Origin of the sequence: Mesorhizobium sp. 2RAF45, assembly GCF_052115225.1 — a bacterium.
In the GTDB taxonomy this organism is placed as follows: domain Bacteria; phylum Pseudomonadota; class Alphaproteobacteria; order Rhizobiales; family Rhizobiaceae; genus Mesorhizobium; species Mesorhizobium jarvisii.
Window position 1 is genome coordinate 112,693 of record NZ_JBFRGG010000010.1, and the last position, 110,434, is coordinate 223,126.

General features: G+C 64.1%; 94 protein-coding genes and 1 riboswitch (1 of these 95 cut by a window edge). Of the genes, 63 read left to right on the forward strand and 31 right to left on the reverse strand.

Annotated elements, in window-relative coordinates; genetic code table 11:
• The 4 genes in view from pcaH to pobA are tightly spaced (at most 8 nt apart) and all read left to right on the forward strand, a layout consistent with a single transcriptional unit that may run on beyond the window.
• A protein-coding gene (gene pcaH / locus AB4Z43_RS23465) for a protocatechuate 3,4-dioxygenase subunit beta (RefSeq protein ID WP_019856761.1) crosses the window boundary here: on the forward strand, positions 1 to 475 show its 3' portion. Its footprint begins 281 nt before the window's first position; only the last 475 of its 756 coding nucleotides appear in the window; the start codon falls outside the window, past its left edge; it ends in the stop codon at positions 473 to 475.
• The gene (gene pcaG, locus AB4Z43_RS23470) at positions 475 to 1,089 is read left to right on the forward strand and encodes a protocatechuate 3,4-dioxygenase subunit alpha (RefSeq protein WP_019856762.1); all 615 of its coding nucleotides are present in this window, start codon (positions 475 to 477) and stop codon (positions 1,087 to 1,089) included. The genes pcaH and pcaG overlap by 1 nt, the downstream gene beginning before the upstream one ends.
• Positions 1,090 to 1,097: 8 nt before the next feature.
• Complete coding sequence (locus AB4Z43_RS23475; protein ID WP_441939057.1) at positions 1,098 to 2,150, forward strand: 3-carboxy-cis,cis-muconate cycloisomerase; 1,053 nt, start codon at positions 1,098 to 1,100, stop codon at positions 2,148 to 2,150.
• Positions 2,150 to 3,325 (forward strand): 4-hydroxybenzoate 3-monooxygenase, encoded by a 1,176-nt coding sequence (gene pobA / locus AB4Z43_RS23480; protein WP_064983301.1) that lies wholly within the window; start codon positions 2,150 to 2,152, stop codon positions 3,323 to 3,325. The genes AB4Z43_RS23475 and pobA overlap by 1 nt, the downstream gene beginning before the upstream one ends.
• 5 nt (positions 3,326 to 3,330) lie before the next feature.
• Here pobA and AB4Z43_RS23485 read toward each other — a convergent pair whose 3' ends face one another.
• Genes AB4Z43_RS23485 through AB4Z43_RS23495 form a run of 3 tightly spaced genes read right to left on the reverse strand, consistent with a single transcriptional unit; the run spans position 3,331 to position 6,373 of the window.
• Complete coding sequence (locus AB4Z43_RS23485; RefSeq protein WP_019856765.1) at positions 3,331 to 4,194, reverse strand: carbohydrate ABC transporter permease; 864 nt, start codon at positions 4,192 to 4,194, stop codon at positions 3,331 to 3,333.
• Positions 4,191 to 5,081: a carbohydrate ABC transporter permease gene (locus AB4Z43_RS23490; protein ID WP_019856766.1), complete on the reverse strand. Its 891-nt coding sequence runs from the start codon at positions 5,079 to 5,081 to the stop codon at positions 4,191 to 4,193. Before AB4Z43_RS23490 ends, AB4Z43_RS23485 begins: the two co-directional genes overlap by 4 nt.
• Positions 5,081 to 6,373 carry an ABC transporter substrate-binding protein gene (locus AB4Z43_RS23495; protein ID WP_202360489.1) on the reverse strand — a complete coding sequence of 431 codons (1,293 nt, stop codon included), beginning with the start codon at positions 6,371 to 6,373 and terminating at the stop codon, positions 5,081 to 5,083. Before AB4Z43_RS23495 ends, AB4Z43_RS23490 begins: the two co-directional genes overlap by 1 nt.
• A 314-nt stretch (positions 6,374 to 6,687) precedes the next feature.
• On the opposite strand from AB4Z43_RS23495, the gene AB4Z43_RS23500 reads away from it, so the two are divergent.
• Genes AB4Z43_RS23500 through AB4Z43_RS23530 form a run of 7 tightly spaced genes read left to right on the forward strand, consistent with a single transcriptional unit; the run spans position 6,688 to position 13,002 of the window.
• Positions 6,688 to 7,959, forward strand: a complete 1,272-nt coding sequence (locus tag AB4Z43_RS23500) for an extracellular solute-binding protein (protein WP_441939058.1) — start codon at positions 6,688 to 6,690, stop codon at positions 7,957 to 7,959.
• Positions 7,960 to 8,011: 52 nt separating this feature from the next.
• On the forward strand, positions 8,012 to 8,944 hold the full coding sequence (locus AB4Z43_RS23505; protein WP_441939059.1) for a carbohydrate ABC transporter permease: 933 nt from the start codon (positions 8,012 to 8,014) through the stop codon (positions 8,942 to 8,944).
• Positions 8,941 to 9,798, forward strand: coding sequence for a carbohydrate ABC transporter permease (locus AB4Z43_RS23510; RefSeq protein ID WP_441939060.1), 858 nt, complete (start codon positions 8,941 to 8,943; stop codon positions 9,796 to 9,798). Before AB4Z43_RS23505 ends, AB4Z43_RS23510 begins: the two co-directional genes overlap by 4 nt.
• A complete protein-coding gene (locus AB4Z43_RS23515; protein WP_441939061.1) occupies positions 9,795 to 10,535 on the forward strand; it encodes a PIG-L deacetylase family protein in 741 nt (246 codons plus the stop codon). Before AB4Z43_RS23510 ends, AB4Z43_RS23515 begins: the two co-directional genes overlap by 4 nt.
• Positions 10,532 to 11,407 carry an ROK family protein gene (locus tag AB4Z43_RS23520; RefSeq protein WP_441939062.1) on the forward strand — a complete coding sequence of 292 codons (876 nt, stop codon included), beginning with the start codon at positions 10,532 to 10,534 and terminating at the stop codon, positions 11,405 to 11,407. Before AB4Z43_RS23515 ends, AB4Z43_RS23520 begins: the two co-directional genes overlap by 4 nt.
• Entirely contained in the window at positions 11,404 to 12,174 is a 771-nt protein-coding gene (locus AB4Z43_RS23525; protein WP_032920989.1) for a GntR family transcriptional regulator, read from the forward strand. Before AB4Z43_RS23520 ends, AB4Z43_RS23525 begins: the two co-directional genes overlap by 4 nt.
• Positions 12,175 to 12,210: 36 nt before the next feature.
• Positions 12,211 to 13,002 carry a sugar isomerase domain-containing protein gene (locus AB4Z43_RS23530; protein WP_441939063.1) on the forward strand — a complete coding sequence of 264 codons (792 nt, stop codon included), beginning with the start codon at positions 12,211 to 12,213 and terminating at the stop codon, positions 13,000 to 13,002.
• A gap of 106 nt (positions 13,003 to 13,108) precedes the next feature.
• Here the strand turns inward: AB4Z43_RS23530 and AB4Z43_RS23535 are convergent, their stop codons facing one another.
• Both AB4Z43_RS23535 and AB4Z43_RS23540 read right to left on the reverse strand, forming a co-directional pair.
• The gene (locus AB4Z43_RS23535; RefSeq protein WP_441939064.1) at positions 13,109 to 14,392 is read right to left on the reverse strand and encodes a D-tagatose-bisphosphate aldolase, class II, non-catalytic subunit; all 1,284 of its coding nucleotides are present in this window, start codon (positions 14,390 to 14,392) and stop codon (positions 13,109 to 13,111) included.
• Positions 14,389 to 15,342 (reverse strand): tagatose kinase, encoded by a 954-nt coding sequence (locus tag AB4Z43_RS23540; RefSeq protein ID WP_064983286.1) that lies wholly within the window; start codon positions 15,340 to 15,342, stop codon positions 14,389 to 14,391. The genes AB4Z43_RS23535 and AB4Z43_RS23540 overlap by 4 nt, the downstream gene beginning before the upstream one ends.
• Positions 15,343 to 15,603: 261 nt before the next feature.
• On the opposite strand from AB4Z43_RS23540, the gene AB4Z43_RS23545 reads away from it, so the two are divergent.
• On the forward strand, positions 15,604 to 16,638 hold the full coding sequence (locus AB4Z43_RS23545; RefSeq protein ID WP_019856777.1) for a LacI family DNA-binding transcriptional regulator: 1,035 nt from the start codon (positions 15,604 to 15,606) through the stop codon (positions 16,636 to 16,638).
• Here AB4Z43_RS23545 and AB4Z43_RS23550 read toward each other — a convergent pair.
• The 3 genes from AB4Z43_RS23550 to AB4Z43_RS23560 all read right to left on the reverse strand — a co-directional run bounded on the left by AB4Z43_RS23550 (position 16,626) and on the right by AB4Z43_RS23560 (position 19,893).
• Positions 16,626 to 17,576 carry an alpha/beta hydrolase gene (locus AB4Z43_RS23550; protein ID WP_081296062.1) on the reverse strand — a complete coding sequence of 317 codons (951 nt, stop codon included), beginning with the start codon at positions 17,574 to 17,576 and terminating at the stop codon, positions 16,626 to 16,628. The two genes, AB4Z43_RS23545 and AB4Z43_RS23550, sit on opposite strands and share 13 nt — an antisense overlap.
• Before the next feature lie 138 nt (positions 17,577 to 17,714).
• Positions 17,715 to 18,863, reverse strand: coding sequence for a Gfo/Idh/MocA family protein (locus tag AB4Z43_RS23555; protein ID WP_441939065.1), 1,149 nt, complete (start codon positions 18,861 to 18,863; stop codon positions 17,715 to 17,717).
• A 268-nt stretch (positions 18,864 to 19,131) separates the two neighbouring features.
• Positions 19,132 to 19,893, reverse strand: coding sequence for a DeoR/GlpR family DNA-binding transcription regulator (locus AB4Z43_RS23560; RefSeq protein WP_010914678.1), 762 nt, complete (start codon positions 19,891 to 19,893; stop codon positions 19,132 to 19,134).
• Between the two features lie 162 nt (positions 19,894 to 20,055).
• Between AB4Z43_RS23560 and AB4Z43_RS23565 the strand changes: the two genes are divergently transcribed.
• The 12 genes from AB4Z43_RS23565 (at position 20,056) to AB4Z43_RS23620 (ending at position 31,641) form a co-directional block, all read left to right on the forward strand.
• The gene (locus AB4Z43_RS23565) at positions 20,056 to 20,856 is read left to right on the forward strand and encodes a class I fructose-bisphosphate aldolase (RefSeq protein WP_019856781.1); all 801 of its coding nucleotides are present in this window, start codon (positions 20,056 to 20,058) and stop codon (positions 20,854 to 20,856) included.
• 3 nt (positions 20,857 to 20,859) lie between these two features.
• On the forward strand, positions 20,860 to 21,810 hold the full coding sequence (locus AB4Z43_RS23570; RefSeq protein WP_441939066.1) for a PfkB family carbohydrate kinase: 951 nt from the start codon (positions 20,860 to 20,862) through the stop codon (positions 21,808 to 21,810).
• Positions 21,811 to 21,898: 88 nt separating this feature from the next.
• Entirely contained in the window at positions 21,899 to 23,044 is a 1,146-nt protein-coding gene (locus tag AB4Z43_RS23575; RefSeq protein WP_441939067.1) for an ABC transporter ATP-binding protein, read from the forward strand.
• 122 nt (positions 23,045 to 23,166) lie between these two features.
• A complete protein-coding gene (locus tag AB4Z43_RS23580) occupies positions 23,167 to 24,414 on the forward strand; it encodes an ABC transporter substrate-binding protein (protein ID WP_010914682.1) in 1,248 nt (415 codons plus the stop codon).
• A 134-nt stretch (positions 24,415 to 24,548) separates the two neighbouring features.
• Positions 24,549 to 25,445, forward strand: coding sequence for a carbohydrate ABC transporter permease (locus tag AB4Z43_RS23585; RefSeq protein ID WP_441939068.1), 897 nt, complete (start codon positions 24,549 to 24,551; stop codon positions 25,443 to 25,445).
• Between the two features lie 5 nt (positions 25,446 to 25,450).
• Positions 25,451 to 26,293: a carbohydrate ABC transporter permease gene (locus tag AB4Z43_RS23590; protein ID WP_019856785.1), complete on the forward strand. Its 843-nt coding sequence runs from the start codon at positions 25,451 to 25,453 to the stop codon at positions 26,291 to 26,293.
• 52 nt (positions 26,294 to 26,345) lie between these two features.
• Entirely contained in the window at positions 26,346 to 27,167 is an 822-nt protein-coding gene (locus AB4Z43_RS23595; protein WP_019856786.1) for a sugar phosphate isomerase/epimerase family protein, read from the forward strand.
• A gap of 11 nt (positions 27,168 to 27,178) precedes the next feature.
• On the forward strand, positions 27,179 to 28,255 hold the full coding sequence (locus tag AB4Z43_RS23600; RefSeq protein ID WP_019856787.1) for a Gfo/Idh/MocA family protein: 1,077 nt from the start codon (positions 27,179 to 27,181) through the stop codon (positions 28,253 to 28,255).
• The gene (locus tag AB4Z43_RS23605; RefSeq protein WP_019856788.1) at positions 28,255 to 29,073 is read left to right on the forward strand and encodes a sugar phosphate isomerase/epimerase family protein; all 819 of its coding nucleotides are present in this window, start codon (positions 28,255 to 28,257) and stop codon (positions 29,071 to 29,073) included. Before AB4Z43_RS23600 ends, AB4Z43_RS23605 begins: the two co-directional genes overlap by 1 nt.
• A complete protein-coding gene (locus tag AB4Z43_RS23610; protein ID WP_019856789.1) occupies positions 29,073 to 29,906 on the forward strand; it encodes an alpha/beta fold hydrolase in 834 nt (277 codons plus the stop codon). Before AB4Z43_RS23605 ends, AB4Z43_RS23610 begins: the two co-directional genes overlap by 1 nt.
• Complete coding sequence (locus AB4Z43_RS23615; protein ID WP_019856790.1) at positions 29,903 to 30,625, forward strand: ribulose-phosphate 3-epimerase; 723 nt, start codon at positions 29,903 to 29,905, stop codon at positions 30,623 to 30,625. Before AB4Z43_RS23610 ends, AB4Z43_RS23615 begins: the two co-directional genes overlap by 4 nt.
• On the forward strand, positions 30,622 to 31,641 hold the full coding sequence (locus AB4Z43_RS23620; RefSeq protein ID WP_019856791.1) for an ROK family protein: 1,020 nt from the start codon (positions 30,622 to 30,624) through the stop codon (positions 31,639 to 31,641). The genes AB4Z43_RS23615 and AB4Z43_RS23620 overlap by 4 nt, the downstream gene beginning before the upstream one ends.
• A 70-nt stretch (positions 31,642 to 31,711) precedes the next feature.
• On the opposite strand, the gene AB4Z43_RS23625 is transcribed toward AB4Z43_RS23620, so the two are convergent.
• On the reverse strand, positions 31,712 to 33,040 hold the full coding sequence (locus AB4Z43_RS23625; RefSeq protein WP_019856792.1) for a dicarboxylate/amino acid:cation symporter: 1,329 nt from the start codon (positions 33,038 to 33,040) through the stop codon (positions 31,712 to 31,714).
• 294 nt (positions 33,041 to 33,334) lie between these two features.
• Between AB4Z43_RS23625 and AB4Z43_RS23630 the strand changes: the two genes are divergently transcribed.
• The 3 genes from AB4Z43_RS23630 to AB4Z43_RS23640 all read left to right on the forward strand — a co-directional run bounded on the left by AB4Z43_RS23630 (position 33,335) and on the right by AB4Z43_RS23640 (position 37,027).
• Positions 33,335 to 35,155, forward strand: a complete 1,821-nt coding sequence (locus tag AB4Z43_RS23630; protein ID WP_441939069.1) for a sensor histidine kinase — start codon at positions 33,335 to 33,337, stop codon at positions 35,153 to 35,155.
• The gene (locus AB4Z43_RS23635; RefSeq protein WP_038645200.1) at positions 35,152 to 36,537 is read left to right on the forward strand and encodes a sigma-54-dependent transcriptional regulator; all 1,386 of its coding nucleotides are present in this window, start codon (positions 35,152 to 35,154) and stop codon (positions 36,535 to 36,537) included. The genes AB4Z43_RS23630 and AB4Z43_RS23635 overlap by 4 nt, the downstream gene beginning before the upstream one ends.
• A gap of 67 nt (positions 36,538 to 36,604) precedes the next feature.
• Positions 36,605 to 37,027, forward strand: a complete 423-nt coding sequence (locus AB4Z43_RS23640; protein WP_441939070.1) for a GNAT family N-acetyltransferase — start codon at positions 36,605 to 36,607, stop codon at positions 37,025 to 37,027.
• On the opposite strand, the gene AB4Z43_RS23645 is transcribed toward AB4Z43_RS23640, so the two are convergent.
• The 9 genes from AB4Z43_RS23645 to murA form a co-directional block, all read right to left on the reverse strand.
• Positions 37,024 to 38,139, reverse strand: coding sequence for an anhydro-N-acetylmuramic acid kinase (locus tag AB4Z43_RS23645; RefSeq protein WP_038645204.1), 1,116 nt, complete (start codon positions 38,137 to 38,139; stop codon positions 37,024 to 37,026). The genes AB4Z43_RS23640 and AB4Z43_RS23645 overlap by 4 nt on opposite strands.
• A gap of 10 nt (positions 38,140 to 38,149) precedes the next feature.
• Complete coding sequence (locus AB4Z43_RS23650; protein WP_441939071.1) at positions 38,150 to 39,169, reverse strand: serine hydrolase domain-containing protein; 1,020 nt, start codon at positions 39,167 to 39,169, stop codon at positions 38,150 to 38,152.
• Complete coding sequence (locus AB4Z43_RS23655; RefSeq protein ID WP_441939072.1) at positions 39,166 to 40,914, reverse strand: ABC transporter ATP-binding protein; 1,749 nt, start codon at positions 40,912 to 40,914, stop codon at positions 39,166 to 39,168. The genes AB4Z43_RS23650 and AB4Z43_RS23655 overlap by 4 nt, the downstream gene beginning before the upstream one ends.
• A complete protein-coding gene (locus tag AB4Z43_RS23660) occupies positions 40,911 to 41,750 on the reverse strand; it encodes an ABC transporter permease (protein ID WP_441939073.1) in 840 nt (279 codons plus the stop codon). The genes AB4Z43_RS23655 and AB4Z43_RS23660 overlap by 4 nt, the downstream gene beginning before the upstream one ends.
• Positions 41,750 to 42,709, reverse strand: a complete 960-nt coding sequence (locus AB4Z43_RS23665) for an ABC transporter permease (RefSeq protein WP_019856800.1) — start codon at positions 42,707 to 42,709, stop codon at positions 41,750 to 41,752. The genes AB4Z43_RS23660 and AB4Z43_RS23665 overlap by 1 nt, the downstream gene beginning before the upstream one ends.
• A 34-nt stretch (positions 42,710 to 42,743) precedes the next feature.
• On the reverse strand, positions 42,744 to 44,261 hold the full coding sequence (locus AB4Z43_RS23670; protein ID WP_441939074.1) for an ABC transporter substrate-binding protein: 1,518 nt from the start codon (positions 44,259 to 44,261) through the stop codon (positions 42,744 to 42,746).
• 148 nt (positions 44,262 to 44,409) lie between these two features.
• Positions 44,410 to 45,333, reverse strand: coding sequence for an N-acetylmuramic acid 6-phosphate etherase (gene murQ / locus AB4Z43_RS23675; protein WP_038645216.1), 924 nt, complete (start codon positions 45,331 to 45,333; stop codon positions 44,410 to 44,412).
• A 170-nt stretch (positions 45,334 to 45,503) separates the two neighbouring features.
• Entirely contained in the window at positions 45,504 to 46,382 is an 879-nt protein-coding gene (locus AB4Z43_RS23680) for an N-acetylglucosamine kinase (RefSeq protein ID WP_202360473.1), read from the reverse strand.
• On the reverse strand, positions 46,379 to 47,635 hold the full coding sequence (gene murA, locus AB4Z43_RS23685; protein ID WP_441939075.1) for a UDP-N-acetylglucosamine 1-carboxyvinyltransferase: 1,257 nt from the start codon (positions 47,633 to 47,635) through the stop codon (positions 46,379 to 46,381). The genes AB4Z43_RS23680 and murA overlap by 4 nt, the downstream gene beginning before the upstream one ends.
• Positions 47,636 to 47,799: 164 nt before the next feature.
• On the opposite strand from murA, the gene AB4Z43_RS23690 reads away from it, so the two are divergent.
• Positions 47,800 to 48,660, forward strand: coding sequence for a MurR/RpiR family transcriptional regulator (locus AB4Z43_RS23690; protein WP_038645222.1), 861 nt, complete (start codon positions 47,800 to 47,802; stop codon positions 48,658 to 48,660).
• Between the two features lie 4 nt (positions 48,661 to 48,664).
• On the opposite strand, the gene AB4Z43_RS23695 is transcribed toward AB4Z43_RS23690, so the two are convergent.
• Positions 48,665 to 50,020, reverse strand: coding sequence for a glutamine synthetase family protein (locus AB4Z43_RS23695; protein ID WP_064983262.1), 1,356 nt, complete (start codon positions 50,018 to 50,020; stop codon positions 48,665 to 48,667).
• A gap of 287 nt (positions 50,021 to 50,307) precedes the next feature.
• Positions 50,308 to 51,006 carry a GntR family transcriptional regulator gene (locus AB4Z43_RS23700; protein WP_064983261.1) on the reverse strand — a complete coding sequence of 233 codons (699 nt, stop codon included), beginning with the start codon at positions 51,004 to 51,006 and terminating at the stop codon, positions 50,308 to 50,310.
• Between the two features lie 391 nt (positions 51,007 to 51,397).
• On the opposite strand from AB4Z43_RS23700, the gene ftsZ reads away from it, so the two are divergent.
• The 23 genes from ftsZ to AB4Z43_RS23815 all read left to right on the forward strand — a co-directional run bounded on the left by ftsZ (position 51,398) and on the right by AB4Z43_RS23815 (position 79,804).
• On the forward strand, positions 51,398 to 52,435 hold the full coding sequence (ftsZ, locus tag AB4Z43_RS23705; RefSeq protein WP_019856808.1) for a cell division protein FtsZ: 1,038 nt from the start codon (positions 51,398 to 51,400) through the stop codon (positions 52,433 to 52,435).
• A 180-nt stretch (positions 52,436 to 52,615) separates the two neighbouring features.
• A complete protein-coding gene (locus AB4Z43_RS23710; RefSeq protein ID WP_441939076.1) occupies positions 52,616 to 53,659 on the forward strand; it encodes a substrate-binding domain-containing protein in 1,044 nt (347 codons plus the stop codon).
• A gap of 35 nt (positions 53,660 to 53,694) precedes the next feature.
• Complete coding sequence (locus AB4Z43_RS23715; protein WP_441939077.1) at positions 53,695 to 54,966, forward strand: ABC transporter substrate-binding protein; 1,272 nt, start codon at positions 53,695 to 53,697, stop codon at positions 54,964 to 54,966.
• A gap of 147 nt (positions 54,967 to 55,113) precedes the next feature.
• Positions 55,114 to 55,959: a carbohydrate ABC transporter permease gene (locus AB4Z43_RS23720; RefSeq protein ID WP_019856811.1), complete on the forward strand. Its 846-nt coding sequence runs from the start codon at positions 55,114 to 55,116 to the stop codon at positions 55,957 to 55,959.
• Positions 55,960 to 55,964: 5 nt separating this feature from the next.
• The gene (locus AB4Z43_RS23725) at positions 55,965 to 56,801 is read left to right on the forward strand and encodes a carbohydrate ABC transporter permease (protein ID WP_441939092.1); all 837 of its coding nucleotides are present in this window, start codon (positions 55,965 to 55,967) and stop codon (positions 56,799 to 56,801) included.
• Between the two features lie 21 nt (positions 56,802 to 56,822).
• On the forward strand, positions 56,823 to 57,863 hold the full coding sequence (locus AB4Z43_RS23730) for an ABC transporter ATP-binding protein (protein WP_069091610.1): 1,041 nt from the start codon (positions 56,823 to 56,825) through the stop codon (positions 57,861 to 57,863).
• 22 nt (positions 57,864 to 57,885) lie between these two features.
• Positions 57,886 to 59,166 (forward strand): MGH1-like glycoside hydrolase domain-containing protein, encoded by a 1,281-nt coding sequence (locus AB4Z43_RS23735; RefSeq protein ID WP_441939078.1) that lies wholly within the window; start codon positions 57,886 to 57,888, stop codon positions 59,164 to 59,166.
• A 123-nt stretch (positions 59,167 to 59,289) separates the two neighbouring features.
• Entirely contained in the window at positions 59,290 to 60,675 is a 1,386-nt protein-coding gene (locus AB4Z43_RS23740; RefSeq protein ID WP_240565003.1) for an SWIM zinc finger family protein, read from the forward strand.
• The gene (locus AB4Z43_RS23745; protein ID WP_038645230.1) at positions 60,672 to 62,111 is read left to right on the forward strand and encodes a DUF5691 domain-containing protein; all 1,440 of its coding nucleotides are present in this window, start codon (positions 60,672 to 60,674) and stop codon (positions 62,109 to 62,111) included. The genes AB4Z43_RS23740 and AB4Z43_RS23745 overlap by 4 nt, the downstream gene beginning before the upstream one ends.
• A gap of 19 nt (positions 62,112 to 62,130) precedes the next feature.
• A complete protein-coding gene (locus AB4Z43_RS23750; protein WP_322418316.1) occupies positions 62,131 to 63,210 on the forward strand; it encodes an ATP-binding protein in 1,080 nt (359 codons plus the stop codon).
• A gap of 4 nt (positions 63,211 to 63,214) precedes the next feature.
• A complete protein-coding gene (locus AB4Z43_RS23755) occupies positions 63,215 to 65,458 on the forward strand; it encodes a DUF5682 family protein (RefSeq protein WP_441939079.1) in 2,244 nt (747 codons plus the stop codon).
• Positions 65,451 to 66,686: a VWA domain-containing protein gene (locus AB4Z43_RS23760; RefSeq protein ID WP_441939080.1), complete on the forward strand. Its 1,236-nt coding sequence runs from the start codon at positions 65,451 to 65,453 to the stop codon at positions 66,684 to 66,686. The genes AB4Z43_RS23755 and AB4Z43_RS23760 overlap by 8 nt, the downstream gene beginning before the upstream one ends.
• Positions 66,687 to 66,925: 239 nt before the next feature.
• Complete coding sequence (locus tag AB4Z43_RS23765) at positions 66,926 to 67,900, forward strand: sugar-binding transcriptional regulator (RefSeq protein WP_019856820.1); 975 nt, start codon at positions 66,926 to 66,928, stop codon at positions 67,898 to 67,900.
• 45 nt (positions 67,901 to 67,945) lie between these two features.
• Complete coding sequence (locus AB4Z43_RS23770; RefSeq protein ID WP_019856821.1) at positions 67,946 to 69,391, forward strand: ABC transporter substrate-binding protein; 1,446 nt, start codon at positions 67,946 to 67,948, stop codon at positions 69,389 to 69,391.
• A gap of 159 nt (positions 69,392 to 69,550) precedes the next feature.
• Positions 69,551 to 70,474, forward strand: a complete 924-nt coding sequence (locus AB4Z43_RS23775; protein ID WP_027046585.1) for a carbohydrate ABC transporter permease — start codon at positions 69,551 to 69,553, stop codon at positions 70,472 to 70,474.
• 9 nt (positions 70,475 to 70,483) lie between these two features.
• A complete protein-coding gene (locus tag AB4Z43_RS23780; protein ID WP_019856823.1) occupies positions 70,484 to 71,341 on the forward strand; it encodes a carbohydrate ABC transporter permease in 858 nt (285 codons plus the stop codon).
• Between the two features lie 2 nt (positions 71,342 to 71,343).
• Positions 71,344 to 72,462 (forward strand): ABC transporter ATP-binding protein, encoded by a 1,119-nt coding sequence (locus AB4Z43_RS23785; RefSeq protein ID WP_064983245.1) that lies wholly within the window; start codon positions 71,344 to 71,346, stop codon positions 72,460 to 72,462.
• Positions 72,459 to 73,583 (forward strand): ABC transporter ATP-binding protein, encoded by a 1,125-nt coding sequence (locus tag AB4Z43_RS23790; RefSeq protein WP_441939081.1) that lies wholly within the window; start codon positions 72,459 to 72,461, stop codon positions 73,581 to 73,583. The genes AB4Z43_RS23785 and AB4Z43_RS23790 overlap by 4 nt, the downstream gene beginning before the upstream one ends.
• Positions 73,583 to 75,136, forward strand: a complete 1,554-nt coding sequence (locus AB4Z43_RS23795) for an FGGY-family carbohydrate kinase (RefSeq protein WP_019856826.1) — start codon at positions 73,583 to 73,585, stop codon at positions 75,134 to 75,136. The genes AB4Z43_RS23790 and AB4Z43_RS23795 overlap by 1 nt, the downstream gene beginning before the upstream one ends.
• Before the next feature lie 15 nt (positions 75,137 to 75,151).
• Positions 75,152 to 76,192 carry a 2-hydroxyacid dehydrogenase gene (locus AB4Z43_RS23800; protein ID WP_019856827.1) on the forward strand — a complete coding sequence of 347 codons (1,041 nt, stop codon included), beginning with the start codon at positions 75,152 to 75,154 and terminating at the stop codon, positions 76,190 to 76,192.
• A 45-nt stretch (positions 76,193 to 76,237) separates the two neighbouring features.
• Positions 76,238 to 77,755: a glycerol-3-phosphate dehydrogenase gene (locus tag AB4Z43_RS23805; protein ID WP_441939082.1), complete on the forward strand. Its 1,518-nt coding sequence runs from the start codon at positions 76,238 to 76,240 to the stop codon at positions 77,753 to 77,755.
• The gene (locus AB4Z43_RS23810) at positions 77,755 to 78,813 is read left to right on the forward strand and encodes a class II aldolase/adducin family protein (protein WP_032920996.1); all 1,059 of its coding nucleotides are present in this window, start codon (positions 77,755 to 77,757) and stop codon (positions 78,811 to 78,813) included. The genes AB4Z43_RS23805 and AB4Z43_RS23810 overlap by 1 nt, the downstream gene beginning before the upstream one ends.
• Before the next feature lie 49 nt (positions 78,814 to 78,862).
• Positions 78,863 to 79,804, forward strand: coding sequence for a sugar phosphate isomerase/epimerase family protein (locus AB4Z43_RS23815; RefSeq protein WP_019856830.1), 942 nt, complete (start codon positions 78,863 to 78,865; stop codon positions 79,802 to 79,804).
• 62 nt (positions 79,805 to 79,866) lie between these two features.
• Here the strand turns inward: AB4Z43_RS23815 and fba are convergent, their stop codons facing one another.
• Positions 79,867 to 80,931: a class II fructose-bisphosphate aldolase gene (fba, locus tag AB4Z43_RS23820; protein ID WP_064983240.1), complete on the reverse strand. Its 1,065-nt coding sequence runs from the start codon at positions 80,929 to 80,931 to the stop codon at positions 79,867 to 79,869.
• Between the two features lie 274 nt (positions 80,932 to 81,205).
• Here fba and AB4Z43_RS23825 point away from each other — a divergent pair, with 274 nt between their 5' ends.
• From AB4Z43_RS23825 to derI, 3 genes are read left to right on the forward strand one after another with little or no spacing between them, the layout of a single operon-like run.
• Complete coding sequence (locus AB4Z43_RS23825; RefSeq protein ID WP_441939083.1) at positions 81,206 to 81,976, forward strand: DeoR/GlpR family DNA-binding transcription regulator; 771 nt, start codon at positions 81,206 to 81,208, stop codon at positions 81,974 to 81,976.
• Positions 81,977 to 82,024: 48 nt separating this feature from the next.
• Positions 82,025 to 82,783 carry a triose-phosphate isomerase gene (locus AB4Z43_RS23830; protein WP_019856832.1) on the forward strand — a complete coding sequence of 253 codons (759 nt, stop codon included), beginning with the start codon at positions 82,025 to 82,027 and terminating at the stop codon, positions 82,781 to 82,783.
• A 27-nt stretch (positions 82,784 to 82,810) separates the two neighbouring features.
• Positions 82,811 to 83,254 (forward strand): D-erythrulose-4-phosphate isomerase, encoded by a 444-nt coding sequence (gene derI, locus AB4Z43_RS23835; RefSeq protein WP_019856833.1) that lies wholly within the window; start codon positions 82,811 to 82,813, stop codon positions 83,252 to 83,254.
• Here the strand turns inward: derI and dhaL are convergent.
• The 4 genes from dhaL to AB4Z43_RS23855 form a co-directional block, all read right to left on the reverse strand.
• Positions 83,251 to 83,886, reverse strand: a complete 636-nt coding sequence (dhaL, locus tag AB4Z43_RS23840; RefSeq protein ID WP_064983238.1) for a dihydroxyacetone kinase subunit DhaL — start codon at positions 83,884 to 83,886, stop codon at positions 83,251 to 83,253. The two genes, derI and dhaL, sit on opposite strands and share 4 nt — an antisense overlap.
• A gap of 15 nt (positions 83,887 to 83,901) precedes the next feature.
• A complete protein-coding gene (locus AB4Z43_RS23845) occupies positions 83,902 to 84,915 on the reverse strand; it encodes a dihydroxyacetone kinase subunit DhaK (protein ID WP_171880401.1) in 1,014 nt (337 codons plus the stop codon).
• A gap of 69 nt (positions 84,916 to 84,984) precedes the next feature.
• A complete protein-coding gene (locus AB4Z43_RS23850; protein WP_027046588.1) occupies positions 84,985 to 85,458 on the reverse strand; it encodes a 6,7-dimethyl-8-ribityllumazine synthase in 474 nt (157 codons plus the stop codon).
• Positions 85,459 to 85,535: 77 nt separating this feature from the next.
• Positions 85,536 to 85,684, reverse strand: a riboswitch (FMN riboswitch).
• A 102-nt stretch (positions 85,685 to 85,786) separates the two neighbouring features.
• On the reverse strand, positions 85,787 to 86,962 hold the full coding sequence (locus tag AB4Z43_RS23855; protein WP_441939084.1) for an MFS transporter: 1,176 nt from the start codon (positions 86,960 to 86,962) through the stop codon (positions 85,787 to 85,789).
• Between the two features lie 48 nt (positions 86,963 to 87,010).
• Here AB4Z43_RS23855 and AB4Z43_RS23860 point away from each other — a divergent pair, with 48 nt between their 5' ends.
• Positions 87,011 to 87,550 carry an Lrp/AsnC family transcriptional regulator gene (locus tag AB4Z43_RS23860; RefSeq protein ID WP_027046589.1) on the forward strand — a complete coding sequence of 180 codons (540 nt, stop codon included), beginning with the start codon at positions 87,011 to 87,013 and terminating at the stop codon, positions 87,548 to 87,550.
• Between the two features lie 12 nt (positions 87,551 to 87,562).
• On the opposite strand, the gene mtnA is transcribed toward AB4Z43_RS23860, so the two are convergent.
• Together mtnA and mtnK are read right to left on the reverse strand one after the other, a co-directional pair.
• Positions 87,563 to 88,657, reverse strand: coding sequence for an S-methyl-5-thioribose-1-phosphate isomerase (gene mtnA, locus AB4Z43_RS23865; protein WP_038645256.1), 1,095 nt, complete (start codon positions 88,655 to 88,657; stop codon positions 87,563 to 87,565).
• Positions 88,654 to 89,928, reverse strand: coding sequence for an S-methyl-5-thioribose kinase (gene mtnK / locus AB4Z43_RS23870; protein ID WP_441939085.1), 1,275 nt, complete (start codon positions 89,926 to 89,928; stop codon positions 88,654 to 88,656). The genes mtnA and mtnK overlap by 4 nt, the downstream gene beginning before the upstream one ends.
• Positions 89,929 to 90,065: 137 nt before the next feature.
• Here mtnK and AB4Z43_RS23875 point away from each other — a divergent pair, with 137 nt between their 5' ends.
• From AB4Z43_RS23875 to AB4Z43_RS23885, 3 genes are all read left to right on the forward strand, one after another.
• Entirely contained in the window at positions 90,066 to 91,577 is a 1,512-nt protein-coding gene (locus AB4Z43_RS23875) for a sugar ABC transporter ATP-binding protein (RefSeq protein WP_027046590.1), read from the forward strand.
• A gap of 81 nt (positions 91,578 to 91,658) precedes the next feature.
• Positions 91,659 to 92,654 (forward strand): ABC transporter permease, encoded by a 996-nt coding sequence (locus tag AB4Z43_RS23880; RefSeq protein WP_019856842.1) that lies wholly within the window; start codon positions 91,659 to 91,661, stop codon positions 92,652 to 92,654.
• Positions 92,655 to 92,701: 47 nt separating this feature from the next.
• Positions 92,702 to 93,754 (forward strand): substrate-binding domain-containing protein, encoded by a 1,053-nt coding sequence (locus tag AB4Z43_RS23885; protein ID WP_027046591.1) that lies wholly within the window; start codon positions 92,702 to 92,704, stop codon positions 93,752 to 93,754.
• A 66-nt stretch (positions 93,755 to 93,820) separates the two neighbouring features.
• On the opposite strand, the gene AB4Z43_RS23890 is transcribed toward AB4Z43_RS23885, so the two are convergent.
• Together AB4Z43_RS23890 and AB4Z43_RS23895 are read right to left on the reverse strand one after the other, a co-directional pair.
• Positions 93,821 to 95,875 (reverse strand): bifunctional aldolase/short-chain dehydrogenase, encoded by a 2,055-nt coding sequence (locus AB4Z43_RS23890; RefSeq protein ID WP_064983230.1) that lies wholly within the window; start codon positions 95,873 to 95,875, stop codon positions 93,821 to 93,823.
• Positions 95,876 to 95,962: 87 nt separating this feature from the next.
• The gene (locus AB4Z43_RS23895; RefSeq protein WP_019856845.1) at positions 95,963 to 96,928 is read right to left on the reverse strand and encodes a sugar-binding transcriptional regulator; all 966 of its coding nucleotides are present in this window, start codon (positions 96,926 to 96,928) and stop codon (positions 95,963 to 95,965) included.
• Between the two features lie 203 nt (positions 96,929 to 97,131).
• Here AB4Z43_RS23895 and AB4Z43_RS23900 point away from each other — a divergent pair, with 203 nt between their 5' ends.
• The 5 genes from AB4Z43_RS23900 to AB4Z43_RS23920 all read left to right on the forward strand — a co-directional run bounded on the left by AB4Z43_RS23900 (position 97,132) and on the right by AB4Z43_RS23920 (position 105,691).
• On the forward strand, positions 97,132 to 98,772 hold the full coding sequence (locus tag AB4Z43_RS23900; RefSeq protein WP_441939086.1) for an acyl-CoA synthetase: 1,641 nt from the start codon (positions 97,132 to 97,134) through the stop codon (positions 98,770 to 98,772).
• Positions 98,773 to 98,957: 185 nt separating this feature from the next.
• Entirely contained in the window at positions 98,958 to 99,566 is a 609-nt protein-coding gene (locus AB4Z43_RS23905) for a TetR family transcriptional regulator (protein ID WP_019856847.1), read from the forward strand.
• A 54-nt stretch (positions 99,567 to 99,620) separates the two neighbouring features.
• Positions 99,621 to 100,763 carry an efflux RND transporter periplasmic adaptor subunit gene (locus tag AB4Z43_RS23910; protein ID WP_441939087.1) on the forward strand — a complete coding sequence of 381 codons (1,143 nt, stop codon included), beginning with the start codon at positions 99,621 to 99,623 and terminating at the stop codon, positions 100,761 to 100,763.
• A 242-nt stretch (positions 100,764 to 101,005) separates the two neighbouring features.
• Entirely contained in the window at positions 101,006 to 104,146 is a 3,141-nt protein-coding gene (locus tag AB4Z43_RS23915) for an efflux RND transporter permease subunit (RefSeq protein WP_441939088.1), read from the forward strand.
• A 189-nt stretch (positions 104,147 to 104,335) separates the two neighbouring features.
• The gene (locus tag AB4Z43_RS23920; RefSeq protein WP_202360453.1) at positions 104,336 to 105,691 is read left to right on the forward strand and encodes an LLM class flavin-dependent oxidoreductase; all 1,356 of its coding nucleotides are present in this window, start codon (positions 104,336 to 104,338) and stop codon (positions 105,689 to 105,691) included.
• A gap of 73 nt (positions 105,692 to 105,764) precedes the next feature.
• Here the strand turns inward: AB4Z43_RS23920 and AB4Z43_RS23925 are convergent, their stop codons facing one another.
• Both AB4Z43_RS23925 and AB4Z43_RS23930 read right to left on the reverse strand, forming a co-directional pair.
• Positions 105,765 to 107,474 (reverse strand): APC family permease, encoded by a 1,710-nt coding sequence (locus AB4Z43_RS23925; RefSeq protein WP_038645270.1) that lies wholly within the window; start codon positions 107,472 to 107,474, stop codon positions 105,765 to 105,767.
• Positions 107,475 to 107,728: 254 nt separating this feature from the next.
• Positions 107,729 to 110,098: a DUF1989 domain-containing protein gene (locus tag AB4Z43_RS23930; RefSeq protein WP_441939089.1), complete on the reverse strand. Its 2,370-nt coding sequence runs from the start codon at positions 110,096 to 110,098 to the stop codon at positions 107,729 to 107,731.
• Positions 110,099 to 110,434: the final 336 nt, after the last annotated feature.

A 110,434-nucleotide genomic window follows, 5' to 3' on the forward strand; every position in this document is an offset into this window, starting at 1 on the left:
CGACGAACGCGGTGTTGGCGTTCCCGGCGTGCTCATCGAATTCTGGCAGGCCAATGCCGGCGGCCGCTACCGCCACAAGAAGGACGGCTATCTGGCGCCGCTCGACCCGAATTTCGGTGGCTGCGGCCGCACCATCACAGGTGAGGATGGTGGCTATGCCTTCCGCACTGTCAAGCCCGGGCCTTACCCGTGGCCCAACGGTCCCAATGACTGGCGCCCGGCGCACATCCATTTCTCGGTTTTCGGCCACGGCTTCGCGCAGCGGCTGATCACGCAGATGTATTTCGAGGGCGATCCGCTGATCTGGAAATGCCCGATCGTGCGCGGCATCGCCGACAAGGCGGCCATCGAGGCGCTGACGGCCATCCTCGACAAGCAGGCGACGGTCCCGATGGACGCGCTCGCCTACAAGTTCGACATCGTGCTGCGCGGCCGCCGCTCGTCGCTGTTCGAAAATCGGCTGGAGGGCAATTGATGCGCCAATCGCTCGACCGCCTCAGGGAAAGCCCCTCGCAGACCGCGGGACCCTACGTCCATATCGGGCTGACGCCGAACTTCTGCGGCATCGGTGGCGTCTATGCGACCGATCTCGGCGCGACCATGGTCAACGACAAGACCAGGGGCGAGCGCATCGGTCTCAAAATTAGGGTACTCGACGGCACAGGCACGCCGCTCAAGGACGCACTGATCGAGATCTGGCAGGCGGATGCGGACGGGCTCCACAATTCGCCGGCCGAATTGCGCGGCGCGGCCGATCCGAACTTCTTCGGCTGGGGCCGCTGCCCGACCGACATGGACACAGGCGTCTGTGCATTCGAGACGATCAAGCCGGGCCGCGTGCCGTTCCGGGATGGAAGGCTGATGGCGCCGCACATCACGCTATGGATCGTCGCGCGCGGCATCAATCTCGGCCTGCACACGCGGCTCTATTTTTCCGACGAGGAAAAGGCCAATGGCGAGGATCCGATCCTGGCGCGCATCGAGCATCGCGTCCGCGTGCCGACTTTGATCGCCGAGCGCCAGGGCGGCACCTACGTCTTCGACATCCATCTCCAGGGGGAGAAGGAAACGGTCTTCTTCGACAGCTAGGAGATCTCATGACCGTATCGCCCTTCGACCATCCGTTGCTATCCGCACTCCTCGGCGACGAGGAAGCATCGCGGCATTTTTCCGTCGAGGCGGAAATCGAGGCGGCGCTAGCGTTCGAGTGCGCATTGGCCGAAGCGGAGGCTGAAAACGGGATCATCGCCAGGGATGCCGCGGCAGCGATCGTGACGGCACTGGCATCATTCCGGCCGGATACCGCTTTGCTGAGAGCAGGCGTCGCCAAGGACGGCGTCATGGTGCCGGAACTGGTGCGCCAGATCAGGGCTGCGGTCGGTGAACCGCATGGTGACAAGGTGCATTTCGGAGCGACCAGCCAGGACGTCATCGATACGAGCCTTATGCTTCGGCTGAAAGCGATCGTCGAGCATATCGGCCTGCTGCTGACCGAAACCGTTTTGCGCCTCACCTCGCTTGAGGAGCGCTTCGGCGGCAGGGCGCTGACCGGCATGACCCGCATGCAACCAGCGATCCCTATCCAAGTGACGGATCGCATCACGGCGTGGCGTGGGCCGTTGCAGCGGCATCAGGAAAGATTGTCGGACCAGGCGAGGCGCCTGCTGGTGGTGCAATTCGGCGGCGCTGCCGGCACGCTGGAAAGGCTCGGCGATAAGGGGCCGCCGGTGCGCGCCGCGCTTGCCGCAAAACTCGGCCTTGCCGATGCGCCCCAATGGCAGAGCCAGCGCGACACGCTCGCCGACTTCGCCGGCTGGCTGTCGCTGCTGACCGGCAGCCTCGGGAAGTTCGGCCAGGACATCGCGCTGATGGCGCAGGGCGGAACTGACATCGCGCTTTCCGGCGGCGGCGGCTCGTCGGCCATGCCGCACAAGCAGAACCCGGTGAAGGCCGAGGCGCTGGTGGCGCTCGCCCGCTTCAACGCCACGCAGCTTTCCGGCATGCATCAGGCACTGGTGCATGAACAGGAGCGCTCGGGTGCGGCCTGGACGCTGGAATGGCTGTTGCTGCCGCAGATGGTCGTCGCCACCGCCGCGTCGCTGCGCCTTGCCGCCGAACTGGCCGGACAGATCGAAAGCCTCGGTCACTGATGCGCACGCAGGTCGCCATTGTCGGCTCCGGACCCTCCGGCCTGCTGCTTGGGCAGCTTCTCGCCGGCATCGGCGTCGAGACCATCATTCTTGAACGCTCGAGCCGCGAACATGTGGTTGGCCGCGTGCGGGCAGGGGTGCTCGAACAAGGCACGGTCGAGTTGCTGGAAGAGGCCGGTGTTGCTGCAAGGCTGCATGCCGAAGGCCTGCCGCATTCCGGCATTTCGCTGGCTTTCGACGGGCGCCTGCACCGCATTGATCTCGCGGCGCTCACCGGCGGCAAGCATGTCACCGTCTATGGCCAGACCGAAGTGACGCATGATCTGATGGACAAGCGCGAGGCGGCTGGCCTCGTCACTGTCTATGAGGCCGCTAATGTCGCGCTGCATGATTTCGATGGCGCTGCGCCGTTCGTTACCTACGACGACAAGGATGGCGTCTCTCACCGGATTGATTGCGACTTCATCGCCGGCTGCGATGGCTATCACGGCGTCAGCCGCAAATCGGTGCCGGAGCGCGCGCTGAAGACCTTCGAGCGGCAATATCCGTTCGGCTGGCTCGGCGTGCTGGCCGAAGTGCCGCCAGCCGATCACGAACTGGTCTATGCCAATCACGAGCGGGGCTTTGCATTGTGCTCGATGCGTTCGACGCATCGCAGCCGCTACTATGTGCAGTGCCCGCAGGACGACCGCGTCGAGGCCTGGTCCGACGACCGCTTCTGGGACGAGCTGCGCCGCCGCTTGCCGGAACGGACGGCGGCAAGCGTCACCACCGGGCCATCCTTCGAAAAGTCGATCGCGCCGTTGCGCTCCTTCGTTGCCGAGCCGATGCGTTTCGGCCGGCTGTTCCTGGTCGGCGATGCCGCCCACATCGTGCCGCCGACTGGCGCCAAGGGCCTCAACCTCGCCGCCAGCGATGTACGCTATCTCTTCGCCGGTCTGCGCGAGTTCTACGTTGGAAAGTCCCAAGCTGGCATTGAGGCCTATTCGCAAAAGGCGCTGGCGCGGGTGTGGAAGGCGGTGCGCTTTTCCTGGTGGATGACGACCATGCTGCACCGCTTCCCTGACACAGGCGATTTCGGCCAGCGCATCCAGGAAGCCGAACTCGACTATCTCGTGCACTCGCAGGCCGCGTCGACCGCGCTCGCCGAAAACTATGTCGGGCTGCCGTACTGAAGCAGCTATCCCTTGATCGCCGAGCCGACGATGGAATCGACGAAGAAGCGCTGCAGCAGGACGAACAGGATGAGCGGCGGCAGCACGGCCAGCGTCGCGCCGGCCATCACCAGGCCGGTATTCACCGCGCCACGGTTGTAGCTCAAGAGCCGGCTCAGGCTGATCACGATCGGGTAGGCGTCGGCATTGCCCTGCAGCACGGTCAGCGGCCAGAGATAGCTGTTCCAATGGTAGACGAAGGCGAACAGGGCGAGTGCGGCGATCGCCGGCGCGACGCTGGGCGCCACGATCTTGAAGAGGATCAGCAACTCTGAAGCGCCGTCCATCCGCGCCGCATCGATAAGGTCGTCCGGCACGCCTGATATGAACTGGCGCATCAGGAAGATGCCGAAGGCATTGGCGAGGTTGGGCACGATGATGCCTGCCAGGCTGGCATTGAGCCCGATCGAGCCGACCAGCCGATAGAGCGGGATCAGCGTGACGATCGGCGGCAGGAACATGGTGGCGATCAGCAGCGAAAACAGCAGCGATTTGGCGGGGAAGTGGTATTTGGCGAAGGCATAGCCGGCCATCATGCTGGTGATCAGGATGCCAGCGGTGGTGATCGAGGCGATGACCAGGGAATTCCACATCGAGCGGCCGACATTGACCACGCCGGAAACCTTTTCATAGGCGTCGAGGCTGGGTGTGTGCGGTATCCACACCGGCGGCACCTGCATGCTCTCGGCCGGCGTCTTGAGGCTCGACAGCACCATCCACACCAGCGGGAAGGCCGAGGCCACGGCGACCAGCAGCATCAGCGTCGCCAGCAGCGCCTTGCGCCCGGACGGGCGCTTGCGCGGCAGCCGGCTCGATGATCCCGCGCTCATTCCTGATCCTTCCGGTTGGCGAGAGCAAACAGCGCGCAGACCACGACGATAAGTGAAAGCATCAGCATGACCGCCATCGCTGAACCCAGACCGCCTTGCGCGCGCTCGATGCCGACGCGGCGGATGTGGTAGGTGAGCACATTGGTCGAGCCGACCGGCCCGCCTTGCGTGATCAGCGCCACCGGCTCGAACACCTGCACGGCGTTGATGATGGCGATGACGGCGCTGAACAAAAGCGTGCGCCGCATCAACGGCAGCGTGATGAAGCGGAACTGCTCGAAGCGGTTGGCGCCGTCGAGCTTCGCTGCCTCGTAGAGGCTGCCCGGGATCTGCGTGAGGCCCGCGATCGCCAGCACGGTGAAGTAGCCGACCTGCTGCCAGACATTGAGCAAGACGATCGAGACCAGCGCTGAGCGCGGCGACGACAGAAAGGGCTGCGGGCCGATACCGATGAGGCCGAGCATCTGGTTGAGCGGTCCTTCGCTCGGCGAATAGAGCTTCGACCAGGCCAGCGCCACCGCGATCATCGGCACCATGTAGGTGGAGAAGAGCACAGTCCGCAGCGCCGTGCCGCCGGCGACATCATGCTGGTAGACCATCAGGCCGAACGCGACCGATAGCGGCAGGATGAGGATGACGGAGAGCGCGGTGTAGATGGCGGTGTTGGTGAGCGCGCCCTTGAAGTCACGCCCGACCGAGGAGGCCCCAAAGATCTCGCGGAAATTGTCGAGGCCGACGAAGCTGGCGCTGGAAAACGGCGTCTGCGTCGACCAGTCCTGGAAGGACAGCCAGACGGTGAGCATCATCGGCAACAGGATGAAGATGCCGATCAGCGTCACGGCGGGCGTAAGCATGATGCCCGCCGAGGCACGGTACCTCTGGATCATTATTTGGCGGCGCGCTCCAGGATCGAGGTGGCGTCGGCCTGCGCCGTCGCCTGCGCATCCTTGGCCGAGACCTGGCCATACTGCAACGCCTCGAGCGTCTGCTGCAGGGATTCCGAGAATTCCTGTCCGCCCGGCACGACCGGAAACGGCTTGGCATCGGCGAGCACGCTGACATAGCCGGAGAGGAATTCCGAGCCGAGCTTGTCCTTGTGTGCTTCGATATCGGACAGGCGCGAGGGCAGGATGCCCATCGACATCAGGATATCCGACATGGCCGAGGCGCCGTTTTTGCCGGACTTCGGATTGTTGAGCCAGGCCAGGAATTCCCACGCCGCCTTTTGCTCGGCAGCACCCGCATTGGCGTTGACCACGGTCATCCACGAATAGGAGATCGAATGCGGCTTGTCGCCGCTCGGGCCGACCGGGATCGGCGCGGTAGCGATGTCGGCGAACTTGTCGCCCATGCCGGTCTTCAGCGCGCTTTCCCACCAATTGGCCATGATGATCATGCCGGTCTTGCCGGAGACGAAATTGTCGAGGAACGGACCGGTGGTGTTGGCATCCGCCGTCGCCATCGCCGGCACGCTGGCGCCCGACTTGATCAAGTCCTCATAGAGCTGGAAGGTCTGCGCGGCTTGCTGGCTATCCAACACCGGCTTGCCGTCCTTGACCAGCTCGCCGCCGTTAGAAACGAGCAGCGAAGCGAAGGGATGGACGACGCCGGCCGCCCAGCTGTTGATCATGCCGAAACCCTGCTGGCCGGCCTCCTTGTTGGTCAGTTTCTTCGCCGCATCCTTGAACTCGTCCCAGGTTTTCGGTGGCGCCGCGATGCCGGCCTGCTTGAACAGCGCCTTGTTGTAGTTCAGCGCATAGACGTCGATCTCGTTGGGAATGCCGTAGAGCTTGCCGCCGACTGAGGCAGCGCTGGTGATACCCGCCGGCCAAGAGGCCTTGACCTCGCTGGCCACCGCATCGGGAGCGGGCGCGACCAGCTTGTCGCGGGCGAGTTCCGGCAGCCACAGATCATAGATGCCGCCGATCGTCGGGCCATCTGCGTTGCCGCCTTGCGAGCGCAACGTGGTCAGGAGATCGCCAAAAGGAACGGCACGCACCGTGACGCTGACGTCCGGATTGGCCTTGGCATAATCCTTGGCAGCCGCTTCCAGCAGCGCGACCGTCTCCGGCGACCAGTGCGTCAAATAGGAGATGTTGACCGATTGCGCCCATGCCGTGGCGGGCAGGATGGCCAGGCCCGCGGCCAGCGCCAGTTTCGAAGTCCAGGCAAACGACATTCCTCATCCTCCCTATCGATCACGATGACGTTATGACAACTTCAGGCGATGGCGCAAGAGCCTGTCGGCGAAAAAGCTGGTATCGAGCGGTTTCAGATTTCTTCGCTCTGCCGAATAAGAAGATTTTATCGTTATAAAACAGTATATTGATTGCTTGACGCCACTAGTTTTTCCGTGACGGGGCCATGCCCTAGGCGTGCCAGACCTCTTGCGAATGCTGCTATGTCGTTATAATGACTTGCCCGAGCCAATGACTCTCTCGCGGCGTCGAAGCGCTGCGGGGCGCCAAGGACAGAGAAAATGGGAGACTGGCAATGAGCATGCTTTCACTTCATCGACGTACCGCCCTTGGCCTTATCGGCGGCCTTGCCGCCGCCTGCGCCGGCGTCTTCACTGCCTTGCCGGCGAGGGCCGACAGCACGGTGACACTGTGGAGCTGGCGCACCGAGGACGAGGCCGCGATGCGCCGCATCTTCGATGCCTTCGAGGCGAAGAACCCTGGCATCAAGGTCGACATCCAGTTTACGCCGGACGCCGATTACCAGAACCGTCTGAGCACCGCCCTGCGCGGCGGCCGGGGCCCCGACATCGCCCAGCTCAAGGCCTATGGTGAATTGCAGCCCTTCGTCGACGCCGGCTATCTCGACGCGCTCGACGACAGCGTGCCCGAATTGAAGAACATGGCGGACGCCGCGCTGGGCGGCGCGCGCGGCCGCGCCGACGGCAAGCTCTATGGCGTGCCCTATTCGGTGCCGATGATGGGCGTCTTCTACAACCAGGATATTTTCGCCGCCCAGGGCATCGAGATCCCCAAGACCTACAAGGATTTCGTCGCCGCTTGCGAGAAGTTGAAGGCGGCCGGCATCACGCCGGTCGCCTTCGGCGGCGCCAACGGTTCGGCCTGGGAGCTGGAGATCGGCGTCGGCGTCATCGGCCCGACCGTCTACGGTCCGGGCTTCTACGACGAGATGATGACCGGCAAGGCAACCTTCGAGGATCCGCGCTATGTCGCGGCGCTCAAGCGCTTCGCCGAGCTGAAACCTTATTTCCCCGATGGCTTCGCCGGCATCGATTACACCACCGCCACCCAACAGTTCATTGGCGGCAAGGCGGCGATGTTCCTCGGCGGCTCGTTCGAGAACGGCAGCTTCAAGGCGCAGAACCCGAAGCTGAAATTCTCGATCTTCCCGTTCCCGGCCGACGATGCCGGAGCAAAGCTCTACACTTCCGCCTTCTCCGACGGCTCCTACGGTCTCGTCTCCGAAAGCGCCAACAAGGAGGCAGCGACCAAGGTGCTGGGCTTCATGGCTTCGGCCGAATTCGCGCAGATGTTCGCCGACGAGCTCGGCTGGCCGCCGGCCCGCACCGATGTCACCGTGAAGGACCCGGTGCTGGCTGAGATGATGGCGATATCGAAGAATTCGACGCCCTATCTGACGCTGGTCGGCTTCCGCTGGCAGTCGCCGACGGCGTCTTCGGTGCTGCAGTCGGAGATCATCGACATGGTCGAAGGCAACATCGCGCCGGAGAAACTGGCGGCCGACATGCAGGCCGCCGTCGCCACCTGGTTCAAGCCGAAGCAGTAGGGAGCCGGTCGGCCGCATCGCGGCCGGCCTCTCGTCCGGACACAAACAGCGCATGACCACCTTTCGCCGCACAAGCAGCCTGAAGCGCACGCAGCAGCGCATGGCCGTGCTGTTCATCCTGCCGGCGCTGGCGGTTTATGCCCTGTTCGTCCTCTATCCGCTGGCGATGTCGCTGTGGGGCAGCGTCTTCACCTGGAAGGGGCTGCGCATGGTCGAGTTCGCCGGCCTTTCGAATTTCTCGCGGCTGTTTGTTTTCCCGAGTGGCGCGCGGCTCTATGGCGCGCTCTGGCACAACACCGCCTGGTTCTTCGGCATCATGGTCTTCCAGAACGGCATCGGGCTTTTGTTTGCTTGGCTGCTGTTCCTGCGCGACAAAGGTGCCGCCTTCTTCCAGTCGGTCTTCTTCTTCCCGGCGGTGCTGAGCCCGGTCATTGTCGGTGCCCTGTGGCGGCTGCTTTTGGCGCCGGGAGGCGTCGTCGAGTGGGCCCTGAACGGGCTTGGCCTGCACCAGGGCAGCCTCACCGTGCTCGGCAACAGCCACACCGCGCTTGGCATGCTGATCGCCGTCGATGCCTGGAACTGGATGGGCCTGCCGGTGCTGATCTACACGGCCGGTCTGCGGCAGAATTCCGGCCAGATCTTCGAGGCGGCGAAACTCGACGGCGCCGGCAATGCGCGTATGCTGTTCTCGATCGCGCTGCCGCTGCTGATGCCGGCGCTGGGCACGCTGACGATCTTGTCCTTCATCAATACCTTCAACCAATTCGACATCGTCTATGTCATGCAGGGCGTGCAGGGCAATCCGAGCTATTCGACCGACACGCTGGTGACCTATTTCTACCGGCTGGCCTTCGGCGCGGAGGGGGCTGTCGGCATCACCGATATCGGCCTCGCTTTGGCACTTGGCACCATGCTGTTCCTGATCCTCAGCGTCGGCACGCTGATGATGCTGCGGTTCTTCGACCGCCACACGGTGCAGCTATGAGCGCGCTGGCGATTTCAGACAGGGCGGCGATCTCTCGGCAGCTGGCGCGGCTGCCCGCCTGGACGGTGTTGGCCGTGTGGACGGCGGCTGTGCTGTTGCCGCTCTACATCCTCGTCGTCTCCTGCTTCAAGACCACAGCCGAGATCTACGCCAACCGGCTTGGCCTGCCGCAAAGCTGGGCTCTCGACAATTTCGTCAACGCCTGGACGCGCGCCGATCTCGGCCACAATTTCATCAACAGCCTGATCGTCACCGGCGGCGCGGTGGTGCTCACCATCGTCGTCTCGGCCATGGCCGCCTATCCGCTCAGCCGCTATCGGCTTGGCTGGAATGCTGTCATGCTCGGCCTGTTCCTGTCCGGCATCATGCTGCCGATCCGGCTGGCCTCGGTCGAACTGTTCACGCTGATGCGCAATCTCGGCCTCCTGGATTCGCTGACCGGATTGATCCTCGTCTATTCGGCGATCCGCATTCCCTTCGCCGTCTTCATTTTCGCCAATTTCATGCGCGTACTGCCCTCCGAGCTCGACGAGGCGGCGCGCATGGATGGCGCCGGCGAAGTCCGCATCCTGTTCCAGATCATCCTGCCGATGGTGAGGCCGGCGGTGTCAATCGTCGCCATCTTCACTGCGATCGCGGTGTGGAACGATTTCTTCTTCCCGCTGATCTTCATCTTCGACGATCGCTACAAGACGGTGCCGCTGGCGATCAGCGTCTTCGTCGGCCAGTTCCGCACCGACTGGGGCCTGGTGTTCGCGTCGCTGGCGATCTCCATGGCGCCTATCCTGATCATGTATTGTTTGCTGGCGCGCCAGATTCGCGAGGGCGTCGGCGCCGGGGGAGGCATGAAATGATCGAGGACAGGATCTACGCCGCGCACTCCATCCTGGTGGTCGGCGCGCATGCCTTCGATGCCGAGGTGATCGCCGGGCCGCTGGCTGCGGCCGCCGTGAAGCGTGGTGTCGCGGTAACCTTTCTGCACCTGACCATGGGCGAACAGGGCCATCCCTGTTTGATCCCCGAGCATTATTGCGTGCAGAAGCAAGAAGAAGCGGGCAGGGCGGCCGCGCGCCTTGGGGTCACGCTGCGCAGTCTTGGGCTGCGCGATGCCTTCCTGCCTTCCAACGACGAGACGGCGCTGAAGGTGTGCGAGGTCATTCGCGAGCTGAAACCTGAGATCGTCATCACCCATTGGCACGGCAGCTGGCACAAGGACCATCGTGCCGCAGCGCATCTCACGCAGACCGGCATCTTCTTCGCCGCCCTGCCGACCATTGCCAGCGACCATGCGGCGCACACGCCGCAATTGCTGCTGTTCGGTGAGAACTGGGAGGACGATGACGGTTTTCGCCCGGAGCATCTTGTCGATGTCAGTGACGGCTTCGAGGCCTGGACCGGGGCGGTCAAGGAATATGAGCTGGCGCGAGGCTTGAGCAGCTTTCCCTATGTCGACTATTACAGCGCGCTCTACCGCCTGCGCGGCTGCCTGCGCGGCACGCGCCATGCCCAGGCTTTCGCGGCGGCATCGCATTCCTGGAATGCCGGCAGCGGCCTGTTCTCGCCACCGTTCGGCAAAGGGTCGGGCCGATGACGCGGGTTCTGGCCATCGATCTCGGCGGCACCAATCTGCGCGCCGCCATCTCGACCGGCGACATCAGCGCGTTGAAGGTGCTGAGCCGTGAGCTGGCGCCGGCAAGCCTCGATGCCCTTGTCGCCCGCATCAACGCACTGTGCGCGGAAGCCGGCTCGGTCGAGGCGCTTGGCATTGCGGTGCCGGGGCTGGTCGAGGGCTCGGCCTGCCGCTGGATTCCGAACCTGCCATTCCTCGACGGCGTCGACCTCCAGGCGCTGTTTCCGGGCCTGCGCATCGCGCTTGGCAATGACGCGCAGATCGCGCTGCTGGCCGAAGCCGTCGAAGGCAGCGCGAAAGGCATGTCGGACGCGATCCTGCTGGCGATCGGCACCGGCATCGGCTCGGCGGTGCTGGCCAATGGCCGTATCGCTGCCGGCGCGCATGGCGGCGCCTGTTCGTTCGGCTGGGCGTGCGCCGACATCAGGGACCATGGCGCGGAGCGCAGCGGCTGGCTGGAGCGTGCCGCTTCCGGCAGGGCGCTCGATGCGCTTGCCGGCCAGATCGGGCTCGCCGACAGCCGCCAGCTGATCGCCGCTGCCCGCGCCGGCGAGCTCGCCGCGCAGACCTTGCTTGAAGTGCCGGCACGCCAGATCGGCACGGCGCTTGCCGGCGCGGTGGCGCTGCTCGACCCGCAGGCGGTGCTGATTTCAGGCGGGCTGGCCGAGGCGCTGGACGTGATGCGCCCGCCGCTGCTCGCGGCACTGCGCCGTCAGTTGCCCTCGCATTTGCGCGGCATCGAGATCCAGCCCGGCCATTTCGGCCCGGATGCGGGACTTGTCGGCGCGGCGCTGGCCGGCCGTGTGGGGGAAGGGTGGAGGCAGGTGCGATGAGCGAAGCGAGCTTTCAGCAGCCGGACCGCAGAAGGCCGGAGCCGCTCTGGTATCAGGTCGAGGAGGCGATCCGCGCCATCGTCAAGAGCGGCGAATGGGCAACGGGCGACCAGATCCCGGCCGAAGACAGACTGTGCGCCTTGTTCGGCGTGAGCCGCATCACTTTGCGCCATGCCTTGCGCAATCTCGAGGAGGCCGGGCTGCTGCGCCGCGAACATGGCCGCGGCACCTTCGTGCGCTCGACCACGCTGGTCGCCGGCACCCGCGAGCTGACCAGCTTCACCCAAGAGATGGGCAATATGGGCGTGGTCGCCGGCTCGCGCCTTCTCGATTGCAGCCTCACCACCGCCAATGCCGCCGCCGCCGGCGCGCTGGAGATCGAGGAGGGTGATCCGGTGGTGCGCATCCGGCGGCTGAGACTGGGCAACAATGAGCCGATCGGTATCCAGACGGCGCAGCTGTCGGCCGTGCGCGTGCCGGGCTTCCTCGACGCCGGCCTGCTGCAGGGCTCGCTCTACGAGGCGCTGGAGCGCCATTACGGCATCGTACCGGTGGCCGCGCGCGAGAATTACCGCGTCGGTGCCGTCGGCGCGGCGGATGCCGAACTGCTCGATCTCCCGGCCGGCAGCCCCGCTTTCGTCGTCGAGCGCATCACCACCGACGAGCGCGGCCCGTTCGAATTCACCGTCTCGATCATGCGGGGCGACCGCTATGAAATCCGTTCGACGCTGCGCGCCGGCCGCGTCCCGTCAACCCCCAGAAGCTGATCCTTTCCAAGCCTAGATATCAACAGGAGTACCCAAGTGTCCGATCTCTACATCCACCGTCTCACCGCCCTTATCGATCAGGCGGCAGAAGCCAATGAAGAGGCCTTCGGCCAGGCCGCCAGCCGCTTTGCCGACTCGCTTGAAGGCGGCGGGCTGGTCCATCTCTACGGTTCGGGCCATTCGGTGCTGCCGGTTCAGGAAGTGTTCCCGCGCTACGGCAGCTATGTCGGCTTCAACCCGCTGACCGACCCGCGTGTCATGTGGCACAACGTGCTCGGCGCCGGCGGCGTGCGCGAGCTCTTGTGGCTGGAGCGGACGGAGAAATACGCCGAGAAATTCCTCGACCACCAGCCGCTCAACAAGGGCGACTCGATCATCATCTTCGGCCATAGCGGCCGCAACTCCTCCGGCATCGACACCGCGCTCTATGCCAAGAAGCGCGGCATTTTCGTCGTCGCGGTGACCAGCAAGAACAATTTGGACAAGCCGGCGACGCACTCCTCCGGCAAGCGGTTGGCGGATGCGGCGGACCTCGTCATCGACACGTGCTCGCCGATCGAGGACGCCATCGTGCCGGTCGAAGGCTGGAGCCGTCCGGTTTCCGGCTCGTCGACGGTGCTCGCCATGATCCTGGCGCACGAACTGATCGCGCGCACCGCCGAGCAGCTCGCCAAGCGCGGCATCGAACTGCCGGTCTTCGCCTCGCCGACGATTGCGGGCGTGACGCTGCACGACACCGACGTCATCTACGGCGTCTACCGCGAACGCATGCTGGAAGCGCAGAAGAAGCACCTGCCGACCTTCCAGGCGACAATGCGCGGGGAGTGATATTCCGAGATTGGGGAGGCGATGCCTCCCCGACGCGCACCGCGATCTGGAATAGGGGCGCAGGGCTGGGCGGCGCTGGCCTTGTATCGAAGCCGTAACCGGCGGATCAGCCGGTTGCGCTGGCGTAGATGTCGAGAACTTCTGTCACGCTGGCGATCAGCAACTCCCCGGCCTTTGGCGCCGCGGACCCGTTCGCCACCGCGCCGTCGAGATGGCCGAGATACTGGCTGATGAGGGGCAGGGGGATGTCGCGGTCGCCGAGCGCGTGCATCAGCGCTTCCGTCGCGTGCTGTGCCGCCGGCGCCGGCCAATAGTAGCGGATGCGGTCGCTGTAGGAGAAGTGGCGTTCGATCCGCTGCTCTGGCTCGGAGCCGTGGTAGTAATTCTTCCAATTGCCCGGCGCTGCCAGCATCACGCGCTCCATCGCCGCCGGCAGGCTTTCGCGCGCCGGGTCGGGAGCCAGAATGTCGGCGATATGGCTCAGGCCATAAAATGCTTCGCGCAGCGCGAAGGTCAGCCATGGCCCGACCTTGAGAATGGCGAAGCCGTCATCGACCAGCGCGGTCAGAGCCGAGACCGGCTGGTAATCGGTCGAATGCGCCTCGAAGACGAATTGCGGCAGATCCCGCAACGTGCCGGCCAATGCTCGGGCGCGTTCCGGTTTATAGGTGATCACCTCGGCATTGCCGAATTCGACGCCCGGCTGCACGACGACGCCGAGCGCGCGCGAAAAGGCCTGGTCGAGGCCTCGCCGGCTGAAGGCATCGCGATGGAGACGCACCGTCTCTCGTGCCGCTTCGGGCGTCGTCACCGCCAGATGGTCCATCGCTTCCAGAGCGCCGCCCTGCACCGGCACTTCGGTGCCGATGACATAGACAGGCTTTGTGCCGCCCGTTCGTTCGGTGGCGGCCTCCGCCACCTCGGCCAGTTCGGCGGCGCGCGCGGCGATCGTCGCATCGGACGGTGCGGCACCTTCGCCGGCGCAGCCCATGCTGGCATCGAGATGGATCTTGGTGAAACCGGCCTCGGCATAGGCGTCGACCATGCGCGAAGCCTTGGCCATGGCCTCGCGCGCTGGCAGATGCTTCCACGGATTGGGGCCGAGATGATCGCCGCCGAGCACTAGCCTGTCGAGGGAAAATCCGATCTTGCCAGCGATCGTCTCGACGAAGCGTCGGAAATCCGCTGGTGTCATGCCGGTATAACCGCCTTCGTGGTTCACCTGGTTGCAGGTGGCCTCGATCAGCACGTCGGCGTCGCGCGCCTTGCCATGGCGCAGCGCCGCCTCGATGACCAGCGGATGGGCCGAGCAGATCGAGGCGATGCCGCTGCGTTCGCCGGCCGCACGGCGCGTCGCGATTATCGCCAGCCTGTCCGTCGCCTGGCTCATGCCGGCGTTCCGGTTCGGGCGGTCGCGAGGAAGGCCTCGACGGCGGCAAGCGAGGCGATGCCCTCCATCGGGCCCTTCCTGGTCACCGCCAGCGCGCCGCAGCCATTGGCGATGCGCAGTGCTTTTTCAGGTACTTCTCCACGCAGCCAGAATGAGACGAAGGCCGCCGCAAAGCAGTCGCCGGCGCCGGTCGGATCGATTTCGTCGACGACGAAGCCAGGTGACGCGGTGCGTCCGGTCTTGTCGTAGTGAACGGCACCTTGGGCGCCTTTCTTGATGACCACGGCGGAGATGCCGCGGTCCAGCATTTCGCGCACCGCGCTCTCCTCGTCGGTCGCCCCGGCGAAGATGAACAGTTCCGGTCCGCTCGGCAGGAAAACGTCGGTCTTCGACAGCACGAAGTGCAGTGCATCGCGCAGGCCCGGCAGATCAAGCATCTCCTTGCGGATGTTGGGGTCGAAGGACACCGTGCCGCCGCGCGCCTTGACAGTCTCGATCCCGATACGCGCCACCTCGATCACCTCTGGCGAGAACAGCGAGGTGCCCATGACGTGAAAATGGTCGGCCCCGGCGAGCAGCGCGCGTGCCTCGACACCGATCTCGATCAGGCCGGCCGCACTTTGCTTGATGTTGTAGACGAAGTGCCGGCTGCCATCGGTTTCATAGGTCACGAAAGCTGTGCCCGTGGCGGCGCCCCGGTGAACCTTGATGGCCGAGATGTCGGCCCCGTCGGCGCGCAGGCGCTCGATGTTCAAATGGCCGAAATCATCGTCGCCGACGGCCGCGATCAGGCCAGCCGGCTGGCCGAGCCGTGCCGCCTGGTCGATGAAGATCGCCGGCGCGCCCGATGGAAACGGGCCGATCAGCGGGCCGGGGGCAAGGAAACTCTGGCCGATCCGCTCGGCCATGATCTCGACCAGGATCTCGCCGGCACAAACCAGTTTCTTCATGTCCTCACCATTGCCGGATGGTTGGCGGCCGGTTGCCGAGCGCCTTTCGTCATGTCCGTGCGGGTTCAAAACCTAAGTCGCAGCTTTTGGAGCGTCAATAAATAATTTGACGCGCGCAACTCTTTTGCGTTGTACTGGAAACGCAAAAATTTGACTGAACAAATTCGGTCAAGCAATGCTGCCTCGCGGCAACGGCCGCAAGACTGATTCTGGCCCGACCGGGAAGGTTGACGGGCGCGAGCAAAGGGGCTGGACATATCGATGGCGGAGAAGACCCACCGCACGATGGATGATTTCGCCAGGGCGTCAGGCGTGTCGCGACCGACCCTGTCGAAGTATTTCGATGATCCGGCCAGTGTTAAGCCGGCGACGCGGGCGCGCATCGAAGCGGCGCTGCGATCCTCGGACTATCAGCCGAACGTTTTCGCGCGTAATCTCAACCGCAAGCGCACCCGCAATGTCGGCATTGTCGTGCCGGCGCTCACCGATCCGTTCTATGCCGAAATGGTCAGCCGCATCGAACTGCGCTGCCGCGACGAAGGTTTCTGGCCGATCGTCATCTCCTCGCACGGCTCGCCGAAACTGGAGGCGGAATCCGTCAGGACGCTGATGTCGCTGAAGGTCGCGGGCGCCATCGTCGCTCCGCTGGGGTTGGTCTCCGAACCCGGCGTCTTCGAGCGGATGAGCGAGGACATTCCGATTGTCTATTTCGACACCTATATCGAAGGCGACACGCCTTTCGTCGGCAACGACAACCACCAGAGCACGTCGACCATCGTCGACTATCTCTGCCGGTCCGGCGAACCGCCGGCCTATGTCGACATTCCGCACGTCAATCACAATTCCGGCGAACGCCTGCAGAGCTATATCGACACGATGCGGGCCGCCGGCATGGAACCCGTCGTGCTCAAGGCGGCAGGCGACTACAGCTGGGATTTCGAGCGCATCGGCCATGAATGGATGGACAGGACACTCGAGAACGGCGGCCTGCCGGCGCGCACGCTGCTGTGCGCCAATGACCGCCTCGCTTTCGGCGTCATGGCGGCGGCCTTTTCGCGCGGACTGAAGATCGGCCGCCGGGCCGATTGCGATTTCCGTGTCGCCGCCCATGACGATCATCCGCTGAGCCGCTACACCTGTCCGGCGCTGACCACCATGGCGCAGGATTTCGCTGCCATGGCCGGCCGCAGCGTCGAGATCCTGCTGGCCTTGCTGGATGAGGCCGATCCACCCGGCCAGGGTCTGGCGCGCAACGTGAAGCTCGGTGCGACGCTCGTGATGCGTCAGTCGGCCTGAACACGCGTCTGCAATTGCAGCCAGGCCGCCGCCTCGCTCGCCGCTTGCCGCGCGGCCAGTATATGACGGCCCATCGAGACGAAGCCGTGGATCTGACCCAGCCAGGGCCGCAGCACCAGAGGCACGCCTTCGATCCGCAGGCGCTCGGCATAGGCCGTGCCTTCGTCGGCAAGAATGTCATGGCCGGCGATCACGACGAATGCAGGTGCCGCGCCGGCAAGGCTCGATGCCAGCAGCGGCGAGACGCGCCAGTCCGTGATGTCGTCCGGCGTTCGCACATAGTGGTCGCGGAACCAGGCCATGGTGGCGGCGGTGAGCCCGAAGCCGTCGCCGAAGCGCCGGTAGCTGTCCGCCGTCTGGCGGGCATCGGTGTTGGGATAGATCAGGACCTGCGCGGCAAGCCGGGGTATCAGCCCGTCACGGGCGAGCAATGCCAGAACGGCGGCAAGGTTGCCGCCTGCGCTGTCGCCGGCAACGCTGATGCGAGCGGGGTCGATGCCCAGTTCGCCGGTATTCTGCGCCATGAAGCGGAGCGCTGCCGCGCAGTCCTCGAGCCCGGCGGGAAATTTATGCTCCGGCGCCAGCCGGTAATCGGGGCAGACCACGACGGCGTTGCCCAGATTGGCGAGCCATCGGCAGATCTCGTCATGCGACGAGAGATTGCCTATGACCCAGCCGCCGCCATGCAGATAGAGCACGGCGCGCGCCCCGGTGCGCGGCGCGCCGATGCCGCGATGGATGCGGATCGTGACCGGGCCGTTCGGCCCATCGATCACTTGTTGCAAGGTCGCCGCCACCGGCTCGTGGTCGCCCTGCTGTGTCGGGAACGAAGCGTTGTAGGCAGCTCGAGCCGCCGCCACGCTGCCGTTTTCGAAAGGCTCGCCGCCGGCCGCACGGCCGATTTCAAGGGCGCGCAAAGCATCAGGGTCGAGCGTCATTGCCATCTCCATCGAAAGCAATTCCAGGAAAAGTGTACAGCGGTTTTCCCGGGAAAAGCGCGTAGCGCGCTTTCCCGTGGGAATTGCGTGAAACAAGAGATAGGGCGGTTCGCCGTTTCCGCGAAACGGCGAACCGTTCTAGGCAAGGAGGGTGCTTGCCTCGTCCTCGGTCAACAGCGCCGGCTGGACCACGTCACCGGTGATGGCGACCGAGCCTTTCGTTTCGCCGGAATGCAGGATCGCCTCCATGATTTCCAGCACATGCAGCGCCAGATTGCCGGACGCACGGGGTGCGGCGCCTGTCTTCAGCGAGCGCACCAGATCGGCGACGCCGAGCATGCGGTAATTGGCGCGGTCAGGCGCCGCATACGGCCAGTTGCGGGCGCCGTAGAGCTCGCCTTCGCTGGCGAAATCCTTCCACTCCGCGCCGCGCTCGGACAGCGAGACAGTGCCGCCGAACGTGTCGGGATCGGGCAGGCGCAGCGAGCCTTCCGTGCCGTGCAGCTCAATCGGATGATTGGAATGCCTGAAGACGTCCCATGAGGCGCCGAAGGTAACGGTGGCGCCCGAGCGGAATTCGAGCAGGGACAGCACGTTGGTCGGCGTCCCGACCTTGAATGTCGTGTTCTTGAACGGCCCTTCGGCAGTGATCAGGCGTTCCTCCTGGCCGCGTGTCGCCATAGCCATGACGCGCGCGACCGGGCCAAGCAGATTGACCAGCATGGTCAAGTAATAGGGGCCCATGTCGAACACCGGGCCGCCGCCCGGCTGATAGTAGAATTGCGGGTTGGGGTGCCAGTGCTCCATGCCGCGCCCCATCATGAAGGCCGTGCCGGTGACCGGGCGGCCAATGGCGCCCTCATCCATCAGGCGGCGCGCGCGGCGCCCGGCGGCGCCGAGGAAGGTGTCGGGCGCCGAGCCGAGCAGCAGGCCGCGCTTGGCGGCCTCCGCTACCAGCCTGTGCCCGTCGCTGGCCGACGTCGCAAGCGGCTTTTCAGTGAAGACGTGTTTTCCCGCTGAAAGGGCTGAAAACGAAATGTCGAAATGCGCGGCGGGAATGGTCAGGTTCAGGACCAGATCGATCTCGGGGTCGGCCAGTAGCGCGTCGACGCCGAGCGCCTGGATGCCATATTCCTTGGCTCGCACCGCCGCCATGTCGGCGGAGATGTCGGCGCAGGCGCGTAATTCGATTCCACCGAAGAGGGCGGCATTGCGCAGGTAGGTCATCGAAATGTTGCCACACCCGATGACGCCGATTGCGAGCTTTTCCTTTGATTTTGCCTGCATTTCTGATCGGTCCTCCCAATAGGGTCATGCTCTGCTTGATCCGCTGCGCCGGCAACGGATCGTGGTGGAAGAGCCCTATACAACATTTTAAATCTTGACGCGCGTAAAATTTTTATAGACCATGCGGAAATGGCGGCGCAATATCGGGAGGCCGCCAGCCCTGGGAGGAGAAAATGACAGACATCGAGAAACGGCCGACCGCCGATGCGAATCCCGTGGGTCATGCGCGCATTGGATATTTCCGTCGCGGCCAGGGACCGCGACAGGGTCAGGCATAGATCACCTTGGCCCCGGTCCTATCGAGTTGGCTGCGTATCGGGCCGGACAGGCCATCGTCGGTGATCACAACATCGACGCTCGACAGCGAAAATGCCTTGGAGGTCCCGCTGACGCCCCATTTGCTCGAATCCGCAAGAAGGACAACGCGGCGGGCCATGCGCACGAGGTTTCGTTTCGTTCGCGCCATGTCTTCGTTCACGTCGACCACATCCAGTGACGAGTCAATCGCATGCGCTCCAACAAAGACCTGATGCGCTACCAAGCCGCCGAGAGCCGTGTCGGCATCGGTGATCAGCGTGCTCACCGTGTCCGGATAGACCCGGCCGCCGATCATGTGAACGTCGAGCCCGGGCCGATGCATCAGATGCTGAACGATATTCATCGCCGTGGCCGCGACCACGACATTGCTGAGCGGCGGTAACAGCATGGCAACCTGCATCAAAGTCGAGCCGCCGTCGAAGATGACTGATTGGTTGTCCTCGAACAGTTCCACCGCTGCCCGGGCGATGCGCTTCTTTGCGTCGAGGTTCGTTTGCATCCGCCGGGCGAAAGCGGCCGTGGTCGAATCCGTGGTCCGGGTCACCGCCCCTCCACGCGTCTTGGTCAGCAGTCCCTTGCGGTCCAGTATCTCGAGATCGGAGCGCACCGTGACTTCCGACACGCCAAAATTGTCTGACAGATCCTTGATGCGAACCTGTCCGCTTCGTTGCACTTCACCCAGGATCGATTGGCGTCTCTGCTCTGACAACATTGCCCTGTCCTTGCCTCCATGCGCCAGGCGATCGCCCTGGCCTCGGTTCACTCTACCAAAAATATGCGAATTCGAAAGGTTTCGAAAGATTGCATTTAACCTTTCTTTCGAAAACACTATGTCCAGGATTTTGAAATCAATCGATTGGAGAGTTTTGGACTCATGAGCCTCGGAACCAAGGTGCGCCTGGCGCGCCTCTTCTCACATCCATCGGGGAATCTTTTTGGCGGCGCGGTCGACCACTTTGTCGGCTATGGCGACGTGCGCAGAGGAGGTCTTGCCGACCTGCCGGGCGCGCTTGCACGCGTCATGGCGGGCAAACCCGACTATGTCAGCATCCAGCCTGGCACCGCGCGCCATCTGTGGCCGCAATATGCGGGCAAGGCTTCCCTGGTGATCCAGGCCGGCTGCTTCACCCCGGACGATCGCATCAGCGAACTGATTGCAACGCCCGAGGATGCGGTGCGCGCTGGCGCCGATGCGTTGGCGGTGGCCATTCCGGTGCGCGGCGCGACCGAGGGCAAATACATTCGCTGGCTGACCGATTCGGTGAATGCCGCGGCCCGCTACGGCATGCCGGTGGTGGCGCATATCTACCCTCGCGATTTTACCGACGGAGCTAAGATCGTCTTCACCCCCGACGAGATCGCCTATGCGGCGCGCATAGGCTACGAGTCCGGTGTCGATGTGATCAAGATCGGTTACACGGGCGATTTCGAGTCGTTCCGAGAGACCGTTCGGACCTGCCCGGTGCCGGTTGTGATCGCCGGTGGTCCGAAGACCGATACGCTGCTTGGCGCCCTTCAGCAGACGGCGGACGCCATCCGTGCCGGCGCGCGCGGTGCCGTGGTCGGCCGTAATCTCTGGGGGCATGGCGATCCTCAGAAGGCAGCGCTTGCCTTTCGGGGCGTCATCCACGACGGCCTTTCGGCGCAAGACGCCTTGGCGAAAGCGGGGGCCTGAGCGATGCCCGCCGTCCCCTCGATCCTCGGCTTCGGCGCTATTGCGATCGACGACATCGTCTATGTCGATCAGCCGTTGTCGGCAGGCAAGGGGAGGGTTCGGCAAAGTGCCCGGGCTTTCGGGGGAAATGTCGCGACGGCCCTTGCCGCCGTCGCGCGGCTCGGCGGAAGCGCCGGGTTCGTCGGATGGCTGGGCGATGCCGCGGACGACCCGGTACTGTGCGATCTCATCGAGAGCGGTGTTGAAACCGCATTCGCGCCGCGCCACGCCGACGCGCGCCCGGTGCGCTCACGCATCACGGTCGGCTCGGACGGGGAGCGGTTCATCGCATATGACGACGACGCGATGCTGGGCACCACGCCGGATTTCTCAGACGAGGTCCTCAGCCGAGCGGCCGTCCTGATCGTCGACAGTTACGCGATCCGGTCGGTGGATGTCGTGGCTCGGGCTCGCGATCACGGCCTTGCGATCCTCGGCGATATCGAATGGAGCGGTGGCCCAGCCACGGAGAGGCTGATCGGGCTCTGCGACCACCTCATTCTTCCTCTTGGCTTTGCGCGGGCTGCTACGGGCTGCCAATTGCCCGCCGAGATGCTCGAAGCATTGTGGTCGCCGTCGCGATCCGCCGTGGTTCTGACCGATGGCGGCAGGGGCGTATATTATCGCGGGCGTGAAGAGACACCGCTCTGGCAACTTCCGCCGCACCGGGTTGCCGTTGTCGACTCGACCGGCGCCGGTGACTGCTTTCACGGCGCCTACGCCCATGCATTGACGCGCGGCGCCGACACCGCAGGCCGAGTGGCATTCGCTGCCGCGGCGGCAGCCCTTTCGATAACGGGGCGTGGCGGGCGCGAGGCGCTTCCGACCGAAGACCAGGTAACGGAACTGCTGGCATCGGCGAACGCGCCGTCGGCGGTCGAACTGAAATATGCGCAGCTCGATACAGGAACATAGACTGCAACCATCCGAGGAAGCATCTCACAGGCGAAAGGGCCAAGAAGAATAATAAAAACCAGCGGCTTAGACTTGTGGAGGGAGGAATATGGCAGAAGTCGTTCTTGAGAATATATGCAAGACATACGGGAACAATTTTCGCGCAATCGACCAATTGAACCTGTCGGTCGAGGACGGCGAGTTTTTGATTCTCGTCGGGCCGTCGGGCTGTGGAAAATCCACCGCGTTGCGGATGATCGCGGGATTGGAGGACATCACCAGCGGTAGTCTTCGGATCGGCGGTACCGACGTCGTCGACATGCCGCCCAAGGACCGCGACATCGCGATGGTCTTCCAGAGCTACGCGCTTTACCCGCATATGACTGTGTTCGAAAACATCGCCTTTTCGATGCGGCTGGCAGGCAAGCCAAAGGCCGAACGCAAGAAGCGCGTCGACGAGATCGCCAAGACCCTTCAGCTGACGTCTTTGCTGGACAGCAAACCCGCCAACCTTTCCGGCGGACAGCGTCAAAGGGTTGCCATGGGCCGCGCCATGGTGCGCGAGCCGGCCGCCTTTCTCATGGACGAACCCCTTTCGAATCTGGACGCCAAACTGCGCGTGCAAATGCGCGCCGAAATCACCCGCCTGCAAAAGCAGCTCGGCGTAACGACCATATACGTGACCCACGACCAGACCGAAGCGATGACAATGGGGGACCGGGTCGCCGTGCTGAAGGGCGGCGTGCTGCAACAGGTCGACACGCCCAAGAGGCTCTACGAATCGCCGGTGAACGCCTTCGTTGCCGGCTTTATCGGCTCTCCCTCGATGAACCTTTTCGAAGCGACCCTGACGGGCGGCGAACTGATGCCCGGGGCCTTTGCCATTCGGCTGCAGGATGCGGCCTTCGTGCGCAGGCCGGGTTTGAAGTCGTATGCGGGGCGCAAGGTCGTGTTCGGGATACGACCGGAGGATCTCTATGACAGCAGCCTCGAATCCGGCCGCAAGTATCAGACGATACCGGCAAGGGTGACCTCGATCGAAGAACTCGGGTCGGAACATATCGTCCATCTCAACATCGACGCGGTCCGGGTGGACTCCGGCGACCCCGACGCGGTGCAGGATTTCGGCCTGACGTCGAATGCGGTGGCGAGATTCGAACCGGACAGCACAGTCCGTTCCGGTTCGGAAATCCGGTTGGCCCTGGATGATACCAAGCTCCATTTCTTCGATCCCGAGACGCATCTGGTGATCTGAAGAATTGTGGCAGAGCCCGCGGGCGAGGGCGAGGTGCCTGCGAAGTACACGTAAGAAGACTTCTGAATGAAGCAGACGATCGGCTGCATTGTGCGGTCGATCCCAAAGAAGGAGGAGAAAAAATGACGTTTCGGATAAAGCCCGCGATGCTGAAAATAGCCGCGGCAGCATGGTTGCTTGGCGCAACAGCGGCAATGGCGGACACCACGCTGGAATTCACCCAGTGGTGGGAGCCGGAGCTGCCCGCGGGCTCTTTGCGGAAAATCATGGACGATTTCGAGGCCGCGAATCCCGGCATCAAGGTGACGCTGGTCAGCGGTCCCTATGCGACCACGCGAGACCAGATCTCGGTTGGCGCTGCAACCGGAACGCTCAGCGACGTCGTCGGTCTCGACGGCGCCTGGGTGAACAATCTGAACGCGCAGGGTGCGCTTGCTGACATGAACCCGATGATGGATGCGAGCAAGTTCGATAAAGCCCAAGTCGCGGACATCATCAAGGTGGACGGCAAGGCGGTGATGTTTCCCGTCGCTTCCTTCGTCTATCCGGTCTTCGTCAATCTGGACCTCGCCGCCCAGGCGGGCGTGACCAAGCTGCCGTCGACCCGTGCGGAGTTTCTCGAAGCCGCCAAGAAGATGACCCATGCCGACAAGAACCAGTATGGCTGGGTGCTGCCCCTGTCGCTGCAGACGCCATCCGGCGTCCAGAACGACATGATGTCATGGGTTTGGGCTTCGGGTCAGTCGATGATGGCGAACGGCAAGCCAGCCCTTGAGGGCAAACCGGTGGTGGACATGCTCACCTTCGTCAAATCACTCAACGACGCCGGCACCATCTCGCCCGGCATCGCCACCAAGACCGAGCAGGAAAAGGTCGAGGAATTCGTCAACGACCGCGTCGGGATGATGATCGACTCGCTCGCCCATGTGAACCTCATCCGCAAGCGCAATCCCAAGCTGAACTTCGACCTCATTCCGGTCCCGGTCGTGGAAAACTATACCGGCAAGCGCGGCCTTCCCTATGCCTCCTGGGGCATCGGCATCTCTGCCGCCTCGAAACATCAAGAAGAGGCCTGGAAACTCGTCCAGTATCTGATGAGTGAAAAGGTGAACGCCAAGCTCGTGTCGCTTGCGAACGCCTTCCCGGGCAACGTCAACGCCAAGCCCGATTTCGTGACCTCGGACAAGGCTTTCGCCAAGGCTTTTGAGATATTCAAGACCGGTTATCTCGCCAATGAGTTCACGGGCCTGCCGGTGGCTGAAGACCTGATGACCCAGTTCGACGTGCAGGCCCAGAAGATGCTCGCCGGGGAGCAGTCTCCGGAGCAAGCCGCAACCGCCGCTCAGAAGGGCTGGATGGCGAAATTCTGATCGGCCCGTTCCGGTTTGCTATCTTCTGCCGGGTGGCCTGACTTCGGGCCACCCGGCAACAACGGATCGGCAATTTGAGATGGCTCAGTTTCCGAAGTTTACCTTCTCTTGAAGGCGTATCCCAAGGTTGGCACATGACCCGGCAAAAGCGCTCCCACCACAAGCTGAAACAAGCGGTCGCACCCTACCTCTATCTGTCGCCCTCGCTGCTCATAATCGGGCTTCTGATGCTGCTGCCGATGGTGACGGTGATTGCCTACTCGTTCCAGAACAGCGCGGTGCTGCGTCGTGACCCAACCTTTGCCGGACTGAAACACTACCAGGCGATCTTCGACGATCCGGTGTTCTGGGCATCGCTGTGGCACACGCTCTACTTCACTTGCATGAGTGTCATTTTCCACATGACCATCGGCATGGTCTTCGCGCTCATGCTGAACAGCGACCGCATCAATCCGACCCTGCGCAATATTCTGCGCGTGCTCTACATACTGCCCTGGCTGTTCACCGCGGTGATCATCGCGGTGATCTGGCGCCTGCTGCTCGAACCGAACGGCGTGGTGAACAGCATTCTCATGCAAATCGGCATTATCGGTTCCAAGGTCGAATGGTTTTCCTCGCCTGAGACCGCGCTGCACGCCGTCACCTTCGCCAACATCTGGGCGGGTTATCCGCTCTTCATGGTCAGCCTGCTCGCGGGTTTGCAGGGCATTCCCAAGGATTTCTACGAGGCCGCCGACATCGACGGGGCGAAAGCCTACCAGAAGCTGATCTTCATCACTATCCCGCAGCTGATGCCGATCATCATCAGCATCTCGCTGCTCGACTTCATCTGGACCATGCAGGTCTTCCCGTTAATCTGGATAACGACGGGCGGTGGTCCGATCTACTCGACCGAGGTCCTCAGTACCTACACCTATAAGCTGGCGTTTTCGAGCTACAACCTGTCGCAGGCTTCGGCGAGCGCTGTGGTCATCTTGTTGATCTCTCTCGGCCTGACGCTGTTCTATATTCGCTATCAAAAGGCTCGGTAGTCACCATGAGGAAAAGGCATACGCCAAAAGACAGGCTGATCACCGTCGCGCTCCATGTAGCGCTTGCAGCGGGACTCTTCTTCGCGGCATTCCCGATCTACTGGATGCTGAGCAGTTCGTTCAAATCGAATACCGAAATCTTTGCCCTGCCGCCAACCATCCTGCCAAAGGCCTTCACGCTGGAAGCGTATGCAGCCATCCTCGGCGACCCGGTAAAGCTGCGCTTCTTCTTCAACAGCTATTTCGTGGCGGGAACGGTAACCGTGCTGACGGTGCTGATCGCCTTGCTGGCGGCCTACGGGTTCAGCCGCTTCAACTTCCGCGGCAAGGGCAGCCTGAACACACTCATCATCAGCACGCAGACGATTCCGCCGATCACACTTTTGATCCCGTTCTTCGGGCTTGTCGTCTCATACGGTATCTTCGATACCTATGTCGCACTGATCCTGACTTACCTGGTGTTCACCCTGCCGTACGCGATCCTGCTGATGACGGGATATCTGAACACCTTGCCCCGCGATCTCGATGAAGCCGTGGCTGTCGATGGCGGCACCAGCTGGACAGCGCTTTGGCGGGTGATCGTCCCGATTTCGCTGCCTGGTATCGTGGCGACGTCGGTCTACACCTTCCTGTTGTGCTGGAACGAATTTCTCTTTGCGCTGACGCTGACGAAGTCAACGTCCATGCGCACCGTCCCGATCGGCATCCAGCTGTTGATGGGGCAGCACGCCTTCGAATGGAACCAGATGATGGCGATGAGCGTGCTCGGCTCGCTGCCGCTCTTGCTCATCTACCTCGTTGCCCAGAGGTACTTCCTCGCCGGGATGACCGCGGGCTCGGTCAAGTAGGATGTCCATGCCACGGCGGCATCAACTATAAGCGGTATCAAGGATTGAAAGGATGAACGTGAAGGACCTTAAAGTCGGCTGCCAGACCTTTACCTGGGAAATGCTCGGCGACCGTTTTGCCGGCGGCCCCGACGATCTGTTGAAGGCCATTGCCGACGGCGGCTATTCCGGCATCGAGATCACCGACACCATGATCGGCCGCTACGCCGACCGGCCGTCGGAATTCGCCGCCGCGCTGAAGTCGTCCGGCCTGACGCTGGTCTCCTTTGCCTTCGGCTCGAACAGCGGCTTTACGCTGAAGGAGGAGATTGGCGCCGACCTCGAGGCGGCGCAGCGCTGGATCGATTTCGCCGCCGCCTTTCCCGGCGCGCTGGTCTCCATGGGTTCGGCAACCGTGGTGTCCGACGGGCCGCGCGACGGCAAGTTCGCCATCGCCGCCGAGGTTTACAACAGGGCCGGCGAACTCGGCCGCAAGGCCGGTGTCCAGGTGGCGGTGCATCCGAGTTCGCACCACAACACGCTGCTGTTCGACCGCGCCGACTACGACAGGATCTTCGCCTTGCTCGACCGCGATCTGGTCGGCTGGGTGCCGGACACCGGTCATATTTTGCGCGGCCACAAGGACATGGCCGACACGCTGCGCACCTATAGCGACCGCATCCGCTACATCCACTTGAAGGACGTCGACGCCAACGGCACCTGGGCGATGCTGGGCAAGGGGGTCTGCGATACCCCTGCAGTTATCGAGATTGCCGGCACCGCGCCGCGTTTCAATGGCTGGCTGGTGCTGGAAGAGGAATCCGAAACGGCCGCCGCCGATCCCGCCGGCGCGGTCAAGACCAACCGCCAGACGATGCGCAGCTACGGCGCCTGAAGAACGAAACGATGATCAAGAAACAAGACAGACGCCTCAGGGTCGGTGTGCTCGGCTGCGGCCCGATCGCACAGTTCGCGCACCTGGAATCCTGCGCCAAGGCCGGCAATGCCGATCTCTACGCCATCTGCGATGCGGCTCCCGACCTGCTCGCCCGCATGGGCGCCACCTACGAGCCGCAAAGAATGTATGCCGACTATGACGCCATGCTCGCCGATCCTGAGCTGGAGGCGGTGGTCGTCGCCACCTCGGATGCCTATCACGTGCCGATGTCGATCAAGGCGCTCGACGCCGGAAAGCATGTGCTGTGCGAAAAGCCGATCGGCACTTCGGTCGAGGAGGGCGAGGCGCTGGCGGCGGCGGTGAAGCGTTCGGGCAAGGTGCTGCAGGTCGGGCACATGAAGCGCTTCGATCCGGCGCTGGAGGCCGCGCGCGACTTCGTCCGTGACGAGATGGGCGAGGTGCTGGCGCTGAAGGCCTGGTATTGCGATTCCACCCATCGCTACACCAACACCGATGCCGTGCAGCCGCTGCCGGTCACCAGCAAGCTGGCGAGGAAACCTTCGGGCAACCCGAAGGCGGACCTGCGGCAATATTTCATGCTGGCGCATGGCTCGCATCTGGTCGACACGGCGCGCTTCCTGTGCGGCGAGATCACCGCCGTGCGCGCCCGTCTCAATGAACGCTTCGGCGCCTATTGCTGGTTCGTCGAAACCGAATTCGCAAGCGGCGCGCTCGGCCATCTCGACCTCACCGTCGCCGTGCGCATGGACTGGCATGAAGGCTTCCAGCTTTATGGCGAGAACGGTTCCGTTATCGCGAAAACATTCAACCCCTGGTACTTCCGCGCCAGCGAGGTCGATATCTTCCATGAAAAGGATGCGACCTCGCGCAAGCCGCTCGGCGCCGACGGCCATTTCTTCCGCCGTCAGTTGGAGGGTCTTGCCGATACGGTGCTGACCGGCGCGCCGATGCGCGGCGCCAATGTCGAGGACGGCATCGCCTCGATCCGCTCCATGGTGGCGATTGCCCGTTCTGTCGAGACAGGCGAGCGGGTCGAACTCGCCTCGGTTTCGGGTGCGGTCTGATGCGCCTCGGCATTTTCGCCAAGACTTTTCCCGGCACCGACCCGAGCGCCGTGTTGCCCGCGGTGAAGCAGGCCGGATATGAGACGACGCAGTTCAATCTCGCCTGCGCCGGCCTGCCGTCAATGCCGGATGCCGTCCCGGCGGATGCCATCGAGTCCATCGGTGCTGCAGTGCAATCATCAGGCGTCTCGCTTGCAGCCCTCTCGGGCACCTACAACATGGCGCATCCCGACAGATCGGTGCGCGACGATGGCCTTCGCCGTCTTGGTGTGGTCATCAAGACGGCTGCATCCCTCGGCATCCCGCTGGTCACGCTCTGCACCGGCTCGCGCAATATCGCCGATCAATGGGCCTATCATCCCGAAAATGCCACCCCCTCCGCCTGGTGCGACATGGCTGCCGAAATGGGCAAGGCGCTGGCGCTGGCCGAGGATGCCGGCATCGATCTCGGCATTGAGCCCGAGCAGGCCAACATCGTCACTTCGGCGAGCGACGCGACGCGCCTGATCGCCGACATGCGCTCGAAGCGACTGAAGATCGTGCTCGATCCGGCCAATCTGTTCGAGTACGCCACGCCAGACGAAGCGCGTACTATCGTCGCTGCCGCGGTCGGCGAGGCCGCCGGGCACATCGCCATGGCGCACGCCAAGGATCGGCATGGTGATGCCCGCTTCGCCACGGCTGGACAAGGCATCGTCGATTTCCCGGATTTCGTCGCGCGGCTGAAGGCCGTGGGTTTTGGCGGTGCGCTCGTCACGCACGGGCTGTCCGCTGATGAGGCCCCTGAAGTCGCCGCCTTCCTGCGGGGGTTGCTCTGATGAGCGCCGCGCCGACGATCCTGCTGCGCGACGACGCCGCGCTTCGTGTCTTCGACACGGGGCAGGGCAGGCTTCCCGTCGTCTTCCAGCATGGCCTCGGCGGCGACGCCAATCAGGTGGCGCAGAACTTTCCTGACCAACCATCATACCGCCGGCTGACCGTCGAATGCCGCGCGCAGGGCGCCTCCAGCGCCGGCAGCAGGCGTCCGTTCTCGATCACCATGTTCGCCGACGATGTGCTGGCCGCCGCCGATGCGGCCGGCCTCGACCGTTTCGTAGCCGGCGGCATTTCCATGGGCGCGGCTATTGCGCTGCGGCTTGCTGCTCGCCATCCGGACCGCGTGCTTGGCCTGGTGCTGGTGCGACCTGCCTGGGCCTTCGATGCGGCACCGTGCAACATGCGCCCCTATGTCGAAGTGGCGGAACTTATCCGACGGCTCCCCCTCGCGGAGGCCCACGACGCCTTCGCGTCCTCCGCGACATCAGCCCGCTTTCGCGCGGAAGCGCCGGACAATCTTGCTTCGCTGCTCGGCTTCTTTGCGCGTGAAAACGCGACGACCTTCGCCGAGGTGATGCAGGAGATCGCCAATGATGGGCCTGGCGTGACGCAGGCGGCAGCCGCTCGCCTCGCAATTCCCTCGCTGGTCATCGGCAGCGGCATCGATCTCGTCCATCCCCTGGCGACCGCCCGCGAACTCGGCGAGACCATCCCCGATGCCGCCTTCGTCCAGGTGACGCCGAAAGCGGCTGACAAGGATCGCCATTTCGCCGAAATCCGCGCCGCTATCGGCGGCTTTCTCGACAGACATTTCAACAATCAGGACCAATCATGACTTCAAAGCCCCCGTCAGGCCCGGCGGCAATAGCCGCATTGCCGCGCGATCGCTTGATCGCCGAATTCTCGCTCTGGTCGGCCAATCTCGCCAATTTCGAGAGCGACCTCAGGCGCATCGAACCCCATGTCGATCTGCATCACATCGATGTGGCGGACGGCCATTTCGCGCCGTCCTTCCTGTTCTTCCCCGATCTCGTCGCCCGCATCGCCGGACTGACGGCCAAACCCATCCATGTCCATTTGATGGTCGATGCCGCAATCGTCGAGGCACAGACGCGCCAGTTCATCGAGGCCGGCGCCGACATGATCAGCGTCCATGCCGAGAACGGCGAGGCAGGATTGCGCGCCGTGCGGCTGGCGCGCGAACTCGGCGCCGAAGCGGGCGTCGTGTTGCGGCTTGAGACGCCGGTCGAGGCAGTGAAGCCTTTCGTCTCCGAGGTCGCCTTCGTCACGCTGCTGGGAACCGCGATCGGCGTGAAGGGCCAGAGCCTGTCGGACAAGGCATGCGACAGGCTGGGGGCTGCCCGCGCTATCCTGCGAGGAGCCGGCCGTGAGGCAGAAGTGGTGCTTGCCGCCGATGGCGGCATCCGCCACGAGACCGTGCCGTTGCTGCGTGCCGCCGGTGCGCAGACCGTGGTTCTCGGTTCGCTCGCCTTCGGCGACAAGGATCTCGCCGGCCGCATCGGCTGGCTGCATGGGCTGAAGGTCGCGGCATGAGCACTGAAGCCGCCCTCGCGATCGATCTTGGTGGCACCGAGCTTCGTGCCGCGCTGGTCGATCGTGACGGCAAGATCCTGGCCTTCGCCGCCGTGCCGACGCAGGCTCAGGCCGGACCTGACGTGGTGATCGGCCAGATCGAGGCGCTGGCCGCGACCGTGCATGCCGAGGCGCCGGGCCTCGCCATTGTCGGCGTCGGCGTCGGCGCGCCGGGACCGCTCGACCCGCTGGCCGGCATCGCCGTCGGACCGCCGACACTTGCCGGCTGGCAGGATGTGCCGCTGGCCGACATCCTCGAGCGCCGGCTCGGCCTGCCGGTGCGGCTGGAAAACGATGCCAACGCGGCCGCACTCGGCGAATGGCGCTTCGGTGCCGGCCATGGCGCCCGCTCGCTGGTCTTCGTTACGGTTTCGACCGGCATCGGCGGCGGTGTCGTTGCCGACGGGCGCATCTTGCACGGCCGCCGTGGGCTGGCCGCCGAGATCGGCCATATGACCATCACCAACGAGGGCGAGCGCTGCGTGTGCGGCGTCGTCGGCTGCTTCGAGGCCATCGCCTCGGGCACGGCACTTGGCCGTCGCGCCAACGCCGCGACATCGGCCTTTGACGGCTCGACGTTGCGCCGCCTCTCGGCCAATGCCGAGGTCACCGGCCGCCACGTGGTTGAGGCGGCGCGGCTGCAAGACGACCTCGCTCTGGCCCTGCTCGAGGAAGAGGCACGCTGGCTGGGCGTCGGCTTCACCAATCTCTTGCACCTTTACTCGCCCGACGTCCTGGTCGTTGGCGGCGGCATCGCCAATGGGCTCGACCTGATGCACCCCGTTATCGAGGCGACCATCCGGCAGCGCGCCATGCGCGCCTATCGCGACGTGCCGGTGGTGCAGGCCCAGCTTGGCCGCCACGCCGGGCTGGTCGGCGCCGCCAGCCTTGTCCTGTTCGACGATGGCAGCCTGGCAGCCCGCATGCCCGTCGGTCCAAGCACGTTCCCGGAAGCGCGGAGGGATTTCAATGGCTGACATGTCACGTTAGAAAAGCGGCCGGAGGCATCACCGCCTCCGGCCTTTTTCATGCCATTCGCTGCGCCAACTATTCGGCGGGAACAATATCAGCCGGCAGGCTGTCGTCGGCCGTGCCGGCCAGGGCTCTCGCCAGCTTTGCCTCGTCGAGTTCACCTTCCCAGCGGGCGACAACCAGCGTGGCGACGGCATTGCCGATGAAGTTGGTCAGCGCCCGGCATTCCGACATGAAACGGTCGACGCCGAGGATCAGCGCCATGCCGGCGACCGGCACCGAAGGCACGACCGAAAGCGTCGCGGCAAGGGTGATGAAGCCGGCGCCGGTGATGCCGGCGGCACCTTTCGAGGACAGCATCGCCACCAGCAGCAGCAGGATCTGGTCGCCCATCGACAGATGGATGTTTGTCGCCTGCGCGATAAACAACGCGGCCAGCGTCATGTAGATGTTGGTGCCGTCGAGGTTGAAGGAATAGCCGGTCGGGATGACCAGGCCGACCACCGAGCGCTTGGCGCCGGCCTTTTCCATCTTCTCCATCAGCGAGGGCAGGGCCGCTTCCGACGAGGACGTGCCCAGCACCAAGAGCAGCTCTTCCTTGATGTAGCGCAGCAGCGCCAGAATGGAAAAGCCGTTGTAGCGGCAGACCGCGCCGAGCACGACGAAGACGAACAGCAACGACGTCGCGTAGAAGGTGCCGACCAGCATGGCGAGGTTGATGACCGAACCGATGCCGTATTTGCCGATGGTGAAGGCCATGGCGCCGAAGGCGCCGATGGGGGCGGCCTTCATCAGCACGCTGACCAGCTTGAACATCGGCGCCATCAGCGCCTGCAGGAAGTTGAACACCGGTGCGCCCTTGTCGCCGACCAGCGCCAGCGCGATGCCGAACAGCACCGAGAAGAACAGCACCTGCAATATGTCGCCATCGGCGAAGGCGCCGACGATCGTGCCTGGGATGATGTTCATCAGGAAGCCGGTGACCGACTGGTCATGCGCCTTGGCGGCATAGGTGTTGACGGTCGAGGCGTCCAGCGTCGCCGGGTCGATGTTGAACCCGGCGCCCGGCTGCACGACATTGGCGACGATGAGGCCGATGATCAGTGCCAGCGTCGAGAAGGTGAGGAAGTAGAGCATCGCCTTGCCGGCGACACGGCCGACCTTCTGCAGGTCACTCATGCCGGCAATGCCCGTCGCCACCGTCAGGAAGATCACCGGGGCGATGATCATCTTGACCAGCTTGATGAAGGCGTCGCCGAGCGGCTTCATGCTTTCGCCGATCGACGGATAATAGTGGCCGAGCAGGATGCCGACGGTGATCGCCACCAGCACCTGCACGTAGAGTTGGGCATAGAGGGGCTTGCGCTGCGCGGCAGCCGCGCCCGATTGGTCTGCGATGTGCATCGAACTCTCCCTGGCCGGATGGACGGAACCCGCCCTGCGTGACTTCTCCCATCGCGGCGTTCCGGTCGCCCGCCGCTGGCAAGGAGTTTTGCAAGCGCTGTGCCAGATCGGGGGAAGCCCGGAATGCCGGGATTCCGGGCTTTGTTCGGCGTCCTGCGGGGGAAGCGTGTGCGGATTTCCGCACAGGTGGCATTTGCCTGGGCGGAATTTCGCATTAGAGTGGCGGGTGCTAGGAAAAGGAGAGGGCAGACGCCGCAGACAGGCACCGATAGCGGCTCCGCAGCCGGTCGTGAAATGCTGCGCGAGGCGGTGGCGCGGCTGCGCGATGGCCGCTGGCTTGTCGTCGTCGTCGCCCTCGCGATCCTGGCAGGCGCGATCGCCGTCGCGGGGCGCATCGCCACCGGCCAGGCGACCACTGACCTGCGCGATGGCGCACTTGCCGCCTTGCCGCTGGCGGCGGGAACGCTGACCGGCGAAATCGAAAAACAGCGCCTGGTTCCCTTGGTGCTGGCGCGCGACGATGCTGTGCGCGGGGCGCTGCGCCGGGCCGGGACGATGCAGGAAGCGGCCCTCAACGACAAGCTCAAGGCGATATCAGGCGACGCCTCGGCGTCCGCCATCTATGTCATCGACACGGCGGGCATCGCGATATCGGCCAGCAATGCCGGCGAGCCGACCAGCTTTGTCGGCATCGACTATAATTTCCGCCACTATTTCAACGAGGCGATGGCAAAGGGTTCGGCCAGCCAGTATGGGCTCGGCACGATCAGCGGCCGGCCGGGACTCTATCTTTCGAGCCGCGTCGACGACAACGGCAAGCCGCTGGGCGTCGCAGTGCTGAAGGTCGAGCTTGACGGCGTCGAGGCCAATTGGCGCTCCAGCGGGTTTCTCGTTTTCGTCACCGACGAACGCGGCGTCGTACTGGCCACCAGCCAGCCCGAGTGGCGGTTTCATGCCCTTGCGCCGCTTTCGGCGGAGGACGCCGCCGCTGCCCATGAGCAGCTGCAATTGCCGGACGCCGGTTTCGAACCTCTGCCGATACGGCGAGGTGCCGGCGACGGCCTGGCGACTGTCGACGGCCCCGGCAAACCGCGCCAGTTTGTCGAGGTGGTGCAGGATCTGCCCGGTGCGGTTCCCGGCTGGCGCCTTTGGCTGCTGACGCCGGCGGATGCGGCTCTCTCGTCCGCCGCCAACACGGCGCGGCTGACGACGCTGCTCGGGCTGCTGCTGACCGGCCTGCTAGCCTACGTATTCATAAGGCGCCGCCGCACACGCCGTCTGCGGCAGGAGGCGCTGGCGCGCATGAATGCCGAGCTTGAAAGCCGGGTCAGCACACGCACGGCCGAGCTGACCCGCTCCAACACCGCGCTTGCCGGCGAAATCGCCGAGCGCGAAAATGCCGAGGCCAAGGTCCGCCGGCTGCGCGACGATCTCGCTCAGGCCAACCGGCTCTCCATTCTCGGCCAGATCGCCGCCGGCGTGGCGCATGAGATCAACCAGCCGGTCGCCGCGATCCGCACCTATGCCGAGAATGCCGGCCGCTTCCTCGAAACCGGCAAGACCGAACCGGCGAGCGGCAATCTGAGCTCGATCGTCTCGATGACCGAACGCATCGGCGCCATCACCAACACGCTGCGCACCTTCGCCCGCCGGCCCGGTGTCGCCGCTTCGCCGCTGCCGGTGCGCGAGGCGATCGACGGCGCGCTGTCGCTGCTCTCCGGCCGCATCCGCGATTCCGGCGTCACCATCGTCAAGCCGCAAGGCGACCCATCACCGATGGTGATGGCAAGCCGCATCCGGCTGGAGCAGATCCTCGTCAACCTCTTGCAGAACGCGCTCGACGCCACGAAGGACCAGCCCGATCCCCGCATCGACATCGACCTCGCCGAACGTGGCGACAGAGTGCTGATTTCGGTGCGCGACAACGGCCCCGGCCTCGGGCCGGAAGCGGCCGGCAATCTGTTCATGCCGTTCCAGACCACCAAGGAGAAGGGGCTCGGCCTCGGGCTGGTGATCTCGCAGGAGATTGCCCAGGAATTGGGCGGCACTTTGCGGCTCGATCCCGACAGCGCCAAAGGCGCGTCCTTCACCATCGATTTGAGGCGAATTGAATGAACGAGGGATCAGGGCGGGTGGCGCTCGTCGACGACGATGCGGACCTGCTTCATGCCACCACGCAATTGCTCGAACTTGCCGGCTTCACCGTGGTGGCGCGCGATGCCGCCGAGGCCGCGCTTGCGGTCGTCGACAGGGACTTCGACGGCGTGGTGGTTAGTGACATCCGCATGCCGGGAATGAACGGGCTGCAGCTGTTCGATCGTATCAAGGCGATCGACCCTGATATACCGGTGATCCTGGTCACCGGGCATGGTGATGTCGATCTTGCTGTCGCCGCGCTCAAGGACGGTGTCTACGATTTCATTCCAAAACCCTATGCCGGCGATCGCCTCGTCGAGGCGCTGAGAAGGGCCTCGGAGAAGCGGCGGTTGGTGATGGAGAACCGCCGGCTGCGCGAGGCCGCCGCGCTTGCGGCCGACGGCCTGCCGCTGATCGGCGAGGCGCCGGCCATTCGGCGGTTGCGCGAGACCTTGCGCCAGATCGCCGACATGGATGTCGACGTTCTGGTGGAGGGGGAGACGGGAACCGGCAAGGAGGTGGTGGCCGACCTCCTGCACCGGTGGGGCCGGCGTCGTTCCAAACCCTTCGTGGCGCTGAATTGCGGCGCCTTGCCGGAGACCGTCATCGAAAGCGAACTGTTCGGCCACGAGGCCGGCGCGTTCACCGGCGCGCAGCGGCGGCGGATCGGCCGCGTCGAGCATTCCAGCGGCGGCACGCTGTTTCTCGACGAGATCGAATCCATGCCGCCTGCCCTGCAGGTCAAGCTGCTGCGGGTGCTGGAAACACGCAGCCTCACCCCGCTCGGCTCGAACGAGACAAGGCGCATCGATTTACGGGTCGTCGCGGCAACCAAGGTCGATCTCGGCCGGCAGGACCAGCGTGGCGATTTCCGCGAGGACCTCTATTTCCGCCTCAACGTGGTGACGCTGCGCATTCCGCCGCTGCGCGAGCGGCGCGGCGACATTCCAATGCTGTTCGGCCATTTCCTCGGCAAGGCAGCGGAACGGTTCGGCCGTCCTGTCGCCAAGGTGAATGCCGCGGTCAGCGATCATCTCCAGTCGCATGCCTGGCCGGGCAATGTCCGCGAACTTGCGCATTTCGCTGATCGCGTCACACTCGGTCTTGGGCCTGATGACGAGACGAAAGCTGTTTCCCCGCAGTCGGCGGAGCCAGCCGCCTCGTTGCCCGAACGCGTGGGCCACTACGAGGCGCAGCTCATCCGTGACGCGTTGCGCGACCATGGCGGCGATGTGCGCAGCGCCATCGACGCGCTCGGCGTGCCGCGCAAGACTTTTTACGACAAGCTCAAGCGCTACGGCATTGCCGCATCCGAATTCCGCAACGGCGGCGATCCGCACCCTGTTCGGGAGCAGACATAGAAATTGCGCAAGAGCCTCCTGCTCCGTAACCCTTCATCCCATCCAGCCGAGCTTTCCGGAAAGAGCCATGCACACGACACTCGAAACAACGGCAAACCCCTTGCCGGAGGACCTTGCCTTTCTTGCCGAACGGCTGACGGCTTTCAATGACGGCGATGTCGGCCCGTCCGAAAAAAAGGCGCTCGCTGTGTTCGTGCGCGACGAGGATGGCGCAGTCGTCGCCGGCATTTCGGGCTACACCGCCTGGGGCTGGCTCTACGTGCAATGGCTGTGGGTTGATGAAAGGCTGCGCGGTCAGCACATGGCCGGCCGGATGCTGGACGCGGCCGAGCAGGAAGCCTTGGCGCGCGGCTGCAACAACGCCTGGATCGACACCTTCAATCCGAACGCCGCCAAGGTCTACCAGCGCCAGGGCTATCAGCCCTTCGGCACGCTGGCCGATTTCCCGGTCGGACGCAGCCGGATCTTCCTGCAGAAGAAACTGGCTTAACCGGCCAGCTTTCCGCCGCGCATCGGCTGCGGCGCGCCAGTGGTGCTTGGAAAGCTGATCGGCAGGCCGCGCAGCACGCGCACCGCCAGGAAGGCAAAACACTCGGCCTCCACCGCGTCGCCGCTCCAGCCTAGGCTTTCCGCCTGCACCACCTCGACGCCGGCGCGGCTGGCGAGCATCGCCATCATCGTCGGATTGTGCCGGCCACCGCCGCTGACCACCAGTTTCCTGGGCCGGCTTGGCAAGAGATCAAGCGCCTTGCCGACGGCGCCGGCGGTGAACGCGGTGAGCAGGGCGGCACCGTCCTCGGCATTGAGGCCGTCGGCCATGGCGGCGCCGAAATCGAAACGGTCCAGCGATTTGGGGTAGGGCTTGCTGAGATAAGGATGCTGCAACAGCTTGGCGAGCCGGGCCTCATCGACCGTTCCCGCACGGCCAAGCGCGCCATCGCGGTCCATGTCGCCGAGCCCCTTCGATTTGATGAAATCGTTGAGCGGTGCATTGGCCGGTCCGGTGTCGAAGGCGACGACATTGTCGGCGCCGTCCCACCAGGTGACGTTGGCGACGCCGCCGAGATTGAGCACGGCCACTTCGCCGCTGGCGCCGGCGCTGCGCATCAGCGCGGTGTGATAGGCGGCGGCCAGGGGCGCGCCTTGCCCGCCGGCGCGCATGTCGGCCGAGCGAAAGTCATAGGCGACCTTGGTGCCCAACAGGGCATGCATCAGCTCGCCGTCACCCAATTGCCGCGTCTGGCCGAGTCGTCCCACCTGCGGCGCGCGATGCAGCACCGTCTGGCCGTGAAAGCCGACGACGCCGATATCGGCCATCGTCATGCCGTAGCCCTCGACCAATTCCTTCACCGCCGCCGACTGGGCACGCGTCAGCGCTTCCTCGGCCTTGCGGAAGATCGCCGGTTCCGGCCCGACAAAATTCCAGGCCCGCGCCGCCGTCAGCGTCTCTTCCAGCAGCGAGCGGATCGACGGGGGATAGGGCATCAGCCGGTAGGTGCCGAAGTCGTCGATGCGCTCGCCATCGGTCTTGATCAGCGCGACGTCGATATTGCCGTCAAGCACCGTGCCCGTCATCAGGCCGACGGCCCAGATTGGTTCCATCATCTAGCTCCTAAAGTCCGTTGACGAGATCGCCGACCGTCTGCCGCAGCGGGATGATTCCGCTGTCGAAATGACGTGTCGGATGGATCCGGTTGGTGAGCAAGGTCCAGGCCTTGCCGCTGTCGAAATCGATCCACAGTCCGGTGCCGGTAAAGCCGGTGTGGCCGATCGTTCCCAGCCTGCACAACTTCCCGCCGGACCAGCCGTCATAGGGGCGCTCCCATCCATGGGTGCGGGTAGCGGAAAGGGGTGTGCGCATCAGCGCGATCGACCGTGCGGAAGCACCGCTGCCGTCCAGCAGCCCTTGTGCGAAATCCAGCACCGAAGCTGCCGTGCCGAACAGCCCGGCATGACCGGCGCCTTGCAGCGCCGAGCAATTGTCGTCGTGCACCTCGCCGGACAGCACGCGATGACGCCAGGTGCAGTCCTCGGTCGCCGCGGCGATATCCGGCTCGGTGGACCAGGCAAATCCGGGGCCGGGATCCATGTCGCGGATGGTCTTGCCCGACAGCCGCTCGAGCGCGAAACCGAGCAGGATGAAGTTGATGTCAGAGTAAACGGGGTCACGGGCTCGCCATTCGCGCTGCAGGATGAAGGCGCGCAGCAATTCGGGATCCCGCCCGTAGGTGTAGATCGGTTCGACGGCCGGAAACGGCGTCTGATGGCCGAGGCACTGGCGAAACGTCACCTTCCGCTCCCCCGCCGATTGATCGTACTGGCGAAGGTCGGGCAGCACCGAGATTAGCGGCGCGTCGAGATCGATGACGCCGTCCTCCGCCAGCGCCAAGATGCGCGGCGTGGTGAAGATGACCTTGGTCAGCGATGCCAGGTCGAACCAGGTTTCGACGGTCATTGGACGCTGCTTGGGCACGAGTTGCGCCGAGCCGATCGCCCTGACGATGCGGTGGCCGTTCTTGTCGACAATGCCGAGCACGCCGCCGGGAATGCGCTTGGAGGCCACTGCGGCTTCCAACGGTGCGAACGCGTGGTCGAAGAGCTGTTGAAGATCGGCCGAAAGAACTGAAGTCACGCCTCAACCCTCGCCATATGGTCGCTCCCGAACCGCTCCCACAGCGCCGGCGCCGGCTCGAAACCCTGCGGGCGCACGAGCGAGGGAACCTGGCGTGTGTCGATCTCGAAATGCTCGCGCCGCCGGTCGATGGTCGGAACCGCTGCGATCAGTTTCTTCGTATAGGAGTGCTTCGGCTTCGACAGCACCGAGGCCGCATCGCCGATCTCGACGATCTGGCCGGCATAGATGACAGCGATGCGGTGCGCGATCCGCTCGACCACTGCCATATCGTGCGAGATGAAGAGATAAGCCAGCCCAAATTCGCGCTGAAGCTCGACCAGCAGCTCCAGCACCTTGGCCTGCACCGAGACATCGAGCGCTGACACGGCCTCATCGAGAACGACCACGGACGGGTTGAGCATCAGCGCACGCGCGATGCACAGCCTCTGCCGCTGGCCGCCGGAGAATTCATGCGGATAGCGCTCCAGACTATTCCTGGGCAAGCCGACGCGTTCCAGCAGGCTCGCCATTTTGGCGCGTGTCTCGGTGTCCACACGACCACCGTTCGCGATCACCGGTTCTGCCAGGATGCTCTCGATGGCCAGCCTCGGATTGAGCGAGGCATAGGGATTCTGGAACACCATCTGCACGGGCTTGGCGCTGTGCTCGGCAGAAGCCTTTCGAGTGCCGACCGAGAAGCTGCCGCGCGTCGAGCGCACCAGCCCAAGCACCGCCTTCGCGGTGGTCGATTTGCCCGAACCGCTCTCGCCGACGATGGCCAAAGTCTCGCCCGGCATCAGGTCGAAGTCGACGCCATCGACGGCATGCACCGCGCCGGTGGCGCGGCTGAAGAAATTGCTCTTGAGGGGAAACCGCACCACCAGTCCGTCGACCTTCAAGGCCGGTTCTGCGTGTGGATCCTTGTCGCGTTGTCCGTCCGCGCGGGTCGCGCCTCCCCTCGCAAAATGCGGCACGTCCTGCAGCAGATGCTGGGTGTAGGGGTGCCGCGGCCTGTCGAGGATCTGGTTCAGCTCGCCTTGCTCCACGGCCTGCCCGTTCTGCATCACCACGACCTTGTCGGCGATGCCGGCAACCAGGCCGATATCGTGGGTGATGAAGATCACAGACATGCCTGTCTCGCGCTTCAACTCGGCCAGCAGCGCCATGATCTGCGCCTGCACGGTGACGTCGAGCGCGGTGGTCGGCTCGTCGGCGATCAGCAGGCGCGGATTGCAGGCGAGCGCAATGGCGATCATCACCCTTTGCAGCATGCCGCCCGATAGCTGGTTTGGCGTGTATTTCAGCCGCCTTGCGGCATCGGGAATGCGCACGCGGTCGAGCGCATCTTTGGCCGCCGCCGTGGCTTGCCGGCCGGTCAGTCCGCGGTGCAGCCGGAACGATTCCTCGATCTGCGAACCGATGGTCAGCACCGGGTTGAGCGAGGTCATCGGCTCCTGGAAGATCATGCCGATTTCGGCGCCGCGAATGCCGCGTAGCTGCGGTTCGGCGGCGCTCGTCAGGTCGAAGAGACTGCCGTCGGCCCGCTTCAGCTTCATCGCGCCGCCGGTGATGCGGCCGCCGCCGAAATCGATCAGCCGGTTGATCGACAGCGCGGTGACGGATTTGCCGGAGCCGCTTTCGCCGACAATGGCCAGTGTTTCGCCATCGGCAAGGTCGAAGCTGATGCCGCGCACCACTTCATTGTCTTGCGGATCGCGGCCGAAGCCGACGTGCAGATCGCGAACCGACAACAGCGGCGTCATGCCGGCGCCCTCCGCATCCTGGGGTCGAGGATATCGCGCAAGGCGTCACCCAGCAGGTTGAAGCCGAGAATGCTGATCATGATGGTCAGTCCTGGAAAGATCATCAGCCAGGGCGCGGTCTCCATCAGATTGCGGCTGTCGCTCAGCATCAGGCCGAGCGAGGCGGCGGGCGGCTGCGTGCCCAGCCCGAGGAAGCTCAGGCCGGCTTCGGTGAGCAGCGCCCAGGCCAGCGCCAGCGTCACTTGCACGGTCAGCGGCGCCACCAGATTGAGCAACAGATGGCGCGTGACGATGTAGCTCGAACTGCTGCCGAAGGTGCGCGCGGCATCGACGAATTCGCGGGCCTTGAGCGAAAGGGCAGGGCCGCGCACCACGCGCGTGAAGATCGGCATGTAGACGATGCCGATGGCAACGACGCTGGTCCAGGTGCCTGGCCCGGCGACGGTGACAATGAGCAATGCCAGAAGGATCGCTGGGAAGGCCAAAAGCACATCCATGATGCGCATCACCACGCCGTCCCAGCGGCGTCCGAGCCAGGCTGCCGCCAGCCCCAGCACGGTGCCGGCAAAAGTCGCGAAGGCCACCGAGAAGAAGGCGACCGTGAAGGATTGGCCGATGCCGGCCATCAGCCGGCTGGCCACGTCGCGGCCGAACAGGTCGGTGCCCATCCAGTAGGCGCCATTGGGTGCGTGCAGCCGGTCGACGCGGAACTGCGTGATCGGATTGTGCGGCGTCAGCCCGAACAGGCCAAGGATGGCGATCAGCAAATAGACGCTGACGATGACGCCGCCGATACGGCCGCTGCCATGGCCGAAGATAGCGCGCAGGGTGCGCATCACTGTTCTCCCAGCCGGATGCGCGGATCGAGCCCGACATAGGCGAGGTCGACCAGGAGATTGACGATCATGAAGTTGAAGGCGATGAACAGCACAGCGCCTTGCACCAGCGCGTAGTCGCGCTGCAGGATGGCGTCGAGCACCATGCGTCCGAGGCCGGGCAAGGCATAGATCTGCTCGACGATGACGGCGCCGCCGAGGAGATAGCCGAATTCAATGCCACTCAGCGTCACCACTGGGATCAGCGCATTGGGGAGCGCGTGCCGCCAGATGACGCTGCGCGCCGAAGCGCCCTTACTGCGCGCGGTGCGCACATAGTCGTCGCTCAAAACGTCGAGCATGGCCGAACGCGATATGCGCGTGACCGACGCGGCGAAGGCAAAGCCGAGCGTGATCGCAGGCAGGATCAGCTGGCTGAGATTGCGCAAGGGATCCTGCCAGAGCGGCGCGAATTCGCCCATCGCCGGCAGCACGCCGAAGCCGGCCGACAGCGTGTAGATGATCAAGAGGCCGAGCACGAAGCTCGGCGTCGACTGGCCGATCATGGCAACGATGCGCACCCCAAGATCGGACGGTTTTTCGCTATGCGTGGCGGCGTAGATGCCGGCCGGCATGCCAACGGCAAGCGCGATGATCATCGACAGCAGAGCCAGCTCCAGTGTCAGCGGAAAGCGTTCGAGGATGACGTCGAGCACCGGCCTGCCATAGGTGACCGAAATGCCGAAATTGCCGTACAGGATGCCGCCGATCCAGCGCCAGTACTGGACGAACCAGGGCTGGTCGATGCCGAAATAGGCGGCGAGCGAATCCCGCTGTGCCGGCGTCAGCAGCCCGGCTTCGGTGCCCAGCATCGCCGTGATCGAATCGCCCGGTACCATCCGGATCGCAACGAAGACCAGGATGGACACGCCAAGCAGGACGAGAGGAAACGTCGCCAGTCGTCGCATCAGATAATTCACGCGAAGAAGTCCTCTCGTCCAATGCCTGCCGAGGCTACTGCTGGATGGTAACCTTGCTCAGGCTGAACAGAGTGCCCGTCGGCGTCGGCACGAAGCCGGCGATGTTCTTCTGCTGGGCCGTGTAGCTATAGGAGGTGTAGAGCCAGATCCACGGCGACATCTCGGCGAGGTGCTTCTCGAATGCAGCGAAGATCGCCTTGCGTTTGGCCGGGTCGGTCTCGGCGCGCCCCTGCTGCAGCTGGCTGTCCAGCGTGTCGTCGATGTAGTTGGCTACCTTCTGCAGATTGCCGGCCTTGGTCCAGTAGCGGTTGTACATGGTGTAGGGGTCGGCGCGGCCGCCGTTGAGCGCGATCGCCATGTCGAAATCGCCCTTCAGCCAGGCGTCGACATAGACGTTGAGCTCCATCATCTTGATGTCGAGCTTGACGCCGATTTCGGCGAGCTGTGACTGGATGACCTGGGCCTCCGCAGCCGCCGTCGGCGGCTCGCCGGTGGCGCCGATCACTGTTGCCGAAAAGCCGTCGGCAAAGCCGGCCTCGGCCATCAGCTTCTTGGCCTTTTCGACATCGCGCTTGTAGCAGAACAGCTGGGTCGGATCGGTGGCGAGCGCCGGGATGGTCAGCGGTCCGGTGACCTTGCCTTCGCCGAGCGATGCGGTGTCCAGCACCTCTTGCCGGTCGATGGCGCAGGAGATCGCCTGGCGCACCTTGAGCTCGGTCATCGGCTTGCGCGACGGGTTGAGCTGCAGCACGTGATAGGCAAGCACCGGTACGCGATTCAGCTGCAGGCTGGCCTCCTTCGGCACCAGCGTCGCGACCAGCGGGTCGTTGAGCAGGGCGAAATCGATCTGCTTGGTGCGCATGGCGGCCAGGATCGCCGCTTCGTCGGGCAGCACGCTGATCTCGATGCCGTCGACACCGGTAGCACCCCCCGCCCAATCCTTGTTGGCGCTCAAGACTTCCTTGGCGTTGGGGTCCCATTTGTCGAGCTTGAACGGGCCCGAGCCGACCGCCTTGGTGCCGATCGAGCCGGCCTTTATCTCGGCTGCGGGAACGATGGCCGCGTTGACGTCGCTCATCGCCGTCAGGATCGGCACGTCGGGCTGCGACAGATGGAATACGACGGTGGCCGCATCAGGTGTGTCGATGCTGGCGATCGACAGGAAATTGGCGCGGGCGGCCGCGCCCGTCTTCTCGTCGAGGATGCGCTCGAACGAGGCTTTGACGTCAGCGGAGGTGACGGCCTTGCCGTCCTGAAATTTCGCCTTGGGATCGAGCTTGAAGGTCAGTTCCTTGCCGTCCTTCGAGAATTCCCAGGAAGTGGCGATTGCCGGAATGATCTGCAGGCTGGCATCGACGCGCACCAGCGGCTCATAGATCAGTTCCAGGAGCCGCAGCGACGAGAAGGCCGTTTGCTTGTGCGGATCAAGCCCGGTGGCGTCCTGCGACCACGCCATGTGCAGCGTCGCGGCCTGCGTCGAAACCACAGCCATGCCGAGCATCGCGGCAACCGTGATGCCCGACAGCAATGTTCTTGTGAGATGCCTTGTCATTTCCGTCTCCCATTATGATTTGACTTGATGCCTTGCAGTTTCCGCCGACCGCTTCCAAGACACACATGCTTCGGAGTATCGGCCCAGTCTATGCGGCTTCACGCCGTCTTGTCTAAAGCGGCTTGTTGTCGTCTTGTCCCGGGCGGCTTCATGCCGTCCCATCGCCGATTGCCTTTCGCAGGAAGCCTCCGGCCTTGCCGAGGGCAGTTCGCGCCGCCTCGACATCAAGGCCGGTGATCGTCACCAGTATCGCCAGCTTCACGTCATTGTTTGTCAGATGGAGTGCTTGTTTGGCCTGCTGCGCCGAACACCCGGCGGTCTGCATGACGATCCTGGTTGCCCGCGCCACCAGCTTCTTGTTGGACGGGTTGAGGTCCACCATCAGATTTTCATAGCTCTTGCCGATGCGGATCATCGAGGCGGTGGTCAGCATGTTGAGCACCAGCTTCTGCGCGGTTCCCGACTTCAGCCGCGTCGATCCGGTGAGCACTTCCGGGCCGACGACCGGCGAGATGGCGATGTCGGCGATGCCGGCAATGGTCGATGCCGGATTGCACGACAGGGCAACCGTGGTTGCGCCGACCTGCTTGGCATAGTTCAGTCCGCCGATAACGTAAGGCGTGCGCCCGCTGACCGCGATGCCGACCACCACGTCGTTCCGTACTAGTCCGATCTCCTGCAGCACCTTCGCGCCCATTTTCGGATCATCCTCGGCGCCTTCCGTCGACCGCACCAAGGCGTCCGGACCGCCGGCGATCAGGCCGATCACCATGCCCTCGGGCACGCCGAAAGTGGGCGGACATTCCGAAGCGTCGAGAACGCCGAGCCGGCCACTGGTGCCGGCGCCGATATAGATCAGTCGTGCGCCCTTCTGGAAGGCAAGAACGATCCGGTCGACGGCCGCGGCGATTTCCGGCAGCACCTTTTCAACAGCAGCCGGGACAAGCCTGTCCTCATCATTGATCTTGCGCAGCACGTCGATGGTCGGCAGCAGGTCGATATCCATTGTCCGCGGGTTGCGGCCTTCGGAAACCAGCAGGTCCAGCTCAGACATCAAACCTTGCTCGGTCATTCCAGCGCTTTCAAAAATTCTGCTGCCGGCGTCCGGCATGGCTCAACGGGCGCCAGGGCACACGGACGTCTGATCCGTCATCACAGTCTTTCTTTGTTAACTTTCTAGAATTTTATATTCGTATCGTCAACAGGAGATTGGAATATTTTATTCCTATCTCTTTGCTAAGCCTACAATAAGCGGGGCGATCTCTTGGCAAGGATGATCGCGCCGGATACGGCGTCGCCGTCGGCGGGCTTCAGGCGGCGCCTTACATCGGGCGAAAGCCACGGTTCGAGCGGGCTGGCGAGGCCACCCAGCAAGGTCACGCGAGGCGCGCCTTTTTCGAACAGCACCCGCACCAGCGTGTCGATCTGCTCGGCGGCATTTTGCACGATGCGCCGCCCGGCTGGATCGCCCTGGTCGGCATGGCGCATGACCATCGGCGCCAGAGCGGCGTAATCCGTGGCGCTGGCGCGATCCATCCAGGCGACCGCCGCCATCGGGTCACCCTCGAAACGTTGCATCACCTCCGCCAGCAGCGCCGTCCGCTCGTGCCGGCCGTCATGACCGCGCAACGCCATTTGCACGGCTTTCAGCCCAAGATGGGCGCCGCTGCCTTCGTCGGAGATCGGAAAGCCGTAACCGCCGACGCGCAGGTCACGCCCCTCGACAAAGCCGAGGCCGATCGAACCGGTGCCGGCAATGACGATGGCGCCGTCCTGACCGGAGTGCGCGCCCAGGCAGGCGCCGACGCCGTCGCTGACGAAATCGATGCTGGCGAAGGGATGCGCGATCGCCCGCAACGCCTCCAGCGCGCCCTTGCGGCCAATGCCGGCAAGCCCGATGCCGGCGTGGGTCCGAGCGATTTCGGTCGGTCCAAAGCCAGCCTCCTCGATCGCCGCGCCAAACGCTTTGGCAATCGAGGCCCAGGCCGCGTCAATGCCAAGCCGCGTCGTCGCCGGGCCGGACAAGCCCTGTCCCAGCACGTTGCCGTCCGCGTCTTCGATACGAGCCCGGCAGCCGGTGCCGCCGCCATCGACGCCGAGAAGATAGTCAGCGCCGCTCATGCGCTCAGCCGCTCGATGTCGGCGCCGCAAAGGCGGAGCTTGCGGTCGAGTTGCTCATAGCCACGGTCGAGATGATAGACGCGATTGATGATCGTCTCGCCTTCGCTCACCAATGCCGCCAGCACCAGCGACACCGAAGCGCGCAGGTCGGTGGCCATCACCTGCGCGCCATGCAGCTTCTCGCCGCCGCGCACCAAAGCCATTGTGCCTTGCAACTTGATGTTGGCGCCGAGCCGCATCAGTTCGGGCACATGCATGAAGCGGTTCTCGAAGATGGTTTCACGCAGCAGCGACGCACCCTCGGCGCAGCACATCAGCGCCATGAACTGCGCCTGCAGGTCGGTCGGAAAGCCCGGATAGGGTTCCGTCGTGAGATCGGTGGCCTTGAGCGACCGCTCGCGCGACACGATGAGCCCGCGATCGCCGGGCCAGACGCTGACGCCGGTGGCTTCCAGCAATTGCACCACCGAGGCCATGTGCTCGAGCCGGGCGTGTGTGAGCTCAAGCTGGCCGCCGGTGATCGCCGCGGCGATCGCATAGGTGCCGGCCTCGATGCGGTCCGGAATGATATCGTGCCGGGCCGCGTGCCAACCGGTGTCGCCGGCGATCAGGATGCGGTGCGTGCCGGCGCCTTCGATGCGTGCGCCCATGGCGTTGAGGCAAGCGGCGAGATCGGCCACCTCGGGTTCGCGCGCCGCGTTGAGGATCTCGGTTTCGCCCTTGGCGGTGGTTGCCGCCATCATGGCGGTTTCCGTTGCCCCGACGGACGGCGAGCTGAGCACGATGCGCGTTCCGGTCAGCCCGTTCGGCGCCGAGGCGACGATCAGGCCGTTCTCGACGGCGATCTTGGCGCCGAGTGCCGCGAGTGCGGCGACATGCATGTCCACCGGCCGCGCACCGATGGCGCAGCCGCCCGGCAGCGAAACCCGGGCGTGGCCGAACCGGGCGAGCAGCGGCGCCAGAACGAGCACCGTCGCGCGCATTTTGCGCACCGTGTCATAGGACGTTTCCTTCGAAACGGCGGCATTGGTGTCGATCGTCGCGGCATGGGCCGATCGCGTCACGTCGGCGCCGTGAAGCCGCACAACGCCCAGCATGTTCTCGACATCGGTCACATCAGGCAAATTGGTCAGTTCGAGCGGGTAGGGGCTGAGCAGGGCGGCCGCGATCTGCGGCAAGGCAGCGTTCTTGGCGCCGGAAATGGTGACCGCGCCTTCCAGTCTTCGTCCGCCGACGATCCGCAATCTGTCCATGGCTGAACCCTCGTATGGCGAAAGCCGGGCGGCGGTCCGGTCGCTCCGGAAGAGCCATTCGATTCCCGAACCTGGCCGGTTCGAGAATTAATTCTGCGTTCTTGGCTGTCAATCGAAATTGGAATATTTTATTCCTCCGAGCACCGAAGCGCTGCAGAGGGTCCATGTCCGTTCTCAAGAAGATCAATGCGAAGCTCGACGGCATGGCGCCAGGCGATCGCGAGATCGGCCAGTACATCGTCGACAATCCCGACCAGATGCTGCGCCTGTCGACGGCAGCGCTTGCCGCCGAGATCGGGCGCAGTCAGTCGAGCGTCGTCAAGTTCAGCCAGAAGCTCGGCTATGCCAGCTACCAGGAGCTCAAGCTCGCCGTCAGCGAGGCCAAGGCGCAGGACTGGCAGGTGCCGGCCGGCGTCATCCATGGCTCGATCGAGGTCGGCGACACCTATCCGGTCATCCTCAAGAAACTGATCGGCAGCAAACTTCTGTCGATGCAGCAGACCGTCGCCGCCAACAGCGAGCGCATCATTTCCCGGACGCTGGAACTGCTGGATGGCGCGCGCCGCATTCATCTGGTCGGCGTCGGCGCCTCGTCGCTGGTGGCGCGCGATTTCTCCTACAAGCTGATGAAGCTCGGCCGCAACGTGCTGCATGACAGCGACAGCCACATCCAGATGGCCAATGCCGCGACGCTCGGGCCTGGCGACGTTTTGTTCGCGCTCTCCTATTCCGGCGCCAGCATCGAAACCTTGCGCATCGCCGAACTCGCCGCCAAGCGCGGGACGACGGTGATCGCCGTCACCGGCCTGCACGACAATCCGCTGAGCCGGGTCGCCGACATCCGCCTCTACACCATCGCCGACGAGGAGCGCGCGCGCTCCTCCTCCATCACCGCGCGCGATGCGCAGCTGACGCTGACCGATCTGCTGTTCATCCTTTTGCTGCAGAAGCAGCCCGACGCCAACGACTATGTCCACAACAGCGAAGCGGCGGTCTCGGTGCTGAAGGCCGAGCGGTCCTCGTAAGGTCTCAGACGCTTTCGAGATAGGTCTCGATCTCGAAATCGCTGACGTTGAGAGCAAACGTATTCAACTCCTGGCGTTTGCAGGCGACGAAGGAGTCGCGCAGGATCGCCGGGAAAATCTCCGCCACATGTGTCCCGCTTTCGAAGGTGGCGATCGCCGAGGCCCAGTCCGGCGGCAGTTTGGCTGGTGCCGCGCCTTGGCCGTCGCTCCCGGTCGGCTCGCCCGGCGACATCTGCCTTTCGATGCCGATCAGGGCCGCGCCCAATATGGCGGCAAGCACCAGATAGGGATTGGCATCCGCGCCCGACACGCGATGCTCGATGCGGCGCGCCCCGGTCGGGCCGCCGGGAATGCGGATCGCGACCATGCGGTTCTCGTAACCCCAGGCGACCGCGGTCGGCGCGTAGGAGCGGGGGCGGAGCCTGCGGTAGGAATTGAAGTGCGGCGCGAACACCAGCGTGCTCTCGGCCATCGCCGCCAGCAGCCCGCCGACCGCGTGGCGCATCGTTTCCGAGCCCTGATCGGTGCCGTCGTCGAACACATTGCGCCCTTCGGCGTCCACCAGGCTGAAATGGACGTGAAAGCCGTTGCCGGCGCGGTCGCCATAGGGCTTGGCCATGAAGCAGGCGGCAAAGCCGTGCTTGCGGGCAATGCCCTTCACCGTGCGCTTGAACAGCACCGCGTCGTCGGCCGCCCGCAGCGCGTCGGCGACATGGTTCAGATTGATCTCGAACTGGCCGACGCCATTTTCGGCAATGGCCGTGTCGACCGGAATGCCTTGCGCCCGGCAGGCTTCGTAGACGTCATGAATAAAGGCTTCGAAATCGTCGATCTCATCGATCGACAGCGCTGCGTCGGAATCGAGACGCCGCCCGGTGACCGGTGACACCGGCCCGACCGGCCGCTGCGATTGCGGATCGACCAGATAGAATTCGAGTTCGGTTGCCGCGACCGGGGTCAGGCCGAGCGCCTTGTAGCGGTCGAGGATGCGGGCCAGCGCCCGCCGGGGATCGCCGAGATAGGGCGCGCCGCTTTCATCGGCGAGCCAGAGCGGGACAAGTGCCGTCGGATGCGCCGTCCAGTCCACCGGCAGAATGCCGCGTCCCGTCCATTGGCAGAGGCCATCGGCATCGCCGGTCGAGAAAACCAGACTGTTGCCTTCGATGTCCTCGCCCCAGATGTCGAGCCCGATCAGCGAATAGGGCATGCGCAGCTTGCCTTCCAGCGCCTTGCGGGCCTGCTCCACGGGGATGCGTTTTCCTCGCATGACGCCGTTGAGGTCGCACACCGCCGCCCTCAGGCTCTGTATGTCGCTTCTGCTTTCAAGCCAGCTCAGAACGTCCGCAATTGCATCGCTCAATTTTAAAACCTCTGGTTTTCGAAGGTGCCCAAGCCCTGCCGGCTGCGCTATCCCTGGTAAAATGCTTGTGAGTTTTCGGAAAGCCTATCCAGCCACTGCCGGATATTTTTCCTTATTTTTTCAAGTCACTAGCTGGGATGTCGGGAGGCATTTCAAAACCAATTGCGCGATCTGCGATCGCAACATAGAGGCTAGGAGGCGGAAAGCCAAGGGGTATTCGGCATGCCGGCTTTGCCGCCGGGCAGGCCTGATCGGCCTTTGGGTCGAGCGACTATCACCCGGCGATCCTAGCGCCCGGCGCCCGGAAATCTGGCCTGGCGCAGGATGTGCGCCGCGCCTTCTTCGATGTCGCGAACGATGGCCGCGCGAGCGCGTGCCGCGTCCTGCGCCTCGATCGCGGCGACGACTTCCTCGTGATAGTCGATGTCGAGGATTGAGGCGAGATCGTCCTCGAAGCCCATGGCGAGGTTCCTGAGGAAGGGGCCGACCTGCATCCAGACGGTCTCGATCAGGAAGATCATCTGCTCGTTGCCGCAATGGCGATAGATCGAGAATTTGAAGGCGTAATTCTTCCTGAGATAATCGTCGATATCGCCCTCGCGCGCCGCCAGGGTCAATTCGCTGCTGTGGCGCCGGATCGCCCGCAGATTGTTGCCGTTGATGCGTTTTGTCGCGAGTTCGGTCGCCGAGCCTTCGAGGATCGTGCGCACGGCGGTCAATTGCGAGAACCGTTCGGCCGAAATGACCGGCACCTCGACACTGCCGTTCGGCATCGGGCTCAGCGCCCGCAATGCCTGCAGCCGCATGAAAGCGCTGCGCACCGGCATGTCGCTGGTGCCGAGTTCCTTGGCGAGCCTGCGTGATGTCAGCTTCTGGCCCGGCGTGAACTGGCCGGACATCAGCGCCCGCACAAGCTCCAGATAGACCTTCTCATGCAGGGGTACGCTGTCGATGGCGCTCAACCCGAATTGTGTTCTGTCGGCCATTGGCGGGGGCGCTACTTCATTCGTTCTGAAATCTGGCCTGACGACGGCAGCCGCAGGTGATCCTGATTGGGCCGAGCACGGCGGGCGCCGAAGTCAGCGATATATCGGCGCATGATAGACGCCTCAATCGTTACGCGGCAAGCCGTTAGCAATGCGGCCAAGGGCAGGTCGCGCGGCACGATTCCGGCGCACGCGGTAGCCGCGTAGCGGTTTGCAATATCGCGATCACAAATCTTGACCTTGCGCGCACTTGCACGTCCGGCCGCTCTCTGGCTTTTTGGGGCACCCATCCGAACGGACTGATTCGCGTCATGCCGCTCGATTGCAATGTCTTGCAGACAGTCTGCTCGTGGGTCGTGAAGCGCGCGCAATTGGCGAAGGAGAAGCAGGCATGGCCGAGTTCAAGAAGCCGGAAATCTCCGAGATGAGGCCCAAGATCACCGTTATCGGTGTCGGCGGCGGCGGCGGCAACGCCATCAACAACATGATCGCGGAGCAGCTTCAGGGAACCGAATTCATTGCCGCCAACACCGATGCCCAGGCGCTGACCATGTCGAAGGCGACGCGGCTGATCCAGCTTGGCGCGCACGTCACCGAAGGCCTTGGTGCCGGATCGCTGCCTGAGATCGGCCGTGCCGCCGCCGAGGAATCGCTCGACGAGATCATGGATCATCTGGCCGGCACGCATATGTGCTTCGTCACCGCCGGCATGGGCGGCGGCACCGGAACCGGCGCTGCCCCGGTCATTGCCCAGGCGGCACGCAAGGCCGGCATACTGACGGTGGGTGTCGTTACCAAGCCCTTCACCTTCGAGGGCCGGCGCCGCATGCAGATGGCCGAGGAGGGCATCGAGCGGCTGCGCGAAGCCGCCGACACGGTGATCGTCATCCCGAACCAGAACCTGTTCCGCATCGCCGATGCCAAGACCACCTTCGCCGACGCGTTCGTCATCGCCGACCGGGTGCTTTATTCCGGCGTCAGCTGCATCACCGATCTCATCGTCAAGGAAGGTCTAATCAATCTCGATTTTGCCGACGTCAAATCGGTCATGCGCGGCATGGGCCGCGCCATGATGGGAACCGGCGAGGCGTCGGGCGAAAGCCGGGCGATGAAAGCGGCTGAAGCCGCGATCGCCAACCCGCTGCTCGACGAAGTGTCGATGAAGGGCGCCAAGGGCGTGCTGGTCTCGATATCGGGCGGCCGCGACATGACCCTGTTCGAGGTCGACGAGGCCGCCACCCGCATCCGCGAGGAGGTCTACGAGGATGCCGACATCATCGTCGGCGCTATCTTCGACAAGAGCATGGAAGGCCGCTTCAGGGTCTCGGTGGTGGCGACGGGTCTCGACCGTGCGCTCGGCGTGGGCGACGCCGATGCCGGCATCGCGCATGACCATTCCATGCCGTCCGCCGCAAGGATCTTGCAGTAGCTTTTTCTCTTCGAATTTAAGGGAGCCTCGGGCAGGCGGCCTGCGGAATGACGCAGGCGCGCTGCATTCGCTTGCGCTCCCCACTTTGGACAAAACGGCCATTCCTGACCGAATTTTAAAACGTTTGCATTTTTGCAAAAGGCAATTACAAACGTTTCAAACTCGCCTGAGGGAGGATCGATGACCACCCGCGTCATCACGCTGAAGGAGCTTGCGGCAAGCCTCGACCTGTCGATCACGACGGTTTCGCGGGCGCTTGCCGGCCATGAGCAGATTGCGCTGAAGACGCGTGAGCGCGTCGCGCAGGCGGCGCGCCAGGCCGGCTATGTGCCCAACACCGCAGCGCGCACGCTTGTCTCGGGCCGCAGCGGCTTCGTCGGCCTCGTCCTGCCGATACGCGGCCCCAATCTCGTCGATTCATTCCTCGGCGAATTCGTCACCGGGCTCGGCGAAGGGCTGGTGTCGCACGGCGCCGACCTGATCCTGGCCACGGCAGCGCTTGGCCATTCCGAGCTGTCGGTGCTGCGCCACGTCGTTGAATCCGGGCGCGCCGATGGCGTCGTCGTGACCCGCATCGCCGAGACCGACGAGCGCCTTGCCTATCTGCGCGAGCGTGGCTTTCCGTTCGTCGCGCACGGCCGGCTGCTCGACAGCGACTTTGACTACAACTGGCTCGACACGGATGGCGCGCACGCCTTCGGCGAAGCCTTCGACATGCTCTATGAGCTCGGCCATCGCCACTTCGGCCTGGTGACGATCTCGGAGGCGATGACCTTTCGCCATCTCAGGCAGGATGGCCTCGCCGCGGCCATCGCCCGGCGGGGCGACCCCTCGGTGCGGCTCGACGTGGTCACGGCGCCGCGCTTCGACCAGCAGGCGCGCATCGAGGCCGTCAACCGGATGTTGCGGGGCCCCGACAGGCCGACGGCCATCGTCGCTCTGTTCGACGAACTGGCGTTGACCGTGATGGAGGAGGCTGCCCGCGCTGGTTTCAGCGTGCCGCGCGAGCTCTCCGTCATCGGCTTCGACAACATTGCGGCGTCGGCCTATGCGCCGCCGGGCCTGACCACTTTCGACGCGTCGATCCGGCAATGCGCGCGCGAGATCGCCGACATGCTGCTCACTGTCATCGCCGGAAAACCCGGCAAGCCGCTGACGCGGCTGATCCGGCCGACGCTGGTTGCGCGGGCAAGCCATGGACCCGCACCGCAGACAAGAAGCTGACGCCGCCTGACGGCGCATATCCAGGGAGGAAGACCATGATGAAAGCGTTGAAGACACTGACCGGCGCCGCGCTGGCGTTATCGATCGCTTCGGGCGGCGCGCAAGCCCAGCAGGTGCTGTTCTGGTCGACGCAGGCGCGGCCGGTCGAGGAAACCCAGAAGATGCGCGACGAGGTGCTGAAGGGTTTCGACGGTCCCGTCGACTATCAGGTCGCCGAGGACGGTCCCTGGCTCACCCGCCTGCAGGCGGAATTGCAGGCCGGCTCCGGCACCATCGGCCTGCTTGGCGGCCTGCACGGCGATTTCTCCACCGTCGGCGCCAACCTTGTCGACCTGTCGGCTGTCGATGTCGGCGGGGTCAAGGTCAACGAGGCCTACAAGAAACTCGGCATGCTCGGCACCGGCGAACAGAAATATATGCCCTGGATGCAGGCCACCTATCTGATGGCCGCCAACAAGCAGGCGCTGCAATATCTGCCGGCGGGCACCGATCTCAACACCATCACCTATGACCAGCTGATCGAATGGTCGAAGAATATCGCCGAAAAGACCGGGTCGCCGAAATTCGGCTTTCCGGCCGGCCCCAAGGGGCTGAAGCATCGCTTCTTCGAGGGCTTTCTCTATCCGTCCTACACCGGTTCGATGGTCACGAAATTCCGTTCGGCCGAGGCCGAGACGGCGTGGAACAAGTTCAAGGAATTGTGGCAGTACACCAACCCGAACTCGACCAATTACGCCTTCATGCAGGAGCCGCTGCTCTCGGGCGAAGTCTGGGTGGCGTTCGACCATGTCGCGCGGCTCGCCGACGCCTTCAACAAGAAGCCCGACGACTTCGTCGCCTTCCCGGCGCCGGCCGGGCCTGCCGGTCGCGGCTTCATGCCGGTCGTGGCCGGCGTCGCCATTCCGAAGACCTCGCCGGACATGGACAAGGCCAAGGCGCTGGTTGCCTATATGCTGAAGCCTGAAACCCAGATCGCCACGCTCAAGGCGACCAATTTCTTTCCGGTCGTCGACGTCAAGCTGCCCGACGACATGCCGGCCTCGGTGAAGGCGTTCGGCCCGGCGATCGCCACCATGACCGCTGCACCCGACGCGCTGCCGGCGCTGCTGCCGATGGGGCTCGGGGACCTCGGCGGCAAGTTCAACCAGGTCTACACCGACAGCTTCGAGCGCATCGTACTCGGCGGCGAAGATGTCCATGGCGTGCTCGGCGAAGAAGCAGCGGCGCTCAAGGCGATCATCGACCAGTCGAAGGCGCCGTGCTGGGCGCCCGACAAGCCATCCGCCGGCGCTTGCCCGGTCGATTAGACCATGATCCCGAAAAGTGGAAACCGGTTTTCGGAAAAGATCATGGTCAAACAAAAGTAGGAATCCTCCCGAGGGGGCGCCCGGAGTTTGTTGCACTCCGGGCGCCCAGACTGCAGCACTCGACCGCAGCACGCGAAGGACACCACCATGCACGGCAAGGCTCTGCCCTATCTGCTGCTGATGCCGGCGACCTTGTTCCTGTGCATCTTCTTCCTCTACCCGTTCGCGCTGGTCGCCTTCGAGGCGGTGAGCCGCGACGGCGCCTTCACCCTCGACAATTTCCGCACCATGGCCGGCAGCTGGAAATTCCCGGTCACCGTCCGCAATACGCTGCTGCTGGCGGCCATCGTCGTGCCGATCCAGCTGGTCATGGCGTTGCTGATGGCGAGCGTGGTGTCGCGGCTGGAGACCGGGCGCAGCGCGGCCCTCTATGTCTTTGCAATTCCGCTCGGCATTTCCGATCTCGCCGCCGGCCTGATCTGGCTCGCCATCTTCGATCAGTCCGGCTTCCTCAACACGCTGCTTTCCAGCCTGGGCGTCGTCGACAGGCCGGTCATGTTCCTCGGCTACCAGAGCAAGCTGACCATCTTCATCGCCGTGGCGCTGGCCGAGATCTGGCGGGCCACGGCAATCATGATGGTCATCCTTGTTGCCGGCATGGGCCTGATCCCCAAGGAATATTACGAGGCGGCCGAGGTGTTCGGGGCAAGCCCGTGGCAGCGTTTCCGGCGTATCACGCTGCCATTGCTGCGCCCCAGCCTGCAGACGGCGATCATACTGCGCGTCATCCTCGCCTTCGAGGTTTTCGCCGTCGTCGCAGCCCTTGGCGGCACCAATCTGCCGGTGCTGATGGGCGAGACCTACAACTGGCAATTCACGCTGCAGGACCGCAATGTCGCCGCCGCCTCGGCGCTGCTCATCCTCGCCATCTCGATCGGCTTCACGCTGTTTTTCCTCAGGGTGCTGCGTGTGCCCAAGGAAGCACGGATATGAACGCCATCACCGAATCGCCGGTTGCGGCGACAGCCGACGCACGCAAGGCCGGCGACTGGCTGCTGGTCGCCACCGCCATCCTGCTTTGCGTCTGGGTGCTGCTGCCGATCTATCTCTTGATCGTCAACGCGCTGTCGTCGCCCGACCAGGTGACGGCTTTCCCGAAGCGCTTCTTCCCGTCCTTCGATCTCGGCAGCCTCTCGTTCTTCATCAATTTCGCCGGCGTCGCCCGGGCGCTGTGGAACTCGGTGCTCGTCGCCACGCTGACGATGATCCTGGCCATCGGCTTCGGCGCGCCGGCTGGTTATGCGCTGTCGCGCTTCGATTTTCCGGGAAAGAGCGCGTTCCGCTTCCTGGTGCTGATGACCCGCGCCTTCCCGCTGCCGCTTCTGGCGCTGCCGCTCGCGGTGATGTTCATCCGCACTGGCCTCGACGACACCGCCATCGGGCTGGCGCTGGTGCACACCACGCTGGCGCTGCCGTTCGCCGTACTGATCACCTTCTCGCTGTTTTCCGGCATTCCCGTCGAGCTCGAGGAGGCGGCCTGGACGCTCGGCTGCACGCGCTGGCAGGCGTTCCGCAAGGTGATCCTGCCGCTGGCGCTGCCCGGCATCGCCGCCTCGGCGGTGTTTGCCTTCACCATCTCCTGGAACGAGGTGTTTGCCGCCGCCGTGCTGACCATCGAGAACCGCACGCTGACCGCCTTCCTTTTGCAGAGCCTTGGTGAATCGCCGGTCTATCTCAAATTCGCCGGCGGCGCGGCGCTGGTCGTGCCGGCGCTGATCTTCATCTTCGCCGTCCGCAAATACCTTTTCGCCATGTGGGGGATCGCCAACCGATGACGCGTTATACGGAGACGGCCCATGGCTGAAATCGCAATCAAGGGCGTGGCCAAGCGCTTCGGCGGCTTCACAGCGCTGCATCAGGTCGACCTCACAATATCAGACCAGGAATTCGTGGTGCTGCTCGGCGCCTCGGGCTGCGGCAAGACCACGCTGCTGAGGATCGTCGCCGGGCTGGAGAGGTCGAGCCAGGGCGAGGTCTGGATCGGCGGCCGCCGTGTCGACCATCTGCCGCCGCGCGAGCGCGGCATCGCCATGGTGTTCCAGAGCTATGCCGTCTTTCCGCATCTGACCGTGTTCGAGAACATCGCCTTCGGCCTGCGCATGAAGAAATTGCCGCAGCAGGAGGTCGAGCGCCGCGTCAACCGCACCGCCGAGCTCATGCATATCGAGCAGTTGCTGAAGCGCTATTCCGGCCAATTGTCCGGCGGCCAGCGCCAGCGTGTCGCGGTCGCACGCGCGCTCGCCATGGAGCCCGACGTCATCCTGATGGACGAGCCGCTGTCGAACCTAGACGCGCTGCTGCGGCTGGAAATGCGCGCCGAGCTCAAGGGCGTGCTCGCCGCGTCGAAGACCACCACCATCTATGTCACCCACGACCAGGTCGAGGCGATGAGCCTTGCCGACCGCATCGCCGTCATGCATCAGGGCCGCATCGTCCAGGCGGCCTCACCGGTCGAGGTATACCGCAATCCGGCCGCGCGTTTCGTCGGTTCCTTCATCGGCAATCCGCCGATGAATTTTATCCCGGCGACCAAGGCCGCGAACGGCAGTTGGACCGTTGCCGGGCTGACGCTGCCAGGTCCCAGATCAGGCAAGCAGAAGCTCGAATTCGCCATCCGTCCCGAGGATGTCGACGCGGGCGGCGAGGGCTTGCACGCCACCGTGCGCGTCATCGAGCCGCTCGGGCCGCACACGCTGGTCACCTGCGATGTCGAGGGCGGCCTGTTCCGCGCCATCCTGGACTCCAACGCCAGCGTCCAGGTCGGCGATCACCTGCGCCTGGCGCCCAAACCCGACCGCATCCGCTGGTTCGATCCTGCAACCACCAATGCCCTTTGACATCGAAAGCCCACGAGCATCCATGACTGCTTCCGCCACCAGTGACATCATCGCCCGCGCCGTCGAGGTGCTGAAAGAGAACGACCAGGGCGCCTACACCGTCCCGACAAAGGGTCTCTACCCCTTCCAGTGGAACTGGGATTCCTGCCTGACCGCGCTCGGCCTTGCCCACTACGACGAGGCGCGCGCCTGGACCGAAATGGAGACCTTGTTCGCGCATCAGTGGCCGGACGGCATGGTGCCGCACATCGTCTTCCATGTCTGGAACGACGGCTATTTTCCTGGCCCCGAGGTCTGGCGGACTGGCCGTCCGACGGCGACGTCCGGCATCACCCAGCCGGCAGTCGCCGGCTTTGCCGCGCGCCGCCTGTTCGACCGGGCGAACGACAAGAAACTGGCTGCGGAGCGAGCTCGCGCATTGCTGCCGAAAATCGATGCCTGGCACCGCTGGTTCTATGAGAACCGCGATCCCAAGGGAGAGGGGCTGGTCGCTATCATCCATCCCTGGGAGTCCGGCCGCGACAATTCCATCGACTGGGACGATGCCTTCGAGCGCGTGCCGACCGAAGGCGTCGAGCCCTACACCCGCCGCGACACCTTGCACGCCGATCCGGCGCATCGGCCAACGCGCGAGCAGTATGACCGCTACATCTGGCTGGTTCAGCATTTTCGCGGACTCGGTTGGGACAATGCCAGGCTGCATGACGCCTCGCCCTTCCAGGTCGTCGATCCCGGCTTCAACGCCATCCTGATCCGCGCCGCGGCCGATCTTGCCGATCTCGCCGAGGAACTGGGCGAAACCGAAATTGCCGCGGCCAACCGCGCCCGCGCGCAAAAGGGCCTGGCGGCCATGGAGCGGCTGTGGAGCGAGGCGCGTGGCCAATACGTCTGCCTCGACCGCGTCACCGGCGATTTGATCGATAGCGCGTCGGTGGGCGGCCTCCTGCCGGCCTTCGCGGCCATCCCCAAGCCTCGTGCCGCCGCAATCGCCGCAACCGTCGAACGCCTTGCCGGCAAGGCACGCTATGTCGTGCCGTCGCATGATCCCGGCGATCCGCTCTTCGACGCCAAGCGCTATTGGCGCGGCCCGGTCTGGCTGGTGGTCAACTACATGATATCAGATGGCCTAGCCGCCGCCGGCCACGGTAAGGTCGCGCAACGCATCACCCAGTCCAGCCTGGATCTGATCCGGGAAAGCGGTTTTGCCGAATATTACGACCCTCTCACCGGCGAGCCGCTCGGCGGCGGCCGCTTCACCTGGACGGCGGCAATGGTGATAGAGTTTCTGCGCAACGCCAGTTGAGTGCTTGCAGCCCGCTGTATCGACCTCTATCCCTCTGCTGCTACAAGAATCCGTCATATCGGGCCATCTATACTGGCGACCGGAATTCGTTCGAGCGACGAGAGGCGCGGCTTGGAATTTGACTTGAAAACCATCGAAGCGCTCGCGCCCGACCAGGCGTCGTTGAGCGCGGCGTCCAAGTTGACCAAGCAATCGAACTGGCCACGGCTCGAAAAGAACGAAGAACTGGCGCTTATCTGGGGCGAATGCCAGGGCTCCGGCTCCAACCCCTATCGCGTCGTCGTCGACACCAGCGACCACGGCTACAAATGCACCTGTCCGTCGCGGAAATTTCCCTGCAAGCACACTTTGGCGCTGATGTGGATCGCCGCCACCGCGCCAGCGAGTTTCGCCGCCGCCGGCTCGACGCCGGAATGGGTGAACGATTGGCTCGGCCGTCGCAGGAAGACCACATCGCCGCCGGTTGCACCGACGCCCGGCGCGGCAGGCAAGAGCATCGGCGAGGCCTCGCTTAACGACGAAGGCGCCGCTGTCGAGGACGCAGCCGCGATCGAACGCCGGGAGACGGCGCAGCGCAAGCGCGCCGAGGATACGCGGTCCTCGGTCTCGGCGGCTTTGGACGAACTCGATCAATGGATATCGGATCAGCTACGGCTTGGTCTTGTAGGCTTTGTCGACAACAGCAGTGATCGGTGCCGCCGCATTGCGGCGCGGCTGGTCGACATGAAGGCGACGGCGCTTGCTGGCCGCATCGATGAGATTCCGTCCCGGCTGATGGGTCTGCGCAGCGAGGAACGGCCAGACGCCGCAATCCGCGAACTCGGCAAGCTCGTGCTGCTGGCCAAGGCCTGGCGACAGGCACCTGACGACGCCGAACTGAGGCGGCTGGTGTCCACTTCCGAAAGCCGCGAGCAGGTGCTCGCCAATCCCGACGCGATCCAGGTCGAAAGCCTCTGGGAGGTGCTCGGCGAAAAGATCGAGACGCGCCGTGACGGCCTTGTCAGTCATTCGACCTGGCTGCTCGACCTGAAGAGCGCCGCCCCGCGATTTGCTCTCCTGCTCGACTATTTCCCGGCCTCGGCCGGTCGCCGGTCTAACGCCTTCACGCCGGGCGATCGCTTCGATGCAACGCTCGTCTTTTATCCCGCGCGCCAGCCCTTGCGGGCGCTGGTTGCGGAGCGCAGGGGCGACGTCACGTCAGGGCAATGGCCGGATTTCGGCTTGGGCGCAGCCGATCCGCTCGCGGCCCATGTCGCTCACCAGGACACGGCCCCCTGGCTCACCGATTGCCCTGTCCTGTTGCCCCCCGGCGCGATCCTGCTGGACGATCGGGGGGACGCCTGGTGGCAATCCACTGACGATCCGCACGGCATCGCCTTGCCGATCGCCGATACCATCAGTCCCACGCTGCTTGGTCTCGACCTAGCGGCAACGGCAGCGGTTTGGAGCGGCGGCCGGCTTCATCTTCTGGCGGCGCAAAGCGGCTTCGGGAGGCTTGATCTGTCGTGAACGAGATCGAGCAGACAGGCCTTGCGACCATGCGCGATTGCTGGATCACCGGCGGAACGAGCTTTGAGCTGGCTCCGGCCACTTGGAAGGAGTTCGTCGCCGGTGCCAGCCCCGACGAGCGTGAGCGCCGATTGCTGGCGATCGCCGCACAAGCCCTCGAAATCGCCTTGCGGCCGGCCGCGCCGAAGACGCTGAAGCGTCGCCCGCCGCTGCCTGAACTCGCCTTGCCGATGCTGCCGGGGCGGCTGCGGCCGCTGTTGCGGGCGGCGCTGAAACACGCCGACGACGCAAGGGGCAAGTCGCGCGTGGTGGCCCTCGTCGCCAGCCGCGGCTTCGTGCTGCATCCGATGGACTGGATGCCGGCCGCGTCGGATCAGACCAGTCCGGATGTCTATGCACCCTGGATCGACTGGCAGGCGGGCGTCGACGGCGAAAAACGCACGAGCCGGGAGCAACTGACGGCTGAGAATTGGGACGAATTCTATCCCGCCGCGCGCCGCAGTGCGCTGGCCGACATGCGCCGCACAGCACCCGCTGTGGCCCGGCAACTGATCGAGACCAAGGGATCAAGCGAACCAGCCGAGATCAGGCTTGTGCTCATTGCGCTCATGCATTTCGGCCTGGGCGCCGGTGACGTGCCGTTCCTGAAAAGCCTGTCCGCCGACCGCTCCGGCAAGGTGCGCGAATTGGCCGGCCGGATGCTGGCGCGGTTGGGCGAGCATGGCCAGCCAGGCGATGGCGGGCCGGGAGATCCAACAGCCGAACTCGCCGCCTTCATCACGGAAGGCAAATCCGGCTTCATCCGCCGCCGCACCACCTACGCGCCGGCGAAGCTGAAATCCCCGGCGCAGGAGCGGCGCCGCGCCGAACTGTTCGAGACCTGGAACCTGATCGACCTCGCAGCGCGCTTCGGCGTCACCGAAGCCGACTTCATAGGCGCGTGGCAGTTCGGCGCCGACAACAATGTCGATATCCTAGTCTCCCGCATGGTCGCCGCGTCGGGCAGCGACGCTGCGGTCGCGCACATGGCCGACACGCTTGCCGCCGAGGGCGGCAAGCCGGCGCTTTTCGCCCTGCATTTGATGCCGCGCCTGGACAGTCGCAGGCAGCGGGACCTGATCAGGCTGATCTTGAAGGACACGTATTATCTCGGTGCGCTCAGCCTGGCCGAGGGCGTCGAGGCAGGCTGGCTGGACTGGGCCGACCTGACCAACGGCAAGACGCTGCCGGCACTGTGCGCTGCCGTCGCGGGAAACGATGAGGCCGCAAAGCGCGGCGCCGACCAGCTTCTGGAAACGCTGGGCTTTCTCGCCACCGCCGCGGCGTCGGAAAGATTGATCGGCGATGTCGTCACGGCCGGCATGGCGCCGGCAGCACCTTCTCTTGGTCTTCTGCGCCTCAACGCATCCCTGGCAGGGCCTTCAACCGACACATGATCAATCCGGAGAACAGCAAATGAACGCAGCCATCCGTCTTCCGGTCGAGCAGGCCTACGCCGCCGAATTGCAGGCGCTCGCGCGCAACGACGACCGGCAAAGGCCCGCCGGCTGGAGCCTGTCGCCAAAGGCGGTGCTGACTTACCTGCTTGGCGGAAAGGCTGACGACGGCACGCTGATAACGCCAAAATATGTCGGCCGCCGCCGGTTGATGGAAACCGCCGTGGCGACGCTTGCCACCGACCGCGCGTTGTTGCTGCTCGGCGTTCCCGGCACCGCCAAATCCTGGGTGTCGGAGCATCTCGCCGCTGCCATCATGGGTGACTCGACGCTGATCGTTCAGTGCACGGCCGGCACAGACGAAAACCAGATCCGCTATGGCTGGAATTATGCGCAGCTTCTGGCCAAGGGCCCGAGCCAGGAGGCGCTGGTGCCGACGCCGCTCTACCGCGCCATGCAGGACGGCAAGCTCTGCCGCCTCGAGGAACTGACGCGCATGGGTTCGGATGTGCAGGACACGCTGATCACCGTGCTGTCCGAAAAAATGATGCCGATCCCTGAACTCAACACCTCGATCTACGCGCAGCGCGGCTTCAACATCATCGCCACCGCCAACAACCGCGACAAGGGCGTCAACGAATTGTCCTCGGCGCTGAAGCGCCGCTTCAACGTCGTCGTGCTGCCCTTGCCCGAAGACATGGCGGAGGAGGTGGCGATCGTCTCCAAGCGCGTCGGCGAGATGGCCGGCGGTCTCGACCTGCCGGTGCCGAAGAATGTCGGCGAGGAGATTGCCCGCGTGCTGACCATTTTTCGCGAGTTGCGCTCCGGCGCGACATCGGATGGCAAGGTGACGCTGAAGACGCCGTCCGGGTCGCTGTCCACGGCCGAGGCGATCGCCACCATGGTTGGCGGGCTGAGCCAGGCGGCCTGGTTCGACAGCGGCAAGCTCGGCGCTGAAGGCCTGGCCGCCAGCCTTGTCGGCGCGATCGTGAAGGACCCGGTGCAGGACAAACTGGTTCTGGAGGAATATCTCGAAACCGTGCTCAAGAAGCGGCCCGACTACGCCGGCTATTACGCCGCCTTGAACGCCGCGATTTGACGTCATGGCATCAGGCGACGTTTCCTATTTCGGCATACGCCATCACGGGCCCGGCTCCGCCGCCAGCCTGCTGCAGGCATTGCAGGAGTTGAAACCGGCCGCCGTGCTGATCGAGGGGCCGGCCGACGCATCGGCGCTGCTGCCATTGCTCGCCCGCCCCGAAATGCAACCGCCCGTGGCGCTGCTGTGCTATCCCGAGGACGATCCCGCCGCGACCAGCTTCTGGCCCTTCGCCGAGTTCTCGCCGGAGTATCAGGCGACGCTGTGGGCCGTCGCCAACAAGGCGGCAGCGCGCTTCATCGACCTGCCGTCCTCGGCGCGGGTCGCATCGGTCGAAGCTGCGGAAAAAACCGATGGAACGGAAGTCACCGTCCAGGTCGAGACGGCGCCGCATTTGCGCGATCCGATCGGCACGCTGGCGCAGGCCGCCGGTTATGAGGATGGCGAAAGCTGGTGGGCCGACATCATCGAGCAGAACCCTGAGCCCGGTCCGATCTTCGCGGCAATCGCCGATGCGATGACGACGCTACGCGAGGGCGAAGGTCCGCTTGCCGAATTCGAGGCGAAACGCGAAGCCCATATGCGGCTTGAAATCGCCGCCGCGCGCAAGGAATTCGACGGGCCGATCGCTGTCGTCTGCGGCGCTTTCCATGTGCCGGCACTGCAGGCGACGCGACCGCAGAAGGAGGACCAGGCCCTGCTCAAGGGGCTGGCCCGGCGCAAGAGCACGATGACCTGGGCGCCATGGACAGGCCCGCGCCTGGCGCTCGGTTTCGGTTACGGGGCCGGTGTCGTCGCGCCCGGTTGGTGCAAGCATCTGTGGCAGACGCGCGGCCGGCATGACGCGGCGACGCTGTGGCTCGCCATGATCGCGGCGGTGCTGCGGGCGAAGGGGCATATGGTCTCCACCGCCTCGCTGATCGAAGCCGAAAGGCTGGCACGCACGCTGGCTGCGATCCGCGAGCGGCCAAAGCCCGGCTTCGAGGAATTGCGTGACGCCGCGATCGCCGCTTTGTTCAACGGCGAAGCGGTGCTGTGGGCGCTGGTCGAAGCCGAGCTGCTTCTGGGCGCCGATGTCGGTGAAATTCCACCCGACACCCCGCTGGCGCCGCTGATCGAGGATCTGCAGCGCAACCAGAAGGCGGCGCGGCTGAAGCCGGAGGCGCTGGAGCGCGAATTGTCGGTCGACCTGCGCAGCGACAGCGGGCTGTTCCGGTCGACCTTGCTGCATCGCTTGAACGTGCTTGGCGTGCACTGGGGCAAACTCACCGACAGCGGCCGCAGCCGCGGCACGTTTCGCGAGCGCTGGACCATGTCATGGGAGCCGGAATATGCCGTTCGCCTGGTCGAGAACCTCGTCCATGGACCGACCATCGAAAAGGCCGCCAACGGCCGGTTAGTTCAGATGATCGGCGCCACGACATCGCTCGACGCGCTGGCGGCGCTGGTTCAGGGCGCCATTACGGCCAATTTATCGGAGGCTTCGACCGCCGGCCTGGCGGCACTGGAGGAACGCGCGGCGCGCAGCAGCGAATGCCTGGAAATCCTGGCGTCGATGCCGCCGCTCGCCGACATCATCCGCTATGGTGAAGCCCGCAAGACAGAAACAGCACGCTTGTCCGGCCTTTTGGAACGGCTGATCGTCGAAGGCGGCATCGCGCTCGCCTACGCCGCGCGCGACCTCGATGCCCAGGCTTCGACGGCCCTGGTCGGCGCCATGCGCAAGGCTGATGAGGCGATCAAGCTCGTCGAACCGGCACAGGACGTTCTGAACGCCTGGCGCAACGGACTGGCGACCGTGCTCGACGGATCTCGATCGACGGCGCTGGTCGCGGGGTGTGCCGCGCACCTGCTTTACGAAGCCGGCCATCTGTCCGCCGAAGCCGCGGCCGGCCTGATCGAGCGGCGCCTCTCTCCGGGCACGCCGGTCACCGAGGCCGCGGGCTTCTTCGAGGGTTTTTTCAGCACTGCTGGTCAGAGGTTGATCTATGATGAAAGCCTGCGCGGCGCGGTCGATGCCTGGCTCAAATCCCTCGACGAAGACGCCTTCATCGCGCATCTGCCGCTGCTGCGCCGGGTGTTTTCGCATCTGGATTCGATGGAGCGGCGGCGGCTGATCGAAGCGGTGCTCGGTCGTATCAGACGCCTGCCGGTAGGGCTGACGCCGACGCCAAACGGCGATGAGGCCTGGCGCCGGCATCTGGAACGACTTGGACCTTTGCTGATGAGCGGGAACGGCAATGGATGAGGAAGTCGACATGGGCGAAACGGAGCCCGCGGGCGACGGCCGGGAGCGCCGCTGGCGCCTGGCGATCGGTGCCGACGATGAGAAATCGTCGGCGTTGTCAGACAGCGACAAGCGACTGTCGGCGGCGCTCGATGCGCTCTACGGCGATGGCGCCGGCGATACGGTGGCCGATCCGCGCAAGCGGCGCGGCGGGCTCGGCCGCTCGGCGCCCCGGGTGGCGCAGTGGATGGGCGATATCAGGTCGTTCTTTCCCGCGCAGGTCGTGCAGATCGTCCAGAAGGATGCGTTCGAGCGGCTCAATCTGAAGCAGATGCTGATGGAGCCGGAATTCCTCAAGGCGATCGAGGCCGACGTCAATCTCGTCGCCGACCTGATTTCGCTGCGTTCGGTCATGCCGGCCAAGACCAAGGATATAGCGCGCACCATCATCGCCGATATCGTCGCCAAGCTGATGCGGCGGCTGGAACAGAAGACCGCCGAGGCGATCCGCGGCGCGCTCGACCGGTCGCAACGCACCAATCGTCCACGCCAGCGCGACATCGACTGGCCGCGCACCATCTCGGCAAACCTTCGCCATTACCAGGCCGAGCACAAGACAATCGTGCCGGAGAAGCTGGTCGGCTTCATGCGAAAGCAGCGTAGACTGGTCGACCTGGACGAGGTGGTGCTGTGCGTCGACCAGTCCGGCTCGATGGCAAGTTCGGTGATCTACGCCTCGATATTCGCCGCCGTGATGGCTTCCTTGCCTGTGGTGCGGACCAAGCTCGTCTGCTTCGATACGGCGATCGTCGACCTGACCGAGGAACTCAGCGATCCCGTCGAGGTCCTGTTCGGCGTGCAGCTTGGCGGCGGCACCGACATCAACCAGGCCGTCGCCTATTGCGCCGACCGTATCGAGCGGCCGACCAAGTCGCATATGGTGCTGATCACCGACCTTTATGAGGGCGGCAACGGCCAGGAATTGCTGCAGCGGCTGGCGTCACTCGTTCGCTCCGGCGTCAATGTCGTGGTGCTTCTGGCGCTAACCGATCAGGGCAGGCCGGGCTATGACCCGAAGATGGCAGGCTCGGTGGCGGCACTGGGCATCCCGGTCTTCGCCTGCACGCCTGATCTGTTTCCCGACATGATGGCGGCGGCCTTGCGACGGGAAGATGTCGGCGTATGGGCGGCAGGCGCCGACATCAAGCTGGTCCGCGCCGAGGACGAGAGTCCGGCGGCCAACGCGTAAGCACGCGCTCGACCTGGCGCAATCAAAAAACGGCAATCCAGAACCTGGCTTGAACAGCTGGCGGTGCTGACCTGCACGCCGGATAGGGCCGCTCGTATCGCCATTCATCGGCATCGCCAGACAGAAGGCCAAAGCTCGTTTCGATCGCCATGCCGCGATTTCGCAAAAGGGGTCGCTTGACTCCGACCGCTCGTTGTGAAAAATTTTGCATCAACTGATAAAAATATCATAGGGTGGAAATGGTAGGGTTCGGCAACGGCCTCCTGCGCGACGACGAAACCAGCATGGCGACGCGTGCCGCGTGGCTTCACTATGCCGGCGGCCTGACCCAGTCCGAGGTCGCCAAGCGGCTGGGGCTGACCAGCCTCAAGGCCCATCGCCTCATCACCAAGGCCAACCAGGAAGGGTTGGTGAAGGTCTATATCGACGGCGAAGTGTCGGAATGCGTCGAGCTCGAGGATGAACTGTCCCGCCGCTACGGCCTCGATTATTGCGAGGTGGTTCCGGACTTCGATTCCGAGGATCTGCCGCTCAAGGCGCTCGGCATTGCCGGCGCGCAGTTCCTCAAGCGCGAGATCGAGCGCGGCGAGGAAGCGCTGATCGGCGTCGGCCATGGCCGCACGCTTGCCGCTTGCGTCGAATATCTGCCGCGCACCTCGACCGACAAGATCCGCTTCGTCTCGCTGCTGGGCGGCCTGACGCGTAAATTCTCGGCCAATCCGCATGACGTCATTCACCGCCTGGCCGAACGCACCGGCGCCGAAGCCTATGTCATGCCGGTGCCGATGTTCGCCAACACGGCCGAGGACCGCACCGTCCTGCTCGGGCAGAAGGGCATCAGCGAGGTCTTCGATCTCGCGCGCTCCGCCGACCTGTTGTTCGCCGGCATTGGCACCGCTGAGCGCGAGGCGTCGCTGGTTGCCACCGGCATGATCGAAAAGGGCGAGATGGAGGAGATCCGCCGCAATGGCGGCGTCGGCGAATTGCTTGGCCATTTCTTCGACAAGGCCGGCAAGGCGGTGGCGACGACCGTTTCCAACCGGGCGCTGGCCTTGACGCGCGAGGACATTGCCAGCCGCCGGATCGTCGCCGTCGCCGGCGGCAAGATCAAGGTTCGCGCCATCAAGTCGGTGCTCGAAGGCCGCTATCTCAAGGGCCTGATAACAGACGAGCGGACGGCGCGATCGCTCGTGGAAGAGACGCCGGTCGGGTAGCCGGCAACGGTTCAGTTGAAACTACCCTGTGGAGGAGAAGACGAAATGCATGAGAAAGAGAAAGACCTGATTGATGCCTTCCTGCGCGGACAAGTCGACCGTCGCGGGCTGATCAAGGGCCTGGGTGCCATGGGCCTTGCCGCCGGCACCGCCGGCACGCTGCTCAATCTGGGGCAGACACGCGCGCTCGCCGCCGACTTCGACTGGCAGGCGCACAAGGGCAAGACCATCAAGCTCCTGCTCAACAAGCATCCCTATGCCGATGCGATGATCGCCGATCTCGAGAACTTCAAGAAGCTGACCGGCATGAACGTCGTCTATGACGTGTTCCCGGAAGACGTCTATTTCGACAAGGTCACGGCAGCCCTTTCGGCAAGCTCGCCCGAATATGATGCCTTCATGACCGGCGCCTACATGACCTGGACCTATGGCCCTGCCGGCTGGATCACCGACCTCAACGAATGGATCAAGGATCCGGCCAAGACCAACCCGAACTATGCCTGGGACGACTTCCTGCCCGGCGTCAAGAATTCCTGTGCCTGGAATGGCAAGCCCGGCGGCGCGCTGGGTTCGGATGATGCCAAGCAGTGGTGCATTCCGTGGGGCTTCGAACAGAACAACATCACCTACAACAAGGCGATGTTCGACAAGGCCGGCGTCACCATTCCCGGCAACATGGACGAGATGGTCGCCGCGGCGGCCAAGCTCACCAAGGATGTCGGTGGCGGCGTCTATGGCATCGGCGTGCGTGGCTCGCGTTCCTGGGCGACGATCCATCCCGGCTTCCTGTCGGCCTACGCCAATTTTGACCAGAAGGACCTCAACGTTTCGGCAGACGGCAAATTGTCGGCCGCGATGAACACCGCCCAGTCCAAGGCTTTCCACAAGCAGTGGGTTCAGATGATCCAGGAGAGCGGCCCCAAGGACTGGTCGACCTACACCTGGTATCAGGTCGGCACCGATCTCGGCGCCGGCGCCTCGGCGATGATCTTCGACGCCGATATCCTCGGTTACTTCATGAATGGCGGCGACAACAAGATGGCCGGCAAGCTCGCCTTCGCAAGCTTCAAGGCCAACCCGGCAGCCAAGGCGGCGACACCCAACATCTGGATCTGGTCGCTGGCAATGTCCAATTTCTCGAAGGACAAGGACGCCACCTGGTATTTCATGCAATGGGCCTCCGGGCCGGAGCATGGGCTGTTCGGCGCGACCAAGATGGACTTCGTCAATCCCGTCCGCCAGTCGGTCTGGAAGGACGAGATGTTCCGCGAGAAGCTGAACAAGAGCTATCCCGGCTATGTCGAGATGTTCGACGCCTCCGCGCCCGGCGCCTCGATCAAGTTCACCGCGCAGCCGCTGTTCTTCGATCTCACCACCGAATGGGCGGCGACGCTGCAGAAGATGGTGGCCAAGGAGGTGCCGGTCGACGAAGGCCTCGACAAGCTCGCCGAAAGCATCAATGGCCAGCTCAAGGAAGCCGGCCTCGGCTAAGTCGCAACGAGGGCCGGCCTGCCTGGCGGGCTGGCCCTCGTCACACCTTTTCAAGCTTGCGATGCGGTGCCGGAAGGTGACCGCTATTTCGCCCGACCGGTCGCCTTGCTCCCTTGGGCGGCCGGCAGGGCGAAGCGACAGCAACAACGGAGCAGCTCGATGACTGCGGTGGTATCGCAAAGGCCCAAGCCATCCGGCTTCAGGATCAGCAAGAAGGTGCTGCCCTATGTGCTCAGCCTGCCGGCCTTGCTCGTCTGCATCGGCATCCTGATCCCGTTCCTGACCTCGGTGGTCTATTCCTTCCAGCGCTACCGGCTCAGCCAGCCTTGGGCGCGGCAGTTCAACTGGGGCGACAACTACATCTCCTTCTTCACCGATCCGAAATTCTGGAACACGCTCAAGGTGTCGCTGCTCTATGCCGGCACCACCGTCGTGCTGGAACTGCTTCTCGGCCTCGCCATCGCCTTGCTGCTACAGAAGCGCTCGACGCTGAACAATTTCATCTCGATCATGCTGTTGATGCCGCTGATGACGGCGCCCGCACTTGCCGCGCTGATGTGGAAGCTGATGACCAATCCCGGCTTCGGCGTCTTGAGCTATCTCGCCAGCCTCATTGGCCTGCAGGATTTCCGCTGGGCGTCGTCGCCGTCGACGGCGCTGTTCACGGTGGTGCTCGTCGATATCTGGGTCTACACGCCCTTCATCATGATCCTGCTGCTCGCCGGCCTGCGCAGCCTGCCGACGCAGCCCTTCGAAGCGGCGGCGCTCGATGGCGTGCCGCGAAGCTTCGTCTTCTTCCGCATCACGCTGCCGATGCTGACGCCCTACATCCTGACGGCGACGCTGTTTCGGCTGCTCGATTCCATCCAGCAGTTCGATATCATCTATGCCATGACACAAGGGGGGCCGGGCGACACGCTGACCGTCTTCCAGGTCGAGGCCTATCTCAACTTCTTCCAGTCGACCAATGTCGGCCGTTCGGCGGCACTGATGATCATCCTGTGGGCGATCACCTACTTCCTCTCCAACATTTTCATCAAGAACTGGCTGCGGCTGCGCGAACGCGCCCGTGGCCAGGCATAGGAGGCCGGGATGGAACATACCTCGCTTCTCGAGCGCATCCTGCGTGGCATAGCCCTGACGCTGGTCGTGATCTTCTTCATGTTCCCGATCGTCTGGATTTTCATGATGTCGTTCCAGACCAACGAGACGATCCTGCGCATCCCGCCGCAGCTGATCTTCGAGCCGACGCTCGCCAATTACACCGCGCTGATCACCGGCAAGCTGATGACCGCCGCCGGCACGCTCGACATCGCCTTCATGCGCAACCTCGGGAATTCGGTGTTCCTGTCGGTGACCTCAGTGGCGGTCTCGTTGCTGCTCGGTGTGCCGGCGGCCTACGCCTTCGCGCGCCACAAATTCCGCGGCTCGGAGGACATCGCCTTCACGCTGCTGTCGTTCAAATTCGCGCCGGCGCTTCTGGTGCTGTTGCCGCTCACCCTCTATTTCCAGAAGCTCGGGCTCGCCAACACCTATATCGGCCTGATCTGGGTCTACCAGCTGATCTGCCTGCCGCTGATCCTCTGGATCGTGCGCGGCTATTTCGAGGATATTCCGGCCGACATCGAATATGCCTACCGCATCGGCGGCCATTCCTGGTTCGCCACCTTCCGCAAGATCGCGCTGCCGCTCGCCGGTCCCGGCATCGCCGCCGCCGGCCTGCTCGCCTTCATCTTCGCCTGGAACAATTTCGTCTTCGCCCTGGTGCTGGCCTCGGCCGACAAGCAGCCGGTGACGGTCGGCGCGCTTGCCTTCATCACCTCCTCGGGCATCCAGTACGGCCAGATCTCGGCGGCCATCGTGCTCTCGATCACGCCGACGCTGGCGCTCGCCCTCTATGCGCAGCGCTATCTCGTCGAAGGCCTCTCGCTTGGCGCGGTGAAAGGATAGACATGGCCAGCCTCGAACTCAAAAACATCGTCAAGCGCTACAAGAGCCAGACCGTCCTCGACAATCTGTCGCTGACGGTTGCCGACGGCGAAACCCTCGTGCTGTTCGGCCCGTCCGGCGCCGGCAAGACGGTACTGCTGCGCCTGGTCGCCGGCGTCATCGATCCGGATGAGGGCAAGATCTTCATCGGCGGCGACGACATGACCGATGTCGATGCGGAATTTCGTGGCGTCGGCATGGCGTTCCAGAATTTCGCGCTGTTTCCGCATATGAGCGCGTTCGACAACATAGCAACGCCTCTGGAGGCAAAGCGGTCCTCGCCTGGCGCCATCAAGGCCGGCGTCGAAAGTGTCGCCAAGCTGTTGAAGATCGCCCATGTGCTCTCCCACAAGCCGCGCGCGCTCTCCAACGGCCAGAAGCAGCGTACGGCGCTTGCCCGCGCTTTGGTCGGTTCGCCGCCGCTTCTGTTGCTCGACGACCCCTTGCGCAATGTCGACGCCAAGCTGCGTTTCGAGATGCGGCTCGAACTGCCGCGTTTGCTTGCCGATCGCGGCGCCACCGTCGTCTATGTCACCCAGGACTACAAGGAAGCCATGGCGCTCGGCGACCGCATCGCGGTGATGTCGCAAGGCGTCATCCGGCAGCTCGGCACGCCCGAGCAGATCTATCGCGAACCGGCCAATATCGAGATCGCGCGGCTGTTCGGCGACCCCACCATCAACTTGCTCGACGTCAAGCCTTCGCGCGATGCCAAGGGCATCTATGTCGGCCTGTCGAACGTCCAGGTCCATCTGTCCGGCGCTTACGACGCGGCGGTTGGCCGCGATTGCGTCATCGGTCTGCGGCCGGAAGCGCTGAGTTTCGTCGAGGAGGGCATTCCTGGCGCCATTCCGGTGACGGTCGAGGCCGAGACGCCGCTCAACGAAAAGATCGTCACCCTTGTGCGCACCGTGCGCGGCCGCGAAATCCTGGTCTCGCGCCCGGCCGGAACGCCGGGCCGCAGCGAAGGCAAGGCCCATATCGCCGTCGACGGCAAGAGCGCCTTGCTGTTCGATCACGCCAGCGGCGACCGCATCGGTTCCAAGAACGTCGTCGCCTTGCGCAATGGAGAAGCGGCATGAGCCAGAGCGCGCTCACCATATCAGGTGTTGACAAGTTCTACGGTCCGATCGACAGGGGCGTGCATGCGGTCAAGAACCTGACGATGGAAATCGGCAAGGGCGAGATCGTCGCCCTGCTTGGCTCGTCCGGCTGCGGCAAGACGTCGACGCTGCGCATGATCGCCGGTTTCGAGGAGGTGTCGCGGGGCGCCATCTCGGTTGGCGGCCGTCAGGTGCACACCTTACCGCCGGTCAAACGCAATGTGGCGATGGCCTTCGAAGGCTATTCGCTCTATCCCCCGCTGACCGTGCGCGAGAACATGGCTTTTGCGCTCAAGGCTGCCCGGCTGCCGAAAAGCGAGGTCGACGCCAAAGTCGCCAGCATCGCCAAACTGCTCGAGATCGAGGACATATTGGAGCGCTACCCAAGCTCGATCTCCGGCGGTCAGCAGCAGCGCGCCAGCCTCGGCCGGGCGCTGATCCGCGAGGCTGATCTGCATCTGCTCGACGAGCCGATGGGGCAGCTCGAGCCGCAGTTGCGCGCCGTGCTGCGCGGCCGAATCAAACACTTCATCAAGGAGCGCGGCCTGACCGCGATCCTGGTCACCCACGACCAGACCGAAGCCAATGCGCTTGCCGACCGCATCGCGGTGATGGAAGGCGGCGTGCTGCAGCAGTTCGACACGCCGGACCGGATCAAGGAACGTCCGGCAAACCTGTTCACCGGCACCTTCGTCGGCGAGCCGCCGATGAACGTCTTCGAGGCCTATGTCGCAACCGCCGCAGGCCGCATCAATCTCAAGCTTCCCGACGGCCTGTCGCTCGACTACGACAAGGTCGCCTTCAGCGCTCCGGTTCGCGATCAGTTGCTCAGCCGCGAGCGGGTGGTGATCGGCATCAGGCCTTACGCGGTCCGGCGCTCGAAGGAGGGTGTTCCCGCCCGGGTTTCGGCCAACCAGTGGCTCGGCGACCAGACCCACATAGCCGCCGATTTTGCCGGCGGCTCGCTGGTCCTGGTCGAGCATGACCGCACCCGCCTCGATCTGGGTGCGCCGATCAATGTCAGCATCGATCCGAAGAATCTTCATGTCTTCGATCAGGCGAGCGGCAAGGCGATTTCGCACGGCATGGAGCTTGCCTGATGCGTGACATACTGATCGGCATCGACGCCGGCACCTCCGTCATCAAGTCAATCGCCTTCGACACGTCTGGCCGGCAGATTGCCGCCGCCGCGCTGCCGAACCATTATGAAACGCTGCCGGGTGGCGGCGCCGAACAGGATCTGGCGCGCACATGGAGCGATGCCGCCACGACCTTGCGCCAGCTCGCCGACGAAGTGCCCAATCTCGCCAGCCGGACCGTGGCGATCGCCGTGACCGGCCAAGGCGACGGCACCTGGCTGATCGACGCCAAGGGCGAGCCGGTCGCCAAGGGCTGGCTCTGGCTCGACGCGCGCGCCGCGGCCATTGTCGAGGAAATCCGCGCGCGGCCCGAGGATCGGCTCCGCTTCGAGAAGACCGGCAGCGGGCTCGCCGCCTGCCAGCAGGGTTCGCAATTCGTCTTCATGAAGCGCACCATGCCCGAAATGCTCGGCAAGGCGGCAACCGCCTTCCACTGCAAGGACTGGCTCTATTTCAAGCTGACCGGTGAACGCGCCACCGATCCGTCCGAGGGCACCTTCACCTTCGGCGATTTCCACACCCGCGACTATAGCGACGATGTGCTCGACGTGCTTGGCGTCGCCGATCTCCGGCATCTGCTGCCGCCGATCGTCGATGGCACCAGGCACAGCACCGCCCTGTCGCAGGCAGCGGCCGACGCCACCGGGATGCTGGCCGGCACGCCGGTCGTGCTCGGCTATGTCGACGTCGTCTGCACCGCGCTCGGCGCCGGCCTGCTCGACCGCCTGCGCAAGCCCGGCTGCTCGATCATCGGGTCCACCGGCATGCATATGCGGCTGGCCGAAACCCCTGAGGACGTGCAACTGAACGAAGCGGCGACCGGTTATACGATGGCGATGCCGGCGCCCGGCGTGTTCGCGCAGATGCAGTCCAACATGGCGGCGACGCTCAACATCGACTGGGTGCTTGGGCTCGCCTCGGGCATTCTCGCCTCGCAAGGCATATCGCGCAGTAATGGCGAGATGATCGCGCTGGTCGATGCCTGGATCGCGGCCGCGCAGCCGGCCTCGCTGCTCTATCAGCCCTATGTGTCGGAAGCCGGTGAGCGGGGGCCGTTCGTCGATGCCAATGCCAGGGCCGGCTTTGTCGGCATTTCCTCACGGCACGGCTATGCCGACCTCGTTCGCGCCGTCTTCGAGGGCTTGGCCTTCGCGGCACGCGACTGCTACGCCGCCATGGGGCCATTGCCGCGCGAAGTCCGCCTGACCGGCGGTGCGGCCAGAAGCCCGGCGCTGCGCAAGATCCTGGGTGCGGCGGTGGGGGCCGATATTCGCACCAGCGCGCGCGAGGAGGCGGGCGCCGCGGGCGCGGCAATGATCGCCGCTGTCTGCGTCGGTCTCTACCCGTCCATGGACGAATGTGTCGGCGAATGGGTGACACCGCTGCTTGGCGAGGCCGAGCCGAGCGACCGCAGCCTCGCCGCGATCTACGACAAGATGACCCCGTCCTACATGTTGGCACACCAGGCGCTGCGGCCGGTCTGGCGCGCAATGGCGGCGTCGCAGGCAAATTGAATTGAGAAGTCGAGTATGCGTAAGAAAATAGCGATCATTGGCGACAACTTCATGCTTCCGCAGGTTTTCCGTACCGAGATCGAGAAAGTCTCGCGTGGCGACCTCGATATCAGGACATTGCAGACGGCCTGGCCCGATGAACCGATGGAATTCGGCAATCCGGCGCTCGGCCTCGACAAGGTCAAGGAGTATTTCGGCCATCCCGACGAGATCGTTGATTTCATCGGCGATGCCGAGATCCTCGTCACCCAGCTGGCGCCCCTGTCGGAGGCCATGATGCGGCGCTTGCCGGCGCTTAGACTGGTCGCGGTTTCGCGCGGCGGCCCGATCAACATCGACATGGTGGCGGCCAGGGCACATCGCATCACGGTGGTCAACGTGCCCGGCCGAAACGCGACGGCCGTCGCCGAGTTCACCCTCGGCGCTATCCTGGCCGAGACGCGGCTGATCCGGGTCGGCCACGAGGCCTTGCGCAAGGGCGAATGGCGCGGCGACCTCTACCGCGCCGACCGCACTGGCCGCGAGCTCAGCGAAATGACCGTCGGCGTCATCGGCTATGGCAACATCGGCACCAAGGTCGTTCGACTGCTGCGCGCCTTCGGCTGCCACGTCCTGGTTTGCGACCCCTATGTGCAGTTGAGTGCCGACGACCGCAATGCCGGTGTCGAACTCGTCGCTCTGGACAATCTCCTCGTCCGCTCCGACGTGGTCACGTTGCATCCCCGGGTGACCGAGGAGACGCGCGGCCTCATCGGCAAGGACACCATCGCGCTGATGAAACCGGGCGTGATTCTCATCAACACCGCGCGCGGGCCTCTGGTCGACTATGACGCGCTCTACGAGGCGCTGGTTTCAGGGCAGATCGCCAGCGCCATGCTGGAGACTTTCGCGGTCGAGCCGGTGCCGTCGGACTGGCCCTTGCTGCTGCTTCCCAACGTGACGCTGACGCCGCACATCGCCGGCGCTTCGGTGCGCACCGTCACTTATGCCGCCGAAAAGGCCGCCGAAGAGGTGCGCCGCTACCTCGCCGGCCTGCCTCCGGTCAATCCGTGCTGAGGCGGTGGCCATGACTTTTCAAATCGACATCGAGGCTACTGCGACATGAACGGCGGCCCTGAAATCGTCGACCTCTTCGTCATCGGCGGCGGCGTCAACGGCGCCGGCATCGCGCGCGACGCAGCGGGCCGCGGCCTTTCCGTCATCCTGTGCGAAAAGGACGATCTCGCCGAAGGCACCAGCTCGCGCTCCGGCAAGCTCGTCCATGGCGGCCTGCGCTACCTCGAATATTACGAGTTCCGCCTGGTGCGCGAGGCGCTGATCGAGCGTGAGGTGCTGTTGGAATCGGCGCCGCACATCATCTGGCCGATGCGCTTCGTGCTGCCGCACAGCCCTGACGACCGGCCGGCCTGGCTGGTGCGGCTCGGCCTGTTCCTCTACGACCATCTCGGCGGGCGCAAGCGGCTGCCGGCGACTAGAACGCTTAACCTGCGCACCGCGCCCGAGGGCGCGCCGATCAAGGATGCCTTCAGGCGCGGCTTCGAATATTCCGACTGCTGGGTCGACGATGCCCGGCTCGTCGTCATCAATGCGCTCGACGCCGCCGAGCGCGGCGCCAGGGTTTTCACCCGCACCGCCTGCACCGCCGTCCGCCGCGAGAACGGCCTGTGGGTTGTCGAGATGCAGGACGGCAGGACGGGCATCAGGACGGTGGTTCGGGCGCGTGCGCTGATCAATGCCGCCGGCCCCTGGGTCAACGACATCGTCAACCGCGTTGCCGGCCAGAACTCCAGGCGCAACGTACGCCTGGTCAAGGGCAGTCACATCGTCGTGCCGAAATTCTGGGAGGGGCGGCAGGCCTATCTCATCCAGAACAGCGACAAGCGCGTGATCTTCATCAACCCCTATCAGAACGATCTCGCTCTGATCGGCACCACAGATATCCCTTATGAGGGCCGCCCCGAGGACGTGACGGCGGATGAGAGCGAGATCGACTACCTGATCAAGGTGGTCAACCGCTATTTCAAGCGCGGCCTGGCACGCGGCGATGTCGTCTATTCGTTCTCCGGCGTCAGGCCGCTTTATGACGACAATGCCGACAACCCAAGTGCTGTGACCCGCGACTATATTTTCGAGCTCCACGCGCCGGATGCGCAGGCGCCGCTGCTCTCCGTCTTCGGCGGCAAGATCACCACCTTCCGCAAACTGGCCGAACATGCGCTGGACAGGATCGCGCCGTTCTTTCCCCATATGGGCAAGCCCTGGACCGCGAAAGCGCATCTGCCCGGCGGCGATATCGCCAATGCCGATTTCGAACAGTTTCTCGGCGACCTCGCAGGTGAATATCCCTGGATGCCGGCGTCTCTGCTGAAGCATTATGGCCGGCTCTACGGCACCAGGACACGGGCTTTGGTTGGCGCGGCGCGTTCGCTCGATGAGCTCGGGCGCTGCTTCGGCAAGGATTTCTTCGAGCGCGAGGCCGCCTATCTCTTCGACCGGGAATGGGCCGTGACGTCAGCCGATATTCTCGAGCGTCGCACCAAGCACGGCCTGCATCTGTCCGCCGAGGAAAGGGCGGCCTTCGAGCATTGGTGTGCGAACCGGCTGGCGAGGGCAGGCTGATGGTCCATCCCGTCGATACCGGCGCCAGTGAATTCCGCATGCTGCGCTCCTTGTCCGCCCGCATCGGTGCCGACCCGTTGCTGGTTCAGGGCGCTGGCGGCAACACCTCCATCAAGCAGTCCGGCGTGCTGTGGATAAAGGCCTCGGGCACCTGGCTGAAGAACGCGCGCGACGATGAGATCATGGTGCCGGTCGCGCTGGCGCCGTTGCTCGATGCCGTGGCGCATCGCAGCCCGGCGGCGGAGGCCGCGGGGCAGTTCACGCTGGCGGACCTCAACCCTCGCCAGTTGCGGCCCTCCATCGAGACGACGGTGCATGCGCTGCTGCCGCAGAAGATCGTGGTCCACGTCCATTGCGTCGAGACGATCTCGATCGCCGTGCAGGCCAATGCCGAAGCCTTGCTGGAAGGGCGCCTGCGCGGCCTCGACTGGGCCTTCGTACCCTATCGCCGGCCCGGCCTACCGCTGGCGCAGGCAATCGCCGAGCGGCTGAAGCCCGCGACCAACGTGCTCGTGCTTGGCAATCACGGCCTGGTGGTCGCCGCCGATACGGTCGCCGAAGCAGCCTTGCTGCTGCAACGGGTGACCGGGCTGCTCGCGCGGCCGCCGCGCCCGGCGCCGCCCCCCGATCTCGATGCGCTGCTGAGGCTCGCCTCCGGCAGCGACTACCGGCTGCCGGCCTCGACCGCCGCGCATGCCGTTGCGACCGACCTCGCCAGTTGCCGTATCGCCGCCTCCGGCAGCCTCTATCCGGATCATGTCATCTTCCTCGGTATCGGCTCGGTGATCGCCGGCCCTGGCGAGAACGCGGCGGCGGTCGTCGCCCGCAATGCAGCCGCGCCGACATCCATCCTCTTTCCCGGCAAGGGCGTGCTGATGCGCCGGGATGCCAATGCCGGCGCCGAAGCGATGGCGCGCTGCCTGGCCGACGTCGTCGCGCGCGTCGATGGCGTTGCGCGCGTAAATTATCTCAGCCCGAAGGAGAATGCCGACCTGCTGAACTGGGACGCCGAGAAATACCGCCAGCAACTCAACCGCGAAGGGACGACGCTGCAATGACGGCATTCCGCTCCAGTGTCTTGCTTTGTGTCGGGGAGGGATAGCGACCTTGGCCTTCACGCTCTCCCTCAACACCAATCCGCTGGTCAATCGCTTCGCCGATCCTGACGACCTGATCGACACCATCGCCTATGACATCGGCATAAGGGACGTGCAGCTCACGCATGAGTTCGTCAATCCCGGCTGGCCGGCGGCGACGATCGTCAAATTCGTCCGCCTGTTTCGCGGCGCGCTCGCCCGCACCGGCGTGCGTGTCACGTCCGGCATGACCGGTCCTTACGGCCGGCTCAATCATTTCGGCCATCCCGATGCCGATGTGCGCCGCTACTATGTCGACTGGTTCAAGACCTTTGCCGACATCTCGGCCGAGCTTGGCGCCAGTGGCATGGGCACGCAATTCGCCATCTTCACCCATCGCGACTTTGACGACCCCGAGCGCCGCGCGCGGTTGTTCGACATCGCGCTGGATTGCTGGCGCGAGGTCGCAGAGCATGCCCGTGCGGCCGGCCTGACCTATCTGTTCTGGGAACCGATGTCGGTTGGCCGCGAATTCGGCCACACCATCGAGAATTGCAGGATGCTGCAAGGTGCTATCGACGTCGCCGGCATGGCCATTCCGCTGGAGATGATGGTCGACATCGACCATGGCGACGTCACCTCAAGCAATCCGGCCGACATCGATCCCTATGCCTGGGCCGAAGCCTTTCCCAGGAAATCGCCGATCATCCACATCAAGCAGTCGTCGATGAACAAGGGCGGCCATTGGCCGTTCACATCAGCCTACAACAGGGATGGCCGCATCACGCCTGAAAGGCTGCTGGACACGGTGCGGCGCGGCGGCGGCACCGACAACGAGATCTGCCTCGAACTGTCATTCCGCGAGCGCGAGCCGGTCGACCATCAGGTGGTCGCCATGATCCGCGAGTCCGTCGACTACTGGGCGCCGTTCATCGAGACAGGCAGGTCCGATCTTCTGCCAAAGGCCGAATAGAAACGGGCAGGGGCCGATGCGGCTCCTGCCCGATGAACTCAGCAGATTGAAGTAGCCAGAATTCAACCGAATTTCGGATCGAGGCTGCCAGACTTGTAGCGCTTGGCCATTTCCGAGACCGGCAGCGGCTTGATCTTGGGTGCGTTGCCGGCGGTGCCGAACTGCTCGAAGCGCTCCTTGCAAAGCTTGCGCATCGCCGCCATTGCCGGCGTCAGATATTTGCGCGGATCGAACTCGCTCGGGTTTTCCGTCAGCACCTTGCGGATCGCACCGGTCAGCGCCATGCGGTTGTCGGTATCGATGTTGATCTTGCGCACGCCGTGCTTGATGCCGCGCTGGATCTCTTCCACCGGCACGCCCCAGGTCGGCTTCATCTGGCCGCCATATTTGTTGATGATCTCCTGCAATTCCTCCGGCACCGAGGACGAACCGTGCATGACCAGATGCATGTTCGGCAGGCGGCGATGGATCTCCTCGATGACGTTCATCGCCAGCACCGCGCCGTCCGGCTTGCGCGAGAATTTGTAGGCGCCGTGGCTGGTGCCCATCGCCACCGCCAGCGCATCGACATGGGTGTCGCGCACGAACTGTTCGGCCTGCACCGGGTCGGTGAGCAACTGGTCGTGGCTGATCGCGCCTTCGACGCCGTGGCCGTCCTCCTGCTCGCCGCCGCCGCTCTCCAGCGATCCCAGCACGCCGATCTCGCCTTCGACAGACACGCCACCCCAATGCGCCATGTCGACGACGCGCTTGGTGATGCCGGAATTGTAGGCGTAGTCGGCCGGCGACTTGCCGTCTTCCTTGAGCGAGCCGTCCATCATCACCGAGGTGAAGCCGTACTGGATCGCGGTGACGCAGGTGGCTTCGTTGTTGCCGTGGTCGAGATGCATGCAGACCGGGATGTCGGGATGGATCTCGACCAGCGCGTCGATCAGCTTGGCCAGCACCACGTCATTGGCATAGGCACGCGCACCGCGGCTTGCCTGCAGGATGACAGGCGATTTGGTCTCTTCCGCCGCCTCCATGATGGCGAGGCCCTGTTCCATGTTGTTCATGTTGAAGGCCGGCACGCCATAGCCGTGTTCGGCGGCGTGATCGAGCAATTGTCTCAATGTGATGCGAGCCAACGAATAGTCTCCCGTATCTGGTTTCAAACCTGGTGGTTGCGGACTGTCCGCGCATCGTCCAGCCCACCGATGCTTCTGGCCGGATTTCCGCGCAACCGCAACCGTCACAGCCCGTCGCGGCAGCAATTCTTGTTACAGAGCCGCGATCAGAGCAAACGGAATATCCCACGAATTTATCCCATTATCACAAAATATTTGATACTTTTGCGGCGGAAGCTGTTATATCTTGCGCTCGATCAAGGAGCCGCGCTTCGGGCGTGGGCGGTCAGCGGCAATGAAAAGCGACATCAGGCGGCAAGGCATTATGGAGTTTCTGATGGACGCCGGTCAGGCCGGCGTCGACGATCTCGCTTTGCGCTTTGGCGTCTCGAAGATGACCGTGCATCGCGACCTCGACGAGCTCGAGGAAAGCGGTTTCCTGCGCAAGGTGCGCGGCGGTGCTTCGATCCAGCCGAGCAGCCTGTTCGAAAGCGACTTCCGCTACCGGCAGAAGCAGGCGACCGAGGAAAAGCAGCGTCTGGCCGCGGCTGCCGTGGCCATGATCGAACCTGGCCAGACGGTGATCATCGATGACGGCTCGACGGCGGGCGGCATTGCGCGCCATCTCGCCGACCTGCGGCCGCTGACGGTGATCTCCAACAATCTGGCCGTCATCCAGGAACTGGCCGGCGCCGGAGGGATCCACCTGATCGCGCTCGGCGGCCAATACAGCAAGAAGTTCCACGGCTTCTTCGGCCTGCTGGCCGAGGCCTCGCTCAAATCGCTGCGCGCCGACGTCGCCTTCCTGTCGTCTTCGGCCATCCATGGCGCTTCCGCCTTCCACCAGGATCAGGAGGTGGTGCAGGCCAAGCGGCTGATGATGGTGGCGGCGACCCGCAAATATCTGCTGGTCGACCACGGCAAGTTCGGCCGCACAGCGCTGCATTTCCTGACGGATCTCAGCGCATTCGACGCGGTCTTCACCGGCCGGGCGCCCGAGCCGGGCGTGCGCGCGGTGCTGGATGCCGCCGGCGTTTCGCTGACGGTGATCGACAAGGGATCATGATGCCGGAAATCGGCGGATCGTGATCAGCAAAGTTAAGGAGCAGTACGCGTGGTTTACTGGGTCGGTACAAGCTGGAAGATGAACAAGACGCTCGCCGAGGCGCTGGATTTCGCGCAGCGCCTGGCCGGTTTCATTCCCGGTTTCGATGACCGCATCCAGCCTTTCGTCATCCCGCCCTTCACGGCGGTGCGCGAGGTCAAGCAGGCGCTGTCGTCGACGCACATCAAGGTCGGTGCCCAGAATATGCATTGGGCCGACGCCGGGGCCTGGACCGGCGAGATCTCGCCGCTGATGTTGAGGGATTGCGGGCTCGATCTGGTCGAACTCGGCCACAGCGAACGGCGCGAGCATTTCGGCGAGACCGACCGCACGGTTGGCCTGAAAACGGCGGCCGCCGTGAAGCACGGACTGATACCGTTGATCTGTGTCGGCGAGACGCTGGCCGAGCGCGAAAGCGGGCAGGCCGATGCCGTGCTGAGCGCCCAGGTCGAGGGCGCGCTGCAATTCCTTGAAGGCGAGGCGAAGGGCGGGAAAATCCTCTTCGCCTACGAGCCGGTCTGGGCGATCGGCGACAAGGGCATTCCGGCCAGCGCCGACTATGCCGACAAGCAGCAGGCATTGATCAAGACAGTGGCCGGCGCCCTGCTGCCGTCGGTGCCGCCGGTGCTTTATGGCGGCAGCGTCAACCCCGGCAATGCCGCCGAGCTGGTCGGCCAGCCCAATATAGACGGCCTCTTCATCGGCCGTTCCGCCTGGCAGGCGGACGGCTACATCGACATTCTCGGCCGCGCCTCGGCGGCGATCTGAAACCATCCGGACACGAAAGGGAAAAACATGAAAATAGCCATTGGAGCCGACAGCGCCGGCAAGCCGCTGCTCGATGTCATCGCCGCGCACCTTGCCACCAAATCCGGCCTGACTGTCAGCGATCTCAGCCAGGCCGGCTATTATGCCGACCTGTCGCAAAAACTCGCCCAGACCATCATCGACGGCGAGAACGATCGCGGCATCCTGTTCTGCGGCACCGGCATCGGTGTCTCGATCTCGGCCAACAAGGTGCCGGGCATCCGCGCCGCGCTCACCCACGACACCTATTCGGCCGAGCGCGCGGCGAAATCCAACAACGCGCAGATCATCACCATGGGCGCCCGCGTCATCGGCCCGGAACTGGCCAAGGCGATCGTCGATACGTGGCTGGCCTCCGAGTTCGACGAACAAGGGCCCTCGGCCGGCAACGTCCAGGCGATCAACAGGCTCGACGCGGCGGCGAAACGTTAGCTCAGGCTCTTGCGTATCGCGCCGATCACGGTGACGGCCGATGCCCCGCCGGGGTCGATATGCCCGAGCGATCGCTCGCCGAGCCGCGAGGAGCGGCCCTTGGCGGCGATCATGTCCTTGGTTGCTTCCGCCCCACGCTCGGCGGCTGCCAGGGCCGCCTCGAGACACTGAGCCAAGGTCTTGCCGGCTGCACTGGCCGCGGCGGCCGCTTCGGCCGCCGGTTGCCAGGCATCGACCATCGTCTTTTCGCCCGGTTCGGCCTTGCCGCGATCCTTGATGCCCTGTGCCATGGCCTGGAACAGGGCGATGAAGTCCGCGTCCGCCAGCGTCGCCTTGCCCTTGACGGCGGCGCCGCCGCGCATGAAGGCCGTCGCATACAGCGGGCCCGAGGAAGCGCCGACGGCATTGAGGAATGATTTCGCCGCCGTGTTGAGCAGCGCCGTCGGCTCGGTCGCCGCAAGGTCGAGCGAGGCCAGCGCATCGCGCACAGCGTTGAAGCCGAGCGCCATGGCGATGCCGTGATCGGCGTCGCCAATGACGCCGTCGAGCTGGCAGAGCCGGTCCTTGTCGGCCTCGATCGCCACCGCGATCGTATCGAACATTCTTTTCAGGTCAGCGGTGTCGATGGTCACGGTTTTGCTCTTTCGTCAGCCGGCACGGAACATGGCGCAGTCGCAGGGGTGATCGAGCATGGTCTGCAATTCCTCGTCGAGATGAAAAAGCGTTACCGAGGCGCCGGCCATTTCCAGTGACGTGCAGTAATTGCCGACCCAGGTCGCGTGGGTGGAAACACCGATATCGTCGAGCCGCTGCTTGACCCGCCGGTTCATGATGTAGAGCTCCATCAGTGGCGTCGAGCCGAGCGAATTGACCAGCACAGCAACCTTGTCGCCGCGCTTGGGCGCCATCTCGGCGAAAATCTTGTCCAGCATCTCGTCGGTGATCGCGTCGGCGGTCCCGAGCTTGCCGCGGGCGATGCCGGGTTCGCCATGGATGCCCATGCCGATCTCCATTTCGTCCGCGCCGATCTCGAAATTCGGCCGCCTTGTCTGCGGCAGCGAGCAGGCCGACAGCGCCACGCCCATGGTGAAGGTGTGGTCGTTGGCCTTGCGGGCGATGCGCTCCACCTCGTCCAGGGAGAGCATCCGGTCGCAGGCCGCACCGGCCGCCTTGAAGATGAAGAAATTGCCAGCGACGCCACGGCGCTTCTGCCGCTGGTCGCGCGGCGCCGAGGCGACGTCGTCGGTGGTCAGGACGGTGCGCGCCTCGATGTCATCCATCGCTGCCATCTCGGCCGCCATGTCGAAATTCATCACGTCGCCGGCATAGTTGCCGTACATGAACAAGACGCCGGCGCCGCCGCTGACTGCCTTGGCGCATTCGAGGATCGGATCGGGCGGCGGCGAGGCAAAGACGTTGCCGATGGCCGCCGCATCCGCCAATCCCTTGCCGACAAAGCCGAGAAAGGTCGGCTCATGGCCCGAGCCGCCGCCGATCACCAGCCCGACCTTGCCGGGCCGCGGCCCGTCGCGGGCGATGATCGAGCGCGGACTGCCGTCAGCGCTCCTGAGGTGGCGAGGATGCGCGGCGAGGATCCCTTCAAGCATTTCGTCGACGGCGCGATTGCCGTCATTGATGATCTTCTTGGTCTGCACCGGCATCCTCCCCGAACTCGGTATTTCGCAAATACTACCGGGTGTTATCGCGATTTCCACCCGGCCGGGAAGATTTCATGCCGCGATCTTTTCCCGCGCGGCGAGAATTTCCACGCAGGCCCTGGCCGCTTCCTTGCCCTTGACGGTGAAGTGCTCGAAGAAGAAGCGATGGTGCTCGGCGCTGTCGTGATAATTGTGCGGCGTCAGCACCGCCGAAAGCACCGGAACGCCGGTTGATAGCTGCGCGTTCATCATGCCGTCGATGACGGCGCTGGCGACGAATTCATGCCGGTAGATGCCGCCATTGACGACGAAGGCCGTGCCGAGGATCGCGGCATAGCGGCCGGTCTGCGCCAGGGTCTTGGCATGCAGCGGGATTTCGTAGGCGCCAGGCACGTCGAAGACATCGACGGCGAAGCGATCGCCTCCGATGTCGGCCAGTTCCGCCACGAAGGCGTTGACGCACTGATCGACGATGTCGGCGTGCCAGCGCGCGCGGATGACGGCGATGCGAACAGTTTCATAGTCTTTGTGGGAATGCTGATTCATGGGTCCATCCTTCCGTTTCGAACCAGAATCAGGACGCACGATACGGAATTCGTCCCGCCGGAGCGGTCCGTTTTCCGTTTCGTTCTCTTTCATCCGGACTGTAACCGTCGGCTCCGGAATCACACCGGATCTGCTGACCTTTCCGATTTCTTTTCGGAAAGCGCTCGCGGGCTTGGCCGAAACCATTACCGCCGGTGGGGATTTTCACCCCGCCCTGAGAACATTAACGGGCTTGTATGGAAGGGCAGGGGTGCCGCTGTCAACCGAACGACGGGCCGGTGGCCAATCACGTTCTGTCAACTGGAACAATTCCGCAAAAAGAACCGCTCTATCGCGTGCGCCACGCAGCCGCCGCTACGGCAACCAGCATCAGCAGCGCCGCAACCATCGCGCAGACGGCAAAGCCGAAGTTGGAATAGATCGGCCCGAAGCCGGTGGTACCGATGAAGACCGCCAGATAGGTCACCGCGCTGTTCAGGCCCATGATCGTGCCGCGCCGCGAGGGGTCGAGCGCCGAGAGGCGCATCACCAGGACATTCAGCCCGAAATGATTGGCAAGCCCCCAGATAGCCACCATGGCCAGCGTCAGGCCGAAACTGTCGCTCGTCGCGGCAATGGCGACATAGACGGCGGCGACAAGAAGATAGGCGAACGGCATGACGCGACGGGCGCCCAGGCGATCGATCACGCCGTCGAGGAGGGCAGCCGTGCCGAAGCCGATGCCGTAGGCGAGCGCGGCCCAGCCATTGGCGCTCACCGATTTGCCCAGTCCGCTGTGCAGGTGGTCGCCGAGATAGCCATAGACGCCATAGAACGCGGTCATGAAGGCCGCGCAGGCGATGAGAAGTGGCACAATGCCGGGAATGCTGAGTGCCGCCAGCGGCGTCGGTGCCGGGCCGCTCTTCCTGATGTCGCTCAGCGACGTCATGGTGAGGCTGGCCAGCGCCAGCATTGCCAGCACCGCGACGGCGGCGAAGACGGCGCGCCAATGCACGAGATCGGCAAGCACGGCCGAGAGCGAGACGCCGGCCACCATGCTGAGCGTCCATCCGGTCAGCACGACGCCGATGGTGCCGCTTTCGCGGCCCGGCGGCGCGATCGCCGCTGAACTCGCATAGATCGCCGGCATGGCGACGCCGGCGGCGATGCCGGCGATGAGTTGCGCCGCGACAAGCATCATCACCGTCGGTGCTGCCGCGCTGGCAACGAGGGCAATGGCCAGCAACAGCAACGCTCCTTGCAGCATCCGGCGGGCGCCGAGCCGGTCGATGTAGCGGGCAAGGAACAGGGCGCTCGCCGAGGTTCCGAGGTCAAAAGCAGCCGCCGCGACCATGACGGTCGGGACGCTGCTTTCGAAGGACAAGGCCACCGCCGGAGCTATGGGCCCCAGCACTAGCGAATTCGATCCGATCACGGCGATGCAGCCGGTCAACAGATAGGCGAGGGCTGGGATCGGCGGCCTGGCGTCTGCTGCCAGGACTGTGGCTTGATTGCTGTTCGACATATCCTCATAATGGCCGTATTAAATTCCGTGGCAATCAGGATTGTCGACATGGATGAAGAAACAGATGGCGTTCTGCAGAACAGGCCTGCGCCCCGCGATATCGATGCGATTGACCGAAAAATATTAGGTGTTCTCGTCGACGACGCGACGGTCAGCTATGCCGAACTCGGCGATCGGGTCGGGCTTTCGCCGCCAGCCGCGCATGAACGGGTCAAACGCCTTCGGCGCAGCGGCGCCATTCGCGGCACGGCAGCGATCATCGACCCCAAAGCGGTGAAGAAGCCGCTGCTCGCCTTCGTGCATATCGACACCAGGGGCTGGGGCAAGACCCCGGAGCTGATGGCGGTTTCGCAATATCCGGAAGTCGAGGAGATCCACACCGTCGCCGGCGATACCTGCATGCTGTTGAAGGTCCGCACGGAAGATACGAGGGCGCTGGAAGGCCTGCTTGCTCGCCTCTACGAAACGCCCGGCGTCACCTCGACGCGCAGCTATGTGGTGCTGTCGACCTATCTCGAGCGTCCGGTGCAGCCCGGCATCACCGACACATGGCCGACGCCGGGGCACATGAGCAAGCCGTTGTACTAGCCGGTTTCGGCGCTATGCCCGTTCGGGGAACATTGCCTTCAGGCCCTCGCGCGAGGCCTTGGCGATGCCGCGCTCGGTGATGAGCCCGGTCACTAGCCGTGCAGGGGTCACGTCGAAGGCCGGGTTGGCGGCCGGCGTCGCTTCGGGCGAGATGCGTACCTGGGCGATCTCGCCGCTGGCGGTCTTGCCCCAGACCAGCGAGACCTCGTCGGCCGAGCGCTGCTCGATAGGGATCTCCTCGAGCCCGTCATGCACCGTCCAGTCGATGGTCGGCGAGGGCAGCGCGACATAGAACGGCACGTCATTGTCGGCGGCGGCGAGCGCTTTCAGATAGGTGCCGATCTTGTTGCAGACATCGCCGTCGGCGGTGGTGCGGTCGGTGCCGACGATGACCATGTCGATCGCGCCGCGCTGCATCAGATGGCCGCCGGCATTGTCGACGATCAGCGTGTGCGGAACGCCGTGGCCGGCCATCTCCCAGGCGGTGAGCTGGGCGCCTTGGTTGCGCGGCCGGGTCTCATCGACATAGACGTGGACCGGGATGCCGGCTTCCGTTGCCAGATAGATCGGCGCGGTGGCAGTGCCGTAATCGACGGTCGCCAGCCAGCCGGCATTGCAGTGGGTCAGGATATTGACCGTTTCGCCCGGCTGCTTGCGCGCCGCGATCGCCTTGATGATGGCGAGACCGTTCTCGCCGATGGCGCGGTTCAGTCCGACATCCTCGTCGGCGATCTCGGCGGCGCGCCGATAGGCGGCCGCGGCGCGTTGTTGCGTTGGCAGCGGCTTGAGGAAGCGCCGCATCTCGTCCAGCGCCCAGCGCAGATTGATCGCCGTCGGACGCGTCTCGTGCAGCGTCTCCCACACGGCATCGAGCGCTGCGTCGGACGGATCATCCGCCATCTGCATGGCGACGCCGTAAGCCGCGGTGACGCCGATCAGCGGCGCGCCGCGCACCCACATGTCGCGGATGGCGGTGGCGATTCCGGCAACCGTGCCGATCGTCTCGATGCGGAAATCATGTGGCAGCCAGCGCTGGTCGATGATCTCGACCGAACGGCCGTCGTCGCTCAGCCAGATGGTGCGGTAGTGGCGGTCGCCGACGTTCAAATGCTGCTCTCCTGTTCGATCAGCGCGGCCAGGGTGTTGACCTCGTCGATGCTGTGTATCTGGCGCCGGTTGACGGCGATGTGACGGCCGAATTTCAGCGCCTTTGCCTCGCAACTGGCGCGAAGCTCTTCATCGGCAATGGTCTCGAAATCGGCATTGTGGGCGAGGCCGAGGATGCGCCTGTGCACCTCGATGCCGGCAAAGCCGAGCAGATCGGTCCAGATCTGGTGCAGCATATGGTCGAGCGCCTGTTCGGCACCCAGCCTGTCGCCCTGATCCTCGAACAGGCTTTTTTGGTAGAGCATGCCGGTGCGCTCGCTGCGCCACAGATGCGAGAATTCGGCGCGGAACACCGCCCATGTCTCTGCGGTGACCCCAAGCAGATAGGCGCGCATCGCATCGCGCTTGCCCTTCTCCTCATGTCCGTGTTGCGAGAAGAACGACATCCAGAAATTGGCGAGCAGCATGCCGACATCGAAGGCCATCGGTCCGTAGAAGGCGAACTCCGGATCGATCATCCGGGTCTCCGTGTCGGTGACCATGATCGAGCCGGAATGCAGGTCGCCATGCAGCAATGTCTCGGCATTGGCGGCGAAAATGTGCTTCAGCCGCTGCGCCTCGACCTTGAGGTCGCGATCAGCGCGCAGTTCGGCGACGATGCCGTCGAGCTGCGGCGACGTATGGCGGTTCATCTTGGCGTCGAAATAGGGATCGGAAAACACCAGGTTCTCGGTGATGTCGCAGAGCTCGACATTGTCGGCGAACAGCGCGAGATCGGCCTTGCGATCCTTGGTCACCATCGACAGGTCGGAACCGCGAAACAGCGTACGGGCCATGAACAGGCCGATATCCCTGGCGATGTTGGGCAACTGGCGCCCGTCGATCAGGGCGCGCCTGAGAATGATGTGTGGCGGCGCCAGATACTCCATGATGATCAGCGCCTGGCCTTCATCGAAATGATAGATCGCCGGCACCGAGCCCGGCGCGCGCGCCTCTTGCCTTGTCAGCGCGTGATACTCGAAGAAGGAGCGCTTCAGCGGCAGCGGCCAGCTGTCGCCGACCAGGCGGACATAGGGCAGGGCCTGCTTGACCACCGCCGCGCCGCCGGCGCCCTCGACGATGAAGACGAGGTTGAGATTGCCGTCGCCGACCTCGCGGACCTTCCACTGTGTCGTGTCCCTGCCGATCTTGGCGCACAGCGCCTCGTTCGTGCCGAGGCGCGTTGCAAGCGTCTCCACCGACAGTGCTTCGAACGGCGATTTTCCGGTCATTCGTGTCCCTCCCGCCTGTGCGCTCCGATCATAAGGGAGCCTTGACGGCGGGGCCAAGCTAGGAAGCGATCTGGCAATTGTCAATCGTGTTGACAATTGCCGATGTAGCCCATAGCGTCATGGTCAGGGAGGAACGCATGGTCGGCAATGCCGTGTTCCGTGTAGAGGGACTGAGGAAATCCTTTGGCCGTAACGAGGTGCTTGGCGGCATCTCGCTCGAGCTGCATTCCGGCCAAGTCACCGTGCTGATGGGCGCCAATGGCGCCGGCAAATCCACCCTCGTCAAGATCATCAGCGGCGTCTACGAACGCGGCGGCGGCACGATGACCCTCGCGGACCAGGATTTTGCGCCGAACACGCCGGCGGAGGCGATCCGCGCCGGTGTTGTCACCGTGCACCAGAACATCAATGACGGTGTGGTCGCCGACCTCGACGTCGCCACAAACCTCACACTCGACAGGCTGAGCGGCAAGGGCGTGCCGACGCTGTTCAATCCGGCCCGCGTGCGCCGCGAGGCCAAGGCCGTCGCCGACCGCATGGGGTTGGCTATCGATCTCAAGGCCCGCGTCAACGACCTTTCGCTGGCCGATCGCCAGATGGTGGCGATCGCGCGGGCCTTGGCGCATCAGCCGAAAGTGCTGATCCTTGACGAGCCGACCTCCTCGCTCTCCAGCGCCGAGGCCGACCGGCTGTTCGCGCTGGTCGACAGGCTGCGCGAGCAAGGCGTGGCGATCCTCTACATCTCACACCGCATGTCGGACATCAGGCGGCTTGCCGACCGCATCGTCTCGATGCGCGACGGCGTCATTTCAGGTGCCTTCGACACCAAACCGCTCGACTATGAAGGCGCGGTCAATGCCATGCTCGGCCGCAAGATCCATCTCGACCAGATCGTTGCCAGGAGTTCGGCCAAGCCGGTCCTGACGGTCGAAGGCCTGCGCATCGGGCTAGGCGCCAGGCCGATTTCGCTGACGCTTGGCGATGGCGAGGTCGTCGCCATCACCGGCCTCGTCGGCGTCGGCAAGACAGCACTTGCCGAGACGCTGTTCGGCGTGCGCAAGCCGCTGACCGGCACCATGACGATGAACGGCAAGCCCTATGCGCCGCGATCGGCCGGCGATGCGATCGCCGCCGGCGTGTTCCTCGTCGCCAAGGATCGCGCCACCAGCGGCATCGTCAGCGGCTTCAACATCGAGCGCAATGTCAGCCTGCCTTTCCTCAAGCGCATGTCGACTCTTGGCGTGCTCAAGCGCCGCCTCGAACGCGCCACCGCGCGCCGGCAGATCGAGGAACTCAGCATCGTCTGCCGTTCCGAGAAAGACGAAATGTCGGCATTGTCAGGCGGCAACCAGCAGAAGGTCATGGTTGCCCGCTGGATGGCGCAGAATGCCGCGCTGTTCATCCTCGACGAGCCCTTTCAGGGCGTCGACATCTCGGCCAGGCGCGACATTGCCGCCAAGCTGAGAGCAAGCGCCAATGGCCGCGCGACGCTCTTGTTCGTCACCGAACTCGACGAGGCGCTGGAGACGGCCGACCGCATCCTGGTGATGTCGGAACACACAATCGTCGGCGAACACCGCAACGCCGAAGTCGATCTCGATCGCCTGCTGGCCGAGGTTGCCGGCGGGCCGCTGCACAGCGCCGCCTGAGCGTGGCAGCGGCTAGAATTGGAATGGAGAGACTATGCGTCCGAGTTGGATAGGAATGGCTGCGTCGCGCGGGTGCGCTGAATGACGCTGCGCGACCACGCCATACGCTATGGGTTTATCGTCCTGTTGTTCGGGCTCGTCGCCTATTTCGCGATCGCCGCCGATGGGTTTGTCTCGCCGCAAAGTGCCGTCTTCATCTTCCAGTCGGTCGCCATCACCGGCGTGCTGGCGCTCGGCGTCACCGCCACGCTGGTCGTCGGCGGCTTCGACCTGTCGATCGGCTCGGTCGCCACATCGGCCATGATGGCGGCTGCCTATGTCATGGTGGTGTTGGAGCAGAACGCCGTCGTGGCGGTCGTTGTCTGCCTGCTCATCGGTGCTATTGTCGGGCTGATCAACGGCTGGCTGATCGTCTATATGCGCGTGCCCGATCTTTTGGCGACGCTCGGCATGATGTTCCTGCTGGTCGGCCTGCAGCGCATCCCGACCGAAGGCCGCTCGATCGCCACCGGCATGACCATGCCAGACGGTTCGGTCGCCAATGGCAAGTTCGGCGACGCTTTCCTGGCGCTCGGCCGCCACCGCTTCGACTTCTTCATCCCGAACCTCATTCCGGTGTCGGTGGTGGTGCTGCTGGTGCTGGCCCTGCTGATCTGGTTCTTCCTCGAATACACCCGGTTCGGCCGCATGATGTACGCGGTCGGCTCCAACGAGCGTGCCGCCGAACTCGCCGGTGCGCCTGTCAAGGCATACAAGATCTGGGCCTACGTTATTTCAGGAGTTTTTGCCTCGATCGGCGGCATTTTGCTCGCCGCCCGGCTTGGACGCGGCGACATCGCCTCGGGTAATAATCTGCTGCTCGATGCGGTTGCCGCGGCGCTGATCGGCTACGCGGTGCTCGGTGCCGCCAAGCCGAACGCCTTCGGCACGGCCGTCGGCGCGCTGTTCGTCGGCATCCTGCTGCAAGGCCTGACGATGATGAACGCGCCTTACTACACGCAGGATTTTGTCAAGGGCGTGGTTCTGGTCGTCGCCCTTGTCTTCACCTTTGCCCTTTCGGGCAGGGGCAGGGGGTAGTCTCGACCGGACAGGATTTTGGGTTCAACAAGAGTGGAGGAAACAAGGTGAACATCACGAGAAGACTTCTGGGGAAGGTGGCGCTCGGGCTGGCCGGCGCAACCATGCTGATGCAGGTCCCGGCTTTTGCCGCGGACAAGCCGGCGCCGTTCGACAAGCCCGGCGTCAAGATCGCGCTGGTGCGCTATCTCTCGACCGGCGACTTCTTCCAGGCCTATCTCTCGGGCGTCGAGGCGCAGTCCAAGGCGCTTGGCATCGACCTGCGCGTGCTCGACAGCCGCCAGGATGCCGCCCTTCAGTCCGATATGGTCGACCAGGCCATCGCGCTTGGCGTGCAGGGTATCATCATTCAGCACGGCCTGACGGAATCGATGAAGGATGCGGCCCAGCGCGCGGTCGACGCCGGCATCAAGGTGGTGGCATTCGATGTCAATGTCGAAAACCCCAAGATCCCGCAGATCGAACAATCGGATAAAGACCTTGCCCGTCTCGCGCTCGAGCAGGCGGTGAAGGACAATGGTGATAGCTGGAATGCCGGCTATGTCTACGTCGCCGGTATCGCGCCGCTCGACCGCCGCAACGAGACCTGGGTCGACGTGAAGAAGAAATATGCAGGCATCAAGGAAGTCGCGATGTTCGGCACGCTCGACAACCCGATCGCCAACTCCGTCGCCAACCAGGCGCGCTCGGTGCTGTCGGCCCATCCCGACATCAAGGTGATGTTCGCCCCCTATGATGAATTCGCCAAGGGCGTGAAGATCGCCGTCGACGAGGCCGGCCTGAACAAGGGCATCAAGATCTATTCGGCCGACATCTCGACATCGGATATATCGGCGATGCGCGAGCCCGATAGCGCCTGGGCGGCGACCGCGGCGACCAACCCGGCCGTCGTCGGCCAGGTCTCGGTGCGCGCTCTGGCGCAACTGCTCGCCGGTGAAGATCCCGGCCACAACGTCATCGTGCCGCCGACGCTGATCACCCAGAAGGAACTGATCGACAAGGACATCAAGAACATGGAAGACCTGTCGGCCAAGCTGCCGCAGTTCGCCCATGCCGATGTCGCCATGCCGGCCTGGATGCCGAACCCGAACGCGAAGTAGGTGGCGTCATAGCGCATATGAAAAGGGCGGCCTGCGAGCCGCCCTTTTTGTTGTCTGCTGGAAAGCCTATCGCAGCGCCGCCGCGATGTTGCCGCCGTCGACCGTCGTCACGTCGGCGGTGGTGCGTTCGGCAAGCGCGTGATGCAGGAAGGCCTGCGCCACATCCTGCGCCGTCACTTCCTGGCCAAGCAGGTTGCCGGACATGTATTCCTTCTCCGACACTCCGCGCGCGCCGGAGCGGCTGGCGATCATGGCGTCGGTCAAAAGGCCGGAGCGAATACGGTCGGCGTTGACGGCGTTCGAGCGGATGCCATGGGTGCCGTAGTCGAGCGCATATTGCCGGGACAGGAACAATGTCGCCGCCTTCGGCACGCCATAGGCGCCGAATTTCGGACCGGGATTGACCGCCTGCTTGGAGGTGTTGAACAGAAGCACACCGCCGGTGCCCTGTTCGAGCATGATGCGCACGGCGTTCTGCGCCACCGACTGATGGGCGAAGAAATTGAGTTCGAAACTCTTGCGCAGCAGCGCATCGTCGAGCTCGCCGATCCGGCCTTCCCAGGCCGCGCCCGCATTGGAGACCAGGATGTCGACGCCGCCGAAGACTGCGACCGCTTTGTCGAAAGCGGCCCGCACCTGGACCGGGTCGGTGATGTCGGCGCCTACACCGATCGAATTGTTGCCGGCTTTCTTGGCGGCTTCAGCGGCCTTTTCGGCATCGAGATCGACGACGACCGCATGGGCACCATTGTCGGCGAACAATTTTGCCGTCGCAGCCCCGATCGCGCCGGCGCCGCCGGTGATCAGCACCACCTGGCCGGTCAGCGGCTTCGGCTTGTTGGAGGCAAGCTTGGCCTGTTCGAGCGACCAGTATTCGAGCGGGAACAAATCGGCCTTGGACAGCGGATGGAAACGGCCGACGGCTTCGGCGCCGCGCACCGCCTCGATCCACATCTCGCCGACATCGGAGGCGATCCTGGCATCCTTCAGCGTGCGGCCGTGGCCGAACATGCCGAGCCCCGGCACCAGCGTCAGCCGCGGCATCGGGTCGAGCATGGTGCGCTTGACGTCGTCGAGTGCGTCATTGGTCTCGAAATAGGCGCGGTACTCCTTGGCGAAAGCGTCAACATGGCTCTTGATGACGCCCTTGTAGTCGCCAACCTTGTCGGCGTCTGGCGCGGGCACCGCCATCGGTCCGGTCTTGATGCGGATCGACAGATCCGGTGTCGACACGCCGCGTCCGGCATAGTCGGCGATGGCGGCCGAATTGATGAAATCGACGATCGCGTCGGAGGTGCGGAAGTCGGAGATCATGCGATCGAAGCGGCCTTCGCCGCGCGCCACCGCAACGGCGCCGCGCAGCATCGGGGCAATGGAAGCCGGGGTCGCGAGCTTTGCCGGCAACGCTGCTTTGGCAGCCTTCGGCTTAGCATTCTCAGCGACGTACTCCTCGGCGACGTTCACATAGTGGATCATCCGGTCATAGGCCTGTTTGGCATCGTCGCCGAAGGTGAAGATGCCGTGCTTGTCGAGGATCAGTCCTTCCACCGTCGGGTCGGCATCGAAGACGTCGGCCGCCGCCTTGGCGAGGTCGAAGCCCGGCATGATGTAGGGCACATAGCCCATCTTGCTGCCGAACACCGTCTTCACCAACGGCTTCGAATCTTCCTGGTCGACGATAGCCAGGATGGCGGTCGAATGGGTGTGATCGACGAATTTGTGCGGCAGGAAGGCATGCAGCAGCGTCTCGACCGAGGGGTTGGGCGAGGAGGGGTCGATGAGGTTCGCCCGCTGCAGCGCCACCATGTCCTCATCGGCGAGCTTGTCCAGCGCGCGCGCCTTGAGCAGGGCGCGCATCTTGACCGCCGGCAGGCCCTGCGGCTCGATGACGGCCATATCCCAGCCGCTGCCCTTGACGCACAGCACATCCCATTCATCGCCGACGAGATCGGTCGCCTTGATCTTGCAGGACGTATTGCCGCCGCCATGCAGGACCAGCTGTGGCACGCCGCCCAGCAGCCGCGTCGTGTAGACGCGCAGCGCGAGGTCGCGGCCGACACCCTTTTTCGCATAGTCAGCGACGAGTTTCTCGGCCGTGTCGTCGTTCCACAAATTCTTCATGTTCGCTTCGTCCAGTTGCTGTCTTGGGTGGTGAAACAGGAATGCCGCGACGCCTTGATGACAATGCGCCGGCGAAGGGTTGCTTTTTCAGGATGCGTTTTGTGGTGCCGCTCCGGCATGATCGAGCAGCCGCTGCGCCATATGCGCGCCGACCACTAGATGCGTGCAAAGCCCGCCGGCGAGCGCCGCCAGCAATGGCTCGAACTTGCTGTCCTCCTGCACCACCATCAGGCGTTTTTCGATGGCGCGCAGCGAGGCGAGGTCAGCCGAAATGACCCGGCGGTTATAGCTGCAGTCGAGCGCCTCGCCCTTGGCGTCGATGATCTGTCCGGCGATCACGCCGGCGGCGCCGATACCGCGCAGCGCGGCCATTTCGTCCGGGTTGAGCGCGCCGCATTTGACGACGTGGCTGTCTGCATCGACGGTGCCGACGGAGAAAAGCGCGAGGTTGCAATCGCTGATGCCGGCCAGTTGTTCGCGGATCACCGGCTCGGCGCGCAGCGCACGCGCCAGCTCTTCCGTCGACAGCACCAGCGGCGCATAGAAATTAAGCCCCTTGGCGTTGAGGCGCCGCGCGATCTCCATGGTGCACTGGTCGGGCCGATAGGAGTAGGGCGCGCCGAGATTGCCGCAGAGCTGCACCACCGTGACATCCTGCAGGTCGGCATAGGACATGATGTCGGCGATCGTATAGACGGTGCGGCCCCAGGCGACGCCGATGCGGTCGCCCTTCTTGACCAGTTCGAGAAAGACGCTCGCCGCCAGCACGGCGATATCAGTCGACGGGTCCGGGATATGGCCGTTCTCCGGCGCGATCCAGACCGCGTCGAGTTTCAAGGCGTCCTCGAGCCTGCGCGCCATCACGTCGTCGGTGAACAACTGGGTCGAGGTCGAGATGTTGACGATGCCGGTCTCGCGCGCCTTGCGCAGATACATGGCCACCGAAGCACGCGAAATGTTAAGCTGGCTTGCAACCTGGTCCTGCCGCAGGCCATGCGCATAGTAGAGCCAGGCGGCTTTGTGAATGAGTTGTTCTGCCGGTCGGATCGCCATGCCGCCTCCTCGGCTGACATTAGTCGCGGCTCTCGACAAAAGTCAAATTGGCATGCGTGAGTGCGATCGCCTCGAAACAAAACGCATCCGGGATGGTCGTTCTACAAAGCCAGGACAGCATAGCATTTTCGGCCATTCAGGGGGATGGCTTGACGAGAGCCCTAAGGTTAGAAAGCTCGAAAAGGACTTTTGGGGAGGACGGGATGGGCAATCCTTACGAACAGGATCTCGACAGGAACGCGGCCAACCACCAGCCGCTGACGCCGCTCACCTATCTGGAGCGCGCGGCAAGGACGTATCCCGACCACATAGCCATCATCCACGGCCGCCAGCGCATCAGCTACCGCGATTTCTGGCGCCGCTCGCTGAAGCTCGCCTCGGCGCTGCAAAAGCACGGCATCGGCAAGGGCGACACGGTCACCGTGATGCTGTCCAACACGCCGCCAATGCTGGAGACGCATTTCGGCGTGCCGATGACCAAGGCGGTGCTGCATTCGCTCAACACCCGCCTCGACGCCGCGGTCATCGCATTCCAGCTCGACCATGCCGAGACCAAGGTGCTGATCGTCGACCGCGAATTCTCCGGCGTCGTCCGGCAGGCGCTCGATCTGGCCAAGGTCAAGCCGCTGGTCATTGACTATGACGATCCCGACTACGCCGCCGACGCCCCCTATCCGAAGGGTGAGCGGATTGGCGCGCTCGACTATGAGGATTTTGTCGCCGGCGGCGATGAGGATTTCGCCTGGTCGATGCCCGACGATGAATGGGACGCCATCTCGCTCAACTACACCTCGGGCACGACGGGCAATCCGAAGGGCGTCGTCTATCACCATCGCGGCGCCGCCCTGATGGCCTACACCAACACCATCCATGCCGGCATGGCCAAGCACGCCGTCTATCTCTGGACGCTGCCGATGTTCCACTGCAATGGCTGGTGCTTTCCATGGACGCTGGCCGTCCAGGCCGGCACCCATGTCTGCCTTCGCTGGGTGCGGCCGAAGCCGATCTACGATGCTATCGCCGATAACGGCGTCACCCATCTCTGCGGCGCGCCGGTCGTCATGTCGGTGCTGATCAATGCCAAGGATGAGGATAAGCGCACGTTCGCGCAGACGGTGACCTTCAACACCGCGGCCGCGCCGCCGCCGGAAGCCGTGCTGTCGGGCATGGCCGATGCCGGTTTTGCCGTCACCCATCTCTATGGCCTGACTGAGACCTATGGCCCGGCCGTGGTCAACGAATGGCACGGCGAATGGGACGATCTTGCCAAGGGCGAGCGCAGCGCCAAGAAGGCAAGGCAGGGCGTGCGCTATGCCGCGCTCGAAGGCCTGACCGTCATGGATCCCGAGACGATGCAGGCGACGCCGGCCGACGGCGAAACCATCGGCGAGGTCATGTTCCGCGGCAATATCGTCATGAAGGGCTATCTCAAGAACCGCAAGGCGAGCAACGAAGCCTTCGCCGGTGGCTGGTTCCATTCCGGCGATCTCGGCGTAATGCATCCCGATGGCTACATCCAGCTCAAGGATCGTTCCAAGGACATCATCATTTCGGGTGGCGAGAACATTTCCTCGATCGAGGTCGAGGATGCGCTCTACAAGCACCCGTCCGTCGCCTCCTGCGGCGTTGTGGCGCGCCATGACGACAAATGGGGCGAAGTACCGGTTGCCTATGTCGAGCTGAAGCCCGGCAAGACGGCGACCGAGGCCGAGATCATCGAGCACTGCCGTTCGCTGCTTGCCCGCTTCAAAGTGCCGAAAGCGGTGATTTTCGCCGAGATTCCAAAGACCTCGACCGGCAAGATCCAGAAATTCCGGCTGCGGGAAATGGCCAAACTCGCCTGAAGCGCCGGCGGCTTCTTCAAAAATATTTTGAGTTGCCCGCATCCTTGGGCCGCTTGGTGACGTCTGTTGGATGTCACCATCTGTCACTATCTTGTACGCGTACGTCGATTTCGCGTTGACATCCCATCTTCTTCAATTTACGAATGACGAAAATTGAAATTCGTCACTTGTCAAACGAAAGAGCTATGTCCGAAGCCGCCAACATCATGGTCGATGCCGCCAGACAGGAGAATGTGACGCGCATTCTCGACTGCGCCGAGCGCCTGTTCCGGCACTACGGCTACGGCAAGACCAATGTTGCCGACATTGCCCGCGAGCTCGGCATGTCGCCGGCCAACATCTACCGTTTCTTTGCCTCCAAGGTTGAAATCCACCAGGCGGTGTGCGGCCGGATGCTCGGGGCCAGCTACAAGATGGCCTACGAGATCATGCGCCTGCCGATTGGTGCCGAGGAGCGGCTTCGTCGCTACATCCATGCGCAATACAAGATGACGCTGGAGACCATGCTCGATGCGCAGAAGGTCCATGAGATGGTCATCGTCGCGCTGGAGCGCGACTGGGGCGTCATCGACAAGCACATCGACAGCATCCACGATCTCTTCGCGGAGGTGATACGCGAGGGTATCGAGACCGGCGAGTTCGCCGAGCAGGACCCGGTGACCGCGTCACGCTGCTTCGGCGCCGCTACGATCATCCTTTGCCATCCGCAGATGGTGGCGCAGTGCCTTGCCAAGACCAACCGGGCGATGCCCGACGACCTGATCGACTATGCGATCAAGGCCTTGAAGAAATAGCCGCCGCCCGCCGGGCGCCGGTCGACAGTTCATCTCCAGTTCGGGAGTGCCAAGGTGTCTTTGTCCCATTCCATTATCCGCCGGTTGCCGGTCGCGGGCCTGTTCGTCGCGGCGCTTGGGCTTGCCGGCTGCAGCCAGGAGAAGGCCGAGGTCAAGGAGATCATCCGCCCGGTCAAGGTCGTCGAAATCGCCCAGGTGCATGACTCCCGCATGCTCTCCTATTCGGGTTCCGTGCGGGCCCGCACCGAAAGCGCCCTGGCTTTCCGCGTCAACGGCAAGATCACCGAGCGCCTTGTCGACATCGGTCAGCACGTGGCGCCGGGCGATGTGCTCGCCCGTATCGATCCCACCGACTACGACCTTTCGGTAAAAAGCGCGCAGGCAGCGCTTGATGCCGCCGAACGGCAGGTCGAGACGACGGAGCTAGCGCGCAAGCGCGCCGAGCAGCTATTCACCAAAAACTTCGCGCCGAAATCGCAGCTCGAACAGGCGACGCTGACCCATGACCAGGCGGTCGCCACGCGCGACTCCGCCCGTTCGTCGCTTGACCAGGCCAAGAACCAGGTCGGCTATACCGACCTCAGGGCCGACAGGGACGGCATCGTCACGGCTGTCAACGCCGATGTCGGCCAGGTGGTCGGCTCCGGCACGCCTGTGGTCACTGTCGCGGTCGACGGCGAAAAGGAAGTGCTGATCGCGGTGCCGGAAATGGAGATCGCCGAGTTCAAGCCGGGCAAGTCAGTCAAGGCGGGCTTCTGGTCCGACAGCACGCTGGCGCTCGACGGCAAGGTCCGCGAGGTTGCCGGCAGCGCCGACCCGCAGTCGCGCACCTTCGCCGTCCGTGTCAGCCTGCCCAATGATCCCCGCGTGCTTCTAGGCATGACCGCCAATATCGAGGCCTCGGCCGCCAACGAGAAGCAACTGGTTTCGATCCCCTTGAGCGCCTTGGCTGAGAAAGACAGCCAGTCGATCGTCTGGACCGTTGATCGTGGCGCCGACACCGTTCATGCCCGTCCGGTGACGGTTGCCAAGTTCGCCGCCGATGGCGTGCGTGTGGCCGAGGGATTGAAGCCCGGCGATATCGTGGTCGCCGCGGGGACGCAGTTCATGACCGAGAATCTCAGGGTGAAGCTCGCCGGCGGCGTGGCGCAGCAATCAGCGTCCGCCGAGGGCGACGACGCCAGCCGGCTGCGCTGAGGACAGATAGGTCGGCCGCGCGTTCTCGCGGCCGCAGGTTTCCGGGCGGCGTGCGCCCGAAGGTTGAGACGTCACGGCCGATGTACCCCCGCATCGACCTAGCGTCCCACCGCGATGAGTGTCTCTCCGCTCGGAAAGCCTCGCCGCCCGGAAGCCAGATCGAACGCAGATGATTTCGTTTCGCGCGCCGTGCTTCTTCGAAGTGCCAGGCGCCGGCAAACAAGCAAAGTGGACCTGCAACGATGACGACCTCCACTGAAGAAAAGCGGCCCTTCAACCTGTCGCGCTGGGCCATCGGCCATCCCTCCATCGCGCGCTTCCTGTTCGGGCTGATCATCATCGCCGGAGCCCTCGGCCTGATGCGCATGGGCCAGAAGGAAGACCCCGATTTCACCTTCCGGGTAATGGTCGTGCAGGCGATTTGGCCGGGCTCCTCGATCCAGGAGATGGAAGACCAGGTCGTCAACAAGATCGAGCGCAAGCTGCAGGAAACACCGCATCTCGACTTCGTGCGCTCCTTCACCCGTGCCGGCAGTGCCATCATCACCGTGCAGATCAAGGGCGACACCAACGCCGCCGAGGTGGCGGACGCCTTCTATCAGGTGCGCAAGAAGGTCGGCGACATTTCCGGCGACCTTCCGCAAGGCCTGCTCGGTCCCTATTTCAACGATGAGTTCGGCGACACCTTCATCACCCTGCATTCGATCAGCGGTGACGGCTTCTCCTATCCGGAGCTGAAGAAGTTCGCCATCCAGGCGCGCGACATGCTGTTGACCACGCCTGGCGTCGAGAAGGCCGTCATCATTGGCGATCAGCCGGAAAAGCTCTATATCGACGTTTCGTCCAAGGCACTCGCCGAGCGTGGCTTGACGCTGCCCGACCTGCAGAACGCTATCAAGGGCCAGAACAATGTCGATCCGGCCGGTGCCGTCGACACCGGCGTCAATTCGGTGCGCATCACCGTCGAAGGCGACGTCACCAAGGCCGCCGATATCAGGGAATTGCGCCTGCGTGCCGGCGGGCAAGTCACCCGTCTCGGCGATATCGCCACCGTGACCTCCGGGCTCGAGGATCCCTTCCAGCGCAAATACCGCTTCAACGGTCATGACAGCGTGCAGCTTGGCGTCGTCATGGCCAAGGGTTTCAAGGTCACCGATGTCGGCAAGGACGTCGAGGCGACCTACAAGCGCTTCGAGGAGGCGCTGCCCTATGGCGTGTCGGTCGACCAGATTTCCGACCAGCCGGGCGTCGTCACGGATGCGGTGGCCGAATTCATGCATGCCCTCGGCGAGGCGCTGCTGATCGTGCTTGTCGTCTCGTTCCTGTCGATCGGCTGGCGTTCGGGGCTGGTCATCGCCATCGCCATCCCGCTGGTTCTGGCCGCCACCTTCGCCATCATGTACGAGCTCGGCATCGACCTGCAGCGCATCTCGCTGGGCGCCCTGATCATCGCGCTCGGACTGCTCGTAGACGACGCCATGATCGTCGTCGAGATGATGGAGCGCAAGCTGGAGGAGGGGCTGGTCAAGATCGAGGCCGCGAGCTTCGCTTATACATCGACCGCCTTTCCGATGCTGACCGGCACGCTCATCACCACCGCCGGCTTCATCCCGGTCGGCTTCGCCGCCTCCACGGCCGGCGAATATGTGCGCACCCTGTTCTATGTCGTCGGCATCGCGTTGATCGTGTCGTGGTTCGTCGCGGTCTATTTCACGCCGTGGCTCGGCAACATGATCCTCAAGCAGCGCAAGCATGCCGGCAGCCATCATGATGTCTTCGACACGCGCTTCTACCGCCAGCTGCGCTCGACCGTCGGCTGGGCGGTGCGCCACCGCATAATCGTGCTCGTCATGACGCTGGTGACTTTCGGCACCAGCCTGTGGGCGTTCCAGTTCATCCCGCAGAACTTCTTCCCGCAATCGTCGCGGCCGGAAATCCTTGTCGACCTCTGGCTGCCGGAAGGCACCAGCATCAAGGAGGTCGAGGCGCAGGCCAAGGCGCTGGAAGCCAAGATGATGGACGACAAGGACAAGCGCTTCATCGCCACCTATATCGGCGAGGGCGCGCCGCGCTTCTTCCTGCCGCTCGACCAGCAACTGCGCAACCCAAACTTCGCCCAGATGCTGGTGATGGCCAATGACGAGCCGGCGCGCGAGCGGCTGATCGTCAAGCTGCGAACGGTTCTGGCCGAGGATTTCCCCTCGATCCGCGCCAAGGTCGACCGCCTGTTCCTCGGCCCGCCGACCGGCTGGCCGGTTCAGATGCGCGTCATGGGTCCCGACCGCCAGGAGGTGCGCCGCATCGCCGACCAGGTGAAGGCGAAATTCCGCGAGGATCCGTTGCTGGCCGCGGTGCATGACGATTGGCTTGAGCCGGTGCCGGCGATGAAGCTGGTCATCGACCAGGATCGCGCCCGGGCGCTAGGCGTCACCTCGCAACGCATCCGCCAGATGCTGCAGGCGACCATGGCCGGTGCGCCGCTCGACGACTTCCGCGACGGCGAGGAGACGGTCTCCATCGTTGCCCGCGAGCCGGATGCCAGCCGCAGCCTGCTGTCCTCGGTCGACTCGGTGTATATCCCGACCGATTTCGGCGGCTTCGTGCCGTTGTCGCAGGTGGCCAAGGTGGTGCCGGTGCTTGAGCAAGGGATCGAATGGCGCCGCGACCGCCTGCCGACCATCAGCGTGAGGGCAACGCTGCCCGACGGCGTGCAGTCCAACGATGTCGTCACCAAGATGTACAAGGACATGCAGGGCCTGCGCGACGGCCTGGCGCCCGGCTACAAGATCGAGATCCAGGGCGGTGCCGAGGATTCGGCCGAAAGCCAGGCCTCGATCGCCGCCAAGGCGCCGATCATGCTGGCCATTATCGTGGTGCTCTTGATGATCCAGCTGCAGAACTTCGGCAAGGCGATGCTGGTGCTGGCCACCGGTCCGCTCGGCATCATTGGTGCGGCTGCCGCGCTTTTGATCAGCGGTGCGCCGTTCGGCTTCGTCGCCATCCTCGGCGTGATCGCGCTGCTCGGCATCATCATGCGCAACTCGATCATCCTGGTCGACCAGATCGACCAGGACATCGCCAGAGGCATGGAGCGCTCGGAGGCCATCATCGGCTCGGCTGTGCGCCGTTTCCGGCCGATCGTGCTGACGGCGATGACGGCGGTGCTGGCGCTGATCCCGATATCGCGCGCCGTGTTCTGGGGCCCGCTCGCCTACGCCATGATGGGCGGCATCGTGGTTGCCACCGTGCTGACCATCCTGGTGCTGCCGGCAGGTTACGCGCTGTTCTTCGGCCGCGAGCCGAAGAAGGCGGTGAACAGCGACCAGGCGCCCGAACCAGAGTTGGCGACCGAGCGGCCGCAACTGGCCCTGGCCGCGGAATAGAGCGGTTCTATCGCACCATCCGCCATCGGCTATGGCGGATGATGCGGCGTGACGGCTGCTCCGTTGCGCCGATGAAAATGCTCCCCGCTGCCGATTCTGCAAAACAGAATTCCTTCCCAGGGCCGCAAAGCGGTTCCATCCTGCGCGACACCGGAGCGGCAACGCTCGTCCTCATCAGGGTGTCTTTCCATGACAGAAAAACGGCAATTGCGGCTTGGCGCCTTCATGCGCCCGGTCAGCTTGCACACCGGCGCCTGGCGCTATCCCGGCGCCTATCCCGACGCCAACTTCAACTTCGCGCATCTGAAGCGCTTCGCCCAGACGCTGGAAGCCGCGAAGTTCGACGCCTTCTTCATGGCCGACCATCTGGCCGTGCTCAACATGCCGATCGAGGCGCTGCGCCGCAGCCACACCGTCACCTCGTTCGAGCCGTTCACGCTGCTGTCGGCGCTGGCCGCCGTCACCGATCATATCGGTCTCGTTGCCACCGCGTCGACGACCTTCGACGCGCCCTATCACATTGCGCGCCGTTTCGCGTCGCTCGACCATATCAGCGGCGGCCGTGCCGGCTGGAACATCGTCACCACGTCCAACCCGGATGCGGCGCTCAATTTCGGGCTGGACGAACATGTCGAGCATGACGAGCGCTATCACCGGGCGCGGGAATTCTACGATGTCGTGACCGGCCTGTGGGACAGTTTTGCCGACGACGCCTTCATCCGCGATGCCGAGAGCGGGCTCTATTTCGATCCCGCCAAACTGCATGTGCTGGACCACAAGGGCGAGCACATCTCGGTGCGCGGGCCGCTCAACATTGCGCGGCCGGTACAAGGCTGGCCGGTCATCGTTCAGGCTGGTGCCTCGGAAGCCGGGCGGCAGCTGGCGGCCGAGACGGCGGAGGTGATTTTCGCCGCCCATGGCGATCTTGCCGCCGGGCAGCGCTTCTATGCCGACGTCAAGGGCAGGGCACAGAAACTCGGCCGCTCCCGCGACGACATCAAGATCCTGCCTGGCGCTTTCGTCATCGTCGGCGACAGTGTCGAGGACGCGCGGGCCAAGCGGGCGAAGCTCGACAGCCTGGTTTATTATGAAAGCGGCATTGCCTCGCTATCGATCGCGCTTGGGCATGATGCGTCGGCCTTTGATCCTGACGCCGCTTTGCCTGACATACCGGAGACCAATGCCTCGAAGAGCAGCCGCGAGCGCGTCATCGAGCTTGCCCGGAACGAAAATCTCACGGTGCGCCAGCTTGCCCAGCGGCTGGGCGGTTATTCCGGCCTCGCCTTCGTCGGCACACCGCAAACCATTGCCGACGAGATGGAGGAATGGCTTGTCACCGAGGGATCGGACGGCTTCAACATCATGTTTCCCTATCTGCCCGCCGGGCTCGACGATTTCGTCGAGAAAGTGGTGCCCGAGCTGCAGCGGCGCGGCATCTTCAGGCGGCAGTATGAGGGATCGACGCTGCGCGAGAATCTCGGCCTGAAGCGGCCGCCCAACCGGTTCTTCGAAGACGCGAAATCGGCAGTTCGCAAGGCTGGTTGATGCGAGGCTCTGGTCGGTGGCCGAAAAGAATCGGGCGCGCCGAAGCGCGCCCTATGTCTGATAAATCGGCCTGTCAGATGACGAATATCCAGTTGGCGATCAGCATCACCGCCACGCCGGCGACCAGCGTCAGATAGGGCAGCATGCCTGCTTTCTTCACCGCCAGGTCCGCTCCCGTCATGCCGAGATCGGCCAGCATGTGGTCGGGGAACTTGCCCTTGTCCTGGATGTAGTGGCGGAAGCAGAACACCGGGATGATCAGCGCCGCCGTGATCAGCCCAGCCCACAGCGCCATCGGGTTCCACACCTTGGCGCCGGCACCCATGAAGACGGCGTTGACGTAGGCGAAGATCGCTCCGATCCCGAGAAGCCAGGTCGGCGCTTTCCACGGCCGTGCGATATGGCCGTTGTCGATGCGATGGATCCAGCCGGCATTGAGGTTGAGGAAGTTGAAGATGATGTAGCCGCAATTCGACACGGCGAGGATGAAGAAGAAGCTCGTCGCGTCGGCCGAGGCGATGGCCAGCACGATCAGGTTGAAGCAGAGGTCGGTCCACATCGCCCGTGTCGGGGCGCCATGTTCGTTGACGTGGCTGAGATAGCGCGGCAGCCAGCCATCGACCGAGCCCTGATAGAGCGTGCGCGAGGAGCCGGCCATCGCCGTCATGATGCACAGGACCAGCGCCAGGATCATCAGCATCACCAAGAGGCTGTGGATGATCTTGCCGCCGCCGACCATGCCGGCCAGTGCATCCGCCACGCCGGAGCCGTCGACGATCGGTGTCGCCAGCATGCCGTTCAAGCCGAGCACGCCCTGGAAGGTGAAGGGCACCAGGATGAACAGAAGCATGCAGAGCAGGCCGGAATAGAAGATGGCCTTGAACGTGTCGGTGCCGGGGTTCTTGAACTCGGAGGTGTAGCAGACGGCGGTTTCGAAGCCGTAGGTCGACCAGGCGGCGATGAACATGCCGCCGAGCACCAGCGTCCAGCCGGCGATGTTCCAGGCGCCCGGGTCCGGCGCATAGGCGGCGGCCAGCGGCACCAGCGGCGAGAAGTTGGCCCAGTTGATCTGTCCGGTGAAGATCGGCACGACGCCGACGATCAGCATCGGGATGATGACCAGCAGGCCGATATATTTCTGCACATTGGCCGTGCCGAGGATGCCGCGATGCTGGATCGAGAAGATGATCAGCATCAGCACCGCGCCGATGAAGAAGGTCGCGTTGAGCGTGAAGGAAACCGGACCCAGCGTGTGGCTGTACAGCGTCCAGTTGCGGATCGCCGGTGTCGCGGCCGCGGTCACCGCGGTGATGGCGTCGGCGGGCGCCGTTCCGGCATGCGCCGCTATATAGGCGACGACATCAGGCGAGGTCTCGGTGAACAACGGCACCGGCGCCAGCGCATTGAGGATATAGGCTGCGGCGATCGAGCAGCCGAGCGACAGCACCGGCGACCAAGCGAACCAGTTGCACCACACCGACAGCGGCGCGATGAACTTGGAGTAGCGCAGCCAGGCGGTGGCGCCGTAGATAGAGGCGCCGCCCGACTTGTTCGGGAACAGGCCGGCGATCTCGGCATAGGTGAAGGATTGCAGGAAGCCCATGATCATGGAGACCGTCCAGATCAGGAAAGCCAGTGTCCCCGTCGTGCCGGCGATGCCGCCGATCGAAAACAGGACCAGCGCCGGAACGCCGCTCGCCACCCAGAAGGCGCCGCGCCAGTCGATATGCCTGAGCAGCTTGCTTTCGGCAGGCTGCTCGAGGGCCGTGCTTATGGTGCTCATGTCAGTGACTTCCCCTTTTTCCAGTGTTCCCCGCCAGCGATGCCTCGGCTTTGCGAAGCTTGCTCCCCGGCACATGACCTTACGACTCCGGTGTTTCCACTCAGTCGCATTTTTTTCTTAGGAGTGAAGATTGATCCGGCGCGCTTTCACGTCAAGCGTTTTGTGACGCCGTGCACATCACGCTTGCGCGCGTACGCAACAATACGTCTCGCGGCACCGCCGGCGCCCGGTTTTGCCTGTCCGGAAGGCAGCAGTCACGAGCGAGGTCTGGTCTTCTGCGGATCGTAATGGGCGAAGGCGACGACGCGCGCCGGCAGCCGCTTGGCATGGCCGTCGAGCTTGCCGATCTCGACTTCGGTACCAACAGCCGCATGGGTGACGTCGAGCCTGGCCAGCGCAATGTTCTTGTTCAGCACCGGCGAGCGCATGCCCGAGGTGACGACGCCGATCTGGGCACGTCCGACATGCACACAATCGCCATGGCCGACCGCGACATTGCTGTCGATGTCGAGCCCGACCAGTTTGTTCTGCGGGTTCTCCTTGCGTCGGATCAGCGCGTCGCGGCCGATGAAATCGTCGGTCTTGCTCTTCAGCGGCACGGTGAAGCCGATGCCGGCCTCGAACGGATCGGTCTGGTCGGAAAATTCATAACCGGCGAAGATCAGCCCGGCCTCGATGCGCACCATGTCGAGCGCCTGCAGCCCCATCGGCTTCAGCCCGTGCGGCTGGCCGGCTTCCCAGATGGCGTCGAACACTTTTTCGGCGTCGCGCGGATGGCACCAGATCTCATAGCCGAGCTCGCCGGTATAGCCGGTGCGCGAGACGACGATCGGAATGCCGTTGCCGCCGCCGATGCGGGCGACCGCGAAGCGGAACCATTCGAGCTCATCGATCGACGGCTGCAGCGGCGAAGTCCAGATCACTTCTCTAAGGATATCGCGGCTCTTTGGACCCTGTACGGCGACATTGTGCATCTGGTCGGTCGACGACCGCACCAGCACGTTGAGGCCGAGCTTTGTCGCCGTTTCGCGCAGCCATTCGCCGGACAGATCGTCGCCGCCAACCCAGCGGAAATTGTCCTTGCCGAGCCTGAGCAGCGTGCCGTCATCGATCATGCCGCCATGCTCGTAGCACATGGCGGAGTAGACGACCTGGCCGACGCCAAGTTTTTTCACGTCGCGGGTCAGCGTGTATTGCAGCAGCGCTTCGGAATCCGGGCCGGTGACCTCGAATTTTCTGAGCGGCGACAGGTCCATGATCACGGAGTCCTGCCGACAGGCCCAGTACTCGGCGATGGCGCCTTCCCTAGCGAAGGAATTGGCCAGCCAGTAGCCCCTGTATTCCGAGAAATTGCGGGTGTGCTTGGCAAAGCTCGAATGAAAGGATGTCTCGCGGGTCATTTTCGGTTCCGAATCGGGCGTCATGCGTCTGGCGATCGCTCGCGAGAATTTGTGCTGGCCGGAATAGGTCCGCACATGGATGTCGGTGAGATCCCAGCCATTGGCCGGCGTCGTGTCGTCGGGACAGGCGGAGGAGACGCAGATGATGTCGGCCAGCGCCCTGAGCAGCACATAGTCGCCCGGCCGCGACCATGGCTCGTCGGAAACCATCACGCCATGCGCATCGATCGCCGTGTTGAAGAAGAAGTTGATCGCCATCCAGCCGGCGCGGGGGTTCACACCTTTGTCCGACAGGGCGCTGTTGAAATTCTCCGAGCAGTTGGTGTGGCCGGGATAGCCGATATCGTCGTAATATTTGGCGGCACACGCCAGTGCGAAGGCATCATGCCGGCCGCATGTGTCCTGCACCACCTCGACCAGCGGCTCCATGTCCTGGTCGTAATATTTGGAATGCAGGCCGGGCATCGGATAGCTCGACCCCATCAGCGTGCGGGTCGTCGTCACATCGAGCGGATGGTCGAGGCCCTTGTCCAGCTTGCGCGCCGAGAAGCACTGGAAATCGGTGCATTGGCGCCCGTCGACATCGATGATCTGCAAATAGTCGCCGGCCTTGACGAAGTAGGATTCCGCCGTTGCCGAATGGACGCGCAGATCGAGCACCGGATCGGCGAGGGGATTGGCCAACTGCGATTTTGTTTTCAGGCGGATCGTGGCGCGGCGCACGATGACGGTGAGCGGTGTCGCCGTATCATGGCCGTCGACCAGCATCGGCCCGCCGGGCGCAGCGATGATTATAGAGCCGTCGCGCGTGACGGTGAAACTCTGTTCCGTACCGGCGGGTGTTGTGCTGCCGAACACGCGCAGCGCCTTTGCCTGATCGAGCACCACCTGCCGGCGCGCCAGTCCGCGGCGCAGGGACGCGAGGCTGTCATCGCCCTCGGCGAGGAGCGCCTTGATACCCGCGGCATTGCTGTTGGATTTCTCGCCAAAGATGCCGGGATCGGTGATGCCTGTGGTATCCCAGGCCAGCAACTCGCAGGCCTGGCCGCCTTCGGCATTGCGCACCGTGATCGTGTCGCCGGCTTCGACCTCGATCAGTACCGCGCCATTGCCTTGGATCGTGTAGCGTTCCAGGCCCGGCGGCAGCGCGATCTGGCCGGGCCTCAGGATGAGGCTCGGGCGCGGCGGTCCGGCTGTGATTGTTGGGTAGGGCGACTGGCTCATCTCAGCCTTGCGGTTCGAGAAACAAGTTTGCCTGTGTGTGAAATTATTTTAGCAGCAAGAATAGCAGCGCGATTGCGTTTGGCAAGGCGAAGGGCGCATCTTCCCTTCTCCCCTTGTGGGAGAAGGTGGATCGGCGCGCAGTGCCGAGACGGTTGAGGGGTGCGTGACGGAGTGCCGTCATTGCCAAGCTGGAACACCCCTTGTATCTGCACGGAGGAGACTTTGTGCGATGGAAGCGACTGAGCCTCGAACCGGACGGCCATCCGATTCGAGGCTTGGCGAAGTCGCCCGACACCCCTGCGGCTACAACCGTGGATGAGCCTGGGATCTTCGTCT

Bases quoted from the DNA above. Each gene is read 5' to 3' on its own strand.
- AB4Z43_RS23790 (WP_441939081.1), top strand. From the start codon at position 72,459: ATGAGCCAGAGCGCGCTCACCATATCAGGTGTTGACAAGTTCTACGGT.
- AB4Z43_RS23500 (WP_441939058.1), top strand. From the start codon at position 6,688: ATGAGCATGCTTTCACTTCATCGACGTACCGCCCTTGGCCTTATCGGC.
- AB4Z43_RS23635 (WP_038645200.1), top strand. From the start codon at position 35,152: ATGAACGAGGGATCAGGGCGGGTGGCGCTCGTCGACGACGATGCGGAC.
- AB4Z43_RS23605 (WP_019856788.1), top strand. From the start codon at position 28,255: ATGCGCCTCGGCATTTTCGCCAAGACTTTTCCCGGCACCGACCCGAGC.
- AB4Z43_RS23750 (WP_322418316.1), top strand. From the start codon at position 62,131: ATGAACGCAGCCATCCGTCTTCCGGTCGAGCAGGCCTACGCCGCCGAA.
- AB4Z43_RS23585 (WP_441939068.1), top strand. From the start codon at position 24,549: ATGACCCGGCAAAAGCGCTCCCACCACAAGCTGAAACAAGCGGTCGCA.
- AB4Z43_RS23595 (WP_019856786.1), top strand. From the start codon at position 26,346: ATGAACGTGAAGGACCTTAAAGTCGGCTGCCAGACCTTTACCTGGGAA.
- AB4Z43_RS23850 (WP_027046588.1), bottom strand. From the start codon at position 85,458: ATGAATCAGCATTCCCACAAAGACTATGAAACTGTTCGCATCGCCGTC.
- AB4Z43_RS23565 (WP_019856781.1), top strand. From the start codon at position 20,056: ATGAGCCTCGGAACCAAGGTGCGCCTGGCGCGCCTCTTCTCACATCCA.
- AB4Z43_RS23510 (WP_441939060.1), top strand. From the start codon at position 8,941: ATGAGCGCGCTGGCGATTTCAGACAGGGCGGCGATCTCTCGGCAGCTG.
- derI (WP_019856833.1), top strand. From the start codon at position 82,811: ATGAAAATAGCCATTGGAGCCGACAGCGCCGGCAAGCCGCTGCTCGAT.
- AB4Z43_RS23780 (WP_019856823.1), top strand. From the start codon at position 70,484: ATGGAACATACCTCGCTTCTCGAGCGCATCCTGCGTGGCATAGCCCTG.
- AB4Z43_RS23615 (WP_019856790.1), top strand. From the start codon at position 29,903: ATGACTTCAAAGCCCCCGTCAGGCCCGGCGGCAATAGCCGCATTGCCG.
- AB4Z43_RS23860 (WP_027046589.1), top strand. From the start codon at position 87,011: ATGGATGAAGAAACAGATGGCGTTCTGCAGAACAGGCCTGCGCCCCGC.
- AB4Z43_RS23710 (WP_441939076.1), top strand. From the start codon at position 52,616: ATGACCACCCGCGTCATCACGCTGAAGGAGCTTGCGGCAAGCCTCGAC.
- AB4Z43_RS23775 (WP_027046585.1), top strand. From the start codon at position 69,551: ATGACTGCGGTGGTATCGCAAAGGCCCAAGCCATCCGGCTTCAGGATC.
- AB4Z43_RS23485 (WP_019856765.1), bottom strand. From the start codon at position 4,194: ATGAGCGCGGGATCATCGAGCCGGCTGCCGCGCAAGCGCCCGTCCGGG.
- AB4Z43_RS23555 (WP_441939065.1), bottom strand. From the start codon at position 18,863: ATGCAGGCAAAATCAAAGGAAAAGCTCGCAATCGGCGTCATCGGGTGT.
- AB4Z43_RS23545 (WP_019856777.1), top strand. From the start codon at position 15,604: ATGGCGGAGAAGACCCACCGCACGATGGATGATTTCGCCAGGGCGTCA.
- AB4Z43_RS23630 (WP_441939069.1), top strand. From the start codon at position 33,335: ATGCTGCGCGAGGCGGTGGCGCGGCTGCGCGATGGCCGCTGGCTTGTC.
- pobA (WP_064983301.1), top strand. From the start codon at position 2,150: ATGCGCACGCAGGTCGCCATTGTCGGCTCCGGACCCTCCGGCCTGCTG.
- AB4Z43_RS23770 (WP_019856821.1), top strand. From the start codon at position 67,946: ATGCATGAGAAAGAGAAAGACCTGATTGATGCCTTCCTGCGCGGACAA.
- AB4Z43_RS23490 (WP_019856766.1), bottom strand. From the start codon at position 5,081: ATGATCCAGAGGTACCGTGCCTCGGCGGGCATCATGCTTACGCCCGCC.
- AB4Z43_RS23620 (WP_019856791.1), top strand. From the start codon at position 30,622: ATGAGCACTGAAGCCGCCCTCGCGATCGATCTTGGTGGCACCGAGCTT.
- AB4Z43_RS23560 (WP_010914678.1), bottom strand. From the start codon at position 19,893: ATGTTGTCAGAGCAGAGACGCCAATCGATCCTGGGTGAAGTGCAACGA.
- AB4Z43_RS23505 (WP_441939059.1), top strand. From the start codon at position 8,012: ATGACCACCTTTCGCCGCACAAGCAGCCTGAAGCGCACGCAGCAGCGC.
- AB4Z43_RS23625 (WP_019856792.1), bottom strand. From the start codon at position 33,040: ATGCACATCGCAGACCAATCGGGCGCGGCTGCCGCGCAGCGCAAGCCC.
- AB4Z43_RS23730 (WP_069091610.1), top strand. From the start codon at position 56,823: ATGGCTGAAATCGCAATCAAGGGCGTGGCCAAGCGCTTCGGCGGCTTC.
- AB4Z43_RS23670 (WP_441939074.1), bottom strand. From the start codon at position 44,261: ATGACAAGGCATCTCACAAGAACATTGCTGTCGGGCATCACGGTTGCC.
- AB4Z43_RS23825 (WP_441939083.1), top strand. From the start codon at position 81,206: ATGAAAAGCGACATCAGGCGGCAAGGCATTATGGAGTTTCTGATGGAC.
- AB4Z43_RS23515 (WP_441939061.1), top strand. From the start codon at position 9,795: ATGATCGAGGACAGGATCTACGCCGCGCACTCCATCCTGGTGGTCGGC.
- AB4Z43_RS23890 (WP_064983230.1), bottom strand. From the start codon at position 95,875: ATGAAGAATTTGTGGAACGACGACACGGCCGAGAAACTCGTCGCTGAC.
- AB4Z43_RS23590 (WP_019856785.1), top strand. From the start codon at position 25,451: ATGAGGAAAAGGCATACGCCAAAAGACAGGCTGATCACCGTCGCGCTC.
- AB4Z43_RS23680 (WP_202360473.1), bottom strand. From the start codon at position 46,382: ATGAGCGGCGCTGACTATCTTCTCGGCGTCGATGGCGGCGGCACCGGC.
- AB4Z43_RS23575 (WP_441939067.1), top strand. From the start codon at position 21,899: ATGGCAGAAGTCGTTCTTGAGAATATATGCAAGACATACGGGAACAAT.
- AB4Z43_RS23735 (WP_441939078.1), top strand. From the start codon at position 57,886: ATGACTGCTTCCGCCACCAGTGACATCATCGCCCGCGCCGTCGAGGTG.
- AB4Z43_RS23810 (WP_032920996.1), top strand. From the start codon at position 77,755: ATGGTCCATCCCGTCGATACCGGCGCCAGTGAATTCCGCATGCTGCGC.
- mtnK (WP_441939085.1), bottom strand. From the start codon at position 89,928: ATGACCGGAAAATCGCCGTTCGAAGCACTGTCGGTGGAGACGCTTGCA.
- AB4Z43_RS23640 (WP_441939070.1), top strand. From the start codon at position 36,605: ATGCACACGACACTCGAAACAACGGCAAACCCCTTGCCGGAGGACCTT.
- AB4Z43_RS23875 (WP_027046590.1), top strand. From the start codon at position 90,066: ATGGTCGGCAATGCCGTGTTCCGTGTAGAGGGACTGAGGAAATCCTTT.
- AB4Z43_RS23930 (WP_441939089.1), bottom strand. From the start codon at position 110,098: ATGAGCCAGTCGCCCTACCCAACAATCACAGCCGGACCGCCGCGCCCG.
- murQ (WP_038645216.1), bottom strand. From the start codon at position 45,333: ATGACCGAGCAAGGTTTGATGTCTGAGCTGGACCTGCTGGTTTCCGAA.
- AB4Z43_RS23495 (WP_202360489.1), bottom strand. From the start codon at position 6,373: ATGTCGTTTGCCTGGACTTCGAAACTGGCGCTGGCCGCGGGCCTGGCC.
- AB4Z43_RS23690 (WP_038645222.1), top strand. From the start codon at position 47,800: ATGTCCGTTCTCAAGAAGATCAATGCGAAGCTCGACGGCATGGCGCCA.
- AB4Z43_RS23795 (WP_019856826.1), top strand. From the start codon at position 73,583: ATGCGTGACATACTGATCGGCATCGACGCCGGCACCTCCGTCATCAAG.
- AB4Z43_RS23600 (WP_019856787.1), top strand. From the start codon at position 27,179: ATGATCAAGAAACAAGACAGACGCCTCAGGGTCGGTGTGCTCGGCTGC.
- AB4Z43_RS23765 (WP_019856820.1), top strand. From the start codon at position 66,926: ATGGTAGGGTTCGGCAACGGCCTCCTGCGCGACGACGAAACCAGCATG.
- AB4Z43_RS23905 (WP_019856847.1), top strand. From the start codon at position 98,958: ATGTCCGAAGCCGCCAACATCATGGTCGATGCCGCCAGACAGGAGAAT.
- AB4Z43_RS23845 (WP_171880401.1), bottom strand. From the start codon at position 84,915: ATGCCGGTGCAGACCAAGAAGATCATCAATGACGGCAATCGCGCCGTC.
- AB4Z43_RS23535 (WP_441939064.1), bottom strand. From the start codon at position 14,392: ATGAGCCAGGCGACGGACAGGCTGGCGATAATCGCGACGCGCCGTGCG.
- AB4Z43_RS23925 (WP_038645270.1), bottom strand. From the start codon at position 107,474: ATGAGCACCATAAGCACGGCCCTCGAGCAGCCTGCCGAAAGCAAGCTG.
- AB4Z43_RS23570 (WP_441939066.1), top strand. From the start codon at position 20,860: ATGCCCGCCGTCCCCTCGATCCTCGGCTTCGGCGCTATTGCGATCGAC.
- AB4Z43_RS23700 (WP_064983261.1), bottom strand. From the start codon at position 51,006: ATGGCCGACAGAACACAATTCGGGTTGAGCGCCATCGACAGCGTACCC.
- AB4Z43_RS23720 (WP_019856811.1), top strand. From the start codon at position 55,114: ATGCACGGCAAGGCTCTGCCCTATCTGCTGCTGATGCCGGCGACCTTG.
- AB4Z43_RS23895 (WP_019856845.1), bottom strand. From the start codon at position 96,928: ATGGCGATCCGACCGGCAGAACAACTCATTCACAAAGCCGCCTGGCTC.
- AB4Z43_RS23475 (WP_441939057.1), top strand. From the start codon at position 1,098: ATGACCGTATCGCCCTTCGACCATCCGTTGCTATCCGCACTCCTCGGC.
- ftsZ (WP_019856808.1), top strand. From the start codon at position 51,398: ATGGCCGAGTTCAAGAAGCCGGAAATCTCCGAGATGAGGCCCAAGATC.
- murA (WP_441939075.1), bottom strand. From the start codon at position 47,635: ATGGACAGATTGCGGATCGTCGGCGGACGAAGACTGGAAGGCGCGGTC.
- AB4Z43_RS23855 (WP_441939084.1), bottom strand. From the start codon at position 86,962: ATGTCGAACAGCAATCAAGCCACAGTCCTGGCAGCAGACGCCAGGCCG.
- AB4Z43_RS23900 (WP_441939086.1), top strand. From the start codon at position 97,132: ATGGGCAATCCTTACGAACAGGATCTCGACAGGAACGCGGCCAACCAC.
- AB4Z43_RS23550 (WP_081296062.1), bottom strand. From the start codon at position 17,576: ATGACGCTCGACCCTGATGCTTTGCGCGCCCTTGAAATCGGCCGTGCG.
- AB4Z43_RS23540 (WP_064983286.1), bottom strand. From the start codon at position 15,342: ATGAAGAAACTGGTTTGTGCCGGCGAGATCCTGGTCGAGATCATGGCC.
- AB4Z43_RS23760 (WP_441939080.1), top strand. From the start codon at position 65,451: ATGGATGAGGAAGTCGACATGGGCGAAACGGAGCCCGCGGGCGACGGC.
- AB4Z43_RS23920 (WP_202360453.1), top strand. From the start codon at position 104,336: ATGACAGAAAAACGGCAATTGCGGCTTGGCGCCTTCATGCGCCCGGTC.
- AB4Z43_RS23805 (WP_441939082.1), top strand. From the start codon at position 76,238: ATGAACGGCGGCCCTGAAATCGTCGACCTCTTCGTCATCGGCGGCGGC.
- AB4Z43_RS23655 (WP_441939072.1), bottom strand. From the start codon at position 40,914: ATGACGCCGCTGTTGTCGGTTCGCGATCTGCACGTCGGCTTCGGCCGC.
- AB4Z43_RS23660 (WP_441939073.1), bottom strand. From the start codon at position 41,750: ATGCGCACCCTGCGCGCTATCTTCGGCCATGGCAGCGGCCGTATCGGC.
- AB4Z43_RS23645 (WP_038645204.1), bottom strand. From the start codon at position 38,139: ATGGAACCAATCTGGGCCGTCGGCCTGATGACGGGCACGGTGCTTGAC.
- AB4Z43_RS23880 (WP_019856842.1), top strand. From the start codon at position 91,659: ATGACGCTGCGCGACCACGCCATACGCTATGGGTTTATCGTCCTGTTG.
- AB4Z43_RS23785 (WP_064983245.1), top strand. From the start codon at position 71,344: ATGGCCAGCCTCGAACTCAAAAACATCGTCAAGCGCTACAAGAGCCAG.
- AB4Z43_RS23915 (WP_441939088.1), top strand. From the start codon at position 101,006: ATGACGACCTCCACTGAAGAAAAGCGGCCCTTCAACCTGTCGCGCTGG.
- AB4Z43_RS23525 (WP_032920989.1), top strand. From the start codon at position 11,404: ATGAGCGAAGCGAGCTTTCAGCAGCCGGACCGCAGAAGGCCGGAGCCG.
- pcaG (WP_019856762.1), top strand. From the start codon at position 475: ATGCGCCAATCGCTCGACCGCCTCAGGGAAAGCCCCTCGCAGACCGCG.
- AB4Z43_RS23715 (WP_441939077.1), top strand. From the start codon at position 53,695: ATGATGAAAGCGTTGAAGACACTGACCGGCGCCGCGCTGGCGTTATCG.
- AB4Z43_RS23755 (WP_441939079.1), top strand. From the start codon at position 63,215: ATGGCATCAGGCGACGTTTCCTATTTCGGCATACGCCATCACGGGCCC.
- AB4Z43_RS23610 (WP_019856789.1), top strand. From the start codon at position 29,073: ATGAGCGCCGCGCCGACGATCCTGCTGCGCGACGACGCCGCGCTTCGT.
- AB4Z43_RS23520 (WP_441939062.1), top strand. From the start codon at position 10,532: ATGACGCGGGTTCTGGCCATCGATCTCGGCGGCACCAATCTGCGCGCC.
- AB4Z43_RS23580 (WP_010914682.1), top strand. From the start codon at position 23,167: ATGACGTTTCGGATAAAGCCCGCGATGCTGAAAATAGCCGCGGCAGCA.
- AB4Z43_RS23800 (WP_019856827.1), top strand. From the start codon at position 75,152: ATGCGTAAGAAAATAGCGATCATTGGCGACAACTTCATGCTTCCGCAG.